Source organism: Novosphingobium aeonii (assembly GCF_052279045.1).
GTDB lineage: Bacteria > Pseudomonadota > Alphaproteobacteria > Sphingomonadales > Sphingomonadaceae > Novosphingobium.
Map to the genome: position 1 here is coordinate 1,546,472 of NZ_CP176832.1, position 109,530 is coordinate 1,656,001.

Genomic DNA, 109,530 nt, shown 5'->3' on the forward strand with positions numbered 1-109,530 from the left:
CGCGAGCGCTCGGAAGTCGCGCGTACCGGCAAGAAGTTCGGTCGCCAGAAGGGTGGCGGTACTGCCCGTCACGGCGATCGTGCGGCTCCGGTGTTCATCGGCGGTGGTAAGGCTCACGGTGCTCGTCGCCGCGAGTTCAACGTCTCGCTGAACAAGAAGATCCGCGCTCTCGGTCTGAAGATGGCCCTTTCGGCCAAGGCTCAGAAGGGTCTCGTGATCGTCGACTCGCTCGACGTTTCCGATGCCAAGACCAAGGCGCTCGCCGGTCAGCTCGCCAAGGCGAACTTCGGCAAGAAGGTTCTCGTCATGGACGGTGAGCAGGTAAACGAGGGCTTCGCCCTGGCTGCCCGCAACATCATCGGCGTCAACGTGCTTCCGGCTGTCGGCGCCAATGTCTACGACATCCTGAAGCATGATACGCTGGTGCTGACGCGCGCCGCTGTCGAGAAGCTGGAGGCGCGTTTCAATGGCTAAGAGCAACGTGGACATCCGTCATTACGACGTGATCCTCTCGCCGCACATCACCGAGAAGTCGACCCTGCTCTCCGAGCAGAACGCGGTTGTCTTCAAGGTGGCCGACGCGGCAACCAAGCCCCAGATCAAGGCCGCCGTTGAGGCGCTGTTCGACGTCAAGGTGACTGGCGTGAACACCCTGGTCCAGAAGGGCAAGACCAAGCGCTGGCGCGGTAGGGAATACCGCCGCAGCGACGTGAAGAAGGCGATTGTCACGCTGGCCGAAGGCCAGTCGATCGACATCACCGAAGGCGTACGGGGCTGATCCGATGGCACTGAAGCATTACAACCCGACCAGCCCCGCCCGCCGCGGCCTGGTCCTCGTCGACAAGTCGTCGCTCTGGAAGGGCAAGCCCCTCAAGGCGCTGACCGAAGGCAAGAGCAAGACCGGTGGCCGCAACAACAAGGGCCATGTCACTTCGCGTGGCATCGCCGGCGGTCACAAGCAGAAGTACCGCTTCATCGACTTCAAGCGTCGCAAGTGGGACATGGAAGCAACCGTGGAGCGGATCGAATACGATCCCAACCGCACTGCTTTCATCGCGCTGGTCAAGTACGCCGACGGTGAGCTGACCTACATCATCGCGCCTCAGCGTCTGGCCGTTGGCGACGTCGTCGTCGCCGGCGAGAAGACCGACGTGAAGCCCGGCAATGCCATGCTTCTGTCGCAGATGCCGGTCGGCACGATCTGCCACAACGTCGAGATGAAGCCCGGCAAGGGCGGCCAGATCGCACGTTCGGCAGGCACCTATGTGCAGGTCGTCGGTCGCGATCGCGGCATGGTCATCGTTCGTCTGAACTCGGGCGAGCAGCGCTACCTGCGTGGCGATTGCATGGGCACCGTTGGCGCCGTGTCGAACCCCGACAACGCCAACCAGACCCTTGCCAAGGCTGGTCGCGGCCGTTGGCTGGGCCGTCGCCCGCTGACCCGCGGTGTTGCCAAGAACCCGGTCGACCACCCGCACGGCGGTGGTGAAGGCCGTACCTCGGGCGGCCGTCATCCGGTCACTCCGTGGGGCAAGCCGACCAAGGGTGCTCGCACTCGCAACAACAAGCAGACGGACAAGATGATCATCCGTTCGCGCCACGCCAAGAAGAAGAGGTAAGACACGATGGCACGTTCCGTCTGGAAAGGCCCCTTCGTCGACCTGTACCTTCTCAAGAAGGCCGAGGTCGCGCAGGATGCCGGCAACCGCGCTGGTCCGATCAAGACCTGGTCGCGTCGCTCCACCATTCTCCCGCAGTTCGTTGGTCTGACCTTCTCGGTCTACAACGGGCACAAGTTCATCCCTGTCTCGGTCAACGAGGACATGGTCGGCCACAAGCTCGGTGAATTCGCGCCCACGCGCACGTTCCCCGGCCACGCCGCCGACAAGAAGGGCAAGCGCTAATGAGCAAGCAGGCAGCACCCCGCCGCGTTGGCGAGAAGGAAGCTCTTGCGGTTGGCACCACCATTCGTGGTTCCGCCCAGAAGCTCAACCTCGTCGCCGCTCTCATCCGTGGCCGCAAGGCCGAGGACGCGATGAACATCCTGGCCTTCTCCAAGAAGGCCATGGCCCAGGACGCCCGCAAGATCCTCGCTTCGGCGATCGCCAATGCGGAAAACAACCATAACCTCGACGTTGACGCTCTCGTCATCGCCGAGGCATCGGTTGGCAAGTCGATCACGATGAAGCGCTTCCACGCGCGCGGTCGCGGCAAGTCCACCCGGATCCTCAAGCCGTTCTCACGCCTGCGGATCGTCGTTCGCGAAGTCGAGGAGGCCTGATCCATGGGTCACAAGAGCAATCCGATCGGTCTGCGTCTGCAGATCAACCGTACCTGGGACAGCCGCTGGTTTGCGGAAGGCCGGGACTACGGCAAGCTTCTTGAGGAAGACCTCAAGATCCGCAAGTCCATCATGTCGACCCTGCCGCAGGCAGCGATCTCCAAGGTGGTCATCGAGCGTCCGGCCAAGCTGTGCCGCATCTCGATCTACGCAGCCCGTCCCGGTGTGATCATCGGCAAGAAGGGTGCGGACATCGAGAAGCTGCGCAAGCAGCTCTCGGCCATGACTTCGAGCGAAGTGAAGCTGAACATCGTCGAAATCCGCAAGCCGGAAATCGATTCGAAGCTCGTCGCTCAGGGCATTGCCGACCAGCTGGTCCGCCGTGTTGCGTTCCGCCGTGCGATGAAGCGCGCCGTTCAGTCGGCCCTTCGTCTTGGTGCCGAAGGCATCAAGATCACCTGCGGTGGCCGTCTCGGGGGCGCCGAAATCGCTCGCGTGGAATGGTATCGCGAAGGCCGCGTTCCGCTGCACACGCTGCGTGCGAACATCGACTATGCCGAAGCCGAGGCTCTGACCGCCTACGGTATCATCGGCATCAAGGTCTGGATCTTCAAGGGTGAAATCCTTGGCCATGACCCGATGGCGCAGGATCGTCTGATGATGGAGGCTCAGACCTCCGGCGTCCGTCCGGCGCGCTGAGGCTTGAGGTAGAGTAAGCACCATGCTGCAACCGAAAAAGACCAAGTTCCGCAAGGCTTTCAAGGGCCGGATCAAGGGTGATGCCAAGGGCGGCACCGACCTGAACTTCGGTTCGTACGGCCTCAAGGCCCTCGAGCCCGAGCGGATCACCGCCCGCCAGATCGAAGCGGCTCGCCGCGCGATCACGCGTCACATCAAGCGCCAGGGTCGTCTCTGGATCCGCGTCTTCCCCGACGTGCCGGTTTCGAAGAAGCCTGCTGAAGTCCGTCAGGGTAAGGGCAAGGGTTCGGTCGAATACTGGGCGGCCCGCGTCAAGCCCGGCCGTATCCTGTTCGAACTGGACGGCGTCGCTGGCCCGCTCGCAGCCGAGGCTTTCAGCCGCGCTGCGATGAAGCTGCCGATCAAGACCAAGGTCGTGGCTCGCCTCGGCGACACTTCGCACCTTGGCGGCGAGTAAGGAAGTCGAATCATGGCAAACAAGATCGAAGACTTTCGTGCCAAGACCGACGATCAGCTGACCGCTGACCTCGCCGACCTTAAGCGCGAACAGTTCAACCTGCGGTTCCAGGCCGCGACCAACCAGCTCGAAGCCCCGGCGCGGGTGCGTGAAGTCCGCCGTGACATCGCGCGCATCAAGACGCTCCAGGCCGAGCGCGCGGCGCAGGCCTGAGGAGACACACGATGCCCAAGCGTATTCTGATCGGGACCGTGGTTTCCGACAAGACCGACAAGACCGTTACCGTACTGGTCGAGCGCAAGGTGAAGCACCCCCTCTACGGGAAGATCATCCGCCGCTCGAAGAAGTACCATGCTCACGATGAGGACAACGCCTTCAAGACCGGCGAACGTGTCCGCATCGAGGAGACGAAGCCCTACTCGAAGACCAAGACCTGGAAGGTTCTTGACCGTCTTCAGGCGAGCAAGGGCACGGCACTGGAAGCAGAGGTCTAAGGACCTCGGCCTCCAGGCCGAAAGCAGAGTGTTGACCTGGACGGGAGAATGCGGCAAAGGCCCGCACTTCGCCCGTCAAGGCGACTCGGGCCCCTAGTGGGCCTGTCTTTTTAGGAACTGCCGGACTGGTTCCGGCAAGCCAGTTGAGAAGGACCCGGATCGATGATCCAGATGCAATCCAATCTCGACGTCGCGGACAACAGCGGCGCCAAGCGCGTCCAGTGCATCAAGGTGCTGGGTGGCTCGAAGCGTCGTTTCGCAGGCGTTGGCGACATCATTGTGGTGTCGGTAAAGGAGGCGCAGCCCCGCGCCCGCGTGAAGAAGGGTGACGTTCACCGTGCGGTGATCGTGCGTACCCGCAAGGACGTGCGCCGTGCAGACGGCAGCGTTATCCGCTTCGACAGCAACGCGGCGGTGCTCATCAACAAGAACGAGGAGCCGATCGGCACTCGTATCTTTGGCCCCGTCGTTCGCGAGCTGCGCGGCAAGGGCTTCATGAAGATCATCTCGCTCGCTCCGGAGGTGCTGTAATGGCTGCTTCGAAGATCAAGAAGGGTGACGCCGTCGTCGTCCTGTCCGGCAAGGACAAGGGCCGCACCGGCACCGTGCTTCAGGTTCTCCCGAAGGACGGCAAGGTCGTGGTTGAAGGCGTGAACGTCGCAACCCGTCACCGCAAGCCGACCCAGCAGAACCCGCAGGGTGGCATCGAGCGCATTCCGGCCCCGATGGCGATCAGCAAGATCGCGGTCGCCGACAAGGACGGCAAGCCGACGCGCGTTCGCTTCGAAACCAAGGACGGCAAGAAGGTCCGCGTGGCCGTGAAGTCCGGGGAGACCATCGATGGCTGATTACACTCCGCGCATGCGCACCCGCTATGACGACGCCGTCGTCAAGGCGATGACCGAGAAGTTCGGTTACAAGAACGCAATGGAAGTGCCCAAGATCGAAAAGATCACGCTCAACATGGGTGTGGGCGAGGCCAGCCAGGACAAGAAGAAGGTCCAGACTGCCGCTGCGGAAATGGAAGCCATCGCTGGTCAGAAGCCGGTGATCACCAAGGCCCGCAAGTCGATCGCACAGTTCAAGCTGCGCGAAGGCATGCCGATCGGTTGCAAGGTTACCCTGCGCCGCGAACGCATGTACGAATTCCTCGATCGCCTCATCACGATCGCAATGCCCCGCATTCGCGATTTCCGTGGTCTGAACCCGAAGTCTTTCGACGGCCGGGGCAACTACGCGATGGGTCTTAAGGAGCAGATCATCTTCCCGGAGATCAGCTACGACAAGATCGAGAAGGTGCGTGGCATGGACATCATCGTCACCACCACCGCAAAGACCGACGAGGAAGCGCGCGAGCTGCTCCGTCTGTTCGGTTTCCCGTTCCCGGCTGAAGAGTCGGAACAGAAGGAAGCGGCGTGAGCCGCCGCTGAGGAAGAGAGCTTAAGTCCATGGCGAAACTGAGTTCCGTGAACAAGAACGAGCGCCGCAAGCAGCTCGTTAAGAAGTATGCAGGCAAGTACGCGCGCCTTAAGGCGGTTGCCGATGATGAATCGCTCGACGAAACCGAGCGTCTCATCGCCCGTCTGAAGCTGGCCGAAATCCCGCGTAACGGCAACCCGACCCGGGTTCGCAATCGTTGCGCGACCACCGGCCGTCCGCGCGGTTACTACCGCAAGTTTGGTCTCTGCCGCATCGAGCTGCGTGATCTTGCCAACAAGGGCATGATCCCCGGCGTGACCAAGTCGAGCTGGTAAGGGTACGAAGCAATGGCTATGACCGATCCCCTGGGTGATATGCTCACCCGCATCCGCAACGGGCAGCAGGCGAAGAAGGACACCGTTCTTTCGCCCGCATCCAAGCTTCGTGCGCGCGTTCTGGAAGTTCTCCAGCGCGAAGGCTACATCCGTGGCTACAGCGATGACGCTACCGGCGCTCATCCGCAGCTGCGCATCGAGCTGAAGTATTTCGAAGGCGAGCCTGCTATCAAGCACATCGCTCGCGTCTCCAAGCCTGGCCGCCGCGTCTACTCGGGTTCGAAGGAACTCCCGGTTGTTCGCAATGGCCTCGGCATCACCATCGTCTCGACGCCGCGCGGCGTGCTTTCGGATGCCGAAGCGCGCGCTGCCAACGTCGGCGGCGAAGTGCTGGCGGAGGTGTTCTAATGAGCCGCATCGGCAAAAAGCCGGTTGTGATCCCTGGCGGGGTCACTGCCGCCATCGATAACGGCATCCTGACCGTCAAGGGCCCGAAGGGCACCCTGACGCTGGGTCTGTCGGACCTCGTGACCTACTCGGTCGAGGAAGGTTCGATTGCCGTTCAGCCCGCCAACCAGACCAAGGCTGCCCGCAGCCACTGGGGCATGCAGCGTACGCTGGTGGCCAACCTCATCGAGGGCGTCACCAACGGTTACACCAAGGTTCTTGAGATCAAGGGCGTTGGTTACCGTGCGAATTCGCAGGGCAAGACGCTCAAGCTTCAGCTTGGCTTCTCGCACGACGTTGACGTCGCTGTCCCCGAGGGCATCGAAATCAAGACCCCGGATAACACCACGGTCGAGATTTCCGGTATCGACAAGCAGAAGGTCGGCCAGGTTGCGGCCGAGATCCGTCGCTGGCGCAAGCCCGAGCCTTACAAGGGCAAGGGTATCAAGTACCGTGGCGAGTTCATCTTCCGCAAGGAAGGGAAGAAGAAGTAATGGCCAAGCTGTCTCTTTTCGATCGCCGCGCTCGTCGCGTTCGTACCGCACTGAAGGCTCGTTCGGGCGGCCGTCCTCGTCTGTCGGTGCACCGCACCGGCCGTCACATCTATGCGCAGATCATCGACGATGCGCAGGGCCGTACGGTGGCCGCCGCCAACACGCTTGGCGCCAAGGGCACCGACAAGGACGCCGCGATCCGCGTGGGCAAGGAACTCGCCGAGGCCGCCAAGAAGGCGGGTATCACTTCGGTCGTGTTCGACCGTGGCGGTTTCCTCTTCCATGGCCGCGTCAAGGCGCTGGCCGATGCCGCCCGTGAAGGCGGGCTGGAGTTCTGATCATGGCTGACGAAAACATCAACGAAGCGCCGATCGCCGCTGAGCAGCCGCAGGGCGGCGAAGCGCAGGAGACCCGTGAGGGTCGCGGGCGCGGTCGTGGTCGCGGTGAACGCGGTGAGCGTGGTGGCCGTGGCCGTCGCGATGACCGTCGCGGTGGCCGCAACAACGACGAGGAACAGGGCGAGGAGCTTATTGAGAAGCTCGTCCACATCAACCGCGTCTCGAAGACGGTCAAGGGCGGTAAGCGCTTCGGCTTCGCTGCGCTGGTCGTCGTAGGCGACGGCAAGGGCCGTGTCGGCTTCGGCCACGCCAAGGCTCGCGAAGTTCCCGAGGCGATCACGAAGGCCACTGCTTCTGCCAAGAAGAAGATGGTCCGCGTGGCGCTCAAGGAAGGCCGCACTCTTCACCACGACGGCAAGGGCCACTTCGGCGCCGGCAAGGTGAACGTGCGTTCGGCTCCGGCCGGTACCGGCATCATCGCCGGTGGCCCGATGCGCGCCGTGTTCGAGAGCCTGGGCGTCGCTGACGTCGTCACCAAGTCGGTGGGCACCTCGAACCCGTACAACATGATCCGCGCCACCTTCGACGCGCTCGTCAACCAGACTTCGCCGAAGTCGGTTGCCCAGCGTCGTGGCAAGAAGGTCGCCGACCTGCTTGGTCGCGGTGGCGTCAGCGAAGCAGAGGCCGAGGCCGCTGCCGAAGCCATCGTGGAGTAAGGCTCATGGCAAAGATCAAGATCAAGCAGATCGGTTCGCCGATCCGTCGCCCCGAAAGCCAGAAGAAGATCCTCATCGGTCTTGGCCTGGGCAAGATGCACAAGGTCGTCGAACGCGAAGACACCCCGGAAGTCCGTGGTGCGATCGCGAAGCTGCCACACATGGTTGTGGTGATCGACTGATCAGCCTGTATCAGGCACGATAACCGGAAGGGCCCTGGCGGAAACGTCGGGGCCTTTCTCGTTTCGGTCGAGCTTTACATTCCCTTATCCCGCGTCTTATCGATGCTGCGCATAATCCGTGCGTAGCCGTGTCGGTTCCTCCACCTTTGGTGCCACTTGTGTTAAGCGCGGAGATCTGGATTTCCCCGGGGGATACTTTGCTTCGCAGGACCATCGCGGCCACGTCACTGTCTCTGGCCGTTCTCGCTCTTTCGGGATGTGAAGGCAGCGAGCCGCCCGATAACGGTGAAACCTATGTTCAGGAGAGTCCGGCTGCCGAGCCGGCCTGTAACGATCCGCTCGCCGATCCCGCTACGCTGGAGCGTGATCGCGAGGCCGACAAGGCGCTCAAGACGCTTCTCGCATCCGGACAGGCCGATCCGGTTGCCGAGGCGCGCAAGGCTGCGGCGGCCGGAGATTTCCGGCTTGTCGCTGCGGTGACGCTTGGCGGCATCGACACCAGCCAGTTCGGTGCTCAATGCGTGCTACGGGGAGGACTATCTCCCCGGATGGCGCGTGTCGTGACCTACTTCGGTGAAGATTCGCTGCCGACGCCTGCGCCCAGTGAGGCGCCGAGCGGTGAGACCGAAGATCGGCTCGCGACATTTGCACGGACTTTCAATGAAGCGCTGATCGCTAATCCGGCGTATCCATATCGAGACGTGTGCCGGTCCGTTCCCGTCCTGGCTGTGAAGAAGGGGGCTGCAGCGCAGGAGCCTGACGTCGCGAAGGGTCCAGAGCGCGCTTATGGTTACGCAAAGCTCGGCCCGTTGCCAGAAAACGCCACGCTCGCCGATGCAGCGCGCCGCGGCAATGTTGCGGCTTTGCGGCGGATGCTTGACGAGGAACCTTCGGCCGACCCGACAGGTGATGCGCTGGATGCGCCGCAGACCATCGATTCCCCAGATCTGTTCGGAATGACGCCGCTTGCCTGGGCAATTGCCTATCATCGTGACGGAGCCGCTCGTTTCCTGCTCTCACGGCAGGCGAGCCCTTCGGGCGCGCAGTGTCAGGCGCTGATGGACCGCGATTCGCCGATGCAGATTGCGCGAGCTCAGGGCTGGCTGCAGATGGTCCTGAAGATGAAGGCGCTTGTGCCTGAGGCCGATTATGCCGGTCTCGCGGAAGAGCCGGCCTTGCCCGATGGAAACAAGGCGCAGTTCAACGCCGAACTGGCGAAACTGGGCGATCGTTACGGCACGATCTTTAATAAGGACGAGCTCACTCGTCATGAATTGAAGTTCACCGTTAACGCTGGCGGGCGCGTAACCTCTTGTTCTTTCGAACCGAAAACTGTTTCACCAGAGTTCGACGCGGATATTTGCCGGCTTGGTGCCGAGGTGTTCAAATGGAAGCCCGCACGAGACGCTGAAGGCCGTTCGATCCCCGGAAACGGGAAGCTCATGATCCGCCTCCGAGGCAGTTAAGAGCCGCAGTTCCGGATTCGGGGGTGACATTGCGCCGCGGTTCGCTTATGGGCCGCGCCTTCCCATTAGCGCGACTAAAAGCGAAAGCGAGTGCAGACTATGAAATTGAATGACATCCGCGACAACGCGGGCGCCCGTCACCGTCGCATCCGCGTCGGCCGTGGCATCGGCTCGGGCAAGGGCAAGACCGCTGGTCGTGGTCAGAAGGGTGCCAAGGCACGCTCGGGCGTTTCGATCAACGGCTTCGAAGGCGGCCAGATGCCGCTTCACATGCGCCTTCCGAAGCGCGGCTTCAGCAACAAGAAGTTCGCCAAGGATTACGCGGAAGTGAACCTCGGCATGATCCAGAAGGCGATCGACGCCGGTAAGCTGGACATCTCGGGCACCGTTGATCACGCGGTTCTCCAGGCCGCTGGCCTGGCTCGTGGTGGCAAGGACGGCGTCCGCCTGCTGGGCAAGGGCGAACTGACCGCCAAGGTCGAGTTCAACGTTGCCGGTGCTTCGAAGGGTGCCGTGGAAGCGGTCCAGAAGGCTGGTGGTTCGGTGATTCTTCCTGCCAAGGAAGCCGCCGAAGCCTGAGCCATCGCAACCGCGATATGCTCATAGGGGGAGGGCGGGCGCGATGCGCTTCGCCCTCTCTTCATTCAGACTGCCTTTCGGCGACAGGTCTTCCAGAGCCGGCGCGAATGTCTATATGAGCGGACCAGAACCGGGGTTCGACAAGCCTTCATGCAGTCGCTAAGGCAGACCCGAACCGACTATCGAGGCTTTACAAATCGTCATGGCTTCCCGCGCCGACAATATCGCCAGCACTCTGAGCCTGGCCAACTTCTCGAAAGCCACCGAGCTAAAGAACCGAATCTGGTTCACCATCGGTGCGCTGATCGTCTTCCGCTTCCTGAGCTTCGTTCCGCTTCCCGGCGTGAACCCGCTGATTCTCTCGCAGCTCTACAGCAAGACGCAGGGCGGCATTCTCGACCTGTTCAACACTTTCTCGGGCGGTTCGCTTTCGCGAATGAGCCTCATTGCGCTCGGCGTGATGCCTTACATCACGGCGTCGATCGTGGTGCAGCTCGCCGCATCGCTCCACCCCGCACTGGTGGCGCTGAAGAAGGAAGGCGAAACCGGCCGCAAGAAGCTTAACCAGTACACCCGGTATGGCGCAGTTCTCCTTTGCGCGATCCAGGGCTGGTTCCTCGCGGTCAGCCTGGAGGCGTACGGCGCTTCGAACGGGCTTCAGGCCGTCGTCGATCCTGGTTTGGTGTTCCGCATCGGTGCCGTGATTTCGCTCGTCGGGGGCACGATGTTCCTGCTGTGGCTTGGTGAGCAGATCACCTCGCGCGGCATCGGCAATGGTGTTTCGCTCATCATCATGGCGGGCATCGTCGCCCAGATGCCGACGTTCGCGACGAACGTCGGACAGGCCTACAGCGCGGGCGACACGGGCTCGATCCTCATCATTGCGCTGATCGTGCTGATCGTCGCCATGATCCTGATGATCTGCTTCATGGAACGTGCGCAGCGCCGTCTGTTGATCCAGTATCCGAAGCGGGCGACTCAGCGCGGGATGATGCAGGCCGATCGCAGCCATCTGCCGTTGAAGATCAACACGGCGGGCGTGATTCCGCCGATCTTCGCCAGTTCGCTGCTGCTGCTGCCGCTGACCATCACTCAGTTCGCGGGTAAATCGCTGAATCCGGAATCGACCTGGGGCAAGATCGTCGTCTCGCTGAACCAGTACCTCGGTCACGGCAAGCCGCTCTACATGCTGCTTTATGCAGCGGGCATCGTGTTCTTCTGCTTCTTCTACACTGCGGTCGTCTTCAATCCCGAGGAAACCGCTGACAACCTGAAGAAGAACGGTGGCTTCATTCCCGGCATTCGCCCGGGCAAGAACACCGCGAATTATCTCGATTACGTGCTGACCCGCATCACCGTGATCGGAGCGATCTACCTGACCATCGTCTGCACCGTTCCGGAGTACTTCCTCTCGATGACCGGTCTGCCGTTGCTCTTCATGGGTGGAACGAGCTTGCTGATCGTCGTCAACGTGACCGTCGACACGATCACGCAGATCCAGTCGCACCTGCTGGCACACCAGTATGGCGACCTGATCAAGAAGGCGAAACTGAAAGGCAGACTGCGCTGATCGGCGCTCGCCAGGGACAAATGAGGGGTAAGGCGTGAATATCATCCTGTTGGGCCCGCCGGGGGCGGGCAAGGGCACCCAGGCGCAGCGTCTGGTCGAGCGGCATGGCATGCGCCAGCTTTCGACTGGCGACATGCTCCGCGCTGCGGTGAAGGCTGGTACGCCTACCGGGCTGGAAGCCAAGGCAGTGATGGAGCGTGGCGAGCTCGTTTCGGACGAGATCGTCTCAGCTCTGATCGGAGACGAACTGGACGCCATGGGGTCCGGTGCCGGTGCGATTTTCGACGGTTATCCGCGCACGGCGGCTCAGGCCGAATCGCTTGACGGAATCCTGGCCGCACGTGGTCGCAAGCTCGATCATGTGATCGAACTGGAAGTCGACGAAGAGGCGCTTGTCGAGCGGATCACCGGCCGTTTTTCCTGCGCCAGTTGCGGGAAGGGCTATCACGACAAGTTCGAGCAACCCAAGGTTCCCGGGGTCTGCGACAAGTGCGGTGGGACGGAATTCAAGCGCCGTCCTGACGACAATGCCGAGACCGTTAGGACTCGTCTGGCAGAGTACCGTGCGAAAACTGCGCCGATCCTGCCGATCTATGAGGCGCAGGGAATCGTTGCCAGAGTCGATGGCATGGCTGACATGGACGATGTCACCGCAGCCATCGAAGCGGTCCTGAAATCCTGATGATGCGGCCGGGCGAAAGTCCGGCCGTTCTCGTTTGCGGTATGCGTGCCGGTGGCGCTGCCGTGACGATGCGCCGCGCGGGGCTTCCTGCGCGGCGATTTTCGCTTTCTTTGACTACCGTACGCGGATGCGGTAAACAGTTGGCGCAAGGTCTGCTCTCGCCGCCCACACGGGGCCGGTGATCGAGCGGCACGGTTCGCGGGCGTTGACACGCCTTTCGAATCGTCCTATGCGCGCCCTTCACTCAAAGGTTTCGGCAAGTCCGGGGGCGTTGGCAACAAGCGTGCCGCCAACCGGACCTTTTGTCATTTACGCCTTTCGGGTGAGAAGCGTTGAGATGGGGGTCGTCCCTAGGGCGCTCCTGTGGAGCATGGAGATTTAAGTGGCTCGTATTGCCGGGGTAAACATCCCCACCAACAAGCGCGTTATCATCGCGCTCACCTACATCCATGGTATCGGTCGTACCAAGGCTCTCGAGATCGCCGACAAGCTCGGCATCGATCACAGCCGCCGCGTTCAGGACCTGTCGGACGCCGAAGTCCTGCAGATCCGCGAAACCATCGACGCCGATCACACGGTTGAAGGTGACCTTCGTCGCGAAACCGCGATGAACATCAAGCGCCTGATGGACCTCGCCTGCTACCGTGGCCTGCGTCACCGCAAGGGTCTGCCGGTTCGTGGCCAGCGCACGCATACCAATGCGCGCACCCGCAAGGGCAAGGCCAAGCCGATCGCCGGCAAGAAGAAGTAAGCCGTTCGGGCCGAGCAATCGGCCCATCCGGTTTTCCCCAGCGATTTTTCGACAGGATACACGAACATGGCACGCGAACCCCAGCGCATTAAGCGCCGCGAGCGCAAGAACATCACCAGCGGCATCGCGCATGTGAACGCCAGCTTCAACAACACCATGGTGACCATCACCGACGCCCAGGGCAATGCGATCAGCTGGTCCTCGGCAGGCATGATGGGCTTCAAGGGTAGCCGCAAGTCGACGCCGTACGCCGCGCAGGTCGCCGCTGACGACGCCGGCAAGAAGGCCGCCGAACACGGCGTCCGCACTCTCGAAGTCGAAGTCAAGGGCCCGGGTTCGGGCCGTGAGAGCGCCCTGCGCGCCCTCCAGGCGGTCGGCTTCACCATTACCTCGATCCGCGACGTGACGCCGATCCCGCACAATGGCGTGCGTCCTTCCAAGCGTCGCCGCGTCTGATCGAGCTAATCCGGACGACGAACCGGTCGTCGTCCGGGCTTCGGAACGTCCCGAGCCTTTCCACCAGGCTCCGGGGCGTAACCGCCATCACTCCCAGGGGAAGTCCATGACTGTCAACATCAAGAACTGGCAGGAACTCAAGAAGCCGAACAGCCTTGAGATCAAGCCGGGACCCGACCCCAAGCTGAAGGCGACCTTCGTCGCCGAACCTCTCGAGCGCGGTTTCGGCCTGACGCTCGGCAATGCGTTGCGTCGCGTGCTGCTCTCCTCGCTGCAGGGTGCTGCGATCACCTCGATCAAGATCGAGAACGTGCTGCACGAATTCTCGTCGCTGGCCGGTGTGCGCGAGGACGTCACGGACATCGTCCTCAACGTCAAGCAGATCGCGCTCAAGATGCAGGGCGAAGGCCCGAAGCGTCTCCAACTGTCGGCTACCGGACCGGCAGCGGTCAAGGCGGGCGACATCGCCGTCTCGGGTGACATCGAGGTCATGAACAAGGACCTCGTGATCTGCCACCTCGACGAGGGTGCCACGCTCAACATGGAACTGACCGCCGACACCGGCAAGGGCTACGTCCCCGCCGTGTCGAACCGTCCCGTGGACGCACCGATCGGACTTATTCCGGTCGATTCGCTCTACTCGCCGGTGCGTCAGGTCAGCTACAAGGTGGACAACGCCCGCATCGGTCAGGAGCTTGACTACGACAAGCTCAATCTGACGGTGGAAACGGACGGTACCGTGACCCCGGAAGACGCCGTGGCTTATGCTGCGCGCATCCTCCAGGACCAGCTTGCGCTGTTCGTCCACTTCGAGGACATCGCTCCGGTTGGCGCCTCGCCGATGATCGGCATGGCTGCTGGCGGCGCTGCTGCCTCGGAAGAGAGCGATACCAATCAGCTCAACCGCTACCTTCTCAAGAAGGTGGACGAACTGGAACTGTCGGTACGTTCGGCCAACTGCCTCAAGAACGACAACATCATCTATATCGGCGATCTGGTCCAGAAGACCGAAGCCGAGATGCTGCGTACGCCGAACTTCGGCCGCAAGTCGCTCAACGAGATCAAGGAAGTTCTTTCCTCGATGGGTCTGCGCCTCGGCATGGACATTCCGGGCTGGCCGCCCGAGAACATCGAAGAAATGGCCAAGAAGCTGGAGCAGGAACTGCTCGGTTGATCGGTTACTTCGATACCGAATTGAAGAGGGCTCCGCAGGAATGCGGGGCCTTTTTCTTTGGGGAACTGCTCTCTGGGCAGCAGGTGCAATCGGGTCTGGCCGATTTGCGTGCGGCTGTTTAGCGTGCTGGCATGATCGAACCTTCCGACGTGCTATCGGCGCGGACTCGCTTCAGTCTTGGCGCACGCTTCAGGAGTGTCATCTATGCGTGGCGCGGACTGCGTAGGCTTGTTCATGGCGAGCATAACGCGCGGATACACCTCGCCGCTTCGCTGAGCGTCGTGGCGGCAGGCATCTGGCTGCGAGTTTCGATGAACGACTGGCGGTGGCTCGTCCTGGCGATGGCCATGGTGTGGCTCGCCGAGGCGTTCAATACGGCGATCGAGGAGCTTTGCGACCGGATCGAACCGGGGTTCGACCTTGTCATAGGCCGGATCAAGGATATTGCGGCCGGGGCTGTTCTAATCGCCTCTCTGGCGGCAGCGCTGATTGGTGTGCTGACGCTGGGTCCGCCGTTATGGGTGCTTGTCCAGCAGTAGTAGGCCCGTTCCGGCTTGACTCCATCGCCGTTTTCGGGTTGAGGGCGCCACTCACACGTAAGTGAACCGGCTTTGGGCGATGGCCGAACCACATCGCCCGGCAGGCAGTACCTTGAACGGCTGCCTGACGAACGGAGTATATGAAATGCGTCATAAGCATGGTCAGCGCAAGCTGCAGCGCACCTCGGGCCACCGCGCCGCCCTTCTGCGCAACATGGCCGCCGCTCTCATCAAGCACGAGCAGATCCAGACCACCACGCCGAAGGCGAAGGAACTGCGTCCTTACCTCGAAAAGCTGATCACGCTCGCGAAGCATGGCGGCCTTTCGAATCGTCGTCTGGCGCACGCTCGCCTGATGGACGAAGCGCAGGAAAAGAAGCTCTTCGAAGTTCTGGCCGAGCGTTATGCCGGCCGCAACGGTGGCTACACCCGCATCATCAAGGCAGGCATCCGCGCTTCGGACGCCGCCCCGATTGCGATCATCGAACTCGTCGACCGCGACGTTTCGGAAAAGGGCAAGGACTCGGGCCCGGTGACCACCGACACCGAGGAATACGCCGAGGCCTGATCGCCTTTCGGCAGTCGGCTTCGTAGAGGAGCCGGCAAAGAGATTGCAGGGCGGTCGCGGGAATACCTCGCGGCCGCCTTTCTTTTTGTTTCGGGAGAACGTGATGTATCGTCTGTCGGGCCTGCTTGGGGCCGTGTTTCTTTCCACCGCTTCCAGCCTTGCGGTGGTACCTGTTTCAGCGCAGACGATGGTTCCGATGACTTATCCCGAAACACGCCGCGACGATCTCGTTGAAACCCTGTTCGGCGAGCGCATCGCGGACCCGTACCGCTGGCTCGAAAACGATGTGCGGCACGATCCGGAAGTCGCCGCCTGGGTCGAGAAGGAATCGACCTTCACCGAAGCGTACCTTGAAGGACTGCCGCAGCGTAGTTGGTTCAAGCAGCGGATCAGTTCGTTGATGAACTTCGAGCGGTTCGGTTTGCCGATCAAGGCTGGCAAGCGGTACTTCTATACCCGAAACACCGGGCTTCAAAACCAGTCGCAGCTTTTCGTGCGCGACGGACTGCACGGCGCGCCTCGGATGCTGCTTGATCCCAATGCCTGGGCGAAGGACGGTGCCACGGCACTGGATGCGTGGGAGCCCTCTCACGAAGGTCGCTATCTGCTCTATAGTGTGCAGGACGGCGGGAGTGACTGGCGTGTGCTTCACGTGCTGGATGTAACCACGGGCAAGGCGCTGGATGACGAACTGCGCTGGGTCAAGTTCAGCGCGCTGGCGTGGATCGGGGAGGAAGGCTTCCTCTACTCGCGATTCCCGGCGCCCGAGGAAGGAGCTGCGTTCCAGAGCCTGAACTACAACCAGGCGATCTATTTCCACCGGCTCGGTACGCCGCAGAGCGCCGACGAACTGGTCTACTCCACGCCGGACCATCCGGATTACGGCCACGCCGCCGAAGTGACGCAGGACGGGCGGCTTGCTGTCATCACCTCGCATATCGGCACGGATTCGCGCTACGATGTGCATGTGATCGACCTGTCGAAGCGCAAGAAGGCGGGGTGGGACGCAAAGCCCGTGGTGACGGGTTTCAAGGACGACTGGCGGCTTGTCGAAGGGGCCGGACAGAAGCTCTGGTTTGTCACCAACGAAAGTGCACCGCGCTACCGGCTCATCAGTATCGATCTCGGGGCGAAGGCTCCGGCCTTCGCGGAAGTCGTCCCGCAGCGCGAGGACATTCTGGAGCGGGCCGGTATCGTCGGCCAGCAACTCGTTCTCAACTATATGCGTGACGCGGCGAGCCATGCCGAGATCGTCGGGCTTGACGGCAAGCCCGGCCGTGCGCTTGCGCTCAACGGTATCGGGACGGCTTCCGGGTTCCGGGGCAAGCCCGGAGACCCTGAGACCTTCTACTCCTTCACGAGCTTCAACCGTCCGGCAGCGATCTTCCGGATGAACCTCGATACCGGCATGTCCGAGCCCTTCGCGGAGCCGGTGATGGATTTCGACCCTTCGGACGTCGTGGTCGAGCAGCGCTTCTATACGTCGAGGGACGGCACGCGGGTGCCGATGTTCCTCGTGCGGCGCAAGGACGTGGTGCAGTCGGGCAAGGCCGTGCCGACGCTGCTCTATGGCTACGGTGGTTTCGACATTTCCCTGACGCCGGGTTTCTCGGCCAGTCGCATGGCCTGGGTCCAGGCCGGAGGCGCCTTTGCCATGGCGAACCTGCGCGGCGGCGGCGAGTATGGACGCGCCTGGCACGATGCCGGGCGCCGTGCCAACAAGCAGAACGTGTTCGACGACTTCATCGCCGCCGGAGAGTATCTCAAGGCCGAAGGGATCGCTTCAAAGGATGGCCTTGCGATCCAGGGCGGGTCCAACGGCGGGCTTCTCGTGGGGGCCGTGCTGAACCAGCGGCCCGATCTTTTCGCGGCCGGGGTGCCGCAGGTCGGCGTCATGGACATGCTGCGCTTCGACCGCTTCACTGCCGGTCGCTATTGGGTGGACGACTATGGCTATCCTGACCGGGAAGAGGATTTCCGGATATTGAAGGCCTATTCACCCTATCACAACATCCGGGCGGGCACGGATTACCCGGCGATTCTCGTGACCACCGCGGATACCGACGATCGTGTGGTTCCGGGGCATTCCTTCAAATATGCGGCGGCGCTTCAGGCCGCGCCCTTGGGTGACAAGCCGCATCTGATCCGTATCGAGACGCGGGCGGGACATGGCTCCGGCAAGCCGACCGACAAGGCGATCGAGGAAGGCGCGGATGTCCTCTCGTTCGTTGCGCGGTGGACGGGATTGAAGATTCCCGACTGAGCCCCTTCAGGATTCGCTGTCCGTTCCTTCGTGAGCGGGCAGCCCCAGGGACCAGTAGATAGCGGCTCCGCGCAGTGCGAATCCCGCCGCTGCGGCTATGGCCCAGGTCAGTTGAGGGGCGATGCCGAGGGCTATACCCGCCGCCGCGACGGTTGCTGCCAGGGCTGCGGCTGTCACGTATAGTTCCGGCCGCATCAGGATCGAAGGCTGTCCGGCCACGACATCGCGGACGATGCCGCCGACGCAGCCGGTGGCGACGCCCATGACCATCGCCGGAATCGGTGGCACGCCCCAGGCCATGGCCTTGATGGTTCCGAACACCGAATAAACCGCAAGTCCCAATGCGTCGGCCCACTCCAGCAATTGTCCCTGCCACCAGCGTACCGGCGTGAACCAGGCGAGGGTCGCGACCGCGAGGCATACGGGGGCCACGAAAGGATCGCGAACCCAGAAGACCGGCGCTCCGATGAGGAGATCTCGCAAGGTGCCGCCGCCCACGCCGGTCATGAGTGCGAAGAATGCGACGGTCACGAAAGTCTGCCGCAACTGGGCCGCCGAAAGGGCGCCGGTCAGCGCGAAGACGGCGATTCCAAGGATATCGAACGCTGCGGGCAGGGCGGGCGCGTCAGGCGGCATGATCGTGGGCATGGCCTTGTCATAGCGCGCCTGTCGCCAATCGGGGAGGGGATCGCATCGCCGCGGCGTGGACAGTCCGGCTATGACGCCTCATCCATATATGATACATAGGAGATCATAAAATCGGGAGAGCAACGGGTGTCTCATCAACAAGCCTACGAAACCGCCGATTGGTATACCGACGTCTCGCTCGTCGACGATCCACATGCCTATTTCGATTACCTGCGCGCGCAAGGCCCGGTGGTGCGACTGCCATATCGCAACGCCGTGGCGGTGACGGGGTACGATGAGACTGTCCAGATCATGCTGGATACGGAGCATTTCTCCTCGATCAATGCCGTCACCGGCCCGGTCGCCGACCTGCCTTTCAGAGCCGATGGGGATGACATCTCGGAGAAGCTGGAGGCGCATCGCCGGCAGATACCGTTTGCCGATCAGATCGTGACCGAGGGCGGTGCGCGCCACGCTGACCTTCGTTCCATCATTGCGCGGCTGTTTACGCCGAGCCGCCTCAAGGATCTGCAGCCGAAGCTGCTCGCCACGGCGGAATCGCTGATCGAAGAATTCGCCAGGGACGGAAAGGTCGACCTCGTGCGCCAATACGGCGGTCCCTATGGCGCGCTTGTCATTTCCGATCTCCTGGGCCTTTCCGAACGAAGCCGCGCGAAATTCAGGGCCTTGCTTGAGGGAGCGATACCCGTGCCGATGGATGCCAGCGAGGAGGACATGCTCAAGAACCCGCTGGTGGGGGTGGGGAAGGATCTGTTCAGGCTGATCGCCCAGCGGCGCATAGTCGCCCATCCGTTGATGAAGCCTTTGCACGGCCTGCTGGCGCGTGAGGATATCTTGAGCGAATTGGCCACGGCGAGCTATCCCGACGGCGGGAAGCCTTCGCTGGTGGATCTTACCAGCCTTGCGGCCTTCCTTTTCGGCGCCGGGCAGGACACGACGAATCGGCTTCTTGCCAATGCCTTCCGGATCATCGCGACGAGGCCCGATATCCAGCAGGAACTCCGTGGAAACCGGGCTCGGATCGGTGATTTCGTCGAGGAAGTGCTGCGGTTCGACGGTTCGGTGAAGAGCGGCGGGCGCATGTGCCAGAAGACGACGACGCTGGGCGGGGTGGAGATCAAGGCTGGCACCGCCGTCCTGCTGTCGCACATGGCCGCCAACCGGGACCCCAGGCGCTTCGCGGAACCGGGGCAGTTCGACATGGACCGGCCGAGGATCAAGGAGCATCTCGCGTTCGGCAGGGGCGCTCATACCTGCATCGGTGCTCCGCTGGCCCGGCGCGAAGTGGTGACGAGTATCGAGCGGCTGCTCGCCCGCATGGGCAACATCCGTTTGTCCGAGGCCCATCATGGCCCCGCCGAGGCTTTGCATTTCGATTACGAGCCGACTTACATCCTGCGCGCGCTGGCGGCTTTGCACCTCGAATTCGATCCGATCGAAGGGGATTAACGCGTCGGGGGAATTCCAACCCGCATCGCTCTGGCCTATTACCGCGCAATGACCAGCACTGAGACCCGCTCCGAGATCGGCCCCGAGATTGCTTCCGCGATCGGAGAAGCCGAAGCGGCCAATGAACTGATGCGCCTGGCGCGCCAGATAAAGCGCGCCAACCGCCTCTATCACGCCGAGGATGCGCCCGAGATTTCGGATGCCGAATATGACGCCCTGGTGCGGCGCAATGCGGAACTGGAATTGGCGTTCCCCCATCTCGCCCGCTCCGACAGTCCATCGAATCAGGTCGGGCACGAAGTGGCCGGCTCGCCCCTGTCGAAAGTGACGCACGAGGTTCGCATGATGAGCCTCGACAATGCTTTCACTGACGAGGAAGTGGCGGAGTTCGTGGGCCGGGTCCGGCGCTTCCTTTCGCTATCGGCGGAGGAGCCGGTAGCGATGACGGCGGAGGACAAGATCGACGGTCTTTCCTGCTCGCTGCGGTATGAGAAAGGCAGGCTGGTCCGCGCCGCTACGCGCGGGGATGGCATGGTGGGCGAGGACGTTACCGCCAATGTCGCGCATATCGCCGATGTCGTGCAGGAACTGAAGGGAGAGGATGTTCCCGAAGTCTTCGAGGTGCGCGGCGAGGTCTACATGGAGAAGGCAGCCTTCGCGGCGCTGAACGAGGCCCTGATGGCTGAAGCGCGCGCACATGCGGAGGCCAGGGGCGAGGTGTTCGACGAGGGCAAGGTCCGCCAGTTCGCCAATCCGCGCAACGCCGCAGCCGGTTCGCTGCGCCAGAAGGATGCGGCTGTCACCGCGAAGCGCCCGCTGCGTTTCTGGGCGCATGGCTGGGGCGCCGCGAGCCATGTGCCGGGGGCCAGCCAGCACGAGGTGATCCGCCGGATCGAATCCTGGGGGCTTCCGGTCTCCCCGCAATTCCGCCTGTGCCATACGCTTGAGGAAGTGCTGGAGGCCTACCGCGTCATTCGCGATGGCCGGCCCGGCTTGCCGTTCGAGATCGATGGCGTCGTCTACAAGGTCGATCGCCTCGACTGGCAGCAGCGGCTTGGTTTCGTGGCCAAGGCGCCGCGCTGGGCAATGGCTCACAAGTTTCCGGCAGAGCGTGCCGAAACCGTTCTTGAATCGATCGACGTTCAGGTCGGGCGCACGGGCAAGCTCACGCCGGTCGGGCGGCTCAAGCCGGTTCTGGTCGGAGGCGTGACCGTTACCAATGTCACTCTGCACAATCGCGACGAGATTGCGCGTCTTGGCGTCCGGCCGGGGGATCGCGTGGTCCTGCAGCGCGCCGGTGATGTGATTCCACAGGTCGTGGATAACCTGACGCGCGCCGAGGAGAGGGCGACGTTCCACTTCCCGGATCACTGCCCGGAATGTGGTAGCGAGGCGGTTGCGGAAGAGGGGGAAGTCGATGTGCGCTGCACGGGCGGCCTCATCTGCCCGGCCCAGCGGACGGAACGGCTCAAGCACTTCGTCAGCCGGGGAGCCCTCGACATCGAAGGGCTGGGGGAACGGACTATCGACGAGTTCTTCGCCAGGGGCTGGCTCGAAAGTCCGGCCGATATCTTCCGTCTGCGCAAGCGCCGCGACGAGATTCTCGCGCTTGACGGGTGGAAGGACAAGTCTGTGGACAACCTGTTGGCCGCAGTGGAAAACAAGCGCGCGCCAGATGCGGCCCGGCTGCTCTTCGGGCTCGGCATCCGCCATGTCGGAGCCGTCACGGCGCGCGATCTGATGAAGCGGTTCGAGACGTTGCCGGCCTTGCGGCTGCTGGCCGAACAGGCCCATGCCAAGGAAGGCGAGGAGGCTGCGGCGCTGGGTAGCGAGGCTTATGCCGAACTGGTGTCGATCGACGGCATCGGTCCGGCCGTGGTGGAGGCGCTGGGCGATTTCTTCCACGAAGAGCATAACCGTCAGGTCTGGGACGACCTGCTTTCGGAGGTCGCTCCCCCGCCTTACGTCGTCGAGACGGTGGAAAGCGTCGTGGCGGGCAAGACGGTGGTATTTACCGGGAAGCTGGAAACGATGAGCCGCGACGAGGCAAAGGCTCAGGCTGAGCGTCTTGGCGCCAAGGCGGCCGGGTCCATATCGGCAAAGACGGACTTGCTGGTCGCTGGTCCCGGTGCCGGTTCAAAGCTCAAGAAGGCTGCCGAGCTCGGTATCGAAGTGATCGATGAAGCCGGGTGGGCCGAGATCGTGCGCAGCGCCGGTTGAGAAAGGGCAGGGCGCCCAGGGAGGGCCCCCTGCCGCTCGTCGGCGTGAACGCCGGCGAGCGGATTATCAGGAGTTTCGTCCCTGCCTTTCGTGCATGTGACGGTAGTGCTGTACCCGGGTGGCGCGCAGGCCGGCCATTCCTTCACGCTCGACGGCGCGTTGCCACGATGCCAGTTCCTCGAGAGTGAGGCCGTAGCGGTCGCAAGCCTCGGCGATCGTCAGGAGCCCTCCGTTGACCGCAGCTACGACTTCCGCCTTACGGCGAACTACCCAGCGAGACGTGTTGCGTGGCGGAAGGCTGCCCTTGTCGAGCGCTTCACCCAGGGGTCCGACGACGGCCTTCGGCCTGTCTAGTTCAGATTGAAGCATTTTTGGCCTCTTGAGCTGTTGTTACCAGCCCCCCTTGGCCTTAATTCTTGGCCGAATCCTTTAATTATTCGGAACCGGTCTTGGTTAATCACCGTTAACCAATTGTCAGGTAATTCCCTGAAATGAATGGGTAAATCTCCGAGGCTTTTTTCCCTCGGAGATTTAACTTTCGTTGACTTGCGTTAAGTTCGGTTTAACCACGATCATCTGCTGTTCTTGGAGATGACGGCGGTTGCGACTGGGCGAGTTGTTCGTGCGGTGAAGCGTGCGCGCTATCGGCGACGCGCCCGCATCCACAGGATCGACCAGTCTCCATTTACCAGTCTGGCGGCGAGACGAAGCCCGGCCCGGCGACAGGCGCGGCGCACGGCGGCCTCCTGCGTTTCCAGCAGGCCCGCAAGGACGAGGCTACCCCCCGGAGCAAGGGACTTGGCGAAGTCCGGCGCAAGGGAAACCAGCGGGCCGGCGAGGATATTGGCCATGATGAGATCGTAGGGGCCGCGCGCTGCCAGCAGGGGGTGGTCCATGCCGTCCGCGATGGTCATGGCCAGTTCGCCGCCGCGCGCGCCGAGGCTGACTCCATTCGCGGCGGCATTGTCTTCCACGACGCCGTAGCAGACCTGATCGATATCGCTCGCGGTCGCGAGTGCTCGGGGCCAGAGCGACATCGCTGCGAAGGCCAGCAGTCCCGTGCCCGTCCCGATATCGGCGTGGTTGCGAACGACCAGCCCCTGCGCCTTCATATGCGTCAGCATGGCGAGGCAGCCGGCGGTCGTGGCGTGCTGGCCGGTGCCGAAAGCCTGGCTGGCGGGTATGGTGAAATCGGTTATGCCGGGATCGTCCGAAACCGGATGTTCGGGCGTGTGGACGTGGAAGCGGCCCGCGCGGATCGGTTCGAGTCCCTGCTGGCTCGTTACCAGCCAGTCGGTTTCCGGCAGTTCCTCGACAATGAACTTTGGCGGCTTGCCGCCGAACAGGGCGGCGACGGCGTCCTTGTCGGCCTTGCGCGGCTTGTGGGCCAGCCATGCTTCAAGCTGCCAGTCGTCCGGTTTGTCTTCGGCGATCTCGCTGCCCGAAAGGACGATGTCGGGGTCCCAGTCGAATGCATCCTCGTGAGCGACAAGGGCGTCTTCGATGACGGTGCGCGGGGCATAAGCGGTGATCTTCCAGCTCACGAACGGGTCTCCTTCGCTGCGGCGGCGGCTTCTTCGGAAAGGCGCTGGTCGAAGCGGGCATTGGCGGCAGCCGCATAAGTACGGCAGGCGGTGGGATCGACCAGCGGGGACTTGCCCGCTAGCCGTGTGAAGAGATCGCTTGCCCCGGGGTGCGGCGTGACCAGCAGGTCGCAGGGCAGGGCGGCGATTCGGCGCAACCCTTCCCGGACATCGGCAATGCGGTCGGGGTGGTCGGTAAAGCGGTAGCTCTTGGCCGAAATCGCGCTTGCGCTGTCCGCATAGGCGATCGTCAGGCATTTGCCGTCTTTGCCGCATGACTGCCATGTCCAGCTCGTCGATCCGGCAGCGTGAGCGAGCGTGGCGCGGGCGGTGACGGTGATGTCGCCCAGCGTGATGCTTTCCCCGCCCGAGAGGCGCTTGTCGACGTGAACCGCCGGGAATGGGTCGAGCTGGCCGAATTGCGGATCGTTCGGGTTGGCCTTGCCGGTTTCGAGCACTTCGGCGGCGGCAGGCAATGCGGCGAGCCGTGCGCCGGTCGCGCGTCGCAGCTCCGCAAGAGCGCCCGCATGGTCGAAGTGTTCGTGGCTGGAGAGAATCCAGCGCACGTCCTTCACCTTGAATCCGGCCGCCTGGATATTGGCCAGAACCATCGGCGCCGCTTCGGGAAGGCCGCCGTCGATCAGGATGTGGCCTTGCTTGCCGGTGATGAGAATAGCGGAAATGCCGCAGGTGCCGACATACCAGGTGTTGCCGTAAAGGTGGGCGGGCGGAGCGGCATCGGCCCAGCCATCGTGCCCTTCACAGGCGGCGGCGAGCCTCGATGGGGGCGCCTCCGCGCTGTCGGTTGCAGGTGCTGCGCTGCCGGGCGCGGTGGAACAGGCGCCCAGCAGAAACGCGGGGGCGAGCATGTTCGACAGGCGGCTCATGGGTCTCTTCATGGGTTGGCGCTTTAGTGCGGAGGGGCGGCCAAAGCCAGTGGGACGGGGCGTCCCGCGTACCATCTGCGCCCGATTGTCGATGAGGCTCCGGAAAAGTCGCTTGTGTGCGATGCATCCGCGATGTGCTTCGCGGAACTTGCGCCAAGCGGCGATTTGTCTAAGGGGACTTCTCGACAGGGGCAGCCTTGGGCTGCTGCAAAGGCAAAAGGGATTCGAAAGAGCCATGGCCAAAGACGGCACCAGGAACCGTCCGCTTTCGCCCCATCTCCAGATCTGGCGTTGGGGCCCTCACATGTTCGTCTCGATTCTTCACCGCGTGACCGGTGATGGCATGGCATTCGCCGGCCTCGCCGTGCTGCTGTGGTGGCTCGGGGCGCTCGCCGGTGGCCCTGCCGCCTACGAGACGTTCAGCTGGGCGATGACCACGCCGATCGGCTATGTCGTTCTCGTCGGCATTTCCTGGGCTTTCTTCACGCACATGATGAGCGGCCTTCGCCACTTCGCCCTCGACGTCGGCGCCGGGTTCGAGCTGACGATCAACAAGACCTGGTCGATCCTTTCGCCGGTCTTGGGTGTGATCCTCACCGTCGCCTTCTGGGCGATCCTGCTGCTTCGCTGAGGAACGGGAAATATGGGTAACGGAACTTCCATCGGCCGCGTTCGCGGCCTCGGTTCGGCGAAGACCGGTGTTCACCACTGGCTGCTGCAACGCTTCACCGCCATCGGCAACCTTCTCTCGGTGCTGTTTCTCGTGGTCTCGATCCTGCTGCTGCCGGATCTGAGCTATGCAACCGTCGTCGAGTGGATTGTACGCCCGGTTCCCGCCGTGGCGATGATCCTGCTCGTCGTGACCACCTTCTGGCACGCCCGCATCGGGCTTCAGGTCGTCGTCGAGGATTATGTCCACGATCACGCCAACAAGTTCGCCTGCATCGCGGCGCTGAACCTTTCCGCCTGCGCCGGCATCGCTTTCGGCGTCTTCTGCGTCATTCGTCTCGCGCTGGGAGCCCATTGATGACCCAAAACGCCTCGGGCCCTGCCTACAAGATTATCGACCATACCTATGACACCGTCGTCGTCGGCGCCGGTGGCTCGGGTCTGCGCGCCACCATGGGCTCGGCCGAAGCCGGCCTTCGCACCGCGTGCATCACCAAGGTCTTCCCGACCCGCTCGCACACCGTTGCGGCGCAGGGCGGCATTGCCGCCTCGCTGTGCAACAACTCGCCGGACCACTGGACCTGGCACATGTACGACACCGTCAAGGGGTCGGACTGGCTGGGCGACCAGGACGCCATCGAATACATGGTGCGCGAAGCCCCGGCGGCGGTCTACGAACTGGAGCACGCCGGCGTGCCCTTCAGCCGCAATGCCGACGGCACGATCTACCAGCGCCCGTTCGGCGGCCACATGCAGAACATGGGCGAAGGTCCGCCGGTGCAGCGCACCTGCGCCGCTGCCGACCGTACCGGTCATGCCATGCTGCACGCGCTCTATCAGCAATCGCTGAAGTACGACGCGGACTTCTTTATCGAATACTTCGCCATCGACCTCATCATGGACGGCGGCAAGTGCGTGGGCGTGATCGCGCTCTGCATGGATGACGGTTCGATCCACCGCTTCCGTTCGCAGGCTGTCGTGCTGGCGACGGGCGGTTACGGACGTAGCTACTACACCGCCACGTCGGCCCATACCTGCACCGGCGACGGCGGCGGCATGGTCCTGCGCGCGGGTCTTCCGCTGCAGGACATGGAATTCGTGCAGTTCCACCCCACCGGCATCTACGGTGCGGGCGTGCTCATCACCGAAGGCGCGCGCGGCGAGGGCGGCTACCTGACCAACTCCGAAGGCGAGCGCTTCATGGAGCGCTATGCGCCTTCCGCGAAGGATCTCGCCTCGCGCGACGTCGTCTCGCGCTCGATGGCGCTGGAAATCCGCGAAGGCCGCGGCGTCGGCCCGCACAAGGACCACATCTACCTGCACCTCGATCACATCGATCCCAAGGTGCTGGGCGAGCGTCTGCCGGGCATCACCGAAAGCGGCAAGATCTTCGCAGGCGTCGACCTGACCCGTCAGCCGCTGCCGGTCGTTCCCACCGTTCACTACAACATGGGCGGTATTCCCTGTAACTATCACGGCGAAGTCGTCACCATCGGACCGGACGGCAACCCGGACACCGTGGTGCCGGGCCTGTTCGCGGTGGGTGAGGCGGCCTGCGTCTCGGTTCACGGTGCCAACCGTCTGGGTTCGAACTCGCTGATCGACCTCGTGGTCTTCGGCCGCGCCACCGGCCACCGCCTCAAGGAGATCGTCAAGCCGGGCGTCAATCAGGCGGAACTGCCGAAGGATTCGGCGGATCTCGCGCTGGGCCGTCTCGACCACTTCCGCAACGCCAACGGCGGTTCGCCGACGGCGGAAGTCCGCACCGAAATGCAGCGCACCATGTCGGCACACGCTGCCGTGTTCCGCACCGATGAACTCATGGTCGAAGGCAAGGACAAGCTCGCCAAGACCTATGAGCGCATGCAGGACATCAAGGTCACCGATCGCGGCCTGATTTGGAATTCGGACCTGGTGGAAACGCTGGAACTGGACAACCTGATCTCGCAGGCTTCGGTCACTCTGCACGGCGCCCAGGCGCGCAAGGAAAGCCGCGGCGCCCACGCGCACGAGGACTTCCCGAACCGCGACGATGCGAACTGGATGAAGCACACCGTCGGCTGGTTCAACGGCTGGGGCGGCAAGGGCGGCGAAATCCGTCTCGATTACCGCCCGGTCCACGAATACACGCTCACGGAAGACGTGCAGTACATCAAGCCCAAGGCCCGCGTGTACTGAGCTTCTCCCAAGCCAGCTGAAATCGAAAAGGGCGGCGTACCGGCATCCGGTGCGCCGCCCTTTTGCGTTCACAATTGCCCGTGTCGTTGCAACCGATCGGGTTTCTGGGCATTTTCTTGCAGAGACCCCGCCAACGCAGGAGGCAGGCGCATGACACGAACCGAGATGGACCCGTTGCTCGAACCGAACGTGGAAAACGATCCCCTCGTCAGTTCGTTGAAGCAGGCCTCTGGCAAGGCCTGGGGCTGGGTGCTGGCTTACGGTGTTCTTCTCATGCTCATTGCCTTGCTGGTGGTTTCCCGCCCGCTTGTTGCAGGAGTGGCGACCGGGCTGCTCGTGGGCGTAGTTCTGGTTATCTACGGGATCGCTGCCATTGCTTCCGGCTGGACATCGCTTTCGCAGCGAGCGCGCTGGGTGGAAATCCTGCTGGGGCTGCTGGCGCTGATCGCGGGCGTCTTTGCGCTCGTCAATCCTGTTGCGGGCGCGCTTTCGCTCGTCTGGGCTATCGGTGCGTGGCTTCTCGTTTCGGGTGGATTTCAGATCGCCTTCGCGCTCAAGGCCCGGCACGACAAGGGATGGCGTCTGTTCCTCGGCGTTCTCGACGTGCTGCTGGGGTTTGTCCTGCTGTTCTCTTCACCGGGTATCGGTCTTGCCTTCCTGGCGATAATCATCATGGTCAGTCTGGTCGTGCGCGGTGTGTTCCTCATCATGCTCGCCCTCACACTGCGCAAGTCGGCGCAGGCTTGACCGCTCCCGTTAATCTGGCATTCATGTTTACAAACGTAGTCGATTACGTGTGTAAACGATGGAGGCCAGAGTGTCGGTCAATTCGGATCAGTCGGCTGAGCCGCCCGAGCGTATCTCGGATGCCGAACATGCGGTGATGGAGGCGCTCTGGTCCCGCAGTCCGCTTACGGCTGCGGAAGTCTGCGCAAAGGTCTGCGAACCGCGCGGCTGGACCCTGGCGACCGTCAAGACCCTGCTTTCGCGACTGGTCGCCAAGCAGGCGGTGACGACCGAACCCGACGGCAAGCGTTTTCTCTATTCTCCCAGCATTGCGCGTGAGGCTTATGTCGGCACTGAAAGCCGGCGGCTGGTCGACCGCCTGTTCGGGGGGAGGGCCGCACCGCTCTTTGCGCATCTTGCCGAAGCGGACGCATTGACCGAGAATGATATCGCCGAGATCGAAGCGCTCTTGAAGGAGCTGAAGTCATGATTGAATGGCTTACCGATACGCTCGTCATGACCGGTGCGCTCATGGCGCTGGTTCTGCTGGTCCGCCGCCCGGTATCGCGCTGGTTCGGTCCTGCCGCTGCCTATGCGCTATGGGCCTTGCCGGTCCTGAGGCTTGTTCTTCCGCCGCTGGCGCTGCCACGGGGGCTCTTCACCAGGCCCGATATCGTGGTCGAACAGACAACGGCGAACGCACTTCCTGCCGTTGATGCGGCGCTCGCCAATGCTAAGGCACCAATCGCGGGGCCCGTCGCGGATGCGGGTGCTTCGGTCCCGGTTGCCGCTATCGAGCCCGGAGTGCTGGCCCAGATACCCTGGGGCAATCTGGCGATCACTATCTGGCTGGCCGGAGCGGTGATTTTCCTTGCGCTCAGGGTTCGCAATTATCGGTTGATGAAGCAGGAACTGCTCGCCGATGCGCGGCAAGTGGCGCGGGCAGGCGATATCCGCATTGTCGAGACGCCGGCAGCCGGGGCGCCGCTGGCGTTCGGGGTGACGGACAGGGTCGTGGCGCTTCCCCGCGGATTTCTGGCGACGGTCGATTCGGAAAGCTCCGACTTCGCGATTGCGCACGAACTCGAACATCACGCCGGAAACGACCTGCTTGCGCTGATGGTGTTGCAGCCGCTGTTCGCGCTGCACTGGTTCAACCCGCTGGGTTGGGCTGCATGGCGCGCGCTGCGTGCGGATCAGGAGGCTGCCTGCGACGCCCGTGTCATGTCGGGGTGCAACCGCGAGATGCGTGCGCGTTACGGCCGCGTGATCGCCTCGTTCGCTGCAGGAACGCGGCTGACGCTGGCGGCGCCGATCGCCGGTACGCTGGCAGGAGAAAAGCCGATCATTCAGCGCCTGAAGGCGCTTGCCTCGGCCGAGGTCTCGCCGGCTAGGCGCGTGGTTGCGCGTAGTCTTTTCGCTTTTGCGATCGTTTCCGTGCCCTGCACCGCCACGGTCACTTATGCGGCGATGGAAGAGCCCGAGGCTCCGCCTGCACCTGAAATGCCTGCGGCCGAGCCGGCGGCGCCGCGCGCACCCGTCGTACCCGATGCTCCCGCGGAGCCTCAGGCGGCTTCTGCAGTAGAGCATGGCACCTGGACTTCTGAACCGGCGGAAATCTCTGAAGCGGCCGAGCCTCTCCCGTCCGCCGCATCGCCGCGCCCTGTTGCTGCGCCCTGGCCGTCCGCGCAGGCCGTGCGTTCTGCGCCCCCGGTGCCCCCGGCACCCCCGGCGCCTCCTCCGCCGCCTCCGCCGCCGTCATGGCAGGCTGCGGCGGACCGTGCGCTTGCCCGGGCCGATCATGATGCCGCCATGGCCAGAGCCATGCGGCGTGTGCCGAAGGTCGAGCAGTCCACCTCGTCGGACGGCCGGATCCAGACCATTCGAATCGTCAGCACGGACGAAAGCGGCAAGCGGGACGTCAGCAACACCATGACGCTCGACAGCACCTGCCCGGCAGACACGCATCGGTCTTCCGCCCACGCAAGGAATGGAAACCGTTCCACCTCGGTGCTGATCTGCACGGGTGCACCCAAGCACACCGCCGAAGTTTCATTGAAGGCCATCGCATCGGCGCGGGCAACAATTGCGGCTAACCGCAATCTCGACAGCATGGTGCGTAGCCAGATACTTGCGGAGTTGGACAAGGAAATGGCCGACACCCGCCGGGCCGCGCTGAACGAAGAGGGCATCTAGGCCGTATCAGGGCACCCGCTGGACCACGGGCTGCGAGGTGTAAGTCACCTCGCCCTGCCCAGTGGCCTTCGCGTCCTTCCCGGCCGGCTTGGGATCGGCCTTGGCATCGCTCTTCTCTTCGTCGCTGTTATGCCGTTCCAGCGCCTTTGCCTGAATGATCGCGGGCGTGGCGGGGGAGGCCGGGTACTTGCAGCCGCGTTCCGCGCCCACCCCCTTCAGGAAGCCGCGCCTTGCGACACCCGCCTGAATTGCGGCAAGGACTGCGCGTTCCTGGGCGTTGGCGCCGGAAATCTCCCGGATCAACCCGCGAAACGGAATGAACGAGCTGACGACCCATTTCGCCACTCGCCCGGTGCTCACACGGTCGCGCGCTTCCTGGGGCAAGTCCAGATCCGGACCAAGAATGCGGTCGAGTTCGGAGACGGCGGCGCTGATCTGCCTGCAGCCGCGCATCGAGGAAAGGTCGTAAGGCTTTTTCAATGCGGCGATCAGCGTGGGCGGAATCTCGGTCTTGTCGAGGTTGAGGTCCGTCACCGGCGTCTTGGCGACATCCACCACATCCGGGTCCTTGTTGGTGATAGGTTTGTCCTGGCGTGCCTCGGCCGAAGTCGCCGCGAGCGTACCCGCCAGAGCCGCAACGATCATGAAATGGCGCATTGAGTCCTCCTGTCCTCCCAGCCGGCGGCATCGCCGCCAGCCATGCGGATGGGAGGGAAAGCGCCAGCCTGGGGTTCAAATCATTTCATATCGTTAAACGTGTCGCAGGCGTCCTCGTTCCCTGTTTCCAATCCGCGCTTGAGCCATTCCATGCGCTGGGCGCTGGAGCCGTGCGTGAAGCTCTCAGGGCTCACGCGCTGGCCGGCGTTCTTCATCAGGGTATCGTCGCCGATGGCACTGGCGGCAGTCATGCCTTCCTCCATGTCGCCCGGCTCGATGCGGTCCTTGTTCCTGCCCACCCAGACGCCGGCATAGCAATCGGCCTGAAGTTCCATGCGGACCTGAAGGGAGTTGGCGCGCTGCGGGTTCTGGCGCTGGGCCTGCCGGACCTGACTGTCGATACCGAGCAGGTGCTGGATGTGATGGCCATATTCGTGAGCGACCACGTAGTAGCGTGCAAAGTCACCCTTGGCGCCAAGTTGCCGTTCAAGCTCGTCATAGAAGCTGGTGTCGATATAGATGCCCTGATCCGCCGGGCAGTAGAACGGGCCCATCGCGCTTTGCGCCGCGCCGCATCCCGACCTGTCCGTGCCGTTGTAGAAGCGCAGCATCGGTTGCTCGAACGCGATGTTGGCCTTCTGGAACAGGGGCTGCCAGGTGCGATTGAGCGAATCGAGCGCATTGCAGGATTCCAGCGAGTAGGCGTTCTGCTTGCAGGTCGCCGTGGTGTCCTGCGGCACGTCCTGCTGGACGGACGCGGGTTGCTGCTGCTGTACGTTCTCCAGCGTACCGAGCATCTGCGCGGGGTCTACGCCGAATACGAGCGCGCCGATCAGCACGATCACCAGCGAGCCGCAGCCCATCTTGCCGCCGCGCCCGCCGGGGAAGCTCCTTCCCCCCTGGCTGACGCGGATATTGTCGGGGTCGAACTCATCGAGCCGCATCGCGAAGGATCCTTTCCGTCAGCCGTCCTGGGCCGTTGAGAGTAGCCACAGGCTCAAGTCCTGTTCAATCGCTTTTGGCGCGTGAGGTTCCAGCGTTGCCATCCGGCCACAAATGCTGTCATGCCTCTGTGCGTGCGCGGGAAATGCTAACCGCCTGCCGAAATCCGTCGTATAGGCATCGACACGATGAACAGGGGATTCAAGGCAGGACTGGCTCGTGCGGTTGGCGCGGCGGCGCTCGGCGCGGTGCTGGTCAGCGGGCATCCGCTGCTTTCGGCGATATCCCGGGCGGATCAGGAACTGGCCGCCCGGCTGCGCGCCCATATCGAAGTGCTTGCGAGCGACGATTTCGACGGCCGCGAACCCGGTACCGACGGCGAGGCGAAGACCCTGCGCTATCTCGGCAAGCAATGGTTCGATATCGGGCTGGTATCGGGCACCAACGATCCGGGGCATGAGTGGTTCGCGCCGGTCACGCTGGTCGCGCGCGAACCTTCCGCTTCCGCGGCGCGGTTCCTGCGCAAGGGCGCGCGAAGCACCGTTTCCCCCGACGGCGTTCTGGTGCTGACCTCCGGCAAGCGCAGTCTCGTGCGCAATGTCCCGCTGCTGTTCCTCGGCAAGGGGCGCGGGCGGGACTATACGCGCACCGAACTTGCCGGCCGCGTGGCGGTGGTGCTCGACGGCGATACGCCCGATGGCGAACGCCAGAACGACCTTCTCGCGCTTGGCGCTTCCGCCGTGCTGACGGTGCTGGACGGCGATCGCAGCCTCGATCAGGTTGCCGCGCGGCGCCAGCGTTCGGGTTATGCGCTGTCTGACGATTCTCTCGGCGGCGATCTCGAAGCCTTCATCACCCGTGAGGCCATGACCGCGCTGCTCAAGGGCACGTCACGCTCGCTCGACGATCTGGAGCAACTGGCGGCCAAGCCCGATTTCGTGCCGGTGGCGCTTGATGTGACCGGGTCTTTCGAGGCGACCACGCGCGAGACGACGATCCGCACGCATAATCTGATCGGCAAGCTCCCGGGGCGCCGTCCCGAAACCGGGGCCGTGCTGTTCCTTGCGCACTGGGACCATTTCGGCGAATGCGGGGAGGCTCCGGCCGAGGACCTGATCTGCAATGGCGCGATAGACAATGCCAGCGGCCTCGCGGCGCTGACCGAAGTGGCCCGGCGTCTTGCGCGCGGGCAGCAGCTCGATCGCGATGTCTATTTCCTGGCGACCACCGGCGAGGAACTTGGCCTGCTGGGCGCGCATGCCTTTGCGGAAAGCCCGCCGCTTCCGCCCGGCCAGATCGTGGCGGCATTCAACATCGATTCCAATGCGATCGCGCCGAAAGGCACGCCCTTTGCCATCGTCGGCCGCGGGCTGACCGGCCTCGATGCGGAAATCGCCAAGGTCGCCAAGGCCGAGAAGGTCAAGCTGCGCGCCAATGACGACGCCAACGAATATATGCGCCGCCAGGACGGCTGGGCCTTGTTGCAGCACGATATTCCGGCGGTGATGGTTACCACGGCCTATGGTGACATCGACCGCATGCGGGCCTTCTTCGATGGAGACTATCACCGGCCGAGCGACGACCTGGCCCATATGGCAAAGCCGCTGGAGCTTGGCGGCGCGGTGGAGGACGTGAAGATGCTGACCGCGCTCGGCCGCTGGTTCGGCGATCTGCGCCGGGTGCCGGCGGGCTCCGCGCCAACGCGTGCCGCGCCGGCCGACAAGACGGTGAAATGAGGTACTAGCACTAGCGCCCCCCTTTGATTACATGGGCCGCCACGATTCTCCCCGGTACAAGGTTATGGTGGCGCTCATGGATATCCAGCTCGGACTTACTTTCGACGACGTACTGCTTCGTCCTGCGAAGTCCGACATCGTCCCGACGCAGGCCGATACCCGTAGCCGCCTTACGCGCGATATCTCGCTCAACATCCCGGTGATCTCGTCCGCGATGGACACCGTGACCGAGGCCGACATGGCCATCGTCATGGCCCAGCTCGGCGGAATCGGCGTGCTTCACCGCAACCTCACGATCGAGGAACAGTGCGCTGCCGTGCGCGCCGTGAAGCGCTACGAAAGCGGCATGGTCGTCAATCCGATCACGATCTCGCCTGATGCCACGCTGGGGGAAGCGCAGGCGATCATGCAGGCCAACCGGATCAGCGGCATTCCCGTGGTGGAGAACTCGGGCAAGCTCGTCGGCATTCTCACCAATCGCGACGTGCGCTTTGCAGCCAACCCGGCGCAGCCCGTGCGCGAACTGATGACGCATGAGAACCTCGCCACGGTGCGGGTCGGCGTCGATCAGGACGAAGCTCGCCGCCTGCTGCACGCCCGCCGCATCGAGAAGCTGCTGGTGGTCGACAATGACTTCCGCTGCGTCGGCCTGATCACCGTCAAGGACATCGAGAAGGCTGTCACTTACCCCGACGCCACCAAGGATGCCGCCGGCCGCCTGCGCGTCGCCGCTGCGACGACCGTGGGCGAAAAGGGCTTCGCCCGCACCGAGGCGCTGCTTGCGGCCGAGTGCGACGTTGTCGTCATCGACACGGCACACGGCCACAACAAGGACGTGGCGCTCGCGGTTGAGCGGGTGAAGAAGATGTCGAATTCGGCACAGGTCATCGCCGGCAACATCGCCACCGCCGAAGCGGCGCGCGCGCTGATCGACGCGGGTGCGGACTGCGTGAAGGTGGGCATCGGGCCGGGTTCGATCTGCACCACGCGCATCGTTGCAGGTGTCGGCGTGCCGCAGCTGACCGCGATCATGGATGCCGCGGAAGAAGCCGACAAGGCGGGCGTCCCGGTCATCGCCGATGGCGGCCTGCGCACTTCGGGTGATGCTGCCAAGGCACTGGCCGCCGGCGCCTCGACCATCATGGTCGGCTCGATGCTTGCCGGTACCGAGGAAGCGCCGGGCGAGACGTTCCTCTACCAGGGCCGTGCCTATAAGTCGTATCGCGGCATGGGTTCGGTGGGCGCCATGGGCCGCGGTTCGGCGGACCGCTACTTCCAGGGTGACATCAAGGACCAGATGAAGCTGGTTCCCGAAGGTATCGAAGGCCAGGTAGCCTACAAGGGCCCCGCGAAGGACGTCATTCACCAGCTCGTGGGCGGGGTGAAGGCGGCCATGGGCTATACCGGTTCGGCCACCATCGAGGACCTTCGCAAGAACGCCCAGTTCGTCCGTATCACCAATGCCGGCTTGCGCGAAAGCCACGTCCATGACGTGACGATCACCCGCGAGGCGCCGAACTACCCGACGCGCTGATCGCCGCAGGTTTCGACATCGGTTCGAGGGCTGGGGGATGACGCCGGGCGCACGAGTACAGGCGGCGATCGAGATTCTCGATCAGGTGATCGCCGCCGCACGCGCCAACGGCGCACCGGCGGATCGCCTGATCGGGGACTGGTTCCGTACGCGCCGATTTGCAGGCAGCAAGGACCGGCGCGCCGTTCGTGAGCTTGCCTACCGTGCGATCAGGGCCTGCGGCGAAGTACCGGAAACGGGCCGGGCGGCCATGCTGCGGGTGGCTGCGGAAGACCGGGAAGTTGCCGCCCTGTTTGACGGTACGGGCCATTCTCCGGCCACGATCGTGGCGGGAGAACCCGTTGCGGAGGCCGGTCTGGCTCCGCAATGGCTGGTGGAACGCTTCGCCGCCAGCGGTGTCGCCGCGGCAGATGCGGCGGCCTTGCTGGACCGGGCCCCGCTCGACATCCGCGTCAATACGCTCAAGGCCGCAAGCCTTGCCTTGCCGGAGGGCGGCGAGCGATCGGTGGCCGCCAACGGCTGGCGCTATCCGCCGGAAACCCGCATCGAACAGTCCGCAGCCTATGTTCAGGGCGCGATCGAGGTGCAGGACACCGGCTCCCAGCTCACGTGCGAAGTGGTTGCCGCCCGTGCGGGCGAGACGATCATGGACTTGTGCGCAGGGGCAGGGGGCAAGACCCTGGCGCTGGCGGCAGCCATGGACAATTCCGGCGCTCTGGTGGCCTGCGACACCGACCGGACACGCCTCTCGCGCCTTGCGCCTCGCGCGGAGCGTGCCGGGGCGACGGGCATCGAAACCGTTCTGCTCGATCCGGGCAAGGAACTTCAGGCGCTGCAACGCTTTGCAGGGGCTGCCGATGCGGTGCTGGTGGATGCACCCTGTTCCGGAACCGGGACCTGGCGCCGCAATCCCGAGGCGCGCTGGCGGCTCACCGAGGCGCAACTGGGCCGATACGTCGCCACCCAGTCGCGCCTGCTCGATATTGCGGCGCAGCTCGTGAAGCCCGGTGGAAGGCTGGTTTTCGTCACCTGTTCGCTGCTGGACGAGGAAGGCGCGAAGCAGGCCGAAGGCTTCCTGAAGCGGCATCCGGACTGGTCTGCGGCGATGCCCGACCTGCCCGTCGGAACGCCGCGTGGCCCCGGTTTGCGCCTCTCTCCGTGGCACGACGGTACCGACGGCTTTTTCGTCGCGCGTTTTGAACGCCTGTGATAGCGTCGCGGTCATGATGAGGACGAAGCCCTCGGCCAAGGACATTTTGATGCGTTACACGCCTGCCGCGATTGCTCTTTCCCTTGTTGTTGCCGTTTCTTCCAGCGCCATCCTGTCAGCGCCCGTCGCGGCTCTCGACCCGCGCACGGCAATGCTCATGGGAGAGGGCCGCGCGGCTGCCGAGGCGGGTAATCTCAACGGTGCGATCGATGCCTACGAGGCGGCGCTGACGGTCGAGCCCGGCAATGTATCGGTTCTTCTCGCCCTGGCGGACGCCACTCGCGGGCAGGGGCTCCAGGGCAAGGCCCTGCATTATTACCGCGTCGCGCTTGGTACTGACCCGCGCAATGTGGCGGCCATCGCCGGAGAGGGGATCGCGCTTGCCGAAAAGGGCGCGACCGAGAAGGCGAATCGCAATCTCGCCCGCCTCCAGACGCTCTGCGGCAAGGATTGCGCCGAGACGGAGAAGCTGGCGGCAGCGATCGCCCGTGGGCCGTCGACGCGCATGGTCAGCGCCGAATCGGTGACCGCGAAGCCGGCCGTTTCGGAAAACTGAGTTTGGGGAATTGCGGCGTGCCCGGTTCGGGCAGGCCGGAAATTCAGATCAGTGCCCGGAATTCTTCCAGAACGGCCCGATAGACACGCTTCTTGAAGGGCACGATCAGCTCTGGAAGCAGTTCGGCGTCGATCCACTTCCATTCGCAGAACTCGGCCGGCTTGTGCGCGTCGAGGTCGATGTCGGCATCGGCGCCATCGAAGCGTGCCAGATACCAGGTCTGGCGCTGGCCGCGATACTTGCCCTTCCACAGCTTGCCGATGAGTTCGTCCGGCAGGTCGTAAAGCAGCTCTTCCCGCGTGTGCGACAGGATGGTGACGTGCTTTTCGGTGACGCCGGTTTCCTCCCAAAGCTCGCGAAAAGCCGCGGCCTTCAGGTCTTCGCCCTCGTCGACGCCGCCCTGGGGCATCTGCCACCAGTCGCCTTCCTTGGTGTCGATCCGCTTGCCGACGAAGACCTTGCCGTCTGAATTGACGAGCATGACGCCGACACAGGGGCGGTAGGGCAGGGACGCGAAGTCTTTCATCGGTGAGCGGGATTCCATGGTGATTGGGAGAAGCGTCATTCGGAAATCGGCGGCAGGATTACCGGAGCGGATCGCATGACTCCAGAATGGCCCAAGGGCGCTCGCATTGCCAGTGCGATTTATGCTTCCATCCCCGGTAACCGATTTGGGGGGCGGGGCTATTTGTGGCCCTGAGCATTTTTCCGTTTTGCGTCGATACCGAGCGGGCATAGTCTTGCGAACGGGAAAACAAGCCGTCGGCACAAGACCGGCATTCCCGGGAGAGGACGATGATGGCGACAATCTCATCGGATAAGGGCTCATCGGGCTCATCGGATAAGGGCATCTTCTCCGGCGCGGCGGGCGGAGCGCCGGATGCACCGGCCGTGGAAGCGGTGGTCGTGCGCTTTGCCGGCGATTCGGGAGACGGCATGCAGCTGACCGGGGGGCAGTTTACGCTCTCCACGGCGCTTGCCGGGAACGATCTTGCCACTTTCCCGGATTTCCCCGCCGAAATCCGGGCACCGCAAGGGACGCTGTTCGGGGTCTCGGCATTCCAGATCAATTTCGGCTCGAGCGAGATCACCACGGCGGGGGATGCGCCGGACGTGCTCGTTGCCATGAACCCGGCAGCGCTCAAGACCAACATCCATGCGCTGAAGACCGGCGGGCTGGTCATCATCGACACGGGCGAGTTCGGCAGGCGCAATCTCGAAAAGGCGAAGTATGCCGAGAACCCGCTGGAAGACGGAAGTCTCGCCAGATGGGACGTGCTGGCATTCGATATTTCGGCGTTGACGCTCGAAGCGGTGAAGCCTTTCGGCCTCGGCAACAAGGAGGCGCTGCGCTGCAAGAACATGTGGACGCTTGGCCTCGCGCTGTGGATGTTCGATCGTGACCGGCAGCCGCTGGTGGACTGGCTTACGGCGAAGTTCGCGAAGGAGCCGGTCCTTGCCCAGGCGAACGTCGCCGCCCTCAATGCCGGACACGCCTATGGGGAGACGGCCGAAATCGCCGGGCCGCTTCGCAAGCTGCATATCGATCCCGTGCCTGCCGAGCCGGGCCTCTACCGCACGATCACCGGCGCCGAGGCGATCTCGCTGGGGCTGGTCACCGGCTGCCGCCTGGCCGAACTGCCGATGTTCTTCGGCGGCTATCCGATCACGCCCGCCTCGGCGATCCTGCATCATCTCGTGAAGATGAAGGAGTTCGGCGTCACCACGTTTCAGGCCGAGGACGAGATCGCCGCGATCTGCTCTGCCATCGGGGCGAGCTATGCCGGGCAGCTTGGCGTAACCTCGTCCTCCGGTCCCGGAATCGCGCTGAAGGGTGAGGCGATGGGTCTGGCGGTGATGACCGAATTGCCGCTGGTGATCGTCAACTCCCAGCGCGGTGGTCCTTCCACCGGATTGCCGACCAAGACCGAGCAATCGGACCTCTATCAGGCCGTCTACGGCCGTAACGGCGATGCACCGCTGCCGGTGATTGCCGCGCGTTCGCCGGCCGATGCCTTCGAATGCGCCATCGAGGCCTGCCGCATCGCCACCCGCTACATGACGCCGGTGATCCTGCTGACGGACGGCTATATCGGCAATGCGTCCGAGCCCTGGAAAGTCCCCGATCCCGACAGCTTCGAGCCGTTCCCCGTCCGCTTCCTGGAGGAAAGGAACGGCGGGGACCGCGTGCTGCCCTACAAGCGGGACGAACGCGGCGTCCGCCCCTGGATCAGGCCGGGCACGCCCGGCCTCATGCACCGCATAGGGGGAATCGAGAAGGCGGTGGACAGCGGGAACATCGACTATGCGCCAGACGTGCATCAGCTCCAGACGGATGCGCGCAAGGCCAGGATCGACGGTATAGCCCAAACCGTTCCGCCGCAGGAAGTCTGCCTGGGCGAGGCGAAGGGAAGATTGCTGGTGATCGGCTGGGGATCGACATTCGGGCCGATCCATCAGGCCGTCCGGCGCGCCCGCAGGCTGGGGCTCGACGTCAGCCATGCCCATGTCCGCCATATCTGGCCGCTGCCCGGAAATCTGGGCGAGCTGCTGTCCGGGTTCGAGCATATCCTGGTGCCGGAAATGAACACCGGTCAGTTCAAGACGCTGCTGCGCGACCGCTTCCTCGTGGATGCCGTATCGCTGGGCAAGACGAGCGGCCAGCCTTTCGCGATCGCCGAACTCGAAACGGCGATCTTCCGGTTCTTCGACGGGGTGCCCGGAAACGAAGGCGGCGAAGTGGCGGTCAACGAAACCCAGCTTCCCGCGCCCGAAATCGAACAGCCCTGAGCATTTCGGACGGAGACTTCCTCATGAACGACATGACCCCGATCGAGACGACGCTGAAAGACTGGGAAACGGATCAGGAAGTGCGCTGGTGCCCGGGTTGCGGCGACTATGCGATCCTGAAGGCGGTGCAGCGGACCCTGCCGTTGCTGGGCGCCGATCCGAAGAACACCGTGTTCGTTTCGGGCATCGGCTGTTCGAGCCGGTTCCCCTACTATGTCGAGAGCTACGGCTTCCACACCATCCATGGCCGGGCGCCGGCGGTGGCGACCGGGATAAAGCTGGCCAATCCCGAACTCGACGTCTGGCTGGTGACGGGCGACGGCGACGGCATGTCGATCGGCGGCAATCACACGATGCATATCCTGCGGCGCAATCTCGATTGCCAGATCATGCTGTTCAACAACGAGATCTACGGCCTGACCAAGGGCCAGTATTCTCCCACTAGCCGCACCGGCACGCCTTCGCCGACATCGCCGGCAGGGTCGGTGGACCGCCCGGCGAGCCCCTGTGCGTTCGCGCTTGGTTCGGGCGCGCGCTTCGTGGCCCGCAGTTACGACGTTTCGAAAGACCTGCCCGAAGTGCTCCAGGCGGCCTATCGCCACAAGGGCGCGGCCTTCATCGAGATTTTCCAGAATTGCATAGTCTACAACAAGGACCGATTCGACGACTTCACGGCCAAGGCGGTCTCGGCGGACATGCAGGTCCAGTGCCGGGACGGTGAGCCGCTGCTTTTCGCAAAGGAAAGCAAGGGCCTGGCGCTCGATTCCGATACGTTTTCGCTGAAAGTCGTCGAGGTCGCCGGGGGTGACTGGCAGGCAGCGGGGGTGCTGGTCCACAATGCCCGGAATCGCGGGCTTGCGCATATGCTGGTCGAGATGCCGTTCGGACCGTTTCCCATGGCACTCGGCGTGATTTACGACGATCCCGCGCCGACTTTCGAAAGCGCCGTGATCGCGGAGCGGGAGGGCCTGATCGCCGGAAAGTCCGCAGACCTTGGCAAATTGCTCGCGCGCGGCCAGACTTGGACGGTTTCCTGATCCACGTTCTCGAGGTCGCGTTTTCTGGACAATATCACTCACAGCCTTGTCGGCTGGGCGCTGGCGGAGACCGGTCTCATGCGGCGGAGCCGCAAGGGGCTGGCGGCCTGCGTGCTGGCGGCGAACATGCCGGATATCGACGTATTCTTCGGCTGGTCTTCCTGGGCACCGCTGGCGATGCACCGGGGCTTCACTCATGGCCTCGTCGGCGGCGTGCTGCTCATGCCGCCTCTGCTCGCGGCGCTGCTCTGGCTGTTCGACCGCTGGCAGGCGAAGCGCGGCAAGGTGTTCGCACGCGGGCCTCGGATGCACTTCGGCTGGCTGGTGACACTATGCTACCTCGGCGCGCTGACCCATCCCCTGCTGGACCTCCAGAACGTCTATGCGGTCCAGTTGTTCTCGCCGATGAGCGGGGCGTGGTTCCATACCGACGGGCTGTTCATCATCGACCCGTGGGTCTGGATCGTGCTGGGGCTGGGCATCTGGCGCAGAAGGCGATCCGGCAGCGCCGTGCCCGCGATTGCCTCGCTGCTGGTCGTCCTGGCCTATATCGCCGCGAACATCGGCATCGCCCGGCTGGCCTATGAGGCGCCCGGTGTCAGGGCGGATCGGATATTCGCCGGGCCGGAGCCGCTGGCGTTCTGGCGCCGCGAAGTGATCTGGCGGGAGGGCGGCATGATCGGGAAAGGCAGATACGACCTGTTGCGCAAGGCGGACGCCCTGATTTCGCGCGAACCGTTGCGGCCGGACAACATGGCCGATCCGCTGGTTCGCCGCGCTGCCGCGGCGAATCTCGAGGTCGCGCGGTTTCTGGCATGGTCGAACCTGCCGATGGCCGGGATCGAGCGACGGGGCTGCACCGCCCGCGTGACCTTCCGCGACGCGCGTTTCGAGGGGCCGCGTTTCGAGAACAGTTTCTCCGCCTCGGCGGAAGTTCCTACGGACGGTCCCGGTTGTCCGGGTCGGTGAACTCGTCCGCGGCGTGAACCATGGTCTGCGCGGGATGGTAGAGCAGGGCGCTGGCAAGGAACGACCAGCCCGCTCCGCCCAGCCAGCCCGCCATGACGTCGCTCGGCCAGTGGACGCCCAGCCAGACGCGGCTCCATGCAACGGCAAGGCTGAGCGCCATGGCCGCGGCAACCAGCGTATGGCGAACGCTTGCACGGGGGCTCAGCGCTGCGAAGGCGAGAGCCAGGGCGATGTAGGTGGAGGCGGCGTTGAAGCTGTGCCCGCTCGGGAAGCTGGCGCCGCCCGCTTCGGTGAGACGAAGCAGGATTTCGGGGCGCGGGCGGCCGAACAGTGCCTTGAACCCGATGTTGACGAGGCTGGCGCTCAGCACCGTCAGCGCCAGCAGCACCGCCTCGCGGCGGCAGCGCAGCCAGAACAGGGCGACGACCGCGCAGATCGTGTAGAGCTTGAGCTGGAGAAAGCCGCCCATCGCGGTCAGGTCGCGAACCCATTCCAGCAGCCATGTGGGGCCGAGCGGCCTCAGGTCCTCGGTGCGCCAGAACAGCAGGCCGATCCGGTCGAACTGCGCGGTTCGGCCGGTCGGCACGGCCCAGGCGAACAGGGCAAAGGTGGACCAGCAGGCAAGCGCCGCGATCAGCGCCTTGCGCGGGTCGATCCGGTGACGCGGAGCGATCGTTCTTTCGGAAGACAGGGTCATTGGCCTAGGGAACGCCCATGAGTGATACGCGTTCCGGCTCCATGAAATCCCCCGTCATCGTCTGGCTGCGGCGCGACCTGCGCCTCTCGGACCAGCCTGCCATCGCCGAAGCCGCCAGCCAAGGGGCCGTTATCCCGGTCTACGTTCTCGATGACGAGACCCCCAGGCATCGCCGGATGGGAGCGGCTTCGCGCTGGTGGCTGCATCACTCGCTGGAAAGCCTTGATGCAGCCCTGCGTGAAAAGGGATCGCGCCTTGTCCTGCGCAAGGGGCGCAGCGAGGATGTGCTGGCCGAAATCGCGCGGGAAACCGGCGCCACCGCGGTTCACGCGCTGCACCATTACGAGCCCTGGTGGCGCAACGCCGAAAAGGCGGTAGCCAAGGCGATCGACCTCCATCTCCACCACGGCAATTATCTGGTTCCGCCCGGCGCGGTGACGAACGGTTCCGGGCGGCCTTACAAGATCTACACGCCGTTCTGGCGGGCGCTGCACGAACGCCTGCCGCCGGTGGAGCCGCATCCCCGTCCGCATCGGCTCGAAGCGCCGGACGAATGGCCCGCGTCGGACCGTCTGGCGGACTGGAACCTGCTGCCGGCGAAGCCCGATTGGGCGGGCGGCATGCGGGACATGTGGGAGCCGGGAGAGCACGGTGCGCACAAGCGGCTGGATGCCTTCCGGGAGGAAGCCGCAGCTTACGAGGCGCAGCGCAACCTTCCTTCGGTCGAAGGCACCTCCTTCCTTTCCCCGCACCTCCATTTCGGCGAGATCTCGCCGGGGCAGGTGTGGCACGCGGTCGCCGGAGCGGGCGGTTCCGTGGAAACCTTTCTCGGCGAACTGGGCTGGCGCGACTATGCGCAGAACGTGATCCTGCAACTGCCCGAATATGGCAGTCGCCCGGCGAAGGAGGACTTCGCCCACTTGCACTGGCGCACCGGCAAGGGGGCCGAATCGGACCTTCGCGCATGGCAGCGGGGCAGGACCGGCTATCCCATCGTCGATGCCGGAATGCGGCAGCTCTGGCACACCGGCTGGATGCACAACCGCGTCCGGATGATCGCGGCCAGCTTCCTCATCAAGCACCTCCTGATCGACTGGCGCGAAGGCGAGCAGTGGTTCTGGGATACGCTGGTGGACGCCGATTACGGGTCCAATGCGGTGAACTGGCAGTGGTCCGCAGGGTCCGGCGTCGACGCGCAGATGTTCGTGCGGATCATGGCGCCCCTCTCGCAGTCGGAGAAGTTCGACGCGGCGGCCTACATTCGGGAATGGGTACCGGAACTCAAGGACCTGTCCGATCAGGATATCCACGATCCGCCCGCCGGCCGGCGCCCGGCAGGCTATCCCGCAAAGCTGGTCGAGCACCGCGACGGACGGGAGCGTGCGTTGGCCGCTTGGGCCCGTTCGAAAGGCAATTGATGGCACGACCTAAGCAATTGCCCGTGGCCATTTTCCGGATAATATCGGCAGCATGAACGCACATGCGCCAGGCAGGGGTGAGGAACTGGTCGAGGGCGGCCGGTCCATCGGTGTCGGTCCTCAATGGCTGGCCAGGCTCTGGTCGGGCGGGGTGGACAAAGTGCTGGACCGGATCGACCGGGGGCTGGAGCGCGGGGCCATCGAGGCCACGCTTCCCGGCGGCGAAACGCGTCTGCTCGGCGGCCGGGCCCCGGGATTCGAGGCCGCCGTGGAAATCCGGAGCTGGCGCGCCTTGCTGCGCCTCGCCACGGCAGGTTCGGTCGGCTGGTACCAGGCCTGGGAGGCGGGTGAATGGGACAGCGCGGACCCGGTGCCGATCTTCGCGCTTTTCATGGACAATGCCACCAGCCTCGGCGACGTGGGACGCGCCCATGGCCCGTGGCGCGCGGCGGCGCGCTTCGTGCACTGGCTCCACCGCAACACCCGCGCGGGCGCACTGCGCAACATCCACGCCCATTACGACCTCGGCAACGACTTCTACGAGCAGTGGCTGGGCGAAACGATGCTCTATTCGAGCGGCATCTACCCGAAGCCGGGAAGCGGCCCGAATGCGCTGAGCCAGTTCGTCAGCGAACTCGACATGGCGCAGTCCAACAAGATCGGCGCGATTGCCCACCGGCTGGCATTGCCGGCGGGCGGCCGGGCGCTGGAAATCGGCTGCGGCTGGGGCACGCTTTCCGCCTTCCTGGCCGAAACCGAGGGTGCCCATGTCGATGCCATCAGCCTTTCCGAAGAGCAGCTCGCTTACGCGCGCCAGCGTTGGAGCGGCAGGATCGAGGCAAGCGGCGGCCGGGTGGATTTTCGCAAGCAGGATTACCGGGACGTTGCGGGCAGGTATGACGCGATTGCCTCGGTCGAGATGGTCGAGGCGGTCGGGCGCCGGTTCTGGCCCGATTTCCTGGACTGCGTGGCCCGAAACCTGAAACCCGGCGGCAGGGCGGCGATCCAGTACATCGTCATTCGGGACGATCTCTTCGAGGCTTACGCCCGAAGCGCGGACTTCATCCAGACCTTCATCTTTCCGGGCGGCCTGCTGATCCACGAACCGGAATTCCGCCGCCTGGCCGAGGAACGGGGGCTGGCGTGGGAAGACCGGCAGGGCTTCGGGCTCGACTATGCCCGCACGCTTTACGAATGGCGTCGTAATTTCGACGCAGCGGTAGAAGAGGGGCGGTTGCCGGTGGGATTCGACGAACGTTTCGTCCGGCTCTGGCGGTTCTATCTGATGTATTGCGAAGGCGGCTTCATGGGCGGCGGCATCGACGTGGCGCAAGTGACGCTGGTGAAGACTGCAACCTAGGCCGCCTGGACGAATTCCCAGCCTGAATCGACTTTCGCTATGGGGTAGACACGTAAACTGGCTGAACGGCAGGCAAGGGTGGTTAGCTGCCTTAGGGCTCGATAGCGAACGAAGCGATCCCCACGAAGACAGAGAGCAGAGACCATGGGACAAGGCAAAGGCCTGTGATCACTCGCCTACGAGTATCTCGGTTGAACGCGTAAGAGACGGCGAACGGGATGCCAAGCGCCCATAGCATGTTCCATCGCGACCAGAAGCTAGACTCATTTACCAGCAGCAGCGCGGCACAAACCAGCAGGGCCACTGCCGCCAATTGAGCGAAGAGGCGACCGATGAACAAAGCGTCGGTTCTGATGATCGATGTGACTTCCATCCAGCCATGCTAACTGCAAGGCCGAACGGCTGCAAAGGGGCGTGTCCGGAATGGCGGGTTTCAGACAAATTTTCCAGATAGCCGCCGCTGTGGGTCCTCGAATTCGTTTACGCCGCCTGGGCTGCGTGAAAAGTCTCCAGGTGCCGTCCGCCTGCTGGATCGCGGGCAGGGCTATCGCCGGTCAGTATCCGCTACCGCGCCAGCGGTTCATCACGGCTTCGAGAATGATGGGGTTGAGCAATTGCTCGAAGGCGCAGCCGACCAGACCGTCTTCCCACCAGATCACGCGGGCAGGCAAGGCCTCCATGCCCGGCAGCGTCAGCCAGCAATAGGTACCGGCATGGATACGGCTGATCGCCGTGGCCGAGAACCCGGAAAGCGAAAGGTCGCGGACCGCGGTCTGGAAGCCTTTGGTTCCGGATGCGCGGAAGCCGGCAGGAATGGAGATGCGCTGGCGAATGGCACTGCGATCTTCCTGCGCGGCCAGTTCGTAAATGTCCTGCGGGGATTTCGTCGTCATGTTCCCGAGACCCGTACCCTTGAATGGCGCAGGAGGTGCGCCGTTCAAGGGCAGGAAATCAGGAAAGGGTTACCGCGCGGTTAATTCGCGGCGGCAACGGTTTCGCGGTGGCCGGTTTCGAAGGGTTCGCCAAGAAGCGAAACCACCCGTTCCGCAACGACTTCCGGCGGCTTCACCGAAGCCGGTGCCTCGCCGGGGTAGGCGCGGGCGCGCATGGCGGTGCGGGTGGCGCCGGGATTGACCACGGCGACACGCAGCTTCGCGATATTGCGGGTTTCGTCCGCATAGCAGTCCAGCAGGACCTCGAAAGCGGCCTTGGTCGCGGCATAGGCGCCCCAGAAGGCGCGCGGCGCGGTCGCGACCGTGGAGGTCATGCCGATGACGCGGGCGTCGCTGCTCAGGCGCAGGAGCGGATCGAAGTTGGCGATCAGCGCCTGCGTGGCGAGCACGTTGGTGGTGAGCGCCTTGTTGAAGGCGCGCTGGTCGATATCGGCCACGCTCGTCAGCTCGGGCAGGACCGCGGCATTGACGACGAGTATGTCGAGCTTGCCCCAGCGCTGCGAGACCGCCGTTGCAAGGCGGGCGATCCCGTCCGATTCGACGAGGTCCACCGGCGCGATCGTGGCCGAGCCGCCGGCCTCGAAGATCTGGTCCTCGATGGCCTCGAGCGCCTTGGTGTCACGGCCTGTCAGCAGGACATGCGCACCGGCTTCGGCCAGGGCGAGCGCGGTGGCCGCGCCGATCCCCCGGCTGGAGCCGGTGACAAGCGCGACCTGACCTTCGAAAGGCTTTCCGCCGGTACCGTCGCTCACGCTGCGTTGAGCTCCCCGGCGAACCGGTCGGCGAAGTCCGTCAGCTTGGTGGGGTATTCGCCCGAGAAGCAGGCGTCACAGAACTGCGGGCGCTTCTTGTTGCGCTTTTCCTCACCCACCGCGCGGTAGAGACCGTCGATCGAGACGAATGCGAGGCTGTCGGCCTTGATGAAGTCCGCCATGGCCTGGATGTCCATGTTGGCGGCCAGCAGCTTCGAACGCTCCGGCGTATCCACGCCGTAGAAGCACGAATGCTCTGTCGGCGGGCTGGCGATGCGCATGTGCACTTCGGCGGCGCCTGCGTCGCGCATCATTTCCACGATCTTCATCGAGGTGGTGCCGCGCACGATCGAATCGTCGATCAGGATGATCTTCTTGCCTTCGACGATGGCGCGGTTGGCGTTGTGCTTGCGCTTCACGTCCGCATGGCGGGCCGCGTCACCCGGCTGGATGAAGGTGCGGCCGACATAGTGCGAGCGGATGATCCCCAGTTCGAAGGGAATGCCCGATTGCTGGGCATAGCCGATCGCGGCAGGCACGCCGCTGTCGGGAACCGGGATCACGACATCGGCCGGGGCCGGCGCTTCCTTGGCCAGTTCCATGCCGATCTGCTTGCGCACCTGATAGACCGAGCGGCCGTCCATCACCGAATCGGGTCGGCTGAAATAGACGTGCTCGAAGATGCAGGGGCGCGGAGCCGGATTGCCGAAGGGGCGGTGGCTGGAGATCGTGCCCTTGTGATCGACCTGGACCAGTTCGCCCGGCTCGATCGAGCGGATGAACTCGGCGCCGATCACGTCGAAGGCCACGGTTTCCGAAGCGAAGACGGTGGCGTCGCCGATACGGCCCATGACCAGCGGGCGGATGCCCAGCGGATCGCGGCAGGCAATCATGCCCTCTGCGGTCATGCAGATCAGCGAATAGGCGCCTTCCACCATGCGCAGCGCGTCAACGAAACGGTCGAGCAGGGTGGGGTAGCGGCTGGTCGCGACGAGGTGAATGATGACCTCGGTGTCGGAGGTCGACTGGAAGATCGAACCCTTCGACACGAGATCGCGCTTCAGCGTCATCGCGTTGGAAATGTTGCCGTTATGCGCAATGGAGAATCCGCCGGCGGCGAGGTCCGCGAAGAGCGGCTGCACGTTGCGCAGGCCCGACCCCCCGGTCGTCGCATAGCGGACATGGCCGGAAGCCATGGTGCCGGGCAGGGTATCCAGCTCGCGCTGGGAGAAGACCTGGGCGACGTGCCCAAGCCCGCGGTGGGAATGGAATTCCGCCCCGCTGAAGCTGGTTATGCCCACGGCCTCCTGGCCGCGGTGCTGCAGGGAATGGAGCCCGGCCGCAGCGATGTTCGCTGCGTCCTTGGAACCGATTACGCCGAAAACGCCGCACTCTTCGCGCAGCTTGTCCCCATCGGCGTCTCGAAAGGGATGTGTCATGTTCATGGATGTCGTCCGGGCTGCTGGCGCGCCAAAATCGCCCGCGCATTTGGAGCGTGTTGGCTTCAAATGCAAGGCCCTCGACAGGATATGGCCAAGGTGGCGGCGTTGCGCGCTTTTCGTGACTGCATAATGACGGCGGGCAGGGAGCCGAATCGGCCAGCGTTCGTTTCTGCCGGAATGCCGGATCCGTTCATCGCAGCGTCACCGGCATTCGCCGATCAGCTTGCCAGCTTTCAGACATATGCTTAATGCCGGGCCATCTGCCCGATCACAGACGGACCGTCGCTTGATCCTATCCCCTTTCGAATGGACCATCGCCAAGCGCTACATGCTGCCCGGCAAGGGCGAGCGCTTCATTGCTCTGGTCGCCGGCATCAGCCTGGCAGCAGTCATGCTCGGCGTGGCCGCGCTGGTCATCGTCATGAGCGTGATGAACGGCTTTCGCGCCGAGCTTTTCGACAAGATCGTCGGCCTCAACGGTCATGCGATCATTCAGGCCTATGGCAGCCGTCTGGATGACTGGCAGGGCGTTCTCAGGGACGTTAGGGCCACTCCAGGTGTCGTTCAGGCCTCGCCGCTGATCGAACAGCCGCTGATGACGACGTTCAACGGCCGGGTCGAGGGTATCCTCGTGCGCGGCAATACGAACGAGGATCTCGGCCGGCTGCGGGACAAGGTGCAGTCCGGCAATCTCTCCGAGTTGAAGACCGGGAGCGACAATGTCGCCATCGGCTCGCAACTGGCGCAGAACCTCGGCGCGCAGATCGGCGATACGATCACGATCATCAACCCGCTCGGGCGCTCGACCCCGTTCGGCACGGTTCCGCGGCAAATCGCATATCGTGTGGCGGCGATCTTCGAGATCGGCGTCTATGACTATGATAAAGCCTATGTGGTCATGCCGATGCAGGACGCGCAGACGCTCATGCTCACCGGCGACACCATCGGCATGATCGAGGTGACGACCACCAACCCCGACAAGGTCGGCGAAATCCTCGCCCCGCTCAGCCGGAAGCTGGCGGGCCGCGCCATCGTCACGGACTGGAAGACGATCAACGCATCGCTCTTCGAGGCGCTTGCCGTGGAGCGGGTGGCGATGTTCGTGGTGCTTTCCATCATCGTGCTGGTGGCAGTGTTCAATATCCTGTCGTCGCTCATCATGCTGGTGCGCGCCAAGACCCGCGACATCGCGATCCTGCGCACCATGGGCGCGACACGGCGCTCGTTGCTGAAAGTCTTCGTGACGACCGGCTTCTGCATCGGGGCGCTGGGAACCGTGGCGGGCGTGCTGCTGGGCTTCGTGTTCCTGTATTTTCGCCAGCCCATCGTCCATCTGGTCGAGATATTGACCGGACAGAACCTCTGGGATCCTTCGATCCGGTTCCTCACCGAACTGCCTTCGCGTCCCGATCCTTTCGAAATCGTGGTGATCTGTGTGATGGCGCTGATCTTCAGCTTCCTTGCCACGCTCTATCCGGCCTTCAAGGCGGCGAGCACCGATCCCGTGCAGGTGCTGCGTTATGAATGATCCCGTAGTCCGTCTCGACAACCTGACCCGCAGTTTCGAGCAAGGCGGCGTCCGCATCGACGTGCTGCGCGGTGTCGACCTGACCGTTCAGCCCGGCGAGATCGTGGCGCTGCTCGGCCCTTCGGGTTCGGGCAAGTCGACCATGCTTCAGGCCATCGGCCTTCTCGAGGGCGGTTTCGGCGGCCGCATCGAGATTGCGGGGATCGACGCGTCCAAGCTCGGCAAGGACCGCCGCGCGGCCGTGCGGCGGGACCATATCGGGTTCGTCTACCAGTTCCACCACCTGCTGCCCGATTTCAACGCGATCGAGAATGTGGTGCTGCCGCAGCTCATTACCGGCAAGTCGCGGGAAGAGTGCGAGCAGCGGGCCACCGAACTGCTTGCGGCGCTTGGGCTGGGCCAGCGGCTCGAACACCGGCCAAGCAAGCTTTCGGGCGGGGAGCAGCAGCGCGTGGCCGTTGCCCGTGCGCTTGCCAACCGCCCGCGGCTGGTGCTGGCCGACGAGCCGACCGGCAATCTTGACGAGAAAACGGCGGACAAGGTCTTTGCGCAGTTCCTGGAACTGGTGCGCGGGCAGGGCAGTGCGGCGCTTGTGGCTACTCACAACGAGCGTCTCGCGGCGGCGATGGACCGCGTGGTAAGACTTCACGAAGGCGTGCTGACCTGACATTCTGACAGGGAACATCGCAGGCTTTCGGCGCGTTTTACCACCAGAGGCAAAAAGCGCGCGAAAGGAGCGTTGTATGAGCGACTTTCCTACTACCATCCAAGGCCTTCCTGCCGGCGAGAGCCCGGGCTGGAACGACGGTGCCGAATTGCACAAGACGGCCGACGGTGGCGGTTTGTTCAACGTATTCAAGGGTATCCGCCGGGATACGGTGGCAAACCTGATCCGTTATGTCATGCATCTGCCTGAAGCGGATCAGGCTGGCTATGCCGTCCAGAAGGATGGTGACAGGCTATTGGAAATCGGGGACATTCGCCGTCTCTATCGAAGGACGGACTTCCCACATGGCATCACCGGCTGATCCTCGAACGATCGCGGATTTTGAAGCGATATTGCCGAATGGCGAGGCGGTCAGTCTTGCTGAAAAGTTCGGCAAGGTGCTGCTCGTCGTAAACACGGCCAGCAAGTGCGGGTTCACGCCGCAGTATGCGGGCCTTGAAACGCTCTGGAAAAAGTACCGCGAGAGCGGGTTCGAGGTGATCGCATTTCCCTGCAACCAGTTCGGCTCTCAGGAGCCGGGCTCGGCTGAAGAAATCGCGGAATTCTGCGACATCAACTTTGGCCTCTCATTTCCCCTGATGGGCAAGGTGGCCGTCAATGGTGATGATGCCTCGCCGCTTTGGAAATGGCTCAAGGCCGAGGCGCCGGGGCTGCTCGGCAGCAAGTCGGTGAAATGGAACTTCACGAAGTTCCTGATCGGGCGCGACGGCAAGGTCGTGCGCCGCTATGCCCCCACCGATAAGCCGGAATCACTGGAAAAGGACATCGAGGCGCTGCTTTAGTCGGCAGCGCCTCGACCGCTTTCCTCAATAGAATGCGCTATAGATAACGTCCACGACCCGTCGGGTCCGGCGATCCACCAGCAACAGGTCAGGGCCGTAGCGAACCCAGTAGTAGCCGGGGGGCGGCGGCCCGACGCCGATCATGGCATAATCCTGGAACAGATAGGTCGAGGACAGGAAGATCGCCGGCAGGATCATGTGGATCGACCACCGCCGGTAGCCGTAGCCGCGTGGATAACGATATCCCGGCGCATGCATGGGCCGAAACGTGCTGGGACGGCCGGCACCCGGTCTATGGGGGTACTTGATGGCCGGCGGGCGGTGGTTCCCGGGGCGATCTGGCCGATTACCGCCGGGTTGCGAGGGCGGCCTCGTCTGGTTTCCTCCGCCGGGACGAGAGGGCTGAACGTGGTTCCCGCCCGGCCGGGGTGGCTGCGGCTGAGGCCTGTTGCTTCCCGATCCCGGATTCGTCGGGCGGTTCGATCCCGCGCCGGGCGGTCTTGTTCCCGGGCCGTGCGAACCGCCGCCGGGCGGCTTAGCGCCCTGCCCATGAGATCCGCCGGGCCGGCTCTGTTGCGCCGTGGCGGCAAATTCCGTGGGAAGCAGGCTTTCCGGAGCCAGCAGGAACGGGACGAGGGCAAGATAGGCGAATTTCATTCACACGTCTCCAGTGCCGCCCGTGAACGGGGCAACGACAAATTACGCCGGATCGGCGTGGGTTGTGCATGAATCATCGGGTTCTTGAAGTAACCGGCCGGGAAGAGCCGGTGAGGACAGGAACGGATCGAGCATGGCGCGATTTCCTGCTGCTTTCAAGGTAATCCGGCCTGGCGCCAGTCGATGCCCGCGCCTCGGCTGCGTGTGCGATCAACGACATGGGCGCTTCCGTTCACTCCGGTTCCCCTGTCGGTGCCTGGCGGCCGCATATCGCCTGCTCCTATCCCCCGGCTTATCCCCAGCCCCGCCTTGATTGAGGGGTGGGGCAATGCCTAAATTCCGCCGATGGCTCATGCACCTTTCGTTCCGCTCCGCATCTTCTCGAGTTTCACGATGCTGGACGGTGCGATCGATCCCAAGGCGGCCGCCAAGCTCGCCAAGGAGCGCAAGTTTCCTGCCGCCGCCATCTGCGATCGCAACGGCCTTTACGGCGCGCCGACTTATGCGCAGGCGTGCAAGGGGGCGGGGGTTCAGCCGATCGTCGGAACGTTCCTGGCAGTGGCACGGCCGGGTGTGGTGGCGCAGGGGCAGGATCTGCCGATCGACTGGCTTGCCCTTCTTGCCCAGAGCGAGCAGGGATGGCTCAACTTGTGCGATCTCGTCAGCCGGGCTCACCTCGAACGTCCGCTCGAACTCGATCCCCACGTCCCGCTCGAATCGCTTCGCGGCCATACCGATGGCCTGATCTGCCTTACCGGCGGCGACGAGGGCGCGCTCGCCCGGCTGTTCGCGGCTGGCAGGTTCGAGGCTGCCGAGAGTTATTGCGATACCTTGCAGTCTCTGTTCGGTGACCGCCTCTATATCGAGATCACGCGCACGGGGGAGCAGGTAGAGGACGAAAGCGAGGAAGACCTGATCGCGCTCGCCTATTCGCGCGACATTCCGCTCGTCGGCACCAATCCGGCGCAATATGCCGAAGCGCAGTTCCATGCCGCGCATGACGCCATGCTCTGTATCGCCAATTCCACACAGGTCGATGCGCCCGAGCGCCCTCGGTCCTCGGCCGAGCGTTGGGTCAAGCCGGTCGAGGCGATGCAGGAACTGTTCGCCGACTTGCCCGAGGCGCTGGCGAATACTCTCGTCGTCGCGCAGCGCTGTGCCTACATGCCTCCGCGCCGCAAGCCGCTGCTGCCCAGCCTTGCAGGCGACCTCGAGGGCGAAGCGCGGATGCTTGCGGACAACTCGCGCGCCGGCCTGGCGCGGCGGCTTGCACCCTATTGGCCGGATGTGACCGAGGAAGAGCTCGATGCCGCCATGGCCCTTCAGGGCGAAGAGCGGGAGGCAGCCTATCGCGAACTCGCAGAGCGCGGTGTCACCGAAGACTTCCTCGACTATGCCAAGCGCCTCGACTTCGAAGTGCAGATCATCGTCGGTATGGGTTTCCCCGGCTACTTCCTGATCGTTGCCGACTTCATCAAATGGGCCAAGGACAACGACATTCCGGTCGGTCCGGGCCGTGGTTCGGGCGCGGGTTCGCTGGTCGCCTGGGCATTGACCGTGACCGACCTCGATCCGCTGAAGCTGGGCCTGCTGTTCGAGCGCTTCCTCAATCCCGAACGCGTCTCGATGCCTGACTTCGACATCGACTTCTGCGAAACCCGGCGCGGCGAGGTGATCCGCTACGTCCAGCGCAAGTATGGGCACGATCACGTCGCGCAGATCATCACGTTCGGCAAGATGAAGGCCCGCGCGGTGCTGCGCGACTGCGGGCGAATCCTGCAGATGGGCTACGGCCGTGTCGACAGTCTCTGCAAGATGGTGCCGAACCATCCAACCGATCCCTGGACCCTGACCGAGGCGCTGCATGGAAGGAAGCAGCACGGCGTGACCAAGGATCCGCCGGTCGCCGAATTCCGCCGGGAATACGACGTAGACCATGAAGTCAGGCGTCTGGTCGATCTGGCCGTCCAGCTCGAAGGCTTGCCGCGCAACTCTTCGACTCACGCGGCGGGCGTGGTCATCGGGGACCGTCCGCTGGCGCAGCTCGTGCCGCTTTACCGCGATCCGCGTTCGGACATGCCGGTGACCCAGTTCGACATGAAGTCGGTGGAAGACACCGGCCTCGTGAAGTTCGACTTCCTCGGTCTGAAGACGCTTTCCGTGTTGAAGAAGGCCTGCGACCTGCTTGAGCGGCGGGGCATCACGATCAACCTGTCCACGCTCGGCTGGGACGATCCGGCGGTCTACGAACTGCTCAAGCGCGGCGATACGGTTGGCGTGTTCCAGCTCGAATCGGAAGGGATGCGCCGCACGCTGGCGGCCGTGAAGCCGACCAATTTCGGCGACATCATCGCGCTCGTCTCGCTCTACCGTCCGGGCCCGATGGACAACATTCCGTTGTTCGGCCGCCGCAAGAACGGGCTGGAATCGATCGAATACCCGCACGACAAGCTGGCGGGCATTCTGGGCGAGACTTACGGGATCTTCGTCTATCAGGAGCAGGTCATGCAGGCCGCGCAGATCCTGGCGGGCTACTCGCTGGGCGACGCCGACCTTCTGCGCCGCGCCATGGGCAAGAAGGTCCAGGCGGAAATGGACAAGCAGCGCCAGCGCTTCGTCGATGGCTGCAAGGAAGTGTCCGGCATCGATGCGGCCAAGGCCAACGAACTGTTCGACTTGATCGACAAGTTCGCAGGCTACGGCTTCAACAAGTCGCACGCCGCCGCCTACGCGCTGCTCGCCTACCACACCGCGTGGTTCAAGGCGCATTACCCGCACGAATTCTATGCGGCCTCGATGTGCTTCGACATGCATCAGTCGGAAAAGCTGGCGATCTTCGTTGACGACGCGCGCCGCAACGGCATCCAGCTCGCCGCGCCCGACATCAACATGTCGGAAGCGGAGTTCTGCGTGGAGGAAACGCCGGACAGCCACGCCGTGCGTTATGCGCTCGCCGGTATCCGCAACGTCGGCGAAAAGGCCATGGACGCAATCGTTGCCGAGCGCGAGGCGAACGGCAAGTTCGTCAGTCTTGACGATGTGTTCCGCCGCGCGCCGGCCGGATCGATGAATCGCCGCCAGCTGGAAAGCCTCGCGGCTGCGGGCGCCTTCGATGGGCTGGAGGCCAATCGCGCCAAGGTCCTGGCCAACGCCGATACGTTGCTGGCCGAAGCAGACCGTTCTTCCCGTGAGCGAAACAGTGCCCAGCATGGCCTGTTCGGGGGTGAGGATCACGTCGAGCAGGGCTTGCGCTTCGTCGAGGCGGATCCGTGGAACCGCATGGACCAGATGGCCAAGGAGCGGGAAACGTTCGGCTTCTACTTCGCCGCACACCCGGTCGAGCAATTCCGCGCGGTGGCTTCCGCCAACGGCGCGCGCACTTATTCCAGCCTCATGACGGGGGGCGGCGCGGGCCGCACCGGCGCGGTGATGGCGGCGATGGTCGAGAACGTCCAGAAGCGAAAGACGAAGCGCGGCAAAGATTTCGTCATGGCTGACTTTTCGGACCAGTCCGGCAACTTCTCGGCCTCCTGCTTCGAGGAGAGCATGGTCGAGAACTTCGTCAAATGGTCGAAGGAGGGGGCATGCGTGCTGCTCAACGTCGAACTGGACAGCCCCAGTCCCGACGAGCCGCCGCGCGTCACGGTGCGAAGCGCGCGTCCGTTGAACGAGGTCAAGGCCGATGCCCGGATGCTGCTGTCGCTTGAAATAGACAGTATCGAAGCGGTTCAGGAACTCGCGATGCTCATGCGTCCGGGGGCGCCCGGCTGCGGCGAGGTTGTCGCCACTTTGCACCTTGGCGAAGGCCGCACCCAGAAAATGCGGCTAGGCCGCGATTTCGCGCTGGACGGCGACTTTGCCGAGCATCTCTCCAGCATCAAGGGCCTCTCGAATGTCTCGCTTATCGCCAGAAGAGGCCCGGAGGGCTTGCGCCGGGCGGCTTGACCGCCGGCGCAAGCGCCAAGCTTACCGATTGTTTCGGCTGACGTCCTGAGCGGCGTCCTGGGCGGCGTCGCCAACCTTGTTGGCGGCCGTGCCGACTTCGTTCGCGGCCTCCGAGATCGCGTTGTCCTTTGCCGTCTCGCTCTCCGTACCCTGGCTGAAGAGATAGATGCCGCCGACTACGGCGACCAGCAGGATCAGCGCCATCACTATCCCGGTCGCCCCGCCGGACGAGCCGCGCTCGCGAATGATCGTGGTCGTGGTGGTGGGGGCTTCCGGTGCGCGCTCAGTTGTAACGGTTTCTTCGGTCATGCAGACCTCCTGTCCTGTCTTATCGTTGGACGGGGAAACGCGTGAAAGCGGCGCAAGGTTTCGTGATCCCGTTCAGCGATCCCGGAACTTGGGCGGGCGCTTCTCCCGAAAGGCCGCCAGTCCTTCCGAAAAATCCTCGCTCATCAACATCATGACCTGTTGCCGGTCTTCGAGCGCCATGGCGTCCGAAAGGGAGCGCGCATCGAGATTGCGGTTTATGCCTTCCTTCGTAAGGCGCAGGCCCATCGGAGAATTGGCCAGCATTTCGCCGGCCAGCGCCAGCCCACGATCCAGCAGGGAATCCAGCGGAGCGATCTCGCTCAGGAGGCCGCATTGCAGCGCCTTCCCGGCATCCATGAAGCGGCCGGTGAGCATGTATTCGGTGGCGACGGAAGCGCCCACGATACGGGGCAGGAAGTAGCTGCATCCCAGATCACAGCCGCCAAGGCCGATCTTGATGTAGGCCGCATTCATCCTGAGGTCCGGCGCGCCATATCGCACATCGCAGGCCAGCAGGAGCGAAAAACCCGCACCGCAGGCCGCGCCATGGCCGAGGCCGATGATCGGCTGCGGACAGGCGCGCATCAGTTCCAGCAGCCCTGCGAGGCTCCTTTGCAGGCGCCAGAAGTGCTGAAGTTCGCCCCTAGATGCGTCGTTTTGCCACCCGGAAAGGTCCAGTCCGGCGCAGAAGTTCCGGCCTGCGCCGCGCAGCAGCACCACCCGCACCTCGGGCCGCTCGGCCAGGCCGGCAAAATAGTCTCGCAGCGCGAAGGTCATGTTCTCGTCGAGAGCATTGAGGACGTGCGGCCGATCGAGAGTGAGGATCTCCACATCGCCGCGACTATCTACGAGAATGGTGGGTTCCTGCATGGCGTCCCCGGTTGGAATGGCACAGGAATCCTCGGGTTCTCCTGATCGGCGATCAAGGTCTGCAATGGCCGGGACAATTGCCTCTCGGGGGCATTCCAAAGGTGGCTTCAACAGGTGTTGAAACGCCTCTAGAGCAGGGAGAGCTGGCCATCGAGCGACGGACGGCGAAATTGCGAACAGTCGAGCGCGATGGACGGCTTCGCGAAGCCCATCCGCTTCATCGCAACCCTGAACCGATGCCGGAAAAGGTCGGCCCACACGCCGCTCGGCCGCATCCTGGTGAAGAACTGCGGGTCATTGTCGCGTCCGCCCCGCATCGACTGGATAGTGGCCATGACTTTCCCGGCCCGGTCGGGGAAATGAGCGTCAAGCCATTCGCGGAACAAGGGAGCGACTTCGTGAGGAAGCCGGACCATGATCCACGTTGCGGCGTGGATTCCCTGCGCGGAGGCTGCTTCCAGAATATCCTCCAGGAACTGATCGGTGATGGAGGGAATGACCGGCGCGATCGAGACATGGGCCGGCACTCCGGCTCTGGCCAGTTCGCCGAGCGCTGCGATCCGCTTGTGCGGAGTCGCGGCGCGAGGTTCGAGAAGGCGTGACAGGTGCGGGTCCGTGCTGGTCACCGAAATGGCCACTGCCACCAGCTTCAGCCGGGCCAGTTCCGCGATCAGGTCGAGATCGTGCAGGACGCGGTCCGATTTCGTGGTGATCGTCACGGGGTGGCGTGTTTCGAGGCAGAGCTCAAGAATGGCGCGGGTGATGCGGTAACGCCCCTCGATAGGCTGATAGGGGTCTGTATTGGTGCCCATCGCGATCGGTGCGGGCCTATAGCCGGACTTGGCCAGAGTTTCGCGAAGCAGACTGGCTGCCTGGGGTTTCGCGAAGAGCCTGGTTTCGAAATCGAGACCGGGCGAGAGGTCGTGATAGGCATGTGTCGGCCGTGCGAAGCAGTAGATGCAGCCGTGCTCACACCCGTTGTACGAATTGATCGAGCGATCGAACGGAATGTCCGGGGACTTGTTGAATGAGAGGATCGTTTTGGGATGGAGAATGGTGACTGTCGTCGCGCGCTTAGGGCGCGGACCATCGATCTGATCGACCTCATCAAGCCAGTCGCCGTCGGCCTCACTACTAGTGAGGTTGAAGCGAGTGCTGCTTTGATTGTTGGTCGCGCCGCGTCCCTTGATCCGTTCCATAGATCGAACATATAGGGAACAAATGGGGTGTGCGAGTCATTTTCTCTTCGGCTGCCCTAATCCTTAATCGGCGGCTGGGAGCGCAACTCCGAGATATAATGGGCTATGTCGGCAGCAGTTTTGTTCGCTCTCTGACGAGCGTTAGCTGACGCGCCCAAGCCCATGTAATTAGTTTCTACATCGATCAGGTATGCGGCTACATCTTCTGTGCTCACGCCCTTCGAGAGGCGTGCAGCTGCCTGCGTCAAGTACGCATCGTATTCGTCATCAGGTCGATCATCAAGATCGTCTATTCCAATTGGATCCCACTGAGACCAGCCAATCTCACGTAATCGTGACAAGTTGAATGTGGGCACACAATCCATTCGCAATGGGTAAATAACGAAATCTCGAAAATCCACCTCTTTCTAGGTCTACACAACTGTTAGTGGATTGGTCGCAGCCGCGATAGGCGTTGATCGAGCGATCGAACGGGATGTCCGGAGATTTGTTGAAAGACAGGATCGAGCGGGGATGCTCTTCTGTTACGGTCGTGGCCGGATGGCGGGCAGGGCCGTCGACATCGTCCCTGCTGTCGAGCCAGTCGCCATCGGCCTCCCGCTGTGGGAGGTTGAAGCGGGTGCTGGCCTGTCCGCTGACGGCGCCTCTTCCCTTGTGGACCTTCATGCCGCCTTTTTGAACAAACAGGGAACAAATGGCAAGTCCCGGCGGTCCGGTTGATCTTCCCGGCCGCAGGCCCTAGGCCAGCGCGGCAAAGGAGATCTGATGGCAGGCGCACCGCGCAGGATCGGAGCCGAGACGTCCGCGACGCGGGCACGTATCGTCGAGGCGACCGTCCAACTCATTCGGGACGAAGGCTATGCCGCTGCAAGCACGCGGCGCGTGGCGGCGCGGGCAGGGCTCAAGCCTTCGCTCGTCCATTACTATTTTCCCACGACCGACGATCTCCTGCTCGAAGTCTCGCGCCAGGGCGCTGCCGAAAGCGATCGCATGATTGAGGAGGCGCTGACTTCCGACGATCCGGTGCGGGCGCTCTGGTGTTTCTTCGTCGATACCAGCAGGACCGCGATGTCCCTCGAATTCATGGCGCTTTCCAACCATCGGCCGGCGGTTCGCCAGATGATGGCGGAGCACAGCATGGCCATGCGCAAGCGCCAGGTCGAGATTCTCGAACATATTCTGGGCGATCGCCTCAAGGTGCTTGAAGGTTTCGACGCCGCCGGCCTCACCGTGGTTCTGGCCGGGATCGGCCGGGCCATCGTGATGGAATCGGCGCTGGGCGTGACGGACGGCCATGAGGCCGCCATGGCCATCGTGGAAACCTGGCTGTCCCGGCTGGAGCCGATCGGGGCCGACTGATCGCCGCGCCGCTGCACGCCTGTTTGAACGGGCGTTCAGTACGTGATAACACAATACCGATCGCAACTATCGCCATGGGCGGATTGATGCAGGCCTCGTTCTTCGCGCATCGCAGGAACGACGTTCTCGTCAGTGAATTGGGAGAGTTCGGAAAATGTCGGTCGCAACCCAGACCAAACTCAACGCGGAAGATATCAAGCCGAAAATCGGCGGTCGTGTGCTCAACACGAAGGAAGAGCTCCTGTCCGGCGAAATCGCCAGGGAAATCCGGGAGCTGCTGGAAGCGCGCGGCGTGCTGGTGTTCCCGCAGGTCAACTTCACCGATGAAGAGCAGATCGCCTTCACGAAGACGCTGGGCACTTTTGCGCCGGAGCGGAAGGGCGGCGAGGAAGTGATCTCGAAGATCACGCTCGACGCCAAGGAAAACCCCATGGCGGCGGAGTACCTCAAGGGCTCTCTCTACTGGCACATCGATGGCACCCGCAATGACGTGCCGATCCTGGCCTCGCTGCTTTCCTGCCGCGTGCCGAGCCCGCGCGGCACCGGCAACACCGGCTTCGCCAATACTTATGCGGCGTTCGAGGGCCTGCCTGCCGAAAAGCAGGAAGAGTACGAGCAGTACCGCGTCGTTCATGGTCCCTGGGCAAGCCTGTTCTATTACGAGCCGGAACCGAGCCTGGCCAAGCTCCAGGGCTATGCCCAGATCGGCGAACAGGAACTGCCGCTGGTCTGGAAGCACCAGTCGGGCCGCAAGAGCCTCGTGATCGGCTGCACTTCCGCGCAGGTCGTTGGCAAGTCGGCTCTGGAAAGCGCGATGATCATTCACGGCCTGCGCGAATGGGCGACCGGCCCGGAATTCACGTATAGCCACGAATGGGAAGTCGGCGATCTCGTGATGTGGGATAACACCGGCACCATGCACCGGGCAGAAGCCTATGATCCGACTTGCGGGCGCATGATGCACCGTACCAAGCTCGAAGGTGAAGAGCCCTTCGAATAAGCTTTCGCCGAAGCCGATTTCAAATTCCATAAGCCCGCCGGATGTGTCCGGCGGGCTTTCTTCTGCCGGGATCGCCTGCGCCGGATCGTACGGCGGTCGGAGCGCTTGCAGGCAAAGAAAAACCCTCCGCCCTTGAAGGCGGAGGGTTTTTCTTCGAATTCAGATCCGAAAGGCCGGGCGCTTAGGCCCAGTTGGCCATTTCGGCTTCGAGGTTCTGGACGATGGCCTCGAAGAACTGTTCGGTGGTCATCCAGTTCTGGTCCGGACCGATCAGCAGCGCGAGATCCTTGGTCATCTTGCCGCTTTCGACGGTCTCGATGCAGATACGCTCAAGCGTTTCGGCGAACTTCACCACTTCCGGCGTTTCGTCGAACTTGCCGCGATAGGCGATGCCGCGGGTCCAGGCGAAGATCGAGGCGATCGGGTTGGTCGAGGTCGCCTTGCCCTGCTGGTGCTGGCGGTAGTGACGGGTCACGGTGCCGTGGGCGGCTTCCGCTTCCACGGTCTTGCCGTCGGGCGAGAGGAGAACCGAGGTCATCAGGCCCAGCGAGCCGAAGCCCTGCGCAACGGTGTCCGACTGCACGTCGCCGTCGTAGTTCTTGCAGGCCCAGACGAACTTGCCCGACCACTTGAGCGCCGAGGCGACCATGTCGTCGATCAGGCGGTGTTCGTAGACGATGCCGGCATCCTTGAACTTCTCGGCGAAGCCTTCGGTGTCGAACACTTCCTGGAACAGATCCTTGAAGCGGCCGTCATAGGCCTTGAGGATGGTGTTCTTGGTCGAGAGGTACACCGGCCACTTGAGGTTCAGGCCGTAGTTGAACGAAGCGCGTGCGAAGTCGCGGATCGATTCGTCGAGGTTGTACATCGCCATGGCGACGCCCGGAGCCGGGAAGTCGAACACGTCGAGGTCGATCTTCTCGCCGCTTTCGCCGTCCCACACCAGGCGCAGCTTGCCCGGGCCGGGGATCAGGGTGTCGGTGGCCTTGTACTGGTCGCCGAAGGCGTGACGGCCGACGACGATCGGATCGGTCCAGCCCGGAACCAGGCGGGGAACGTTCGAGATCACGATCGGCTCGCGGAAGACGACGCCGCCCAGGATGTTGCGGATCGTGCCGTTGGGCGACTTCCACATCTTCTTGAGGTCGAATTCGGTGACGCGCGCTTCGTCGGGCGTGATGGTCGCGCACTTGACGGCAACGCCGTGTTCCTTGGTGGCGTTGGCGGCGTCGACGGTGATCTGGTCGTTCGTCTCGTCGCGCTTCTGGACCGAGAGGTCGTAGTACTTGAGATCGATGTCGAGGTAGGGGAGGATCAGTCGTTCACGGATCCATTCCCAGATGATCCGCGTCATTTCATCGCCGTCCATCTCGACGATGGGATTCTTGACCTTGATTTTCGCCATTCCTGAATACTCCCCAGAGGTGAGAAATTGGGCGTCTCTTAGGCAGGCGGGGGAGCGCTGGCAAGGCAGGTTGCGGGCCGGCCGGCCGCTTTGCGCGGTGGCGGAGTTGCAACGCGTGCACGGTCGATGTCGAAGGGGAGTGAAGGATGCGCAATCGATGGCGACTTGCGCTTCTGTCGGCGTGCTTCTTTACGAAGCCGGCTCAACGATGTTCGGGAGGGCCGGCTCAGCTCTGGCCGGCGGTCCGAATGGTGGGCGTAGCAAGGATTGAACTTGCGACCCCTACGATGTCAACATAGTGCTCTACCACTGAGCTATACGCCCACACCATTCGGTCGGTCCGGAGCGGCGTGGTGTGCCGCTCGGTGGATTGGCCCTCTAACGGTGGTGTCAGAGGTTGGCAACCCGTTTTTTCCAAAAATCTCGAACTGCCTGTGGACGGTTCTGTGGATAGCCGGAATCAGAGGCGAGCGTGCTCGGAAAGCCCGAAGACGCGCTGAACTTCCATAACGATATCACGCAGATGGAAGGGCTTCGAGAGCACTTTGGCGTGCGGTGCCTCGCGGCTGGCGCGCAAGGTGACGGCCGCGAAGCCGGTGATGAACATGACCTTGGTCATCGGTGAAACTTCGGCGCAGCGCTGGGCAAGCTCGATGCCGTCCATCTCCGGCATGACGATGTCGGAGAGCAGCAGATCGAAATGTTCGCTTTCCAGGTGGGGGAGAGCTTCGGTACCGCGATCGACGGCCAGTACGTCGTAGCCGGCGTTTTCCAGCGCACGTGCAAGGTAAGTGCGCATGGCCTGGTCGTCTTCGGCAAGCAGGATGCGGATCATCGGGTTTCTATCCAGATTTGTTCTGACGCGTGGGTGCGACGGTCTATGCTTCGAGCCATAGCGCCTATTCCGTTAAAATTCTCGCCCGGTTTCCCCACTGACCGGGAACGGGACGCTTTGACTTGAGTGGTCGAAAAGGCCAGTTTCCGAACATGGCAAAACCTTCGGGCGAGAATGATTCGCAACAACGGGTCGGGGGCTGGATACCGGGCTTGCCGGAGATTCCGGCCTATGTGATCGATGGATCGGAGCCTTCCGCGATCCCCGTGCTGATCGCGGTTCCTCATGCGGGCCGGGCCTATCCGGCGTCGCTCCTGCGTGAGATGCGTCAGCCTGAAATTGCCGCAGTCCGGCTTGAAGATCGCTATGTCGATCGAATCGCGAGAAGCGTTGCACGGTCAACGGGGGCGGGGCTGCTCGTCGCTCAGGCTCCGCGCGCCATGATTGATCTCAACCGGGCGCCAGACGATGTGGATTGGGAAATGGTCCCGCGCGGTTCGCGGCCGGAAGGTGCGAGCCTCTTGCCGAGTCGCCGGGCGCGCAGCGGGCTGGGACTCGTCCCGCGCCGCCTTCCCGGTCTGGGGGAGATCTGGCGCGGGAGGCTTGAGCGCGCTGCGCTCGTCGATCGGCTGGAGGGGGTTCACCGGCCTTACCATTCCGCCTTGTCGCAGGCGCTGACGGCTCTGCGCGACCGCTGGGGTGCGGCCTTGCTGCTCGATTTCCATTCGATGCCGCCGCTGCCCGTGCGGCTGGGAAGCGAGCCGGCCCGTTTCGTTATCGGAGACCGCTTCGGTGCCGCCTGTCACGGCAGTCTGGTCGCTTCGGCATTTTCGTGGTTTTCAGCGCAGGGGCAGGAGGCAACTCATAACCGGCCCTATGCGGGCGGATATGTCCTCGACCGTCATGGCGCGCCGTCCGAGGGTGTCCATGCGATGCAGATCGAGATCGACCGGAGCAGCTATCTCGATTCGCGGCTGCTCGAGCCGGGTGACGGGATGAATGCGGTGACCGAACTGCTGGAAGGACTGGTGCGCCGCCTGGCGGCCTCGGTCTGCGATCTGGTGCAGGATTCGGGCGGCAAGGGCTGGGCGCAGGCCGCGGAATAGCGCAGGTTTTGCGGCAGGTCGCCCGCAGCTAAGTTCGATTGTCGGATAAAGTCCGGCGCTTTGCTCAGGACATTAAAAAACCACCTCGCGCAATGCGCGAGGTGGCCAAGGTTCAGGGAGGAGGTGCACGATGTGCACCAACCCGACCGGGCCATGAGGGTAGCGCCGATCAGGTAGCCCTAACATAGCAAGCCTGATCGCACATTCAACCCCTAGAATGGGGCATGCAACATACCTTTTGCAAGTGCGCGTTGGGATGGTGCTGCATAATGGGGCGGGGGTGTGACAAAATTGTCATAAACCCCGCCCCGAAAGTTCACGAAATCAGAGTGTCAGGCGGCGGGGAGGATCTGCGGACCCTTGCCCTGGGAAACCTGACGACCGAAAATGTCCCGCACCAGATCGAGCGAGAAGAGGTGTGCGTAAATCAGCGGCAGCATGCCGTTCTGGTTCCACTGGCGCAGCACGTCGCCGCGCATTTCACGCAGCTTGTTTTCGTCGACCATCTGGAAGCCGCGATAGGTGAAGGGCTGGCCGGTGCCGATGTCGATGTTCAGCTCGCCGTCCATCAGCAGGTTGTGCTTCGTCAGCTCCGCCATGAAATTGGCGGTCTTGGTGCCGGCGATCTCGAAGTTCTCGCAGAACTTGAGCATGTTCTTGGTCGCTTCGGTCGGCTCGGCCTCGTTGAAGAGGGCTTCACCGTCCTCGCCTTCACCGACGAGATCGCTGGTGGGGTCGACGCAGAGCGAGAGTTCTTCGGCATCCGGGCGCAGACGGGCCAGCATGAACGGATAGCGGCGTGCGTAAGCGGGGATGTAGACCGGCGTATTCACGGTGCCGTCTTCGTCGACGTAGACGTTCACGCCTTCGTTCATGCCCATCAGGATCAGCGGCACCGGATTTTCGCCAGCGGTGAAGATGATCGGGAAGTGGCGCTGCGCCTGCGGGAATTCCTCGACGGTCAGCGGGATCGAGTTCACGCCGACCAGCCAGGTGGCCTTGTCGGTGGAACGCGTCTTCCAGGTGGCGTGCTGCTGCGAGTTGAGCGGCACGAGGTCCTTGTAGAACAGGGGCAGGGCAGGATTCTGCGGCGCGGTGGCCATTGCGTTACTCTCCGCAAGACTGGGAAATTTCGAAGGCGACGCTTTAGGGGCTGCATGGGGCGGGCGCAAGCGCGCAGCCCGCCGAAACGGGGATATTGGGCGAGTCGTGGGTCCTCGCCCGATTGATCCCGGTAAGTGCCACTGCCGAAGCGCAGGCGCGCTTGTCGTTCGGGGTCAGATCAGCTTGCCGGGATTGAGGATTCCGGCGGGATCAAGGGCATGCTTCACCGCGCGCAGCATGGACAGCGCGGCAGGGTCTCCGAGGCGGGCCAGTTCGTCGCGCTTGAGCTGGCCGATGCCGTGCTCGGCCGAGATCGAGCCGCCCCATTCGGTGACGAGATCATGGATGTAGCGGCTGATCGTCTTGCCCTGGTCGGCTTGCCAGGCGGGGCCGTCGGTCACATCCGGCGCGATCACATGGTAATGGACGTTGCCATCGCCAAGGTGGCCGAAAGCGATGGCTTCCGTGCCGGGCCACCTGGCCTCGATCATCGGGGCGGTGGTTTCCACGAAGTCCGGCATTTTCTCGACGGGAACGGAGATATCGTGCTGCACCGCCGGACCGCGAGCGCGCTCGGCCGGGGAAATCGATTCGCGCAGCAGCCACATGGCCTCGGCCTGGGACTCGTTGCTGGACATGGCTGCGTCTTCCAGAAGCTCGGCTTCGAATGCGTCCGCCATCATCGATTCGCAGCGATCGCGCAGCGTCGCGGCAGCGTTGCGATCCGCCACGACCTCGATCAGGACATGCCATGCGTGGCGATCCGAAAGCGGTGCGCGGCTGTCGGGCAGATAATCGAGCACGGCGTCGAGGCAGGCTTGCGGCAGAACCTCGAAGCCTTCCAGTGCCTCTCCCGCAGAGCGCTCGCAGTGGAGCAGGAGCTTGCGCGCCGCACCGAGCGAGGGCACGCCGGCCCAGATCACGACGCGTTCGGCAATGGCGGGCAGCAGGCGCAGCGTTGCCGCGGTCACGATGCCCATCGTTCCTTCGGAGCCGATCAGCAATTGCTTGAGATCGAACCCGCGATTGTCCTTCTTGAGCGGCGTAAGCATCGAGAAGACCTGGCCGTCGGCCAGTACGGCTTCGAGGCCCAGCACAAGCGCGCGCATCGATCCGTGCCGCAGAACCTGCGTGCCGCCGGCGTTCGTGGAAATCAGTCCGCCCACCGTGGCCGAGCCCTTGCCGCCGAGCGAGAGGGGGAAGCGCAGGTCCCGCGCTTCGGCCGCTTCATGAAGGGTCTGGAGCACGACACCGGCTTCGCACGTGGCCTGCCGCGCTTCGACGTCCAGCGTGCGAATCGCATTCATCCGGCGCAGCGAAAGAAGCAGGGCAGTTCCGCTGCCGTCAGGCGTTGCCCCTCCGGACATGCCGCTGTTGCCGCCTTGCGGAACGATCGGAACGCCGAACCTGGCGCAGATATTCACAAGCTCGGCCAGTTCCGGGACGTTTGCGGGAGAGGCCATTGCCACGGCGCTCCCGGTATATCGTCCGCGCCAGTCGGTGAGCCAGGGGGCAAGCAGGTCCGCGTCAGTGGTCAGGCCGCGAGGGCCAAGCAGGGCGGTGGCTTCGGCAAGAAAGCTGTCGGTATTCGTCATGAAGGCGATATGGCACAGGCTTCACCGGGTTTCATCCGTGGTCTTGCCTCGCTATCGACATGGAACGTGCATCGTATCGGGTTAAGCGCTGGTTCAAGCTCTTGCTCTAAGGCGACAGCACTGTGCCCGGGGACCAACTCTTTCGATGAATCTCGCCTCCGTCCTGCTCTATCCGTTTGCGCTGCTGCTACCCGTGGTGGGCGCGACGGAGGCTGGCCGCACGGCCCGAAGCGAGCGGGCGGAGACCGGGACCGTCTCCGTGGAACCGGAAGCCGGCAGTTATGCGTGGCCGGATGAGCTGCCCGATTCGCCGGGCGGCTGGCCGTTTTCCGCATCGGCGTTCGATCATGTCGAGCCGGGCGATGCCTGGCAGGTGCGAATCGAGCAGCGCATGACGATTCGCGTCACCCCGCGCGCGCAGATGCCCAGCCCGCCAGACATGTTCGTGGGCATGCCCGGGCGGGATGACGACGGCCCGCGCTTTTCCGAACGCAAGATCGGCAAATGCCTGCCGATGTCCGGCATCGCCGGGGTGCAGCCCGACGGGCAGAGCCGGCTCCTGCTGTTCATGCGCGATCGGCGGGTGATCGGTGCCGAACTGGAAAGGGGTTGCCGGGCAGGGGCTTTCTATTCCGGATTCCTGCTGTCACGGACATCCGATGGCCAGCTCTGCGTCGATCGCGACGAATTGCTTTCCCGCAGCGGCACCACCTGCAAGTTGACGCGCATTCGCCAACTGGTTGCCGTGGGTCGTTGAGCGATTGGCCGCGGTTGGCGCGCGAATCCTGATTTGGAGCATTGTCGGCCTGGTCGAATCGCGGCCTTTGCGCGGATTTCCTTGACGTTGGGGGCATTTCCCGCATAGGGCCCGGCCAGATATACGATCGGCTTCGTGCTGACCGATTGATTCGGTCGTTGCCGTAGCGCCGCGAATATCCTTAGCGTCCTTGATTCTCGCTAACCTGCCTGATTCTCGCTAACTTGCCTGATTTTCGCTAACCTGTTTGCCTATGAGCCCTGTCTGTCTATGAACTTTGCCGATCTCGGCCTGTCTGACGAATTGCTGCAAGCGGTTGAAACCGCTGGCTATAGCGAACCGACTCCGATCCAGGCCCAAGCCATTCCGCCGGTCCTGATGATGAAGGACCTGATCGGCATCGCCCAGACAGGCACCGGCAAGACGGCCAGCTTCGTGCTCCCGATGATCGACGTTCTCGCGCATGGCCGTCGCCGTGCGCTGATGCCGCGCTCGCTGATCCTCGAACCGACCCGCGAACTCGCGGCCCAGGTTGCCGAGAACTTCGAGAAGTACGGCAAGAACCACGATCTGCGCATGGCGCTGCTGATCGGCGGCGTTCAGATGGGCGACCAGATCAAGGCGCTGCAGGAAGGTGTCGACGTCCTGATCGCGACGCCGGGCCGCCTGATGGACCTGTTCGAGCGCGGCAAGATCCTGCTGACCGGCTGCGAACTGCTCGTCATCGACGAAGCGGACCGCATGCTCGACATGGGCTTCATTCCCGACATCGAGAGCATCTGTTCCAAGCTGCCGACCAATCGGCAGACGCTGCTCTTCTCGGCAACGATGCCGCCGCCGATCAAGAAGCTGGCGGATCGCTTCCTGTCGAATCCGAAGTACATCGAGGTTGCCCGCCCGGCGACCGCGAACACGAATATCGTCCAGCACAAGGTGGCGGTGCCGGCCCGCAAGAAGCGCGAGGCCCTGCGCCAGCTCCTGCGCACCGACAACGTCTCGACCGCGATCATCTTCGCCAACCGCAAGACGACCGTGCGTGAACTGGCCAAGAGCCTGAAGGGTCATGGCTTTGCAGCCGGCGAGATCCACGGCGACATGGAACAGCCGGCGCGCCTTGCCGAACTCCAGCGTTTCAAGGATGGCTCGATCAACATCCTCGTCGCGTCCGACGTGGCTGCGCGCGGGCTTGACGTGAAGGGCGTGAGCCACGTCTTCAACTTCGACACGCCCTGGCATCCGGACGATTACGTCCACCGTATCGGCCGCACTGGCCGTGGCGGCGCAACCGGTCGTGCTTTCACTTTCGTGGCGCCCGAAGATGCCGAAGCGATCGAGAACGTCGAGAAGCTGACCGGCGGCAAGATTCCGGTCTATCATCTCGGCGGCGAGGAAACGGCTGCGGAAGCGCCCGAAGCTGCTGCTCGTGCGGAAAAGCCCCGCCGTGAGAAGCGTGAGCGTGCAGAGCCGCGCACGGAGGCGAAAGCCCCGCGCGAAGAACGTGCCGCGCCGCGTGAAGAACGCGCAGCTCCTCGCGAGGAACGCGCTGAGCGTGCCCCGCGCCGCGAAAGCCGGGGTGACGAACAGCGCCGCGAACGCCGTGCCGATGGCAATCGTTCGCGTCGCCGCGATGCAGAGCCCGCCGATGACGGCTGGAACGGTCCGATCCCCGAATTCCTGAGCGTTTCCGCTCTCACCTGATCCTACTTCAAGCCAGGCACCATCGCCGCGCCTCAGGGTGCGGCAATGGTGCTTGCCTGTCCTTGCCGCCCTGTGCAGACTGCCTCCTATCGAGAGGCAGGCGAGGCGGATTATCCATGAAATTCAGGTATTCTCTGGCGTTCGGCGCTGCGCTCGTCTCCTCGTGCGCGGCGCTGGCCGAACCGCAGGCGGTGGTCCAGGTGGACAGCGGCAGGCTTGCCGGCAGCGTCGAGGACGAGGTGGTGAGCTGGAAGGGAATTCCCTTCGCGGCGCCGCCGGTCGGCGCGCTGCGCTGGCGTGCACCGCAGCCTGTTGCGGCATGGAAGGATGTCCGTTCGGCGGAAAGCTACGGGCATGATTGCATGCAGAAGCCCTTCGCCGGAGATGCGGCGCCGCTGGGCACGCCCCCCGCCGAGGACTGTCTCTACGCCAATGTCTGGCGCCCGGCGCAGGCCAAGGCGAAACTCCCCGTGATCGTCTGGATCTACGGTGGCGGCTTCGTGAACGGCGGCGCATCGCCGCCGACTTATGCAGGTGCAGAACTCGCGAAGCAGGGCGTGCTGTTCTTCAGCTTCAATTACCGGGTCGGCCGTTTCGGCACTTTCGCCCATCCTGCGCTGACCCGCGCGGCGCAGGACAAGGGGCTTGTCGGCAACTATGGCTTCATGGACCAGATCGCCGCGCTTGCCTGGGTGCAGCGGAACATCGCGGCGTTCGGCGGCGACCCCGAGAATGTGACGATCATAGGCGAAAGCGCGGGCGGCATGTCCGTCAACAACCTGGTGACCTCGCCCATGGCCGAAGGGCTGTTCGACAAGGCAGTCGTCATGTCGGGCGGGAATGGCACGAGCCTTGCCAATCCCGATCTCGCCGCCACGGAAGCGATCGGCGTGCGCTTTGCCGAAGCGAAGGGCATTTCCCGCGATGATCCGCAGGCCCTTGCAAAATTGCGCGGCCTTTCTGCCGATGCGGTGACGGATGGGCTCAACCTGATGGCTCTCTTCAGTCCGAGCGGCGCGCCGCGCACATTCGCCAGCCCGTTCAGCGACGGCAGGCTGGCGGTGGATCAGCGCCATGCCTACGAGGCGAAAACGTTCCATCGCGTGCCGATGATGATCGGTGCCACAAGTGACGATATCGGCGGGATTTCGGGCAGCATGGTTGCGGGGGCGCGGCAGATATCGGCCTTGGCGGCGGCCGGCGGCGCACCTGTCTACGAATACCGCTTTTCCTATGTTGCCACATCGATTGAAGGCGGCGGCAAAGGGGCCGGCCATGCTACGGACATACCGTTCTTCCTCGATACGCAGGACGTGAAATACGGCGGCAAGACCAGCGCGCGGGATCGGGAAATGGGCCGCACCATCAGCAGCTATCTCGTGAATTTCGCGAAGACCGGCAATCCTAACGGCGCAGGCCTGCCGGAATGGAAATCACGTGCCGGAGACGGCTCCGCGCTGATGGACTTTTCGCCCGGCGGAACCGCTCAATTCGGCGCTGACCCGTGGCTCCGGCAGATCGAGGCAGCCTCCGCCAAAAGCGGGATCTAGGCGCCGCCAAGCCAGCGCGTTCAGCCGGCCGGGAGGTTCATTCGCTTCCGGCTGGCTTGACGAAGCTGTCGATCACCCGCTTGTGGCCGGCCTGCTCGAAGTCGATCTCCAGCTTGTTGCCTTCCTGCGCGGCGACAGTGCCGTATCCGAACTTCTCATGAAAGACGCGGGCGCCGATCTCGATGTCGGTGCGAGGCTTGGCGGCGAAGCTGGCGGCGCTACGGGTGGTTTCGGCAATGCGGCGCGGTGCGGGATCGAACTCGCGGGCAGCGGCGCGCTGCCAACCGGGGCCGCGTGTCATCGTGCGCGCGGGCTGCGCCCGGGCGACGTCGGCGAAAGGATCGCCATGTTCCGACCATTGCGCGCGCCAGAGGGAAGCACCGCCTGACAATGTCGTTTCGCTCTCGACGTGATCGTCAGGCAGTTCGGCGATGAACCGGGAAGGGATCGAGCTTGTCCACTGGCCGTAGATTCGGCGGTTGGCGGCGTGGAGGATCGTGCACTTTCGCCGCGCGCGCGTGATGGCAACGTAGGCGAGGCGGCGTTCCTCCTCGAGACTGGCGAGCCCGCCTTCGTCCATCGCCCGCTGCGAGGGGAACACGCCTTCTTCCCAGCCCGGCAGGAACACGTTGTCGAATTCCAGGCCCTTGGCGCCGTGCATGGTCATGATCGTGACCTTTTCCTCGTCCGAGGCGGCATCGTTGTCCATGACGAGGCTGACGTGTTCGAGAAAGTCGCCCAGGCTCTCGTACTCTTCCATGGCCCGGGCGAGTTCGGTGAGGTTTTCGAGGCGTCCGGCCGATTCGGGCGTCTTTTCCGCCTGAAGGGCATCGGTATATCCGCTCTCGTCGAGCACGGTGCGCATGAGGTCGGCAGGGTTCTCGGTTCCGGCGAGTTCGCGCCAGCGGGCGAAGTCACGCATCAGCGAGAGGAAGGTATTGCGCGGGCGAGCGGGGAGTTCGTCGGTATCGACGATCTCGATCGCGGCCATGGCGAGCGGAATGTTCCGGCGGCGCGCCAGGACATGCAGCGCTTCCAGCGCCTTTGCGCCCAGCCCGCGCTTGGGGGCGTTGTAGATACGTTCGAACGCCAAATCGTCGGCGGGCTGGGCGATGACGCGAAGATAGGCGAGAGCGTCGCGAATCTCGGCGCGTTCGTAGAACCGGAAACCGCCGATGATGCGGTATTTGAGGCCGATCGAGATGAAGCGGTCTTCGAATTCGCGGGTCTGGTACTGGGCGCGCACGAGGATCGCGATCTGTTCCAGCGGAGCGCCTTCGCGTTCGAGGCGCTCGATCTCGTCACCGACCCGGCGCGCTTCTTCGGGGGCATCCCATACGCCGATCACCCGCACCTTGTCGCCCGAGTGCCGCTCGGTCCACAGCGTCTTGCCGAGCCGCTGGCTGTTCTCGTTGATGAGGCCGGAGGCGGCAGCGAGAATCTGCGGCGTGGAGCGGTAGTTCTGCTCAAGCCGGATGACCTTGGCTCCGGGGAAATCCTTTTCGAATCGCAGGATGTTAGCCACTTCGGCGCCGCGCCAGGAATAGATCGACTGGTCGTCGTCGCCCACCACGCAGATGTTGCGATGACCCTGTGCGATCAGGCGGAGCCAGAGGTACTGGACCTGGTTGGTGTCCTGATACTCGTCCACCATGACGTATTTGAAGCGCTGCTGGTACTGTTCCAACACCTCGCGGTTGGTGCGCAGGATGTTGAGCATGTGGAGCAGAAGGTCGCCGAAATCGCAGGCGTTCAGCGCTTTCAGGCGGTCCTGGTAAAGCTGATAGAACTTCTGGCCGCGCCCGTTCGCATAAGTCTCGTTCTCGGCAGCGTCGAGGTCGGCGGGATTGAGGCCCCGGTTCTTCCAGCGATCGATGCAACCGGCGAGCTGGCGCGCTGGCCAGCGCTTCTCGTCCAGCCCTTCGGACTGGATCAGCTGCTTGAGCAGCCGCAACTGATCGTCGGTATCGATGATCGTGTAGTTTGGCTGCAGCCCTACCAGTTCGGCGTGGCGACGCAGCATCTTCGCCGCAATCGCGTGGAACGTGCCGAGCCATGGCATCCCTTCCACGGCAGGGCCGATGAGATGGCCCACGCGTTCGCGCATCTCGCGCGCAGCCTTGTTCGTGAACGTGACGCAGAGGATTTCGCTGGGCCATGCGAGCCGGTTGCGGATCAGGTTGGCAAGCCTGCGAGTGAGCGCTGCGGTTTTCCCTGTTCCCGCGCCTGCCAGCATCAGCACTGGTCCGTCAGTGGTCAGGACGGCTTCGCGCTGGGGCGGATTCAGGCCTTCGAGCAGAGGGTCCGACGAGGCTTCGGGCATGGAGGATTGCAGATCGTTCACCCGTGAACATCTAGGGAACGGGGTGTCGCGGCGCAAGGCCGCTTCGTCGCACCGGGGGAACAATCCCAGGGACGGGGCGTCGGTTGTTCACGAACAAGAACATGGAGAGCGATCATGCGAAAATATCTCCTTGCCGGAGCCGCCGCGCTTTCGTTCCTGGGAATGTCGGGAGCGATCGGGGCGCAGGATACCAATGGCGAAATGCCCGCCGCGCCAGAAGCCCCTCCGCCGCCGGCAGCACCTTCGGATTCCGGGACGCCGCCGGCCAGGCCGATCTCTCCGGCATCAATGTCTGCCGAACAGAAGGCTATGTACGATTCGTGGCCGGCAGCCCAGCGTGCCGATTACGATTCCTGGTCGCCGGAGTATCAGGCCTATTACTGGAGCCTGACGGACCCGCAGCAGAAAGGCTACTGGGCGCTCACGCCGGACCAGCGCGGACAGATCTACAAGATGACGCCCGAGCAGCAGGCAATCGCCTGGAATTCCATATCGCAGCAGCTTGCCGGGCAGACCCCGACCACGCCGCCCACTCAGGCCAATCCTCCGGGTGAGGGGATGCCCACGACCGGCGTCCCCGACCCGCAGTTTGCGCAGCAGGCGGTGCGCCCCGCGATGCCCGCCGATCAGGGATATCAGGGCGGCCCGTACAAGGGCGCGCTGACGCCCCCTCCGGCGACCGCGATGGACAAGCCGTATCCGGTATGCAGCAAGAAGGTGACGGACAATTGCCGCAATCGCGGCGGCGTCTGAGGAAGGCAAGACTTCCGGCCTGAAGCGGCGCGCTTCAACGCGCACTGCTTCAGGCCGGCGAATTCAGGATTCGGTCTTGCGAAGGAAGTGCAGGCGCGCCTTGCCGACGTCGCGTGCCGATTCCACCTCGAAGCCCCGAATGGACACGGCCTCGGTGCGGGAGGTTTCAAGGCATATCCAGGTCTGCTCGCCAATCCAGCCCAGCCGCGCGAGCTTGTCGATCGCGACGACCCCGGCCCCGGTCTCGTAAGGCGGATCGAGCAGGACGAGGTCGAGGACGTCCTTCGCAGGCCCGAGCGCCATTACCGAACCTGCCCGGACATCGCTTTTGCCCTGTGCCTGCAGGTTGGCAATGTTGGAGCGGATCGCGCGGATGGCTGCCGGATCCTGGTCCACGAACAGGCAGTGCGCCGCGCCGCGTGAAAGCGCCTCGAACCCCAGCGCGCCCGATCCCGCGAAGAGATCGGCCACTTTCAAGCCCTCGAAAGTGCCCAGACGGCTGGCCAGCATCGAGAACAGCGTCTCGCGCGTGCGGTCTGCGGTGGGGCGGGTATTTTCCCCCTCCGGCGTGGCCAGCTTCCGGCCGCGCCATTCACCGGCAACGATGCGCAGGCCGGTCTTGATCGGACCGCCTTTCATCGGGGCCTTCGCTCCCACTTTCATGCGGCGTTGCCCGGCAGCGTGCGGCGGAAGTTATCGAGATCGCGCGGAGCCACCTCGAACGCCATTCCCTTGGGCAGGTCCAGTAGACGGAACGGCCCGTAGGAGGTGCGGATCAGGCGGCTGACCTGCAGACCGAGATGTTCGAGAACGCGGCGGACTTCGCGGTTCTTGCCTTCGGTAAGGGTCATCTCGATCCACTGGTTACGCCCCGTGCGGCGCTCCATGTTGGCGTCGATCTTGCCGTAGACCACGCCCTCGATCTCGATGCCTTCGATCAGATCCTCGAGTTGGTCCTGCGAAATGTCACCGAATGTGCGGGCACGATACGTGCGCGGCACGCCGGTGGCGGGCAGTTCAAGCTGGCGCTTGAATTCGCCGTCATTGGTCAACAGGAGCAGGCCCTCGGTGTTGAGGTCGAGGCGGCCGATCGGCATCACGCGGCCGCTGCCCTCGGGCAGGGCGTTGCGCAGCGCGGTGTAGATCGTGGGGCGGCCGATCGGATCGCGTTCGGCAGTAAGGAGGCCTGCGGGCTTGTGGAAGACGAAGAGGCGGGTTTCCTCCGCCTCCCGGACGGCATTGCCGTCAACCGTCACGCCGCGAAGATCGTGCAGCACGGTAGACGGCGTTTCGATCACGTCCTCGCCCAGCTTGACGCGGCCTTCGATGATCATCCGTTCCGCCTCGCGGCGGCTGGCGATTCCGGCGCGTGCGAGAAGCTTGGCGATGCGTTCGCCTTCGCGCACGGGCATTCCCGGCGTTTTGGGCGTAGGAGCGGCAGCCTGCGGGGCCGAGCGGGGCGGTTTCCTGCGAGGGCGATCGCCGTCGAACGGCCGGGAGTCCTGTCGCCGCGAATCCGACTGGCGCGAGCCGCGCGAAACATATGCGCCGCCGGAAGGTGTAAACTCGCCGGAACGCGAGCCGGGGCTCCGGCGCGGCGCGCCGTCCCGCGGGCCACTGGCCGAACGTGCGGGGCGTTCACCGCGCGCCGGAGCGTCGTCCCGGTGGGGCCGGTCGCCGCGTGCCGGGCGTTCGGAGCGGACGGGCCGGTCGTCGCGCGCGCGGCGCTCGTCGCGTACCGGGCGTTCGTTGCGGCCAAAGAGTTCGCCGCGATCGCCGCGTCCACCGCGTGCCGGGCGGTCGTCGCGGCCGGAGCGCTCTGCACGAGCCGGACGATCATCCCGCGACGGGCGCGTATCGCGCGACAGGCCGTCGCGGGGGCCGCGGCCACGTCCGGTGCTTTCCTCCCGTCGGCCTTCTTCGCGGCGGCCGTCGCTGCGGGGGGCGCCATCGCGTCCGGTTCTATCGGCGCCGCGCCGACCTCCGTTGCCTGAGCTGTTGCCAGAGCCGGTGCGGAAGGGGCCGCGAGAAGATCCGCCATCGCGGGAAGAGCCGCCACGCTTCGGGCCGCCGGATTTGAAAGGAGGTTTGGACATTCGCCCGCCCATACCTGTTGATCGCCGCTTCATCCAGCCTTCCCTTCGAGCATTGCGGCGTTAGGTTGGCGCGGGATCGCAATTTCAGGGAGTAAGGCGTGGACGCCCAAAGCATCGAACAGCGTCGCGGCGTCTGGGATTCAATCAAGCCCTATCTCGAAAAGGAATCGCTGGCGGCATTCCTGCTCGGCCTGTCATCGGGTTTTCCTTATGCGATGATCGGCGCGACGCTGACGACGCGCCTGGCGCAGGACGGGATCGACAAGAAGACCGTTACCGCTTTCACGCTTGCCTTCCTTGTCTATAATCTCAAGATTTTCTGGGCCTGGATCATCGATGGCGTACGCCTTCCGGTGATCGGCCGGCTTGGCCAGCGCGTCTCGTGGATGCTGGTTTGCGGCGTGTTTGTGATCGCCGCGGTGCTCAATCTGGCGCTGGTCGATCCGGCTGCCAGTATCCGGGCGACGGTCATCGCCGCCGTGCTGGTGGGCGCTGCCGGCGCCAGCTTCGACATCGTTATCGACGCCTACCGTATCGAGACGCTGAAGCCCTACCAGCTCGGCACCGGCTCGGGCATGAGCCAATATGGCTGGCGCATCGGCTCTGCCGGTGCGGGCGCGCTGGCGCTGATTCTGGCGGCGCGTTACGGCTGGAGTGCGGGCTATGCGGCCTGTGCGGTCTTCGCGCTGCCCGCAATGCTCACCGCGCTGTTCCTCGGCGAGCCGGAACGCCGCAAGGTGGTGGTGGAAAAGCGCGGTGTCGTGGAGGTCTGGAATTCGATTGCCGGGCCGTTTGGCGAGTTTTTCCGCCGCAACGGCGCGTTTCTCGTCCTGCTGTTCATCCTCGTCCACAAGATCGGCGACACGCTGGCCAATCTCACGTTCCGCCTGCTGTTCGACGATCTTGGCTTCAGCAATGACGAAATCGCCATCTACGACGTGGGGCTGGGCTTCTGGGCCTATCTGATCGGTGTGTTCATCGGCGGGGTGGCATTCGCAAAGATGGGCCTGAAGCGCTCTGTCATGGTTTCGCTGGTGCTGATGGGGATTTCCAATCTCAGCTTCGCGGCGCTGGCTGCCGCCGGGCACAGCAACTGGGGAATGGCCGGCGCAATCGGGTTCGAGAACATCGCTTCGGGTTATGGCGGGGTCGTCGTCATCGCCTATTTCTCGGCGCTCTGCGACTTGCGCTATACGGCCTCGCAATATGCCCTGATTTCGGCGAGTGCCAGTGTCGTCGGCCGTTTCCTGACCGGTACGACGGCAGGCGCTCTGATCGAGGCCTTGGGCTACGTGAACTTCTACCTCGTCACCACCGTCGCTTCGCTGCCCGGCATCGTCCTGTTCTGGTGGATGTGCCGGACCGGCCTTGTCGATCAGGCGATGGGGACCGCGGGTGAGGACAATCCTGGGGAGTTCTAGTCGGGAATCTCCTCGTTGGCGCGCAGGACCTCGCCCGAGAGGTAGAGCGAGCCGGCGATCAGCACGGGCAGTCCGTCGTCGGGCAGGGCTGCCAGTGCTTCCTCCACGGTGCGCGCTGCCAGGGCTTTGGAGCCAAAGCTTGCAGGGCCATGGCATTCGTGGCCAGGCACCGGAACCGCGCGGATGCTCGCGAGATTCGCGGCGAGCGGATCGGTGATGGCGCCAGGGTCCTTGTTCGCGAGCATTCCGATCACGAGATGCAGGCGCTGCCCTGTGAAGTGGCGGCCGATCGCGAGCCCGGCATCGGGATTGTGACCGCCGTCGAGCCACACTTCGCGTGCTCCTGCGAATTGGGTGAGCGGGCCGGCTGACAGGCGTTGCAGTCGCGCTGGCCAGCGTGCCGCCTCGATGCCCCGCGCCATCGCTTCGGGCGAGACGGAAACACGGTCCTGATGGCGCAGGATGGCGACGGCCAGTGCCGCATTCTCGGCCTGGTGGGAGCCCGGCAGGCTGGGCAGCGGCAGCACGAGTTCGCCGTGCCGGTCCGAATACTCGATCCTTTCGCCCACGCTGGCGTCCCAGTCCCGCCCGAGCATGTGCAGCGGCGCACCGGCGGTCATGGCGGCACGTTCGATTTCGAGTTCGGCTGATTCCGGATAGGCGAGGGTGCAAGCCGGAGCGCCGGGACGGACGATGCCGGCCTTTTCGAAGGCGATGCGGGCGAGCGGTTCCTGGGGAACTCCCGGCTCCGGCCGAAGCAGGAAGGCCTCATGGTCGATGCCCAGCGTGACGATGCCGACCGCGGCCGGATGTTCGATCACGTTGGTGGCATCGAAGCGCCCGCCAAGCCCGACTTCGATCACGCAGGCATCCGCAGGAACCCGCGCGAAGGCGAGGAAGATCGCTGCCGTCGTCACTTCGAAGAAACTGGGAGCAAGGTCTTCGCCGGTATCGAGCACTTCCGCCAGCAAGGTGGCCAGCATGCCGTCGTCGATAAGCTTGCCGGCCAGACGGATACGCTCGTTGTAGCGCACGAGGTGCGGCTTGGTGGCGGTGTGGACCGTCAGCCCCTGCGCTTCCAGCATGGCGCGCAGGTAAGTGCAGGTCGAACCCTTGCCGTTGGTTCCGGCCACATGGAAGGTCGGCGGCAGGTGCTTTTGCGGGTCGCCGAGACGCGCAAGGAGCGTGCGGATCGTTTCGAGGCCGAGGCGACCCTGCGGCACGGCGAGCGCGCCGAGCCGGTCGAGCTGGGCCTGAACCTCGGGCGAATCCGAAACCGCGAAGTCGCGCATCGGCGGAATTCCGTGCTTATCGGGCGGCGTGGACAGCCTCGGCCAGGGCCGAGGTCAGTTCGCGCAAATGTGCCGGGGCTTCGGTTCCGTGCTGCTTGACCAGATCGACCAGAGCCGAACCGACCACGACACCATCCGCGACTTTGGCGATCTGCGCTGCCTGTTCGGGGGTACGGACGCCGAAACCGACCGCAACCGGGATCGTGCTGGCCGCCTTGAGCTTTGCCACGGCGTCCTCGATCGAGCCCTGAGCGGCCTGCTGCATGCCGGTCACACCGGCGACAGAGACGTAGTAGAGGAAGCCCGAGGAGCCACTGAGAACGGCAGGAAGGCGCGCGGCGTCGGTCGTCGGCGTCGCGAGGCGGATCAGCGAGACGCTCCTGGCGCGCAAGGCCGGACCGAGCTCGGCATCTTCCTCGGGCGGGATGTCGACGCAGATCACGCCGTCGACACCGGCCTTGGCGCATTCGTCCGCGAACCAGTCCGCGCCGCGCGCGATCATCGGGTTGGCATAGCCCATCAGCACCAGCGGAACCTGCGGATGACGGGCGCGGAATTCGCTCGCCATGCGGAAGATGTCGGCGGTCTTGGTGCCGGCGTCGAGGCTGCGGATGTTCGCTTCCTGGATCGCCGGGCCGTCGGCCATCGGATCGGTGAAGGGCATGCCGAGTTCGATCACGTCGGCGCCGCCTGCGACCAGCGCGTCGAGATTGGCGGCAGTGTCGCCATCACCGCCGGTGATGAAGCAGACGAGCGCCGCCCGGCTTTTCCCGTTAATTTCCTTGGCGAATGCGGTTTCGAAGCGGGTCATCGATTAAAGCTCCACGCCCAGCGCTTCGGCGACGGTGAAGATGTCCTTGTCGCCGCGGCCCGAGACGTTGACGACGAGCAGCTTGTCCTCGTCCATCTGAGCCGTCAGCTGCGGCAGCGCGGCCAGCGCGTGCGAGCTTTCGAGCGCCGGGATGATGCCTTCGAGTTCGCAGCAGAGCTGGAACGCTTCGAGCGCCTGCGTATCGGTGATCGGCACGTAGTTCACGCGGCCGCTTTCATGCAGCCACGAGTGCTCCGGCCCAAGCCCCGGATAGTCGAGCCCGGCCGAGATCGAGTGAGCCTCGGTGATCTGGCCGTCCTCGTCCTGCAGCAGGTATGTCTTGTTGCCGTGGAGGATGCCGGGCTTGCCGCCGGTGAGCGAGGCGGCGTGCTTGTCGGTGTCGATGCCGTGGCCCGCTGCCTCGATGCCGGTCATTGCGACTTCGGGATCGTCGAGGAAGGGGTGGAACAGGCCGATCGCGTTCGATCCGCCGCCCACGGCTGCCACCAGCATGTCGGGCAGGCGGCCTTCCTTCTCCAGCATCTGCTCGCGCGTTTCCTTGCCGATGATCGACTGGAAATCGCGCACCAGTTCAGGATAGGGGTGCGGGCCTGCGGCAGTGCCGATGATGTAGAAAGTGTCGTGGACGTTCGCGACCCAGTAGCGCAGCGCGTCGTTCATCGAGTCCTTGAGGGACTGCGATCCGCTTTCGCAGGAGATCACTTCCGCGCCCAGCAGCTTCATGCGGAACACGTTGGGCTTCTGGCGCTCGATGTCCTTGGCGCCCATGAAGATCTTGCAGGGCAGGCCGAAGCGCGCGGCGACGGTGGCCGTGGCTACGCCGTGCTGGCCGGCACCGGTTTCGGCGATGATCTTCTTCTTGCCCATGCGGATGGCGAGCAGGATCTGGCCGATGCAGTTGTTGATCTTGTGCGCGCCGGTGTGGTTCAGCTCTTCGCGCTTGAAATACACCTTCGGGCCTTTGCCTTCCGGGGCAAGGGCGCGGAAATACTCGGTGATGCGCGGCGCATAGTAGAGCGGGCTGGGACGGCCCACGAAATCCTTCATCAGCGCGTCGAATTCCGCCCAGAATGCCGGGTCCGCCTGTGCCTTGCGGTATTCCGTCTCGAGATCGAGGATCAGCGGCATCAGGGTCTCGGCGACGTAGCGACCACCGAACTGGCCGAAGTGGCCGGTATCGTCGGGCAGGCTGCGGAGACTGTTCACGGGCGTCTGTGCGGTCATGATCGGGCCGATTGGCAGAGCGGCGCGGCCAAGTCCAGCGCCTTCGCCTCTATTAGACTGCATGGGGACGAGTTGCCCGATTTCAATTGCAAATCATGCAACACCACTGGATGCATTGGCAATATAATGTCTGTAAGCGGCAGTTTCATGACGGTTTCGGGTAATTATGAATAATTTTGTTCATCTGGGCGAAAGGTAAGGGGGAGCAGCGGGGCCTCCCCCGGTGAGGGCCGGGGACACACTGGAGTTAAAAAATATGCGTATTGCACTCGTTTCGCTCGCCGCGGTTGCTGCCGTGGCTGCTGCTACTCCCGCCCTGGCCAACGAAGCACGCGTTGAAGCGCGCACCGGCGTGATCTGGGACGGTAGCGACAGCGAAGCAGTTGCTGGCGTCGCTGTCGGTTACGATTACGACCTGGGTGACAAGTTCTTCGTGGGCGTCGAAGGTTCGGCGGACAAGATCCTGACCGACAACACCCGCGTTTCGTGGGGCGTCGGCGGCCGCGCCGGCTTCAAGGTCCTTCCGGCCACCAAGCTTTATGCCGCTTCGACCTGGCAGTCGAAGTTCAGCAAGTACGGCAACAGCGCCGTTGCTGTTGGTGGCGGTGTCGAGCAGGGCCTCGGCAGCCAGTTCTACGCCAAGGCTGAATACAAGCACCTGCTGGTTGGCGACAACACCCCCGACGCAGACGTCGGCCTGGTTGGCGTCGGCTACAAGTTCTGATCGAACGCTTCGGCCTGGCGCAGCTACCGAGTTCGCCAGGCCGGGGCCGGACGATGGGAATCCGCTCTGCAAGGAGCGTAAGCCAGGGAAGGGCGGTCTATGAGGGGCCGCCCTTTCTCTTTGGCGCAGGCCGCGGCTGCTCAGGCGCCGCGCACGGCGCGGGCGAAGGCATCGATCCGGTCGAGGTCCTTTACGCCCGGCGCGCTTTCCACGCCCGAGGACGTATCGACCAGCGGCGTGCGGGTCATCCTGATGGCCTGAGCGACGTTGTCCGGCGTAAGGCCGCCGGCGAGGCCCCAGGGGACCGGCCCCTTCCAGTCCGCCACCAGGCTCCAGTCGAAGCTGAGGCCCATTCCGCCCGGCAGCGAGCCCTTGGGCGTCTTGGCGTCGAACAGCACGAGATCCACGGCACCGGCATAGGCTGCGGCCCTGGCGGCATCTTCGGCGGTGGCCACGGACAGGGCTTTCCACACCGCTATCCCGAAGCGATCACGCAATGCCGCGGCGCGTTCGGGGCTTTCACTGCCATGAAGCTGGAGCGCATCGAGGCGGGCGCCGGCCACGGCTTCGGCGATCGCCGCGTCATCGACATCGACGAACAGCCCGACCTTGCCGATGCGGCTTCCGGCCTGCTGCGAAAGCAGGGCAGCCTGCGCGGGCGTGACGTTCCGGGGGCTTCTGGGAAAGAACACGAAGCCGGCGTGGGCCGCCCGCGCGCGGATCGCCGCTTCGAGCGCTTCGGGCGTGCTTATCCCGCAGATCTTGATCGCCGCAGTTGGCATGTCGCTTTTCTGGCCTAGATTGTGTCCCCGATGTGAAGGGGGACCGATGATGAACCGACTGGGCCGCTATCTAATGCCATTTGCCGCCGCTGCAATGCTGGGAGGCTGCGGGGTGAAGGAGTCGTTCAAGGATGCCGAGATCGAAGTCGGCAAGTTCCATCAGGCGCTCGATGCCGGGCAGTGGCAGCAGGTCTGGACCAAGGCCGATCCGCAATTGCGCGAGACGACTCAGCGCCCGCAGTTCGAGAAGTTCCTCGATGCCGTGCACCGCAAGCTGGGCAAGGTTCGCGAAGCGAAGCAGGTCGGCTGGAATGCCAATGCCACCACCGGCGGCAGCTTCGTCACCCTCACGTACCAGACGACCTTCGAGCATGGCTCCGGGGTCGAGCAGTTTGTCTATCGCAAGGGTGACGGAGGCGGAATGACCCTGGTGGGCTACAACATCGATTCGCAGGATATGATGCTGAACTGACCGGGGGCAGTCAGAGGGGGGATCAGGGGGCGAGTTCGAACTGCACCGTGACGTTCACGTTGGTTTCCAGTTCGCCTGCGGCGACCGGGGGAGCGGCGGCCACGGAATCCATGGCAGCCTTGGCACGGTACATGATCGGTGACGGCGAATAACCGCCGCTCTCGCTGATGGAAATGATGCGGGCCACCCGCAGGCCGGTGGCGCCGGCATAGAGATCGGCCCGTGCGCGCGCGTCCTTGATCGCGGCGACTCGCGCCTCGTTCTGCGCGGCGTCGGGCTGGGAGAGCATGAAGTTGGGGCCGTTGACCTGATTCGCGCCCGCCTTGACCAGCGCGTCGATCACCTTGCCCATATCGTCGAGCTTGCGCTGGCGAACGCTGACGGTGTTGCCGGCCTCGTAACCGACGATCTCGCGCGGGCCGTCGACATAGGATCCGTCAGGCTGGCGCTTGGGCTGCGCATAGACCGGGTTGACGCTGAGACTGCTGGTCTGGATGTCCTTGTCGGCAACGCCTGCACGCTTGAGCGAGGCGATGACCTGGCCCATCCGCGTCGAATTGCTGTTCAGCGCTTCGCTGGCGGTGGCGCCCTGCGTGGTGACGCCCGCCGAGAAGCCCGCCATGTCAGGCGTGCGGGTGGAAGAGCCTTGGGCGTTGATCGTCAGCAGCGTGTGGCCCGCCGCAATCGCGGGGATCATGCCGGAGTCCTGGGCAAGGGCGGGAACCGCCATCGTCGATGCCAGGGCGGCGGTGGTAACGGCAAGCAGGTTCAGGGATTTCATGAGGTCGCACTCTCTATCCATTTGGCCATTCATTGGCCGGATCAACGATCTGGCTGGCGAGAGGTTGCCCGGCGCTGAACCGTGCATTTTGCGCTATGAAAGGTTTGTGTTCCACGCGGCGTCGCACCGGCCCGAACGGGCCGGTGACGCGAACAACCGCCGGCAGCGGATTTCAGTTCAGAGCGTGGCCTCGATCGCGCGCGCGGCGGCGAGGGGGTCTTCGGCGCGGCTGATCGGGCGGCCGACGACAAGTACGCTGGCGCCGGCATCGCGCGCGGCGCGCGGGGTCATGGTGCGCTTCTGGTCGCCATTGCGGCCATCGTCCGGGCGCAGGCCGGGGACGACGAAGTAGCCGTCCTTCCACTGCTGATGGACGGCGGCGACTTCGTGGCCAGAGCAGACGATGCCGTCGAGCCCGGCAGAATGGGCAAGATCCGCCAGGCGCAGGGCCTGTTCGTGCGGTTCGGCGTTGACGCCGATGGCGTTCAGGTCGCCGCCGTCGAGGCTGGTCAGCACGGTGACCGCCACGACCTTGCAGTTCTCTCCGGCAGCGGCCTTGGCGTCTTCCATCATGGCGCGGCCACCGGCGGCGTGGATGGTGACGATCGACGGTTCGAGCACGTGGATCGCCTGCATGGCGCCGGCCACGGTGTTCGGAATGTCGTGCAGCTTGAGGTCGAGAAAGATCGGCAGGCCGAGCTTGTGCAGTTCGTGCACGCCGTGATGGCCGTGGGCGCAGAAGAATTCGAGACCGAGCTTGATCCCGCCGATGTGCCCGGAAACCTTTCGCGCCAGCGCCTCTGCGGCGTCTAGGCGGGGCAGGTCGAGGGCGAGATAGACGGGATTGCTGTTCATGTTCTCAAGGTTCCGGCGAGGGTTCTGGGGTGGAGAGGGGGGTTTCGACGGTGGTCGGGGAAGCGACGGCCGACGGCACGCTGTTGGCGCGCAGCGAGTTTTCCAGGCTGGCGATGCGGCGCTGGAGCCGCCAGCGCATCGCGCGCAGGTAGAGCCACACCGGGGCCATGCCGAGGCCGAAGAAGACCAGCGCCACGACGCCGACCGGCCATTCGAAATGAACGTAATTGGCATCGTCGAGCGGCCAGAAGTTCACCGGGACCTTCGTCCAGTTCATGGCTATGAAAGCGACCAGGATCGCGGTGATCGCAATCCACAGCACCGTGCGGACTATCTGCATGTTCCCTCCGGCAATTCGTGTACCAAGACCTTCGCAATCGCGCTCGATGCTAAGCGCGATTGCGAGGCATGGGAAGTGTCGGCTGGAAGCTTAGTTCCCGAAAACGCGCGCGAAGATCGTGTCGACCTGCTTGAAGTGATAGTCGAGGTTAAACTTGTCCTCGATCACTTCGACCGGCAGCGCGGCGGTGACTTCCTCATCCGCCTTGAGAAGTTCGAGCAGCGAGAGCTGACCGTCCGATTCCCACACCTTCATCGCATTGCGCTGAACCAGGCGATACGACTGGTCGCGCGTCAGGCCGGCCTGGGTCAGCGCCAGCAGCACGCGCTGCGAGTGGACGAGGCCGCCCATGCGGTCGAGGTTCTTCCGCATGCGCTCGGGATAGACGAGCAGCTTGTCGATCACGCCGGTGAGGCGGGCCAGTGCGAAGTCGAGGGTGATGGTCGCGTCGGGGCCGATGAAGCGTTCGACCGAGGAGTGCGAGATGTCGCGCTCGTGCCAGAGCGCCACGTTTTCCATCGCCGGGACCACCGCCGAGCGTACGACGCGGGCAAGGCCGGTGAGGTTTTCGGTCAGCACCGGGTTGCGCTTGTGCGGCATGGCCGACGAGCCCTTCTGGCCGGGCGAGAAGTATTCTTCCGCCTCAAGCACTTCGGTGCGCTGAAGGTGGCGGACTTCGATGGCGAGGCGTTCGATCGAGCTGGCGATCACGCCCAGCACGGCGAAGAACATGGCGTGGCGATCGCGCGGGATGACCTGCGTCGAGACCGGCTCGACCGCGAGGCCGAGCTTGTCGGCCACATAGTCTTCCACGGCCGGATCGACGTTGGCGAACGTGCCCACGGCGCCCGAGATCGCGCAAGTGGCGACTTCCTCGCGGGCGGCGAGCAGGCGGGTCTTGCAGCGCGAGAATTCGGCATAGGCTTCGGCCATCTTGAGGCCGAAAGTCACTGGCTCGGCGTGGATGCCGTGACTGCGGCCGATGGTCGGGGTGTACTTGTGCTCTTCGGCGCGGCGCTTGATCGCGGCCAGCAGGGCGTCGAGGTCTTCGAGCAGGATGTCTGCGGCCTTGACGAGCTGGACGTTCAGCGTGGTGTCGAGCACGTCGGAGCTGGTCATGCCCTGGTGCATGAAGCGCGCTTCGGGGCCGACCTGCTGGGCTACCCAGTCAAGGAAGGCGATCACGTCATGCTTGGTCACGGCCTCGATGGCGTCGATCGCGGCGACGTCGATGGTCGGATTGGTGGCCCACCAGTCCCACAGGGCCTTGCCGGCGCTCTCGGGCACGGTGCCCATCTCGCCCATCTTCACGGCGGCGTGCGCCTCGATCTCGAACCAGATGCGGTAGCGGGCTTCGGGTTCCCAGATCGCGGTCATTGCGGGGCGGGCGTAACGGGGGACCATGTTCGACTCCTTGAGTGACCTGACTCGACCGGGGCTGCGCTGGCAGGCTGACCGGGCCTCTTGCGCCAGAGCCGCTAGGGCGGGCTTGCGATAAAGGCAAGGGCGCGTGGGCCCGCTTCTCGCAATCCTGAGGCCGGATCGCGGCCGTTCCGGCGCGGGCGTGCAAGGTTTGCACGGCCTGGGCGGTGTTCGGGACGGTTATCGAAGCGCTCCGCAACCTTTGCGGGGAAACGATTTTTCCGGCTTCAAGGAGCCATGTTCCACGAGATGCGCTATCGAGAGGACAGCTTTTCGCGGCTCCTCGTCACAACAGGAAGAACAAGCGATGCGACGTGCGCTTTCGATTTTTCTCGCCACTGCCTTCATTCTGGGTGCGCCCGCGGCCCAGGCGGAGGAAACGAAGCTGGAGGAATTCGGCACCGATCTCGAACGCTTCCCCTATCCCTGGAAGGTCGAGCGCATGGACCTGAAGGTCGGCGCCGAAAGCGCCTCGATGGCCTATATGGACGTGCAGCCGGACCAGCCCAACGGGCAGGCCGTCGTCCTGCTCCACGGCAAGAACTTCTGCGGTGCGACGTGGGAGGATACCGCCCGCACCCTGCTCGGCGCGGGCTACCGGGTGTTGATTCCCGACCAGCTCGGCTTCTGCAAATCGTCCAAACCCGCCTCCGCGCAGTACAGTTTCGCGATGATGGCCGATGCGACGCACCGGCTGATGGAGAAAGTCGGGCTGGAGAAGGCGATCATCCTTGGCCATTCGACCGGTGGCATGCTCGGCCTGCGTTTCGCGCTGATGTATCCCGGCGCGGTGCAGCGGCTCGTGCTGGTGAACCCGCTTGGCCTTGTCGATCGCATGGAGGAGGGCGTGCCCTATGTCCCGCTCGACAAGCTGCTCGCTGCCGAGAAGGCCAAGGGCTATGCCGAAATGCGGCAGTACCAGCTCGATACCTACTATCACGGTGAGTGGAAGCCAGCCTACGACCGCTGGGTCGCGATGCTGGCGGGCCAATATGCGACGCCGGACAACGATGCCGCCGAACTGGCACAGGCTAAGACCGCCGAGATGATCCTGACCCAGCCGGTTTCGCACGAGTTCGGCCGCCTCGCCGTTCCCGTCACGCTGATGATCGGGATGAAGGACACCACGGTGTTCGGCAAGGGGCAGGCGCCGGCCGAGGTGCGCGCGAAGCTGAAGCCCATTCCGGCGATTGCCCCTCAGGCGGCTGCGGCGATGCCGTCCGCGCGCATCGTCGAACTGCCGGACTTCGGCCATTCGCCGCAAGTGGAAGCGCCGGAGGTGTTCGGCGCGAAATTACTGGACGTGCTGGGCGCCCCGGCGCCGTGAAGGCCGGATATCGACCGGCGAGGAAAGCCGCGTGGGCTGTTACGGGCTCGGCGGCAGGGCGCCGGGGTTCCGGCGGCACGCCGGAGCAGGGGTGGCCGAGGCCTTCCAGCGCAGTTCGTAAGTGACGAGAAAACCGTCATGGTCCGATAGCTTCGGGCTTTCCGGGCGTCCGTCAAACAGGGCCTCCACCCGGATCGGGCGGATCCGGACGCTGTCTCCGCTCCACAGGAACTGCAGGTCCTGCGTGTCCATCCACGGTTCATCGCCATCCCATGACATGCGCACGTCGCATCCCGAGGCAGGCTCGGCGCAGATGCGATGGACGAGATCGAGCGACTGATAGCGGGAGAAGTTCTCCCAGCGCTGTTCCGAATGGCGCATGTTGAAATCGCCCCCGAAGATCAGCGGCGTTGCGTCATCGTGAGTCCGGTCGATGAACTCGGAGGCTTCGAGCGCCTGCCGGTCATGCGCTGCGAGATTCCGCGCGGCCGGGGCCCGGGAGGCCCCGCGCGAATTCATGTGCGTATCGTAGATGTCGATCAGCGTGGGCACGCCGGGAATCTCGATTCGCGCCAGTGCGATGCCCTTGTTGGCAAGGCAGTCGAACCCGGCGCAGGATTTGCGCCCATAGGCGCGCCGCGCGGTATCGACGATCGCGTAGCGCGAGGCGATGGCAAGGCCGCTGCCGAAGAAATGAATGCCGATCTCGCCGCGCTGGAGATTGGAGTTGCCCGGCAGCTTCTGCCTGGTGGAGCCGCGGGCGCGGGTGGTGCGGTGCGGGCCGGAGTGGATTGCGGGGTAGCCGGTGGATGCGACCGCCCGCTTGGCGGCATCGCTGAACATTTCCTGGAACAGCACCACGTCGGGCGCGGTTCCGGCAGCGCGCATGGCGGAAAGGCGTTGGCCGATCTGCGAGAGGGACGGCCCCCGGCCGCTGCGCGCGGGCCAGGAGAGGCCTTCCATATTGTAAGTCAGCACCGAAAGTGTCGCGGTGGCCGTTTGCCCGTCGTCGAGCAGCGTGATCGGGGGCGGCTGGACGGCGCTGCATGGCACTTGCGCCGAAGGGGGCGCCATCGTGTTGCAGCCGGCGACCAGCAGCATGAGGCCGATTCCCGCAGCGCTTCGGGAAAGAGCAGGTCCACCATTCATCCGTTTGCGGAAATACATGCCAGCGACCTAAGTCCTGCGAGATCGCAAGTCCATGGCGGCGCGGTCAGGCGGTGGACCACTGGAATTCCATGCACACTTCACCGAAGGTGGTGCCGTCCGGGGCGAAGCTGCGCTCCACGATCATGCCCTTGCCGCCGCGCTGTACGGCCAGCACCGTGCTGCACCGCGTGCCATAGAGGGGATCGCGAATGAAGACCGGGGCGAAGCGCGGCTCCGGGCCGTCTTCGGGACTGGCGAGCCGTGGGTCCGGGGTTTCGGCGCGCAGTGCGGCGAGCAGGTCTGCAGGGTTAGCATCGCCTTGGGCCAGCCAGGTGGCAATCGACTGCTCGACCTGGAGCGTCTTGGGCCAGGGCACGTCGAACCCGCCGTTCGAAAGGCCATGGATGCCCGGCAAGAGCGGGCGTGATTCGGGGGCGGGGTGGTTGGTCAGGAAACGCGCCTCGCCCGCCGCCACTTCGACGAGGTTGAAGGGGTTCATCGATTCGACCGGTTCGGACCGGCGGCCTTCGAGCAGATCGGTGACAAGCTTTCCGCGTGAAGGCCTGCCGGGCACGGAGCCTTCCGGCACCCGGTAATTGGTCACGAGAACGAATCGGTTCGTCCTTGCCGTTTCGCCTTCGGTGAGGCCCAGCCAGGTGCCCCCGCCCAGCAGGTCCCGTCCGGCGATGATGCCGCTTCCGTCACCCCAGCGCGCGAGCGGGGCGGTGGGGCGGGTGTGGAACTCGTCCCGGTTGCCGGCAACCACGAGCGGCCATTCCGGGTGGGCCTGCCATGCCACGGCGGCAACGCACATCGTCAGATCAGTCCCTTGGCCCTGAGGCTCGTATGGCCTTCCCGGCCGATGATGACATGGTCGTGCACCGAGATGCCGAGCAGTCGTCCGGCCTCGGCGATGCGGTTGGTGACCTCGATGTCGGCGCGGCTGGGCTGGGGCGAGCCGGAAGGGTGGTTGTGAACGAGAATCAGCGCCGTTGCCCCAATGTCCAGCGCACGGCGAATCACCTCCCGCGGATGGATGGCAGCTTCGTCGATCGAACCGTCGCCCACGAGGTCGTCGAGGATCAGCATGTTCTTCGAATTGAGATAGAGCACGCGCACGCGCTCACGCGTGAGGTGCGCCATGTCGATCGTCAGATAGTCTATCAAAGCCTGCCACGAGCCGATCACCGGTGCTTCGCGCACTTTCTGGCGGGCGAGGCGGGTCGCCGCGACAGTGACCACCCGCAGCGCGGCCACGGCAGCCTCGCCCATGCCGGGGTGGCCGGCCAGCGCGCGCGGATCCGCCTGCAGCACGCCCGCCAGCGAGCCGAAGCGATGGATCAGGCTGCGGGCGAGGGGTTTCATGTCGCGCCGGGGAACGGCCTGCATCAGCAGGAGTTCTATGACCTCGTGATCCCCCAGAGCTTCCGCCCCACCTTCGACCAGCCGCTTGCGCAACCGGGCCCGGTGGCCGCTGGGATCGTTCCCCGTCTGCGCGGCGCGCCCATCCCGGGCACCCGAAACCCCACCGGCATCCGGGCCGGAGTTTTCGGCGGGTTCATCGAAGAGACTGTCGTGATCGGGCATAACGTGCACAGACAATTGCCTTTCCCGGACGCCAAGCGCAAGTGAAGGACCGGATGCCTCAGGAGCATGACCCAGCCACCGCTCCGGCGGAAACGCCCCCGCCGCGCCGCAAGCGCCGGAGGGCGTTTGCACTCGTCCTGCTGACGGGCGCCGCGCTCGGGCTGGCCGGCACATGGTTCTGGCGCGAGGACATCGCCGAAAACCTGATCTCCGGCGAGCTTGCCAAGCTGGGGCTCCCTGCCACTTACGAGATCGTCAACATCGGTCCTTCCGAACAGGTCGTGCGCAATCTCGTGATCGGCGATCCCCGCCGGCCGGACCTCACTGTCGAGGAAATCCGCGTCGCCACGCGGCTGAACTGGGGTTGGCCGGGCATCGGGCGAATCACCGTGGTTCGCCCGCGCCTTTTCGGCACCCTTCACGGCGGCAGGTTCAGCCTGGGCTCGCTCGACAAAGTGCTGCACGCGGGTGAGCCGAGCAAGGACTACGCCTTGCCCGACCTCGACGTGGCGGTGGAGGACGGGCGCGCCCTGATCGAGAGCGACTATGGCCGCATCGCCGCCAGGCTTGCCGGAAAAGGCGGGCTGCGCGGCGGGTTCGACGGCGAACTCGCGGCCCTTTCTCCGCATCTTGCCGCGCAAGGCTGCGAGGCGGGGCGGACCACGCTCTATGGCAGGGTCCGCATCTCCGGCGGCAAGCCCCGCTTCACCGGCCCGCTGCGGTTCGACGGTCTGGCCTGCCCGAAGCAGTCGCTTCGGGTGGCAAAGAGCGGCGCGCAGCTCGACGTGACGCTCGACCGGTTGCTCGACGGCGGCGAGGGCAGGATCGGTCTAGACGCCGGCGAGACAGGCTTCGCGGCCAACCGGCTGGAGGGCCTGACCGGCTCGGGACGTTTCACCTATCGCAGGCAGGCGCTCACCGCTCAGTTCCGCGTGGAGGCGAAAGGCCTCGCCACGCCGCAGGCGCGGCTGGGGCAACTGGCGTTCGATGGAAGCCTGCGCTCCGCAAACGGTCTTGCGCGATTCGATCTCGACGGAGACGTGACGGGCAAGGGCGTCTCCATCGGCGAATCGGTTGATGCCATGCTGGTCGAGGCGGCGCGCGCCGGGGAGGGCACGCTCGCCGCGCCGGTCGCCACGCAGGTCCGCTCTGCGCTGGCCCGCGAGACGCGGGGCAGTACGCTTGACGCGAATCTCATCCTGAGACGCGGCGAGGACGGGTTCAGCCTGGTGGTGCCGCGCGGCCATTGGCGCGGGGCCAGCGGTGCCTCGTTGCTGGCGCTGTCCCGCCTGCAGGCGAAATTCGGGGCGAACGACCGCCGCCCCGTGGTCACCGGCAATTTCGCAAGTGGCGGGCAGGGGTTGCCGCAAGTTTCCGGGCGGATGGAAAGCGATGCACGCGGCCATCTCGCGCTGCAGGTCGAGATGCCGGAATACCGCGCCGGCGATTCCCGCGTGGCCCTGCCGCATTTCGCGCTGAGCCAGACGCCTGACGGCACGATGAGCTTCACCGGCGAAACGCGCCTTTCCGGTGCCTTGCCCGGCGGCGCGGCGCAGGATCTGGTCCTGCCGATCGACGGGCGCTGGGGCGCGGACGGCACGCTTGCGGTCTGGCCGCGATGCACGACGATCGGCTTCGGGCGGCTCGCTTTTGCAAATCTCACGCTCGACAGGCGCAGCCTGCAAGTCTGCCCGGCGCGCGGCGGTTCGATCCTGCGCAGCCATGCAGGCGGGTTCGACATCGCCGCAGGCGTTCCGGCGCTCGACGTGTCCGGGCACCTTGGCGAAACCCCGATTCGCGTCGCCAGCGGCCCGCTCGGCTACGCGCAGTTCGCCGGCAGGCCCGGCGCGCTGACCGCGAAGGCGGTCGATGTCAGCCTCGGTCCGCGGGAGGCGCCATCGCGGTTCCGCCTCGCCACGCTGGATGCGCAAGTGGGCAAGGATATCGGCGGGGCGTTCGATGAAGCGGACATTTCGCTCGCCGCCGTCCCGCTCGACCTCAAGCAGACCGCGGGCAACTGGCGCTATTCGGGGGGCGTGCTCGCCATCGACAAGGCCCGCTTCACCCTGGTCGATCGCCAGCAGGCGCCGCGTTTCCAGCCTCTCGTCGCCCGCGACGGAACGCTGAGGCTGGAAAACAACGTCATTACCGCCCAGGCCGTGCTGCGGGAGCCCACCAGCGACCGTGAAATGGTCCGCGCCGACGTGGTCCACGATCTCGGCAAGGCGAGCGGCCATGCCGACCTCGCGGTCTCCGGGATCACGTTCGACAAGCAGGTCCAGGCCGAAACGCTCTCGCCTTTGCTGCTGGGCATCGTCTCGAACCTGGAAGGCAGCGTCCACGGCACCGGACGGATCGACTGGAACGGGCAGGGCGTGACCAGCCACGGGCGCTTCGCCACCGACGGCCTCGATTTTGCGGCGGCGTTCGGTCCGGTGAAGGGATTGAGCGGGGATATCGCGTTCACGGACCTGCTCGGCTTCGTCACTGCGCCGGACCAGAAGCTGAAGATCGCCTCGATCAATCCCGGCGTGGAAGTGACCGATGGGGAGCTGTCGTTCCAGATGGAGCCCGGCTACCTGCTGCGCCTGAACGGAGCACGCTGGCCGTTCATGTCAGGCACGCTGACGCTGGACCCGGCGACGATGCGCATCGGCGCCTCGGAAACACGGCACTACAAGCTCAACGTCAGCGGGCTCGACGCGGCGACCTTTGTTCAGCACCTCGAACTCACCAACATCAATGCCACCGGCGTCTTCGATGGCGAAGTGCCGCTGGTGTTCGATGAGCAGGGCGGGCGCATCGTCGATGGCTACCTCGCCTCGCGCGATCCGGGCGGCAATGTCAGTTATCTGGGCGCGCTGACCTACAAGGACCTTTCGGCGATGGGCAATTTCGCCTTCGGTGCGCTCAAGTCGGTGGACTACAGGCACATGGAGATCGGGCTGGGCGGCTCGATCTCGGGCGAACTTCTCACGCGCATCAGTTTCGACGGGCTCAGCCAGGGAACCAGTGCGCAGCGAAACTTCATCACCAAGCAGATCGCGAAGCTGCCGATCCGCTTCGTCGTCAAGATCAAGGCGCCGTTCTTCAAGCTCTTCGGCTCGATGCGTTCGCTTTACGATCCCACTTACGTCACCGATCCGCGTGCGGTCGGCATATTCAGCACGGTGCCGGGGCAGGTCCCGACGGGCGATCCCGGTTCAACTCGTCCCGCCCCAGCCACCATTCAGCCTCCAGTCAGCGAGAATAATCCATGAAGGCCCTGGAATTGACCGGAAGCACTCCGGCTGCGACAAGTCCGGCGATGATGAGCCAGGCACTCCACAACCCGCAGCAGGTTCCCTTTCGGTCCGGCAGGCGCGCCGTTCGCGCCCTGATGGTGGTGATGGGTCTGGGATCGATGCTGGGCGGATGCGTGAATGTGAGCGCGCCCGACAAGCCGATAGTGATCGAACTCAACATCAACATCAGGCAGGAAGTTATCTATCGTCTCTCCCAGGACGCGGAGAACACGATCAAGGAAAACGAAGGCGTATTCTGATGAGCAAGATCCGTTTCAGCAGTCCCGTCGCCTATCTGGGTGCGATTGCGCTGGCACTTGGTGCCGGTAGCGGCGCGCTGGCGCAGGAAGGGCGCGACCCGGCCTATGCCGCAGCCCGTGCCGCAGGGCAGGTGGGCGAACAGAAGGACGGTTATCTCGGCGTGATCGGAGCGCCTTCCGCCGATATTCGCGCCATGGTTCGTGACCTCAACAACAAGCGGCGCGCGATCTACACCGAAAAGGCCGCGGGCAAGAGCACGATCGAGGAATATGCCTTTGCCACGGCATGCCGCCTGATCTCGCAGACCCAGCCGGGCGAAAAGTATCAGGCCCCCGATGGTTCATGGAAGGTTCGCGGTGCCGGAGCGCCGGAGCGCGATGCACGCTGCCCCTGATATCGGGCTGGCGCTGATATCGACAGCGTCTAATGAACATTGAAAGGGCGGCCGGTTTTCCGGTCGCCCTTTTTCGTATGTCGAAGAGCGCCGCGTTCGCGAAGGCGAGCGGCCGGGCTTCCTCCCGAGCTGAATATCCCGGCGGACGTTCGGCGCGTTCTTGAGGATTTTCTTCGGCATCGTCCTTGCGGTATTGTCCGCAAGGCACCACTTCCGCAGCCTGATCGACACTTGGACACACGCCGTCGCGTGTGAACAACTGTTGCCGCGCGCCTCGTGCCATGGTTGACTCAAGAATAGCCCCACCCTAAGGGGGCGGCGCCCTCGGCGGGCAGCCGTTGAACGCGTCATTACGTTCCTATTCGTTTGAGAGGAGGAGCCTGACATGAACGACGAGCCGTCCGCACGGGAACCTGTCGGCGAGGATGCGCGCCTCGATTCGCTGGACGATCGGCTGAAAGCCCTTCGTGAGCGGGAGGCGAAGCGTCAGAAGCCGGTCGCGGGCGCGGAAACGGACGATGCCTATCGTGCCGGAAACCGCGTCCTGGCCGACTTGCTCGGTGGGGTTGCCGGTGGTCTGTTTCTTGGCTGGGTGATTGATCACTTTGCCGGAACATCGCCCTGGGGTCTGATGGTAATGATGTTCCTCGGAATATTCGTTGCCTTCAGGAATATTATCAGGAATTCGAACCGGCGCCCGGATTGACCCAAGGGGGGTGGATTAGGGCGCTGTCGTTCATTGGCGACAGGGATATTCGCGTGGCAGCCGAAGCGAAGGTCGATCCGATGCACCAGTTCAGCATCCAGCCGTTGTTCGGCTCGGAAGGCTGGAGCATCGCCGGTTACAACATCGCCTTCACCAACAGCACGCTGTGGATGGCGATTGCCGCCGTCACGCTGGCGTTCTTCGTTGCGGGCGGCATGAAGCGCCAGCTCGTGCCCGGTCGTTGGCAGATGGCGGTGGAAACCTTCACCGGCTTCATCGACGGCATGCTGGCTGCGAACGTCGGCCCCGGCGGCAAGAAGTACGTTCCGTACATCTTCTCGCTGTTCATGTTCATTCTCTTCGCGAACTTCCTCGGCCTGCTGCCGCTGGGCGTGATCGGTCTCCATGCCTTCACGTTCACCAGCCACTTCTCGGCCACGGGCGTTCTTGCGGTGCTTTCCTTCGCGATCGTCATCATCGTCGGTTTCGCGAAGCACAAGCTGCACTTCTTCTCGCTGTTCGTGCCGCACGGCACTCCGGTGATCATGATCCCGCTGATCTTCTGCGTGGAACTGATCTCCTTCCTGGTGCGCCCGTTCAGCCTCGGCCTGCGTCTTTTCGTCGCAATGATGGCCGGCCACGTCCTTCTTGAGGTTCTTTCGAGCTTCGTCATCAGCTCGGGCAATGCCGGTATCGGCCTCTTCGCCATCGCCGGGCTGCCCAGCTTCATCCTGATGGTCGGCATCTGCGCTCTCGAGCTGCTGGTTGCCGGTATCCAGGCCTATGTTTTCGCTCTTCTCACTTGCGTCTATCTCAACGACGCCGAGAATCTTCACTGATTTTTCAGTCTCACTCGAGTTTTCCAAAGGGAGTTTTTGAAATGGACGCAGAAGCTGCAAAGCTGCTTGGTGCTGGTTTCGCCGCAATCGGTTGCGGCCTCGCCTCGATCGGCGTGGGTAGCGTTTTCGCGAAGTTCCTCGAAGGCGCGCTGCGCAATCCGGGCGCCGCTGATGCCCAGCAGGGCCGTCTCTTCATCGGCTTCGCCGGTGCCGAACTTCTCGGTCTGCTGTCGTTCGTCGTTGCCGCGCTGCTGATCTTCGCCTGATCGCGCGCCACTGATCCGGTCCGGCTGCCCGAACCCTTTGGTGAGGCGGCCGGATCACCGGATGCAAGAATTCTATCGGCCACTTCGAGACAGGGCGGACCCATGCCTCAGATCGCACAGCTAGCCGCGACTTATTCCAGCCAGATCTTCTGGATGCTGATCTTCTTCGGCTTCACGTTCTTCGTCGTTGGACGGGGAATGGTTCCCAAGGTCATGGATACGGTCGCGCAGCGCGACAAGCAGATTGCCGACGACCTCGCCGCCGCCGAGCGCTTCCGCGCATCGGCCGATGCGGAAGAGGAAGCCTGGCGCACGCGTGAGAACGCTAACCGCGCCGAGGCGCAGGCCCTTATCGCGGAAGCCCGCGCCAAGGCCGCTGCCGTCACGACCGAGCGCCTCGCGACCGCGCAGGTGGCAATCGACGCCACGCTCGCCGAAGCCGAAACCCGTATCTCGCAGGCACGCCGTTCGGCCGCCGCCGAGATCGAGGACGTCGCCGCCGACGCCGCGCGCGAGATCGTCAGCCGCATTGCCGGCCTGACTCTTGACGACGGTGCGGTTCGTTCCGCCGTTAAGGAGAACCTGGTCCATGGCTGAGAACACTGAGCTGTCCACCACGGACACCGTCGTCGCCGAGGGTACGTCCCACGAAGGCGCCGAGATGGCAGGAACCCAGGCCGGCGTGGAGCATCATGCCGAACCGCTGCTGCTGGGCGTCGCCCCGCCGGTTGCGGTCGTCAGCGCCTCGATGCTGGTGCTCATCGCGATCATGCTCTGGAAGGGGCTGCCGAAGATGATCTCCGGCGGTCTCGACAGCAAGATTGCCGAGATCAAGGCGCAGCTTGCCGAAGCCACGACTCTGCGCGCCGAAGCGGAAGCGCTGCGCAAGGAATATGCCGACAAGATCGCGAGCGCCGAAAAGGACGCCGCGGCCATGCTCGACCATGCCCGTCACGAAGCGGAAACCATCGTCGCCAAGGCTCAGGCCGATACGACCGATGTCATCGCCCGCCGCGAGAAGATGGCCCAGGACAAGATCGGCGCCGTCGAACGTGCCGCCGTCACCGAACTGCGCCAGCAAGCCGCTGCCGCCGCTGCCGCGGCAGCGCGGGGCCTTATCAAGACCAACCATTCGGCGGATGCCGACAAGGCGCTGGTCGATCAGGCAATCGCCGGAATCTGATCTTTTCCGGATCGGCTGCGAAGCAAAAGGCCTCCGTGCGCTGCACGGGGGCTTTTTTGTGTCCCGCGTCCGGTCATGTCCGGCGGGAGCGTGATCGGGAGTTGACGGGCGCTGCGTTTGGGATCAGAGCGACGCCCGCGCAGCCCATGTTGCTGCGGTGTTTCAGGAAGCGAGGACATGTCAAGCGACAGTTCCAGTAGGACCGCACGCCCGGAGGTCGTCCGCTAGTTCTCGCTGGCCGTCGTCCGCCCGGGTCGTGCGGACGAAAGGTGTGATGATGGTGAACGACCTCTTCGCCGGCGTGACCGCCGGTGCCCGTCCCGCCAAGAGCGGGCTCTATATTGCAGATATCGTCGAGATGCTTCAGGCGCTGGCGCCGCAGGCCGCTGCCGCCAAGCTCGGCCGCATGGCCGACGTGCGCGCCGTGGCTGTGCTTGACCGGCCCGAATTCTCGGCGGCTCCCGATGTCCTGGCCTTGCTGCCGCAGCCGCGCGCCGTCCAGCTTCTTGCGCAGATGGCGGAAGACCGGGCTGCCGACGTGCTTGCCGAAATGGACGAAGCCGTGGCTGGCCAGCTCCTCGGCGCCCTTGCTCCCGAAGTGCGCACTTCGCTGCGCAGCCTGCTGGCATGGCCGGAAGACAGCGCCGGCGGCATGATGACGACGGAGTTCGTCGCCGCACGGATTTCGGCCAGCGTGGCTGAAGTTCTCGATCTCATCCGTACGGTGGAGCGCAGCCGCGAGACGGTCTATTCGGTGTTCCTTCTCGACGAGCGGGGCCGCCTCGATGCCACGATCTCGCTGCGCCGCCTGATCGCCGCACAGCCCGATTCGCCGGCGATCGACCTTGCCCGGGACCGGGAGCCGGTAACGGTGACGCCCGGCACCGACCGCGAGGAGGTGGCTCACCTCATCCGGCGGCACGATCTTCTTGCGCTGCCGGTGGTGGACGACGAGGGGCGGCCCCTCGGGATCGTCACCGTGGATGACGTGCTTGACGCGCTGGTGGCCGAGCATACCGAGGACGTCCAGAAGTTCGGCGGACTGGAGGCGTTCGACCGCCCCTATCTCGAAACCGGCTTCTTCGAGATGATCCGCAAACGCGCGGGCTGGCTCAGCGTGCTGTTCGTTTCGGAAATGCTCACCGCCAGCGCCATGCAGCATTTCGAGAACGAACTGGCCCGTGCAGTGGTGCTGACGCTGTTCATCCCGCTGATCATGAGTTCGGGCGGCAACAGCGGCAGCCAGGCGACCTCGCTCATCATCCGGGCGCTTGCGGTCGGCCAGGTGCGCCTGCGCGACTGGTGGCGCGTGGCGCTGCGCGAACTGCCGGCGGGCATGGTGCTGGGCGCCATCCTCGGTACGGTGGGCTTCGTGCGCATCGCCGCGTGGCAGGCACTGGGCTTCTATGATTACGGCAGCCACTGGATCCTGATCGCGACCACTGTTTCGGCCGGTCTTGTAGGGATCGTGACGTTCGGTTCGCTGGCGGGCTCGATGCTGCCGTTCCTGCTCCAGAAGCTGGGCTTCGATCCGGCCAGTGCATCGGCCCCGTTCGTCGCGACGCTCGTGGATGTCACGGGGCTGGTGATCTATTTCACCATCGCGCTTGCCATTCTATCCGGTACGCTGCTCTAGGCCCGGATGATCGAATTGGCGACCCATCCCTTGTCGCCGGATACCAGACGAAAGGACGGCCCCATGGCATTCACCGCGAAGATCCTGTTGCTCGGCTCGGGCGAACTGGGCCGCGAATTCGTGATCTCGGCCAAGCGGCTCGGCTGTCAGGTTGTGGCCTGCGACGCTTATGAGGGCGCGCCTGCCATGCAGGTGGCGGACCAGTTCGAGGTGTTCTCCATGCTCGATGGCGAGCGCCTGCGTGCCGCCATCGAGAAGCACCGGCCCGATTTCATCGTCCCCGAGGTTGAGGCGATCCGCACCGAGGTGCTGGCGGAAGTGGAGGCCGAGGGTTTCTGCGTCGTGCCGTCCGCGCGCGCGACCCAGATGACGATGAACCGCGACCGTATCCGCGAAGTGGCGGCGACGGAACTCGGCCTGCGGACTTCGCGCTATCGCTATGCCGAGAACCTGGATGAGGTCATGGCCGGCGCCGCGCACACGGGGCTGCCTTGCGTCATCAAGCCGGTCATGTCGTCATCGGGCAAGGGCCAGAGCACGGTGCGCGATGCCGCCGATCTGGAGAAGGCGTGGGACTACGCCGTGTCCAACATGCGCGGTGACCGTGCGCGCGTGATCGTGGAGGAGTTCGTCGATTTCGATTACGAGATCACCCTCCTGACCGTGCGCAGCCGCGAGGGCGTGTCGTTCTGCCCGCCGATCGGCCACCGACAGGAGCGCGGCGATTACCAGGAATCCTGGCAGCCGACGCCGATGGCGCCCTCCGCCATCGCCGATGCGCAGGACATGGCGCGCAAGGTCGTGGACGATCTTGGCGGTTACGGCATTTTCGGCGTGGAGTTCTTCGTGAAGGGCGAGGATGTGATCTTCTCCGAGCTCTCGCCGCGCCCGCACGATACCGGGATGGTCACGCTCATCTCGCAGAACCTTTCCGAGTTCGACCTCCACGCGCGCGCGATTCTCGGCCTGCCGATCCCGGAAATCACCCTGCATGGGCCCAGCGCCTCGGCGGTGATCCTGGCTGACCGGGTGTCCGATTCCTTCGCTTACGAAGGCCAGGCAGATGCGCTGGCGACGCCGGGCGGCCAAGTGGACCTGCGCCTTTTCGCCAAGCCCACGACGCGGCCCTATCGCCGGATGGGCGCGACGCTGGCGCTCGCCGGAGATACAGACAGCGCACGCCGGATCGCGGCGGAAGCCGCCGCGAAAGTGCGCATCGTTTACGAATAAGGGGAGGGCAGGGGAGCCGCTCCCCTGCCGCCTCAGAAGCTGTTCTTGGCTTCCCGCAGGGCCGCGAATGTAGCCACCGCGTCTCCATGTGACCCTTCCGGCGCCCAGCGCGCCTGCAGCGCCGGATCGTCCGCGCGCAGGAACGGGTTGGTGAGCAGTTCGCGGCCCAGCTTGGCCGGAACAGTGGGCAGCCCGGCCGCCCGGGCGCGGACGATATCGTCGGCATAGGCTGCCAGCTCGGCATTGTCGGGGTCGGCGTGAAGCGCGAACCTGGCGTTCGATGCGGTATATTCGTGCGCGCAGTAGAGCATCGTGCCCGCAGGAAGCGCCTTGATCCGCTGGAGGCTCGCCCAGAACTGGGCCGGATCGCCTTCGAACATGCGCCCGCAGCCCAGCGCAAAGACCGAATCGCCGACGAAAGCCATTTGAGCGCCGGGAATGTAGTAGGCGCAGTGGCCCAGCGTATGGCCGCCCACGTCGATAACCTGGGCTTTCCAGTCACCCAGCGAAACCACGTCGCCTTGCATCACCGTGCGGTCCACGCCGTCGATCCTTGCGGCATCGCCCTGCGGCGCGGTGATCGTGCAGTTGGTGACGGCCTTGATGGCCGCATTCCCGCCAGCGTGATCGGGGTGCCAGTGGGTGTTCCAGATCTGGGTGATCTGCCAGCCCCTGTGTGCGGCCTCGCGCAGATATTCGTCGGCATCCGGGGTATCGATGCAAGCGGTTTCGCCGCTCGCCGGATCGTGCAGCAGGTAGCCGTAATTGTCGCTGAGACAGGGAAACTGGTGGACTTCGAGCATGGGGTCTCTCCTCAGGGAGAGATTTAGGAGCTCAATCGGCGATCGGGAAGCCGCCTTCGCATTGCGAAGTATCGCATGTGCCGGCTGAGCCGGCGAAATCCAGGATCGAGGTGGCCGCCAACAGAAAGGCCTAGGCGATCGGTACGCCCCAACGTTCGAGGACTGTTTTCAGCAGGTCTCGTATCGCCATGCGCGGAGCCTATCACGTTCCCGCAAAAGCAAAAGCCCGCCCGGATTTCTCCGGACGGGCCTTTACTGATTCACCTCGCGGTGAAACCCGGAACGTTCTTACGAACGGTTCTTGAGGGCTTCGCCGAGGATGTCGCCGAGCGAAGCGCCCGAGTCCGACGAACCGTACTGTTCCACGGCTTCCTTCTCTTCGGCCAGCTGGCGGGCCTTGACCGAGAAGTTGGGCTTCTTGGAACGGTCGAAACCGGTGACCATGGCGTCGAGCTTCTGGCCGACCTGGAAGCGGTCGGGGCGCTGCTCGTCGCGGTCGCGGCCGAGGTCCGAACGCTTGATGAAGCCGGTGGCGCCATCGTCGCCAGCCTGGACTTCCAGACCGCCGTCGCGAACTTCGAGGACGGTCACGGTGGTGACCTGGCCACGACGCAGGCCGCCTTCGCCGCCGGCTGCGGCAACGCCGCCAGCTGCCGGAGCACCGCGCTCAAGCTGCTTCATGCCGAGGCTGATGCGTTCCTTCTCGACGTCGACGTCGAGAACCACGGCCGAAACCTGCTCGCCCTTGCGGTGCAGAGCCAGCGCGTCTTCGCCCGAGATGCCCCAGGCGATGTCCGACATGTGAACCATGCCGTCGACGTCGCCGTCGAGACCGATGAACAGGCCGAATTCAGTGGCGTTCTTGACTTCGCCTTCAACCTGCGAACCGACGGGGTGCTTCTCGGCGAAGGCTTCCCAGGGGTTCTGCTGAGCCTGCTTGAGGCCGAGCGAGATGCGGCGCTTGTCCGAATCGACTTCGAGAACGACCACTTCGACTTCCTGCGAGGTCGAGACGATCTTGCCGGGGTGGACGTTCTTCTTGGTCCAGGACATTTCCGAAACGTGGACGAGGCCCTCGATGCCGGCTTCCAGTTCCACGAAGGCACCGTATTCGGTGATGTTCGTGACAGTGCCCGACAGCTTGGCGCCGACCGGGTACTTGACGGCTGCGCCTTCCCACGGATCGCTTTCCAGCTGCTTCATGCCGAGGCTGATGCGCTGGGTGTCCTGGTTGATGCGGATGATCTGGACCTTCACGGTGTCGCCGATGGCGATCACTTCGCTCGGGTGGTTGACGCGCTTGTAGCTCATGTCGGTGACATGGAGCAGGCCGTCGATGCCGCCGAGGTCAACGAACGCACCGTAGTCGGTGATGTTCTTGACGACGCCTTCGATGACCTGGCCTTCGCTCAGCTTGTCGATCAGCTCGCTGCGCTGTTCGGCGCGCGTTTCTTCGAGGACGGCGCGGCGCGACACGACGATGTTGCCACGGCGACGGTCCATCTTGAGGATCTGGAAGGGCTGCGGCACGTCCATGAGCGGGGTGACGTCGCGCACGGGGCGGATGTCGACCTGCGAGCCGGGAAGGAAGGCAACGGCGCCGTCGAGGTCGACGGTGAAGCCGCCCTTGACGCGGCCGAAGATCACGCCTTCGACGCGCTTGCCTTCACCGAATTCGTTTTCGAGCTTGTCCCAGGCGGCTTCGCGGCGTGCGCGGTCGCGCGACAGCATCGCTTCACCGTCGGCGTTTTCGACGCGGTCGACGTAAACTTCGACTTCGTCACCGACCTTGAGGCCGTGGTCGTCTTCACCGCGGGCGAATTCGCGCAGGGCAACGCGGCCCTCGCTCTTCAGGCCCACGTCGATGACGGCCTTGTCGTTTTCGATGGCGGTGACGGTACCCTTGACGACGCGGCCTTCGAAGCCGTCATCGGCGACGCCGCCGAGCTGATCGTCAAGCATCTTCGCGAAATCATCGCGAGTGGGATTGGCAGAAGTAGCCATTAAAGGTCTTTCCTGTTCAACATTTTCCCGGCCAGGCGGTTGTTTCCGCCGGTCTTTCCTCCGCTTTGCCGCACCATGCAGGCGAAACGGGCCAAAAGGGCCGAACTGCCACGGTGGCCGGATGCCGGCCGTGGCGTCCTTCGAGCCGCATGGCTCTCCAGACCGGCGGCCACTACGCCGTTGGCCGCCGAAATGCAAGGAGAATGGGGCCGTTCAGGGAAGGACCGCAGCGGCCTTCCCGGCGATGGCCACGGCAGCGGCGATCGCCTCGTCACGGCCCAGTTCCGAGGTGTCGAGAACGACGGCGTCGTCGGCGGCGACAAGCGGGGCGTCCTTGCGGTTGCGGTCGCGTTCGTCGCGGGCGGCGAGATCGGCCTCGATCTCTTCAAGGGAGACCGTGCGGCCCTGCGCCTGCATCTCCAGGAAGCGGCGCTGGGCGCGGGCGGTGACGGATGCGACGACGAAGAGTTTCACCCCCGCTTCCGGCGCGATCACGGTGCCGATGTCGCGGCCGTCAAGCACGGCGCCGCCGGCCTGCGTGGCGAAGCTGCGCTGGCGTTCGAAAAGGGCCTGGCGCACGGCGGGATGCACCGAGGCGCGGCTTGCCAGCCCGCCGGTGGCTTCGGAGCGCAGTTCGGGGTCTTCGAGCAGCCCGTCGGCGAATGTGCAGGCGGCAAGCGCGGCGGCCGGGTCGTCAGGATTGCCGCCATCGAGGAAGCACTGCCGCCCCACCGCGCGATAAAGCAGCCCGGTATCGAGGTGAGGCAGCCCGAAATGGCGGGAAAGGGCTTTGGCGATAGTGCCTTTGCCCGAGGCGGTGGGTCCGTCTACGGCGATGATCATGGCTGGCTTCATGGCCGCTGGCAGGGATCAGTGCAAGGTCGTGTCGTCCGACGGGCGCAACCGCTTGCGGCGTGACAGCAGAGCCTTCAGGAGGCCGCATCCGGCGATCACCGCCCAGAGCGATTCCATCGCGATCGAGGGCAGGTTCACGTTCACCATCAGCGAGATCAGCAGCAGCACCGCGCCGGCAAGGTTGAGCCCGTGCTGGAGGTAGCGGTTCGGCCTGTCCTCATAAGTGACGTAGGCATAGGCGAGAATGCAGCAGGCCGTTCCCAGGAAGCCGAGGACGTTGCTGAGCGTTTCCGGCAGTTCGAGGATCATGCAGGCTCCCGGCCGAATGGCGGAAGGCGGCATCGCGCCGCCTCCTTTAGCCAAATGCGCCTATCCGGCGAGCGTTGCCAGAAGTTCCTCGAAATTGGGGAAGCTGGTGGCGATCGGGCGGGTGTCGTCGACTTCGACGCCGTCCCGGCTGCCGAGGCCCGCGATCGCCATGGACATGGCGATGCGATGGTCGAGATGCGTCGTGACCCGGGCATCGCCCGGCGTGCCGGGCAGGGGCGCGCCGCCGGTGCCGGTGATGACGAGGCCGTCCTCGCGCTCCTCGATCCCGGCGCCGGCCAGCGTGAGCGCGGCGGCCATGGCGGAGAGCCGGTCCGATTCCTTCACGCGCAGTTCGTCGAGTCCGCTCGTCACGGTAACACCCTCGGCCAGCGCGGCGGCTACGAAGAGGACCGGGAACTCGTCGATCATGGCGGGGGCGACGGCGGGATCCACTTCGATGCCCTTGAGGGCCGAGTGCTTCACCAGCAGGTCCGCGACCGGTTCGCCGCCCACTTCGCGCTCGTCCAGGAATTCGATCTGGCCCCCCATCTGGCGCAGCACTTCGACAAGGCCGGCGCGGGTGGGGTTGAGGCCGACGTTCTCGATCACGACCTCGCTGCCCGGCGTGACCAGTGCGGCGACGATGAAGAACGCCGCGGACGAAGGGTCGCCCGGAACGTCGATGACCTGCGGCTTGAGTTCGGCCTCGCCCTTGAGCGTGATGATGCGGGTGCCGTCGGCCTCCACGGTCACGGTGAGGTCGGCGCCGAAGCCCTTGAGCATGCGTTCGGAGTGGTCGCGCGTGGGGACCGGCTCGATCACGGTGGTGATTCCCGGCGTGTTGAGGCCGGCCAGCAGCACGGCGCTCTTTACCTGGGCGGAGGCGACCGGCAGGCGGTAGGTGATCGGCACGGCGGGCGAGGCGCCGCGCACGATCAGCGGCAGGCGGCCGCCTTCGCTCGCCTCGAAGCTCGCGCCCATTTCCGAGAGCGGATCGATCACGCGGCCCATCGGGCGCTTGGAGAGCGAGGCATCGCCGGTGAAGCTGACATGGATCGGGTGGCTGGCCACGAGGCCCATCAGCAGGCGGGTGGAGGTGCCGGAATTGCCCATGTCGAGCGGACCTTCAGGCTGGAGCAGGGCGCCGACGCCCACGCCGTTCACCCGCCACTCGCCTTCGCCGATGCGCTCCACGCTGGCGCCCATCGCGCGCATGGCTGCGGCGGTGGCCAGCACGTCCTCGCCTTCGAGCAGGCCGGTCACGCGGGTTTCGCCCACGGCCAGTGCCCCCAGCATGATCGAGCGGTGGCTGATCGACTTGTCGCCCGGCACGCGGATGCGTCCTTTCAGCGGTCCTGCGGGCAGGAAACGGCGGGGGCGCATGGCGGTGGTGGTGTCGTGGCTCACGGCAAGGCTTCTTTCGAGGCTGGAAGGGGCGCAAAATCGCGGGGCTTTTGACAGCGGGTGCGGCCTATGGCAAGGCGCGCGCCCTGATGCGACCCGCGCGCTTGATCCCGCATGCTTGATTTTGCGCGCCGGCCCTCCCATCAAGACACGGAATTCACGCCTGCGCCTTTCGGACGGGCCATTATTGAGGACATTTCATGGCAAAGCCTGAATGGGGCGCCAAGCACGGCTGCCCGAAATGCGGCACCCGCTTCTACGACCTGGGCAAGGATGACCCGGTTACCTGCATCGAGTGCGGTAATTCCTGGCAGCCGGAACCGGTTCTGAAGTCGAAGCAGCCGATTCCCTATGAGGAAATCCAGAAGAAGGAAGTCGTCGAGACCGAGGATTCGGATCTCGCCGAAGACGATCTGGACATCGACGACGACGGCGATTCGCCGGACAACGACGTCGATCTCGGCGGCGATGACGATCTCGGCATCGGCGCGGGCGACGACGACGGCGACCGGGACGAGTAAGTCTCGAACGCATCGGTTCAGGAAAGGGCGCGCAGCTTCGGCTGTCGCGCCCTTTCTCTTTATCGGGTCCGATCCTAAAAATGACAGGTCGGTGAAAATTTCCTCTTGTCAGCCCGGCGAACCCAATCTAGAGGGCGGCCTCCCAAGCGGAGGCGCAAGCCGATGCAAGGGAACGGACCGAACCTCCCGGGGCTGGTCCGCTGAAATGATTGGGGCCTTAGCTCAGCTGGGAGAGCGCCTGCATGGCATGCAGGAGGTCAGCGGTTCGATCCCGCTAGGCTCCACCATTTCATCATTGCAGTTTCGCGGGAACGCGACACGCTGGCTGACGAGGTTTCGTCCGCCGGCGTTTTTCGCATAACGTCCCGTCACGCCGGTCAGCGAGGTTTCGCCCACCGGCGTTTTTGGCGTTCTGGCTGGCCCGTTGGCCGGCCAACAGTGGAGTTAGGCATGTTCGACAGCCTTTCGGATCGTCTCGGTGGCGTTTTCGACAAGCTGCGCGGTCGCGGCGCGCTCAAGGAGCAGGACGTTCGCGATGCCATGCGCGAAGTGCGCATCGCGCTGCTCGAAGCCGATGTCGCGCTCCCCGTCGTGCGCCGCTTCATCGACCAGGTTACCGAAAAGGCCGTTGGCCAGTCGGTGCTGCGCTCGGTCACGCCGGGCCAGCAGGTCGTCAAGATCGTCAACGATGCCCTGATCGAGATGCTCGGCGGCGAAGAGACCGCTGAACTCGATCTCAATGCCGCGCCCCCGGTCGTCATCATGATGGTCGGCCTTCAGGGCTCGGGCAAGACCACCAGCACCGCCAAGATCGCCCGCCTCCTCCGCGAGAAGCAGGGCAAGAAGGTTCTGATGGCCTCGCTGGACGTCAACCGTCCGGCCGCGCAGGAACAGCTTCGCGTCCTTGGCGAGCAGGTCGGCGTCGCCACCCTGCCGATCATCGCCGGCCAGCAGCCGACCGAGATCGCCACCCGTGCGATGCAGTCCGCCAAGCTGCAGGCCGTCGACGTGCTGATGCTCGATACCGCGGGCCGCCTGCATGTCGACACGCAGCTCATGGACGAGATGAAGGCGGTTGCCGCCATCTCGAACCCCCGTGAAACGCTGCTCGTGGTCGACTCGCTGACGGGTCAGGACGCGGTCAACGTCGCGCAGTCGTTCTCCGGCGAAGTCGATCTTACTGGCGTCGTGCTCACCCGCATGGATGGTGATGCGCGCGGCGGTGCGGCGCTGTCGATGCGGGCCGTCACCGGCAAGCCGATCAAGTTCGCGGGCACCGGCGAGAAGATGGAGGCCCTCGAGGTCTTCCACCCGAGCCGCGTCGCCAACCGCATCCTCGGCATGGGCGACATCGTCTCCATCGTCGAGAAGGCCGCCGAAGCGGTCAAGATCGAGGACGCCGAAGCGCTGGCGAAGCGCATGGAGCAGGGGAAGTTCGACATGAACGACCTGCGCATGCAGCTTGGCCAGATGCAGAAGATGGGCGGCCTCGGCGCGCTGGCAGGCATGATGCCGGGCATGAAGAAGGCCAAGGCGGCGATGCAGGCCTCGGGCATGGACGACCGCGTGTTGCTGCGCATGGACGCGATCATCGGTTCGATGACGCAGAAGGAGCGCGCCAACCCCGCGCTGCTCAATGCCAAGCGCAAGATCCGCGTCGCCAACGGTTCGGGCACCCAGGTGCAGGATGTGAACAAGATCCTGAAGATGCACCAGGAAATGTCCAAGGCCATGAAGCAGATCAAGAAGATGGGCGGCCTCAAGGGGCTGGCCGCGATGTTCGGCAAGGGCGGCCTCGATGCTGCCATGCCGGGCCTTGGCGGCCAGGGCCTCGGTCCCGGCGCGGCGGGCCTTCCCGGCCTCGGCGCCGGTGGTCCCGATCTCGGCAAGTTTCTGAAAAAGTAATTTTTGAAGATTTGAAGGAAAGGTAGAGCAATGTCCGTTTCGATCCGTCTGTCGCGCGGTGGCGCGAAGAAGCGTCCTTACTACAAGATCGTCGTCTCCAACTCGCGCGCTCCGCGCGACGGCAAGTATCTTGAGCAGGTCGGCACCTACAACCCGGTCCTCGCCAAGGAAGACGAGAACCGCGTGCGTCTGGTCGAGGACCGCGTTCGCTACTGGCTCGGCGTTGGCGCACAGCCGACCGACCGCGTTGCCCGCCTGCTCGACAAGGCCGGCATCAAGGAACGCGCCGCCACCGTGAACCCGAACAAGGCTGAGCCGGGCAAGAAGGCCAAGGACCGCGCCGAGGAAAAGGCCGAGAAGCTGCGCGAAGCTGAAGAAGCCGCTGCTGCGGCAGCTGCTGCTCCGGCCGAGGAAGCTCCGGCTGAAGCAGCCGCTGAGGAATCGACCGAAGCCTAAGCTTCAGGTTCGAATCCACAATGGCTGGTCAAGACCGCCCCGTCACGCTTGCTGCCGTTACCGGCGCGCACGGCGTGACGGGCGAGGTTCGCCTCAAGCTGTTCGGTGAAGGCGTGGCCGCGCTCAAGCGCTACCGCGCCTTCAACGATTCCACCCTGACGCTCGCCAAGCTGCGCGACGACGGCAAGGGCGGCGCGATCGCTCGCTTCGAGGAAGTGACCGACCGCAACGCCGCCGAAAAGCTGCGCGGTACCGCGCTCACCGTTCCGCGCTCGCAAATGCCGGAACTGGGCGAGGGCGAGTATTACCACGCCGACCTGCTCGGCCTGCGCGCCGTTTCGGACGCGGGCGAGGAGCTTGGCATCTGCATCGCGATCGACAACTTCGGTGCCGGCGATGTGATCGAGATCGAGCGTCCGGTGGGTGAGGGCGAAGATGGTGCCAAAAGCGCCAGAAGCCGCCGCTTCATGGTGCCGATGAACGAAACCGCCGTTCCCGAATGGGATCATGAGCGGATCGTGATTGCCGCCGCCTTCGCGGATGAGTGATTTCCTCGTGGGGCTGGCGGCGATAACGATCATCGCCAATCTGCCCTGCGTTGCGCTCCTGCTGCTTCTACGCCGGATAGCCCCGCGCATGCATGGCCTGCTGCGCGGGGCTATTGCCGTTCTGGCGGGTGCGGTCGTGGTAGCCGGGGCCATGGTTCTTCTGGGCGAACCGGAGGCTTTCCAGGCCGGCGTGCTTCATGCTTTCGCGTCGCTGCTTCCGGCACTTTTCATCGGAGGCGGCGTCTGCTTGCCCGCCACCCTCTATCTGGCGCGTCGCTGGCGTCATGACGGCGCGGCGCATCTTCCTGCCATTTTCGACTAGCGGTCAGGGCGCGGGCTGTTCGGCCTGACCGGCCGGTGTCGTCGGCGCGGCGCTGCCGAGCGCGAAACTGCCCGCGACAGTGGCGCCCAGCATGCCGATAAGCACAAAGGCGATAAGCCCGGCTTTTGGCATGCGCCGTCCGCTCATCCCCACTGCCACTCTTGCAAGGCCATCGTTCACATCGTTCGAAAAGCGGGTGTGACACTGGCTCCACTGCCGCATGAAGTGTTCGTCCTGCATGGCATGCATCCTTGTTGC

Annotated in this window: 116 protein-coding genes, 2 tRNA genes and 1 pseudogene (1 of these 119 running past the window's edge); 78 read left to right on the forward strand and 41 right to left on the reverse strand. The window is 64.3% G+C overall.

All coding sequences use genetic code 11. From position 1 onward, the window contains the following. The 28 genes from rplD to ACLIMP_RS07785 all read left to right on the forward strand — a co-directional run. On the forward strand, positions 1 to 474 hold the 3' portion of the coding sequence (rplD, locus tag ACLIMP_RS07650) for a 50S ribosomal protein L4 (RefSeq protein WP_054440306.1). The gene continues 153 nt to the left of window position 1, outside the view; 474 of the gene's 627 nt are visible here — the last part of the coding sequence; its start codon lies off the left edge, out of view; its stop codon occupies positions 472 to 474. Further along, complete coding sequence (locus tag ACLIMP_RS07655; RefSeq protein ID WP_054440308.1) at positions 467 to 778, forward strand: 50S ribosomal protein L23; 312 nt, start codon at positions 467 to 469, stop codon at positions 776 to 778. The genes rplD and ACLIMP_RS07655 overlap by 8 nt, the downstream gene beginning before the upstream one ends. Positions 779 to 782: 4 nt before the next feature. Continuing rightward, on the forward strand, positions 783 to 1,619 hold the full coding sequence (rplB, locus tag ACLIMP_RS07660; RefSeq protein ID WP_054440310.1) for a 50S ribosomal protein L2: 837 nt from the start codon (positions 783 to 785) through the stop codon (positions 1,617 to 1,619). A gap of 6 nt (positions 1,620 to 1,625) precedes the next feature. After that, positions 1,626 to 1,904, forward strand: a complete 279-nt coding sequence (gene rpsS, locus ACLIMP_RS07665; RefSeq protein WP_054440312.1) for a 30S ribosomal protein S19 — start codon at positions 1,626 to 1,628, stop codon at positions 1,902 to 1,904. Then, positions 1,904 to 2,281, forward strand: a complete 378-nt coding sequence (rplV, locus tag ACLIMP_RS07670; protein ID WP_054440314.1) for a 50S ribosomal protein L22 — start codon at positions 1,904 to 1,906, stop codon at positions 2,279 to 2,281. Before rpsS ends, rplV begins: the two co-directional genes overlap by 1 nt. 3 nt (positions 2,282 to 2,284) lie before the next feature. Further along, the gene (gene rpsC, locus ACLIMP_RS07675; RefSeq protein ID WP_054440316.1) at positions 2,285 to 2,980 is read left to right on the forward strand and encodes a 30S ribosomal protein S3; all 696 of its coding nucleotides are present in this window, start codon (positions 2,285 to 2,287) and stop codon (positions 2,978 to 2,980) included. A 22-nt stretch (positions 2,981 to 3,002) separates the two neighbouring features. Then, positions 3,003 to 3,437 (forward strand): 50S ribosomal protein L16, encoded by a 435-nt coding sequence (gene rplP, locus ACLIMP_RS07680; protein WP_021233439.1) that lies wholly within the window; start codon positions 3,003 to 3,005, stop codon positions 3,435 to 3,437. A 12-nt stretch (positions 3,438 to 3,449) separates the two neighbouring features. Then, a complete protein-coding gene (gene rpmC, locus ACLIMP_RS07685) occupies positions 3,450 to 3,650 on the forward strand; it encodes a 50S ribosomal protein L29 (RefSeq protein ID WP_054440318.1) in 201 nt (66 codons plus the stop codon). An 11-nt stretch (positions 3,651 to 3,661) separates the two neighbouring features. Beyond that, positions 3,662 to 3,931 (forward strand): 30S ribosomal protein S17, encoded by a 270-nt coding sequence (gene rpsQ, locus ACLIMP_RS07690; protein ID WP_054440320.1) that lies wholly within the window; start codon positions 3,662 to 3,664, stop codon positions 3,929 to 3,931. Positions 3,932 to 4,093: 162 nt separating this feature from the next. Further along, positions 4,094 to 4,462, forward strand: coding sequence for a 50S ribosomal protein L14 (rplN, locus tag ACLIMP_RS07695; RefSeq protein ID WP_054440322.1), 369 nt, complete (start codon positions 4,094 to 4,096; stop codon positions 4,460 to 4,462). Beyond that, the gene (gene rplX, locus ACLIMP_RS07700; RefSeq protein ID WP_054440323.1) at positions 4,462 to 4,779 is read left to right on the forward strand and encodes a 50S ribosomal protein L24; all 318 of its coding nucleotides are present in this window, start codon (positions 4,462 to 4,464) and stop codon (positions 4,777 to 4,779) included. Before rplN ends, rplX begins: the two co-directional genes overlap by 1 nt. Beyond that, positions 4,772 to 5,350, forward strand: a complete 579-nt coding sequence (gene rplE / locus ACLIMP_RS07705; protein WP_054440325.1) for a 50S ribosomal protein L5 — start codon at positions 4,772 to 4,774, stop codon at positions 5,348 to 5,350. Before rplX ends, rplE begins: the two co-directional genes overlap by 8 nt. A gap of 29 nt (positions 5,351 to 5,379) precedes the next feature. Then, positions 5,380 to 5,685: a 30S ribosomal protein S14 gene (rpsN, locus tag ACLIMP_RS07710; protein WP_054440327.1), complete on the forward strand. Its 306-nt coding sequence runs from the start codon at positions 5,380 to 5,382 to the stop codon at positions 5,683 to 5,685. Between the two features lie 12 nt (positions 5,686 to 5,697). Then, entirely contained in the window at positions 5,698 to 6,093 is a 396-nt protein-coding gene (gene rpsH, locus ACLIMP_RS07715) for a 30S ribosomal protein S8 (protein WP_054440330.1), read from the forward strand. Continuing rightward, complete coding sequence (gene rplF, locus ACLIMP_RS07720) at positions 6,093 to 6,626, forward strand: 50S ribosomal protein L6 (protein ID WP_054440332.1); 534 nt, start codon at positions 6,093 to 6,095, stop codon at positions 6,624 to 6,626. Before rpsH ends, rplF begins: the two co-directional genes overlap by 1 nt. Next, positions 6,626 to 6,964, forward strand: a complete 339-nt coding sequence (gene rplR, locus ACLIMP_RS07725; RefSeq protein WP_054440334.1) for a 50S ribosomal protein L18 — start codon at positions 6,626 to 6,628, stop codon at positions 6,962 to 6,964. Before rplF ends, rplR begins: the two co-directional genes overlap by 1 nt. Positions 6,965 to 6,966: 2 nt before the next feature. Further along, positions 6,967 to 7,680 (forward strand): 30S ribosomal protein S5, encoded by a 714-nt coding sequence (gene rpsE / locus ACLIMP_RS07730; RefSeq protein WP_132469054.1) that lies wholly within the window; start codon positions 6,967 to 6,969, stop codon positions 7,678 to 7,680. A gap of 5 nt (positions 7,681 to 7,685) precedes the next feature. Then, positions 7,686 to 7,862, forward strand: a complete 177-nt coding sequence (gene rpmD / locus ACLIMP_RS07735; protein WP_054440396.1) for a 50S ribosomal protein L30 — start codon at positions 7,686 to 7,688, stop codon at positions 7,860 to 7,862. 197 nt (positions 7,863 to 8,059) lie between these two features. Continuing rightward, on the forward strand, positions 8,060 to 9,328 hold the full coding sequence (locus tag ACLIMP_RS07740) for an ankyrin repeat domain-containing protein (RefSeq protein ID WP_324698623.1): 1,269 nt from the start codon (positions 8,060 to 8,062) through the stop codon (positions 9,326 to 9,328). Positions 9,329 to 9,427: 99 nt separating this feature from the next. Further along, positions 9,428 to 9,907, forward strand: coding sequence for a 50S ribosomal protein L15 (gene rplO / locus ACLIMP_RS07745; RefSeq protein WP_185997827.1), 480 nt, complete (start codon positions 9,428 to 9,430; stop codon positions 9,905 to 9,907). A gap of 202 nt (positions 9,908 to 10,109) precedes the next feature. Continuing rightward, on the forward strand, positions 10,110 to 11,477 hold the full coding sequence (gene secY / locus ACLIMP_RS07750; protein WP_054440340.1) for a preprotein translocase subunit SecY: 1,368 nt from the start codon (positions 10,110 to 10,112) through the stop codon (positions 11,475 to 11,477). 34 nt (positions 11,478 to 11,511) lie between these two features. Beyond that, positions 11,512 to 12,159, forward strand: coding sequence for an adenylate kinase (locus tag ACLIMP_RS07755; protein ID WP_054440342.1), 648 nt, complete (start codon positions 11,512 to 11,514; stop codon positions 12,157 to 12,159). Between the two features lie 382 nt (positions 12,160 to 12,541). After that, the gene (gene rpsM / locus ACLIMP_RS07760; protein WP_021233423.1) at positions 12,542 to 12,910 is read left to right on the forward strand and encodes a 30S ribosomal protein S13; all 369 of its coding nucleotides are present in this window, start codon (positions 12,542 to 12,544) and stop codon (positions 12,908 to 12,910) included. 66 nt (positions 12,911 to 12,976) lie between these two features. Beyond that, a complete protein-coding gene (rpsK, locus tag ACLIMP_RS07765) occupies positions 12,977 to 13,366 on the forward strand; it encodes a 30S ribosomal protein S11 (protein ID WP_007011846.1) in 390 nt (129 codons plus the stop codon). A gap of 106 nt (positions 13,367 to 13,472) precedes the next feature. Continuing rightward, the gene (locus ACLIMP_RS07770; RefSeq protein WP_054440344.1) at positions 13,473 to 14,540 is read left to right on the forward strand and encodes a DNA-directed RNA polymerase subunit alpha; all 1,068 of its coding nucleotides are present in this window, start codon (positions 13,473 to 13,475) and stop codon (positions 14,538 to 14,540) included. 131 nt (positions 14,541 to 14,671) lie between these two features. Then, a complete protein-coding gene (locus tag ACLIMP_RS07775) occupies positions 14,672 to 15,079 on the forward strand; it encodes a diacylglycerol kinase family protein (protein ID WP_324698630.1) in 408 nt (135 codons plus the stop codon). Positions 15,080 to 15,224: 145 nt separating this feature from the next. Beyond that, complete coding sequence (rplQ, locus tag ACLIMP_RS07780; protein WP_054440398.1) at positions 15,225 to 15,647, forward strand: 50S ribosomal protein L17; 423 nt, start codon at positions 15,225 to 15,227, stop codon at positions 15,645 to 15,647. 103 nt (positions 15,648 to 15,750) lie between these two features. Continuing rightward, positions 15,751 to 17,910, forward strand: coding sequence for a prolyl oligopeptidase family serine peptidase (locus tag ACLIMP_RS07785; RefSeq protein WP_132469055.1), 2,160 nt, complete (start codon positions 15,751 to 15,753; stop codon positions 17,908 to 17,910). Between the two features lie 6 nt (positions 17,911 to 17,916). Here the strand turns inward: ACLIMP_RS07785 and ACLIMP_RS07790 are convergent, their stop codons facing one another. Then, entirely contained in the window at positions 17,917 to 18,546 is a 630-nt protein-coding gene (locus ACLIMP_RS07790) for a trimeric intracellular cation channel family protein (RefSeq protein WP_054440401.1), read from the reverse strand. A 138-nt stretch (positions 18,547 to 18,684) separates the two neighbouring features. Here ACLIMP_RS07790 and ACLIMP_RS07795 point away from each other — a divergent pair, with 138 nt between their 5' ends. Continuing rightward, on the forward strand, positions 18,685 to 20,007 hold the full coding sequence (locus ACLIMP_RS07795) for a cytochrome P450 (RefSeq protein ID WP_443478146.1): 1,323 nt from the start codon (positions 18,685 to 18,687) through the stop codon (positions 20,005 to 20,007). A gap of 48 nt (positions 20,008 to 20,055) precedes the next feature. Beyond that, positions 20,056 to 22,227, forward strand: a complete 2,172-nt coding sequence (ligA, locus tag ACLIMP_RS07800) for an NAD-dependent DNA ligase LigA (protein WP_324698635.1) — start codon at positions 20,056 to 20,058, stop codon at positions 22,225 to 22,227. Between the two features lie 66 nt (positions 22,228 to 22,293). Here ligA and sciP read toward each other — a convergent pair whose 3' ends face one another. The 3 genes from sciP to bla form a co-directional block, all read right to left on the reverse strand. Continuing rightward, positions 22,294 to 22,596, reverse strand: a complete 303-nt coding sequence (gene sciP, locus ACLIMP_RS07805) for a CtrA inhibitor SciP (RefSeq protein WP_082370497.1) — start codon at positions 22,594 to 22,596, stop codon at positions 22,294 to 22,296. A gap of 272 nt (positions 22,597 to 22,868) precedes the next feature. Beyond that, positions 22,869 to 23,771: a 50S ribosomal protein L11 methyltransferase gene (locus tag ACLIMP_RS07810; protein ID WP_443478147.1), complete on the reverse strand. Its 903-nt coding sequence runs from the start codon at positions 23,769 to 23,771 to the stop codon at positions 22,869 to 22,871. Then, entirely contained in the window at positions 23,768 to 24,697 is a 930-nt protein-coding gene (gene bla / locus ACLIMP_RS07815; protein ID WP_324698639.1) for a subclass B3 metallo-beta-lactamase, read from the reverse strand. The genes ACLIMP_RS07810 and bla overlap by 4 nt, the downstream gene beginning before the upstream one ends. A 235-nt stretch (positions 24,698 to 24,932) precedes the next feature. On the opposite strand from bla, the gene sdhC reads away from it, so the two are divergent. From sdhC to ACLIMP_RS07845, 6 genes are all read left to right on the forward strand, one after another. Next, positions 24,933 to 25,328, forward strand: a complete 396-nt coding sequence (sdhC, locus tag ACLIMP_RS07820; RefSeq protein WP_132469057.1) for a succinate dehydrogenase, cytochrome b556 subunit — start codon at positions 24,933 to 24,935, stop codon at positions 25,326 to 25,328. Positions 25,329 to 25,340: 12 nt separating this feature from the next. Further along, positions 25,341 to 25,724 (forward strand): succinate dehydrogenase, hydrophobic membrane anchor protein, encoded by a 384-nt coding sequence (gene sdhD / locus ACLIMP_RS07825; protein WP_054440356.1) that lies wholly within the window; start codon positions 25,341 to 25,343, stop codon positions 25,722 to 25,724. Beyond that, positions 25,724 to 27,544, forward strand: coding sequence for a succinate dehydrogenase flavoprotein subunit (sdhA, locus tag ACLIMP_RS07830; RefSeq protein ID WP_054440358.1), 1,821 nt, complete (start codon positions 25,724 to 25,726; stop codon positions 27,542 to 27,544). The genes sdhD and sdhA overlap by 1 nt, the downstream gene beginning before the upstream one ends. A 150-nt stretch (positions 27,545 to 27,694) precedes the next feature. Beyond that, on the forward strand, positions 27,695 to 28,291 hold the full coding sequence (locus ACLIMP_RS07835) for an HdeD family acid-resistance protein (RefSeq protein ID WP_054440361.1): 597 nt from the start codon (positions 27,695 to 27,697) through the stop codon (positions 28,289 to 28,291). Positions 28,292 to 28,349: 58 nt separating this feature from the next. Continuing rightward, positions 28,350 to 28,760 carry a BlaI/MecI/CopY family transcriptional regulator gene (locus ACLIMP_RS07840; RefSeq protein WP_054440364.1) on the forward strand — a complete coding sequence of 137 codons (411 nt, stop codon included), beginning with the start codon at positions 28,350 to 28,352 and terminating at the stop codon, positions 28,758 to 28,760. Then, positions 28,757 to 30,466 (forward strand): M56 family metallopeptidase, encoded by a 1,710-nt coding sequence (locus tag ACLIMP_RS07845; RefSeq protein ID WP_324698642.1) that lies wholly within the window; start codon positions 28,757 to 28,759, stop codon positions 30,464 to 30,466. The genes ACLIMP_RS07840 and ACLIMP_RS07845 overlap by 4 nt, the downstream gene beginning before the upstream one ends. A 6-nt stretch (positions 30,467 to 30,472) precedes the next feature. Here ACLIMP_RS07845 and ACLIMP_RS07850 read toward each other — a convergent pair whose 3' ends face one another. Both ACLIMP_RS07850 and ypfJ read right to left on the reverse strand, forming a co-directional pair. Further along, entirely contained in the window at positions 30,473 to 31,123 is a 651-nt protein-coding gene (locus ACLIMP_RS07850; protein WP_324698643.1) for a hypothetical protein, read from the reverse strand. A gap of 80 nt (positions 31,124 to 31,203) precedes the next feature. After that, the gene (gene ypfJ / locus ACLIMP_RS07855; protein ID WP_324698644.1) at positions 31,204 to 32,067 is read right to left on the reverse strand and encodes a KPN_02809 family neutral zinc metallopeptidase; all 864 of its coding nucleotides are present in this window, start codon (positions 32,065 to 32,067) and stop codon (positions 31,204 to 31,206) included. A 186-nt stretch (positions 32,068 to 32,253) separates the two neighbouring features. Here ypfJ and ACLIMP_RS07860 point away from each other — a divergent pair, with 186 nt between their 5' ends. The 4 genes from ACLIMP_RS07860 (at position 32,254) to ACLIMP_RS07875 (ending at position 37,101) form a co-directional block, all read left to right on the forward strand. Then, on the forward strand, positions 32,254 to 33,801 hold the full coding sequence (locus ACLIMP_RS07860; RefSeq protein ID WP_324698645.1) for a M28 family peptidase: 1,548 nt from the start codon (positions 32,254 to 32,256) through the stop codon (positions 33,799 to 33,801). Between the two features lie 76 nt (positions 33,802 to 33,877). Next, positions 33,878 to 35,335: an IMP dehydrogenase gene (guaB, locus tag ACLIMP_RS07865; RefSeq protein ID WP_185997818.1), complete on the forward strand. Its 1,458-nt coding sequence runs from the start codon at positions 33,878 to 33,880 to the stop codon at positions 35,333 to 35,335. Between the two features lie 37 nt (positions 35,336 to 35,372). Then, positions 35,373 to 36,545 carry an RsmB/NOP family class I SAM-dependent RNA methyltransferase gene (locus tag ACLIMP_RS07870; protein WP_324698646.1) on the forward strand — a complete coding sequence of 391 codons (1,173 nt, stop codon included), beginning with the start codon at positions 35,373 to 35,375 and terminating at the stop codon, positions 36,543 to 36,545. A 13-nt stretch (positions 36,546 to 36,558) separates the two neighbouring features. After that, entirely contained in the window at positions 36,559 to 37,101 is a 543-nt protein-coding gene (locus ACLIMP_RS07875; protein WP_185997817.1) for a tetratricopeptide repeat protein, read from the forward strand. Positions 37,102 to 37,144: 43 nt separating this feature from the next. On the opposite strand, the gene ACLIMP_RS07880 is transcribed toward ACLIMP_RS07875, so the two are convergent. Then, complete coding sequence (locus ACLIMP_RS07880; protein WP_292635707.1) at positions 37,145 to 37,627, reverse strand: RNA pyrophosphohydrolase; 483 nt, start codon at positions 37,625 to 37,627, stop codon at positions 37,145 to 37,147. A gap of 269 nt (positions 37,628 to 37,896) precedes the next feature. On the opposite strand from ACLIMP_RS07880, the gene ACLIMP_RS07885 reads away from it, so the two are divergent. Genes ACLIMP_RS07885 through ACLIMP_RS07895 form a run of 3 tightly spaced genes read left to right on the forward strand, consistent with a single transcriptional unit; the run spans position 37,897 to position 41,897 of the window. Continuing rightward, positions 37,897 to 39,891, forward strand: a complete 1,995-nt coding sequence (locus ACLIMP_RS07885) for a 2-oxoacid:acceptor oxidoreductase subunit alpha (protein WP_443478148.1) — start codon at positions 37,897 to 37,899, stop codon at positions 39,889 to 39,891. 23 nt (positions 39,892 to 39,914) lie between these two features. After that, a complete protein-coding gene (locus tag ACLIMP_RS07890) occupies positions 39,915 to 40,928 on the forward strand; it encodes a 2-oxoacid:ferredoxin oxidoreductase subunit beta (protein WP_324698648.1) in 1,014 nt (337 codons plus the stop codon). A 33-nt stretch (positions 40,929 to 40,961) separates the two neighbouring features. Further along, positions 40,962 to 41,897, forward strand: a complete 936-nt coding sequence (locus ACLIMP_RS07895) for a metal-dependent hydrolase (protein WP_443478163.1) — start codon at positions 40,962 to 40,964, stop codon at positions 41,895 to 41,897. On the opposite strand, the gene ACLIMP_RS07900 is transcribed toward ACLIMP_RS07895, so the two are convergent. Further along, a complete protein-coding gene (locus ACLIMP_RS07900; protein ID WP_324698650.1) occupies positions 41,866 to 42,594 on the reverse strand; it encodes a phosphatase PAP2 family protein in 729 nt (242 codons plus the stop codon). The genes ACLIMP_RS07895 and ACLIMP_RS07900 overlap by 32 nt on opposite strands. A 41-nt stretch (positions 42,595 to 42,635) precedes the next feature. On the opposite strand from ACLIMP_RS07900, the gene ACLIMP_RS07905 reads away from it, so the two are divergent. After that, on the forward strand, positions 42,636 to 44,012 hold the full coding sequence (locus tag ACLIMP_RS07905; protein ID WP_324699012.1) for a cryptochrome/photolyase family protein: 1,377 nt from the start codon (positions 42,636 to 42,638) through the stop codon (positions 44,010 to 44,012). A 52-nt stretch (positions 44,013 to 44,064) separates the two neighbouring features. Beyond that, positions 44,065 to 45,372: a cyclopropane-fatty-acyl-phospholipid synthase family protein gene (locus ACLIMP_RS07910; RefSeq protein WP_324698651.1), complete on the forward strand. Its 1,308-nt coding sequence runs from the start codon at positions 44,065 to 44,067 to the stop codon at positions 45,370 to 45,372. 554 nt (positions 45,373 to 45,926) lie between these two features. Here the strand turns inward: ACLIMP_RS07910 and ACLIMP_RS07915 are convergent. From ACLIMP_RS07915 to purF, 3 genes are all read right to left on the reverse strand, one after another. Further along, complete coding sequence (locus ACLIMP_RS07915) at positions 45,927 to 46,265, reverse strand: PilZ domain-containing protein (RefSeq protein WP_324698654.1); 339 nt, start codon at positions 46,263 to 46,265, stop codon at positions 45,927 to 45,929. An 80-nt stretch (positions 46,266 to 46,345) separates the two neighbouring features. Continuing rightward, positions 46,346 to 47,077, reverse strand: coding sequence for an SDR family NAD(P)-dependent oxidoreductase (locus tag ACLIMP_RS07920; protein ID WP_132469063.1), 732 nt, complete (start codon positions 47,075 to 47,077; stop codon positions 46,346 to 46,348). Next, positions 47,074 to 48,522, reverse strand: coding sequence for an amidophosphoribosyltransferase (gene purF / locus ACLIMP_RS07925; RefSeq protein ID WP_054439850.1), 1,449 nt, complete (start codon positions 48,520 to 48,522; stop codon positions 47,074 to 47,076). The genes ACLIMP_RS07920 and purF overlap by 4 nt, the downstream gene beginning before the upstream one ends. Positions 48,523 to 48,805: 283 nt before the next feature. Between purF and ACLIMP_RS07930 the strand changes: the two genes are divergently transcribed. The 4 genes from ACLIMP_RS07930 to ACLIMP_RS07945 all read left to right on the forward strand — a co-directional run bounded on the left by ACLIMP_RS07930 (position 48,806) and on the right by ACLIMP_RS07945 (position 51,556). Beyond that, entirely contained in the window at positions 48,806 to 50,047 is a 1,242-nt protein-coding gene (locus tag ACLIMP_RS07930) for a lipoprotein-releasing ABC transporter permease subunit (RefSeq protein WP_054439846.1), read from the forward strand. Beyond that, positions 50,040 to 50,714: an ABC transporter ATP-binding protein gene (locus ACLIMP_RS07935; RefSeq protein ID WP_132469064.1), complete on the forward strand. Its 675-nt coding sequence runs from the start codon at positions 50,040 to 50,042 to the stop codon at positions 50,712 to 50,714. Before ACLIMP_RS07930 ends, ACLIMP_RS07935 begins: the two co-directional genes overlap by 8 nt. Before the next feature lie 76 nt (positions 50,715 to 50,790). Then, positions 50,791 to 51,075 (forward strand): hypothetical protein, encoded by a 285-nt coding sequence (locus tag ACLIMP_RS07940; RefSeq protein ID WP_054439843.1) that lies wholly within the window; start codon positions 50,791 to 50,793, stop codon positions 51,073 to 51,075. Further along, positions 51,059 to 51,556 (forward strand): glutathione peroxidase, encoded by a 498-nt coding sequence (locus tag ACLIMP_RS07945; RefSeq protein ID WP_324699013.1) that lies wholly within the window; start codon positions 51,059 to 51,061, stop codon positions 51,554 to 51,556. The genes ACLIMP_RS07940 and ACLIMP_RS07945 overlap by 17 nt, the downstream gene beginning before the upstream one ends. Positions 51,557 to 51,580: 24 nt before the next feature. On the opposite strand, the gene ACLIMP_RS07950 is transcribed toward ACLIMP_RS07945, so the two are convergent. Beyond that, positions 51,581 to 51,814 (reverse strand): RcnB family protein, encoded by a 234-nt coding sequence (locus ACLIMP_RS07950; protein ID WP_292634536.1) that lies wholly within the window; start codon positions 51,812 to 51,814, stop codon positions 51,581 to 51,583. 744 nt (positions 51,815 to 52,558) lie between these two features. Here ACLIMP_RS07950 and dnaE point away from each other — a divergent pair. After that, a complete protein-coding gene (gene dnaE / locus ACLIMP_RS07955; protein WP_324698657.1) occupies positions 52,559 to 56,158 on the forward strand; it encodes a DNA polymerase III subunit alpha in 3,600 nt (1,199 codons plus the stop codon). 21 nt (positions 56,159 to 56,179) lie between these two features. Here the strand turns inward: dnaE and ACLIMP_RS07960 are convergent, their stop codons facing one another. From ACLIMP_RS07960 to ACLIMP_RS07975, 4 genes and pseudogenes are all read right to left on the reverse strand, one after another. After that, a complete protein-coding gene (locus ACLIMP_RS07960; RefSeq protein ID WP_324698658.1) occupies positions 56,180 to 56,467 on the reverse strand; it encodes a hypothetical protein in 288 nt (95 codons plus the stop codon). A gap of 72 nt (positions 56,468 to 56,539) precedes the next feature. Further along, entirely contained in the window at positions 56,540 to 57,337 is a 798-nt protein-coding gene (locus tag ACLIMP_RS07965; protein ID WP_165913225.1) for an enoyl-CoA hydratase/isomerase family protein, read from the reverse strand. 128 nt (positions 57,338 to 57,465) lie between these two features. Then, positions 57,466 to 58,536, reverse strand: coding sequence for a PA0069 family radical SAM protein (locus ACLIMP_RS07970; RefSeq protein ID WP_324698659.1), 1,071 nt, complete (start codon positions 58,534 to 58,536; stop codon positions 57,466 to 57,468). Positions 58,537 to 58,953: 417 nt separating this feature from the next. Further along, positions 58,954 to 59,202: pseudogene (locus ACLIMP_RS07975) on the reverse strand (PA0069 family radical SAM protein); the annotation flags it as partial. A gap of 99 nt (positions 59,203 to 59,301) precedes the next feature. Between ACLIMP_RS07975 and ACLIMP_RS07980 the strand changes: the two are divergent. After that, positions 59,302 to 59,895 (forward strand): TetR/AcrR family transcriptional regulator, encoded by a 594-nt coding sequence (locus ACLIMP_RS07980; protein ID WP_132469066.1) that lies wholly within the window; start codon positions 59,302 to 59,304, stop codon positions 59,893 to 59,895. Positions 59,896 to 60,049: 154 nt separating this feature from the next. Beyond that, the gene (locus ACLIMP_RS07985; RefSeq protein ID WP_054439836.1) at positions 60,050 to 60,895 is read left to right on the forward strand and encodes a TauD/TfdA dioxygenase family protein; all 846 of its coding nucleotides are present in this window, start codon (positions 60,050 to 60,052) and stop codon (positions 60,893 to 60,895) included. A gap of 181 nt (positions 60,896 to 61,076) precedes the next feature. Here ACLIMP_RS07985 and ACLIMP_RS07990 read toward each other — a convergent pair whose 3' ends face one another. The 3 genes from ACLIMP_RS07990 to cpdR form a co-directional block, all read right to left on the reverse strand. After that, positions 61,077 to 62,300 carry an NADP-dependent isocitrate dehydrogenase gene (locus ACLIMP_RS07990; protein WP_132469067.1) on the reverse strand — a complete coding sequence of 408 codons (1,224 nt, stop codon included), beginning with the start codon at positions 62,298 to 62,300 and terminating at the stop codon, positions 61,077 to 61,079. Positions 62,301 to 62,549: 249 nt separating this feature from the next. Beyond that, positions 62,550 to 62,624: transfer RNA gene (locus ACLIMP_RS07995), tRNA-Val, on the reverse strand. A gap of 136 nt (positions 62,625 to 62,760) precedes the next feature. Further along, positions 62,761 to 63,135, reverse strand: a complete 375-nt coding sequence (gene cpdR / locus ACLIMP_RS08000; RefSeq protein WP_324698661.1) for a cell cycle two-component system response regulator CpdR — start codon at positions 63,133 to 63,135, stop codon at positions 62,761 to 62,763. Positions 63,136 to 63,287: 152 nt separating this feature from the next. On the opposite strand from cpdR, the gene ACLIMP_RS08005 reads away from it, so the two are divergent. Continuing rightward, positions 63,288 to 64,241, forward strand: coding sequence for an N-formylglutamate amidohydrolase (locus ACLIMP_RS08005; protein WP_420719867.1), 954 nt, complete (start codon positions 63,288 to 63,290; stop codon positions 64,239 to 64,241). 332 nt (positions 64,242 to 64,573) lie between these two features. Here the strand turns inward: ACLIMP_RS08005 and ACLIMP_RS08010 are convergent, their stop codons facing one another. Further along, the gene (locus ACLIMP_RS08010) at positions 64,574 to 65,344 is read right to left on the reverse strand and encodes a SapC family protein (RefSeq protein WP_054439830.1); all 771 of its coding nucleotides are present in this window, start codon (positions 65,342 to 65,344) and stop codon (positions 64,574 to 64,576) included. Positions 65,345 to 65,518: 174 nt separating this feature from the next. After that, positions 65,519 to 66,940 carry an FAD-binding oxidoreductase gene (locus ACLIMP_RS08015; RefSeq protein WP_443478149.1) on the reverse strand — a complete coding sequence of 474 codons (1,422 nt, stop codon included), beginning with the start codon at positions 66,938 to 66,940 and terminating at the stop codon, positions 65,519 to 65,521. A gap of 145 nt (positions 66,941 to 67,085) precedes the next feature. On the opposite strand from ACLIMP_RS08015, the gene ACLIMP_RS08020 reads away from it, so the two are divergent. From ACLIMP_RS08020 to ACLIMP_RS08030, 3 genes are all read left to right on the forward strand, one after another. Next, a complete protein-coding gene (locus ACLIMP_RS08020; protein ID WP_054439825.1) occupies positions 67,086 to 67,697 on the forward strand; it encodes a hypothetical protein in 612 nt (203 codons plus the stop codon). Between the two features lie 270 nt (positions 67,698 to 67,967). Next, on the forward strand, positions 67,968 to 69,395 hold the full coding sequence (locus ACLIMP_RS08025) for a DEAD/DEAH box helicase (protein ID WP_324698664.1): 1,428 nt from the start codon (positions 67,968 to 67,970) through the stop codon (positions 69,393 to 69,395). 116 nt (positions 69,396 to 69,511) lie between these two features. After that, positions 69,512 to 70,945: a carboxylesterase/lipase family protein gene (locus tag ACLIMP_RS08030; protein ID WP_324698665.1), complete on the forward strand. Its 1,434-nt coding sequence runs from the start codon at positions 69,512 to 69,514 to the stop codon at positions 70,943 to 70,945. 37 nt (positions 70,946 to 70,982) lie between these two features. Here the strand turns inward: ACLIMP_RS08030 and ACLIMP_RS08035 are convergent, their stop codons facing one another. Continuing rightward, positions 70,983 to 73,268, reverse strand: coding sequence for an ATP-dependent helicase (locus tag ACLIMP_RS08035; RefSeq protein WP_324699014.1), 2,286 nt, complete (start codon positions 73,266 to 73,268; stop codon positions 70,983 to 70,985). Positions 73,269 to 73,403: 135 nt separating this feature from the next. Here ACLIMP_RS08035 and ACLIMP_RS08040 point away from each other — a divergent pair, with 135 nt between their 5' ends. Beyond that, positions 73,404 to 74,042, forward strand: a complete 639-nt coding sequence (locus tag ACLIMP_RS08040; RefSeq protein ID WP_324698666.1) for a hypothetical protein — start codon at positions 73,404 to 73,406, stop codon at positions 74,040 to 74,042. Between the two features lie 63 nt (positions 74,043 to 74,105). On the opposite strand, the gene rsmD is transcribed toward ACLIMP_RS08040, so the two are convergent. Next, positions 74,106 to 74,681 carry a 16S rRNA (guanine(966)-N(2))-methyltransferase RsmD gene (rsmD, locus tag ACLIMP_RS08045; protein ID WP_185998827.1) on the reverse strand — a complete coding sequence of 192 codons (576 nt, stop codon included), beginning with the start codon at positions 74,679 to 74,681 and terminating at the stop codon, positions 74,106 to 74,108. Between the two features lie 20 nt (positions 74,682 to 74,701). Then, positions 74,702 to 75,448 carry a pseudouridine synthase gene (locus ACLIMP_RS08050; protein WP_243692630.1) on the reverse strand — a complete coding sequence of 249 codons (747 nt, stop codon included), beginning with the start codon at positions 75,446 to 75,448 and terminating at the stop codon, positions 74,702 to 74,704. Between the two features lie 258 nt (positions 75,449 to 75,706). Between ACLIMP_RS08050 and ACLIMP_RS08055 the strand changes: the two genes are divergently transcribed. Continuing rightward, positions 75,707 to 76,036, forward strand: coding sequence for a hypothetical protein (locus tag ACLIMP_RS08055; RefSeq protein WP_420719868.1), 330 nt, complete (start codon positions 75,707 to 75,709; stop codon positions 76,034 to 76,036). Between the two features lie 200 nt (positions 76,037 to 76,236). Next, the gene (locus ACLIMP_RS08060; RefSeq protein ID WP_324698671.1) at positions 76,237 to 77,559 is read left to right on the forward strand and encodes an AmpG family muropeptide MFS transporter; all 1,323 of its coding nucleotides are present in this window, start codon (positions 76,237 to 76,239) and stop codon (positions 77,557 to 77,559) included. On the opposite strand, the gene ACLIMP_RS08065 is transcribed toward ACLIMP_RS08060, so the two are convergent. Genes ACLIMP_RS08065 through trpB form a run of 3 tightly spaced genes read right to left on the reverse strand, consistent with a single transcriptional unit; the run spans position 77,556 to position 80,907 of the window. Continuing rightward, positions 77,556 to 78,851, reverse strand: a complete 1,296-nt coding sequence (locus ACLIMP_RS08065) for a bifunctional folylpolyglutamate synthase/dihydrofolate synthase (protein ID WP_443478150.1) — start codon at positions 78,849 to 78,851, stop codon at positions 77,556 to 77,558. The genes ACLIMP_RS08060 and ACLIMP_RS08065 overlap by 4 nt on opposite strands. Positions 78,852 to 78,867: 16 nt before the next feature. Beyond that, positions 78,868 to 79,662, reverse strand: coding sequence for a tryptophan synthase subunit alpha (gene trpA / locus ACLIMP_RS08070; RefSeq protein ID WP_324698675.1), 795 nt, complete (start codon positions 79,660 to 79,662; stop codon positions 78,868 to 78,870). A gap of 3 nt (positions 79,663 to 79,665) precedes the next feature. Next, complete coding sequence (gene trpB, locus ACLIMP_RS08075) at positions 79,666 to 80,907, reverse strand: tryptophan synthase subunit beta (RefSeq protein ID WP_054439811.1); 1,242 nt, start codon at positions 80,905 to 80,907, stop codon at positions 79,666 to 79,668. A 256-nt stretch (positions 80,908 to 81,163) separates the two neighbouring features. Here trpB and ACLIMP_RS08080 point away from each other — a divergent pair, with 256 nt between their 5' ends. After that, complete coding sequence (locus tag ACLIMP_RS08080; protein ID WP_054439809.1) at positions 81,164 to 81,631, forward strand: outer membrane protein; 468 nt, start codon at positions 81,164 to 81,166, stop codon at positions 81,629 to 81,631. A 140-nt stretch (positions 81,632 to 81,771) separates the two neighbouring features. Here the strand turns inward: ACLIMP_RS08080 and ACLIMP_RS08085 are convergent, their stop codons facing one another. Next, the gene (locus tag ACLIMP_RS08085; RefSeq protein WP_443478151.1) at positions 81,772 to 82,413 is read right to left on the reverse strand and encodes a phosphoribosylanthranilate isomerase; all 642 of its coding nucleotides are present in this window, start codon (positions 82,411 to 82,413) and stop codon (positions 81,772 to 81,774) included. A 112-nt stretch (positions 82,414 to 82,525) separates the two neighbouring features. On the opposite strand from ACLIMP_RS08085, the gene ACLIMP_RS08090 reads away from it, so the two are divergent. Continuing rightward, on the forward strand, positions 82,526 to 82,885 hold the full coding sequence (locus ACLIMP_RS08090; RefSeq protein ID WP_324698679.1) for a DUF4019 domain-containing protein: 360 nt from the start codon (positions 82,526 to 82,528) through the stop codon (positions 82,883 to 82,885). A 22-nt stretch (positions 82,886 to 82,907) separates the two neighbouring features. Here the strand turns inward: ACLIMP_RS08090 and ACLIMP_RS08095 are convergent, their stop codons facing one another. The 4 genes from ACLIMP_RS08095 to purB form a co-directional block, all read right to left on the reverse strand. Continuing rightward, positions 82,908 to 83,666 (reverse strand): SIMPL domain-containing protein, encoded by a 759-nt coding sequence (locus ACLIMP_RS08095; protein WP_324698680.1) that lies wholly within the window; start codon positions 83,664 to 83,666, stop codon positions 82,908 to 82,910. A gap of 177 nt (positions 83,667 to 83,843) precedes the next feature. Continuing rightward, complete coding sequence (pyrF, locus tag ACLIMP_RS08100) at positions 83,844 to 84,521, reverse strand: orotidine-5'-phosphate decarboxylase (protein WP_054439805.1); 678 nt, start codon at positions 84,519 to 84,521, stop codon at positions 83,844 to 83,846. A 4-nt stretch (positions 84,522 to 84,525) separates the two neighbouring features. Beyond that, entirely contained in the window at positions 84,526 to 84,861 is a 336-nt protein-coding gene (locus ACLIMP_RS08105) for a LapA family protein (RefSeq protein ID WP_054439803.1), read from the reverse strand. Positions 84,862 to 84,951: 90 nt separating this feature from the next. After that, entirely contained in the window at positions 84,952 to 86,265 is a 1,314-nt protein-coding gene (gene purB, locus ACLIMP_RS08110; protein WP_324698683.1) for an adenylosuccinate lyase, read from the reverse strand. A 325-nt stretch (positions 86,266 to 86,590) separates the two neighbouring features. On the opposite strand from purB, the gene ACLIMP_RS08115 reads away from it, so the two are divergent. Continuing rightward, positions 86,591 to 87,610 carry an alpha/beta fold hydrolase gene (locus ACLIMP_RS08115; RefSeq protein ID WP_324698684.1) on the forward strand — a complete coding sequence of 340 codons (1,020 nt, stop codon included), beginning with the start codon at positions 86,591 to 86,593 and terminating at the stop codon, positions 87,608 to 87,610. A gap of 39 nt (positions 87,611 to 87,649) precedes the next feature. Here the strand turns inward: ACLIMP_RS08115 and ACLIMP_RS08120 are convergent, their stop codons facing one another. The 3 genes from ACLIMP_RS08120 to radC all read right to left on the reverse strand — a co-directional run bounded on the left by ACLIMP_RS08120 (position 87,650) and on the right by radC (position 90,346). After that, positions 87,650 to 88,711, reverse strand: coding sequence for an endonuclease/exonuclease/phosphatase family protein (locus ACLIMP_RS08120; RefSeq protein ID WP_443478152.1), 1,062 nt, complete (start codon positions 88,709 to 88,711; stop codon positions 87,650 to 87,652). 112 nt (positions 88,712 to 88,823) lie between these two features. Beyond that, a complete protein-coding gene (locus tag ACLIMP_RS08125; protein WP_324698686.1) occupies positions 88,824 to 89,573 on the reverse strand; it encodes an NRDE family protein in 750 nt (249 codons plus the stop codon). A 2-nt stretch (positions 89,574 to 89,575) separates the two neighbouring features. Next, a complete protein-coding gene (gene radC / locus ACLIMP_RS08130; RefSeq protein ID WP_324699016.1) occupies positions 89,576 to 90,346 on the reverse strand; it encodes a RadC family protein in 771 nt (256 codons plus the stop codon). A 53-nt stretch (positions 90,347 to 90,399) separates the two neighbouring features. Between radC and ACLIMP_RS08135 the strand changes: the two genes are divergently transcribed. From ACLIMP_RS08135 to purT, 10 genes are all read left to right on the forward strand, one after another. Then, positions 90,400 to 93,606 carry an intermembrane phospholipid transport YdbH family protein gene (locus ACLIMP_RS08135; RefSeq protein WP_324698687.1) on the forward strand — a complete coding sequence of 1,069 codons (3,207 nt, stop codon included), beginning with the start codon at positions 90,400 to 90,402 and terminating at the stop codon, positions 93,604 to 93,606. Next, entirely contained in the window at positions 93,603 to 93,890 is a 288-nt protein-coding gene (locus ACLIMP_RS08140; protein ID WP_054439794.1) for a YnbE family lipoprotein, read from the forward strand. Before ACLIMP_RS08135 ends, ACLIMP_RS08140 begins: the two co-directional genes overlap by 4 nt. Then, the gene (locus ACLIMP_RS08145; RefSeq protein WP_054439792.1) at positions 93,890 to 94,285 is read left to right on the forward strand and encodes a YdbL family probable chaperone protein; all 396 of its coding nucleotides are present in this window, start codon (positions 93,890 to 93,892) and stop codon (positions 94,283 to 94,285) included. The genes ACLIMP_RS08140 and ACLIMP_RS08145 overlap by 1 nt, the downstream gene beginning before the upstream one ends. Before the next feature lie 385 nt (positions 94,286 to 94,670). Next, the gene (locus ACLIMP_RS08150; RefSeq protein ID WP_054439790.1) at positions 94,671 to 94,991 is read left to right on the forward strand and encodes an AtpZ/AtpI family protein; all 321 of its coding nucleotides are present in this window, start codon (positions 94,671 to 94,673) and stop codon (positions 94,989 to 94,991) included. A gap of 53 nt (positions 94,992 to 95,044) precedes the next feature. Beyond that, positions 95,045 to 95,830 (forward strand): F0F1 ATP synthase subunit A, encoded by a 786-nt coding sequence (locus ACLIMP_RS08155; RefSeq protein ID WP_054439788.1) that lies wholly within the window; start codon positions 95,045 to 95,047, stop codon positions 95,828 to 95,830. A gap of 41 nt (positions 95,831 to 95,871) precedes the next feature. Further along, the gene (locus ACLIMP_RS08160) at positions 95,872 to 96,096 is read left to right on the forward strand and encodes a F0F1 ATP synthase subunit C (protein WP_054439786.1); all 225 of its coding nucleotides are present in this window, start codon (positions 95,872 to 95,874) and stop codon (positions 96,094 to 96,096) included. Between the two features lie 102 nt (positions 96,097 to 96,198). Further along, entirely contained in the window at positions 96,199 to 96,693 is a 495-nt protein-coding gene (locus tag ACLIMP_RS08165) for a F0F1 ATP synthase subunit B family protein (RefSeq protein WP_054439784.1), read from the forward strand. Continuing rightward, positions 96,686 to 97,279 carry a F0F1 ATP synthase subunit B gene (locus ACLIMP_RS08170; protein ID WP_082370470.1) on the forward strand — a complete coding sequence of 198 codons (594 nt, stop codon included), beginning with the start codon at positions 96,686 to 96,688 and terminating at the stop codon, positions 97,277 to 97,279. The genes ACLIMP_RS08165 and ACLIMP_RS08170 overlap by 8 nt, the downstream gene beginning before the upstream one ends. 274 nt (positions 97,280 to 97,553) lie before the next feature. Then, complete coding sequence (gene mgtE, locus ACLIMP_RS08175) at positions 97,554 to 98,915, forward strand: magnesium transporter (protein WP_443478153.1); 1,362 nt, start codon at positions 97,554 to 97,556, stop codon at positions 98,913 to 98,915. Between the two features lie 63 nt (positions 98,916 to 98,978). Next, entirely contained in the window at positions 98,979 to 100,145 is a 1,167-nt protein-coding gene (purT, locus tag ACLIMP_RS08180; RefSeq protein ID WP_324698688.1) for a formate-dependent phosphoribosylglycinamide formyltransferase, read from the forward strand. 32 nt (positions 100,146 to 100,177) lie between these two features. Here purT and gloB read toward each other — a convergent pair whose 3' ends face one another. From gloB to aroA, 5 genes are all read right to left on the reverse strand, one after another. Beyond that, positions 100,178 to 100,948 carry a hydroxyacylglutathione hydrolase gene (gene gloB, locus ACLIMP_RS08185; RefSeq protein ID WP_324698689.1) on the reverse strand — a complete coding sequence of 257 codons (771 nt, stop codon included), beginning with the start codon at positions 100,946 to 100,948 and terminating at the stop codon, positions 100,178 to 100,180. 288 nt (positions 100,949 to 101,236) lie between these two features. Continuing rightward, complete coding sequence (gene rpsA / locus ACLIMP_RS08190; RefSeq protein ID WP_132469073.1) at positions 101,237 to 102,952, reverse strand: 30S ribosomal protein S1; 1,716 nt, start codon at positions 102,950 to 102,952, stop codon at positions 101,237 to 101,239. A 213-nt stretch (positions 102,953 to 103,165) separates the two neighbouring features. Beyond that, entirely contained in the window at positions 103,166 to 103,795 is a 630-nt protein-coding gene (locus ACLIMP_RS08195; protein WP_324698690.1) for a (d)CMP kinase, read from the reverse strand. Between the two features lie 27 nt (positions 103,796 to 103,822). Further along, a complete protein-coding gene (locus ACLIMP_RS08200; protein WP_054439780.1) occupies positions 103,823 to 104,116 on the reverse strand; it encodes a CBU_0592 family membrane protein in 294 nt (97 codons plus the stop codon). A gap of 60 nt (positions 104,117 to 104,176) precedes the next feature. Further along, positions 104,177 to 105,499 carry a 3-phosphoshikimate 1-carboxyvinyltransferase gene (gene aroA / locus ACLIMP_RS08205; protein ID WP_443478164.1) on the reverse strand — a complete coding sequence of 441 codons (1,323 nt, stop codon included), beginning with the start codon at positions 105,497 to 105,499 and terminating at the stop codon, positions 104,177 to 104,179. Between the two features lie 221 nt (positions 105,500 to 105,720). Here aroA and ACLIMP_RS08210 point away from each other — a divergent pair, with 221 nt between their 5' ends. From ACLIMP_RS08210 to ACLIMP_RS08235, 6 genes are all read left to right on the forward strand, one after another. Next, positions 105,721 to 106,041, forward strand: a complete 321-nt coding sequence (locus ACLIMP_RS08210; protein WP_054439779.1) for a TIGR02300 family protein — start codon at positions 105,721 to 105,723, stop codon at positions 106,039 to 106,041. Between the two features lie 211 nt (positions 106,042 to 106,252). After that, positions 106,253 to 106,328: transfer RNA gene (locus tag ACLIMP_RS08215), tRNA-Ala, on the forward strand. Between the two features lie 163 nt (positions 106,329 to 106,491). Continuing rightward, entirely contained in the window at positions 106,492 to 107,946 is a 1,455-nt protein-coding gene (ffh, locus tag ACLIMP_RS08220; RefSeq protein WP_185997788.1) for a signal recognition particle protein, read from the forward strand. Positions 107,947 to 107,976: 30 nt separating this feature from the next. Further along, a complete protein-coding gene (gene rpsP, locus ACLIMP_RS08225; protein ID WP_054439775.1) occupies positions 107,977 to 108,402 on the forward strand; it encodes a 30S ribosomal protein S16 in 426 nt (141 codons plus the stop codon). 20 nt (positions 108,403 to 108,422) lie between these two features. Then, a complete protein-coding gene (gene rimM / locus ACLIMP_RS08230) occupies positions 108,423 to 108,950 on the forward strand; it encodes a ribosome maturation factor RimM (protein ID WP_185997786.1) in 528 nt (175 codons plus the stop codon). Further along, a complete protein-coding gene (locus tag ACLIMP_RS08235) occupies positions 108,943 to 109,272 on the forward strand; it encodes a hypothetical protein (RefSeq protein WP_443478154.1) in 330 nt (109 codons plus the stop codon). Before rimM ends, ACLIMP_RS08235 begins: the two co-directional genes overlap by 8 nt. A 3-nt stretch (positions 109,273 to 109,275) precedes the next feature. On the opposite strand, the gene ACLIMP_RS08240 is transcribed toward ACLIMP_RS08235, so the two are convergent. After that, the gene (locus ACLIMP_RS08240; RefSeq protein ID WP_324698693.1) at positions 109,276 to 109,512 is read right to left on the reverse strand and encodes a hypothetical protein; all 237 of its coding nucleotides are present in this window, start codon (positions 109,510 to 109,512) and stop codon (positions 109,276 to 109,278) included. Between the last annotated feature and the right edge of the window lie 18 nt (positions 109,513 to 109,530).

Coding starts and splice junctions, on each gene's coding strand:
- ACLIMP_RS08210 (WP_054439779.1), top strand. CDS start 105,721: ATGGCAAAGCCTGAATGGGGCGCCAAGCACGGCTGCCCGAAATGCGGC.
- rpsK (WP_007011846.1), top strand. CDS start 12,977: ATGGCACGCGAACCCCAGCGCATTAAGCGCCGCGAGCGCAAGAACATC.
- cpdR (WP_324698661.1), bottom strand. CDS start 63,135: ATGATCCGCATCCTGCTTGCCGAAGACGACCAGGCCATGCGCACTTAC.
- rplX (WP_054440323.1), top strand. CDS start 4,462: ATGGCTGCTTCGAAGATCAAGAAGGGTGACGCCGTCGTCGTCCTGTCC.
- ACLIMP_RS08010 (WP_054439830.1), bottom strand. CDS start 65,344: ATGGCCACCGCGCCGCAGAATCCTGCCCTGCCCCTGTTCTACAAGGAC.
- ACLIMP_RS08200 (WP_054439780.1), bottom strand. CDS start 104,116: ATGATCCTCGAACTGCCGGAAACGCTCAGCAACGTCCTCGGCTTCCTG.
- mgtE (WP_443478153.1), top strand. CDS start 97,554: ATGATGGTGAACGACCTCTTCGCCGGCGTGACCGCCGGTGCCCGTCCC.
- ACLIMP_RS08235 (WP_443478154.1), top strand. CDS start 108,943: ATGAGTGATTTCCTCGTGGGGCTGGCGGCGATAACGATCATCGCCAAT.
- rpsS (WP_054440312.1), top strand. CDS start 1,626: ATGGCACGTTCCGTCTGGAAAGGCCCCTTCGTCGACCTGTACCTTCTC.
- aroA (WP_443478164.1), bottom strand. CDS start 105,499: ATGCGCCCCCGCCGTTTCCTGCCCGCAGGACCGCTGAAAGGACGCATC.
- ACLIMP_RS08015 (WP_443478149.1), bottom strand. CDS start 66,940: ATGACGAATACCGACAGCTTTCTTGCCGAAGCCACCGCCCTGCTTGGC.
- ACLIMP_RS08065 (WP_443478150.1), bottom strand. CDS start 78,851: ATGCGCGACTTCGCGGTTTCGGATTCGCCCGAGGTTCAGGCCCAGCTC.
- rplB (WP_054440310.1), top strand. CDS start 783: ATGGCACTGAAGCATTACAACCCGACCAGCCCCGCCCGCCGCGGCCTG.
- rplF (WP_054440332.1), top strand. CDS start 6,093: ATGAGCCGCATCGGCAAAAAGCCGGTTGTGATCCCTGGCGGGGTCACT.
- ACLIMP_RS07965 (WP_165913225.1), bottom strand. CDS start 57,337: ATGCAGGAACCCACCATTCTCGTAGATAGTCGCGGCGATGTGGAGATC.
- ACLIMP_RS07935 (WP_132469064.1), top strand. CDS start 50,040: ATGAATGATCCCGTAGTCCGTCTCGACAACCTGACCCGCAGTTTCGAG.
- sdhA (WP_054440358.1), top strand. CDS start 25,724: ATGACCCAAAACGCCTCGGGCCCTGCCTACAAGATTATCGACCATACC.
- ACLIMP_RS08145 (WP_054439792.1), top strand. CDS start 93,890: ATGAGCAAGATCCGTTTCAGCAGTCCCGTCGCCTATCTGGGTGCGATT.
- rpsN (WP_054440327.1), top strand. CDS start 5,380: ATGGCGAAACTGAGTTCCGTGAACAAGAACGAGCGCCGCAAGCAGCTC.
- ACLIMP_RS08095 (WP_324698680.1), bottom strand. CDS start 83,666: ATGAAATCCCTGAACCTGCTTGCCGTTACCACCGCCGCCCTGGCATCG.
- trpB (WP_054439811.1), bottom strand. CDS start 80,907: ATGACCGCACAGACGCCCGTGAACAGTCTCCGCAGCCTGCCCGACGAT.
- ACLIMP_RS07915 (WP_324698654.1), bottom strand. CDS start 46,265: ATGACGACGAAATCCCCGCAGGACATTTACGAACTGGCCGCGCAGGAA.
- ACLIMP_RS07960 (WP_324698658.1), bottom strand. CDS start 56,467: ATGACCGAAGAAACCGTTACAACTGAGCGCGCACCGGAAGCCCCCACC.
- ACLIMP_RS08025 (WP_324698664.1), top strand. CDS start 67,968: ATGAACTTTGCCGATCTCGGCCTGTCTGACGAATTGCTGCAAGCGGTT.
- ACLIMP_RS07835 (WP_054440361.1), top strand. CDS start 27,695: ATGACACGAACCGAGATGGACCCGTTGCTCGAACCGAACGTGGAAAAC.
- ACLIMP_RS08120 (WP_443478152.1), bottom strand. CDS start 88,711: ATGCTGCTGGTCGCCGGCTGCAACACGATGGCGCCCCCTTCGGCGCAA.
- ACLIMP_RS08135 (WP_324698687.1), top strand. CDS start 90,400: ATGCCTCAGGAGCATGACCCAGCCACCGCTCCGGCGGAAACGCCCCCG.
- ACLIMP_RS07845 (WP_324698642.1), top strand. CDS start 28,757: ATGATTGAATGGCTTACCGATACGCTCGTCATGACCGGTGCGCTCATG.
- dnaE (WP_324698657.1), top strand. CDS start 52,559: ATGGCTCATGCACCTTTCGTTCCGCTCCGCATCTTCTCGAGTTTCACG.
- rplR (WP_054440334.1), top strand. CDS start 6,626: ATGGCCAAGCTGTCTCTTTTCGATCGCCGCGCTCGTCGCGTTCGTACC.
- ACLIMP_RS08030 (WP_324698665.1), top strand. CDS start 69,512: ATGAAATTCAGGTATTCTCTGGCGTTCGGCGCTGCGCTCGTCTCCTCG.
- gloB (WP_324698689.1), bottom strand. CDS start 100,948: ATGCTCGAAGTCCACCAGTTTCCCTGTCTCAGCGACAATTACGGCTAC.
- ACLIMP_RS08240 (WP_324698693.1), bottom strand. CDS start 109,512: ATGCAGGACGAACACTTCATGCGGCAGTGGAGCCAGTGTCACACCCGC.
- ACLIMP_RS07840 (WP_054440364.1), top strand. CDS start 28,350: ATGGAGGCCAGAGTGTCGGTCAATTCGGATCAGTCGGCTGAGCCGCCC.
- ACLIMP_RS07880 (WP_292635707.1), bottom strand. CDS start 37,627: ATGAAAGACTTCGCGTCCCTGCCCTACCGCCCCTGTGTCGGCGTCATG.
- ACLIMP_RS07790 (WP_054440401.1), bottom strand. CDS start 18,546: ATGCCGCCTGACGCGCCCGCCCTGCCCGCAGCGTTCGATATCCTTGGA.
- rpmD (WP_054440396.1), top strand. CDS start 7,686: ATGGCAAAGATCAAGATCAAGCAGATCGGTTCGCCGATCCGTCGCCCC.
- rplV (WP_054440314.1), top strand. CDS start 1,904: ATGAGCAAGCAGGCAGCACCCCGCCGCGTTGGCGAGAAGGAAGCTCTT.
- ACLIMP_RS07655 (WP_054440308.1), top strand. CDS start 467: ATGGCTAAGAGCAACGTGGACATCCGTCATTACGACGTGATCCTCTCG.
- ACLIMP_RS07770 (WP_054440344.1), top strand. CDS start 13,473: ATGACTGTCAACATCAAGAACTGGCAGGAACTCAAGAAGCCGAACAGC.
- ACLIMP_RS07950 (WP_292634536.1), bottom strand. CDS start 51,814: ATGCATGCGCCGGGATATCGTTATCCACGCGGCTACGGCTACCGGCGG.
- ACLIMP_RS07990 (WP_132469067.1), bottom strand. CDS start 62,300: ATGGCGAAAATCAAGGTCAAGAATCCCATCGTCGAGATGGACGGCGAT.
- rpsE (WP_132469054.1), top strand. CDS start 6,967: ATGGCTGACGAAAACATCAACGAAGCGCCGATCGCCGCTGAGCAGCCG.
- rplO (WP_185997827.1), top strand. CDS start 9,428: ATGAAATTGAATGACATCCGCGACAACGCGGGCGCCCGTCACCGTCGC.
- ACLIMP_RS07775 (WP_324698630.1), top strand. CDS start 14,672: ATGATCGAACCTTCCGACGTGCTATCGGCGCGGACTCGCTTCAGTCTT.
- rplE (WP_054440325.1), top strand. CDS start 4,772: ATGGCTGATTACACTCCGCGCATGCGCACCCGCTATGACGACGCCGTC.
- ACLIMP_RS08165 (WP_054439784.1), top strand. CDS start 96,199: ATGCCTCAGATCGCACAGCTAGCCGCGACTTATTCCAGCCAGATCTTC.
- ACLIMP_RS08040 (WP_324698666.1), top strand. CDS start 73,404: ATGCGAAAATATCTCCTTGCCGGAGCCGCCGCGCTTTCGTTCCTGGGA.
- ACLIMP_RS07890 (WP_324698648.1), top strand. CDS start 39,915: ATGAACGACATGACCCCGATCGAGACGACGCTGAAAGACTGGGAAACG.
- ACLIMP_RS08125 (WP_324698686.1), bottom strand. CDS start 89,573: ATGTGCGTTGCCGCCGTGGCATGGCAGGCCCACCCGGAATGGCCGCTC.
- ACLIMP_RS07850 (WP_324698643.1), bottom strand. CDS start 31,123: ATGCGCCATTTCATGATCGTTGCGGCTCTGGCGGGTACGCTCGCGGCG.
- pyrF (WP_054439805.1), bottom strand. CDS start 84,521: ATGAACAGCAATCCCGTCTATCTCGCCCTCGACCTGCCCCGCCTAGAC.
- sciP (WP_082370497.1), bottom strand. CDS start 22,596: ATGCTTCAATCTGAACTAGACAGGCCGAAGGCCGTCGTCGGACCCCTG.
- ACLIMP_RS08195 (WP_324698690.1), bottom strand. CDS start 103,795: ATGATCATCGCCGTAGACGGACCCACCGCCTCGGGCAAAGGCACTATC.
- ligA (WP_324698635.1), top strand. CDS start 20,056: ATGACCAGCACTGAGACCCGCTCCGAGATCGGCCCCGAGATTGCTTCC.
- ACLIMP_RS08150 (WP_054439790.1), top strand. CDS start 94,671: ATGAACGACGAGCCGTCCGCACGGGAACCTGTCGGCGAGGATGCGCGC.
- ACLIMP_RS07945 (WP_324699013.1), top strand. CDS start 51,059: ATGGCATCACCGGCTGATCCTCGAACGATCGCGGATTTTGAAGCGATA.
- secY (WP_054440340.1), top strand. CDS start 10,110: ATGGCTTCCCGCGCCGACAATATCGCCAGCACTCTGAGCCTGGCCAAC.
- ACLIMP_RS08005 (WP_420719867.1), top strand. CDS start 63,288: ATGGCAAAACCTTCGGGCGAGAATGATTCGCAACAACGGGTCGGGGGC.
- rplP (WP_021233439.1), top strand. CDS start 3,003: ATGCTGCAACCGAAAAAGACCAAGTTCCGCAAGGCTTTCAAGGGCCGG.
- ACLIMP_RS07885 (WP_443478148.1), top strand. CDS start 37,897: ATGATGGCGACAATCTCATCGGATAAGGGCTCATCGGGCTCATCGGAT.
- ACLIMP_RS08105 (WP_054439803.1), bottom strand. CDS start 84,861: ATGCAGATAGTCCGCACGGTGCTGTGGATTGCGATCACCGCGATCCTG.
- rplQ (WP_054440398.1), top strand. CDS start 15,225: ATGCGTCATAAGCATGGTCAGCGCAAGCTGCAGCGCACCTCGGGCCAC.
- radC (WP_324699016.1), bottom strand. CDS start 90,346: ATGCCCGATCACGACAGTCTCTTCGATGAACCCGCCGAAAACTCCGGC.
- rpsQ (WP_054440320.1), top strand. CDS start 3,662: ATGCCCAAGCGTATTCTGATCGGGACCGTGGTTTCCGACAAGACCGAC.
- rpsH (WP_054440330.1), top strand. CDS start 5,698: ATGGCTATGACCGATCCCCTGGGTGATATGCTCACCCGCATCCGCAAC.
- ACLIMP_RS08085 (WP_443478151.1), bottom strand. CDS start 82,413: ATGCCAACTGCGGCGATCAAGATCTGCGGGATAAGCACGCCCGAAGCG.
- ACLIMP_RS07860 (WP_324698645.1), top strand. CDS start 32,254: ATGAACAGGGGATTCAAGGCAGGACTGGCTCGTGCGGTTGGCGCGGCG.
- ACLIMP_RS07970 (WP_324698659.1), bottom strand. CDS start 58,536: ATGGAACGGATCAAGGGACGCGGCGCGACCAACAATCAAAGCAGCACT.
- purF (WP_054439850.1), bottom strand. CDS start 48,522: ATGAACATGACACATCCCTTTCGAGACGCCGATGGGGACAAGCTGCGC.
- trpA (WP_324698675.1), bottom strand. CDS start 79,662: ATGACCCGCTTCGAAACCGCATTCGCCAAGGAAATTAACGGGAAAAGC.
- ACLIMP_RS08080 (WP_054439809.1), top strand. CDS start 81,164: ATGCGTATTGCACTCGTTTCGCTCGCCGCGGTTGCTGCCGTGGCTGCT.
- guaB (WP_185997818.1), top strand. CDS start 33,878: ATGGATATCCAGCTCGGACTTACTTTCGACGACGTACTGCTTCGTCCT.
- rsmD (WP_185998827.1), bottom strand. CDS start 74,681: ATGAAAGGCGGTCCGATCAAGACCGGCCTGCGCATCGTTGCCGGTGAA.
- ACLIMP_RS07980 (WP_132469066.1), top strand. CDS start 59,302: ATGGCAGGCGCACCGCGCAGGATCGGAGCCGAGACGTCCGCGACGCGG.
- ACLIMP_RS07940 (WP_054439843.1), top strand. CDS start 50,791: ATGAGCGACTTTCCTACTACCATCCAAGGCCTTCCTGCCGGCGAGAGC.
- rpsC (WP_054440316.1), top strand. CDS start 2,285: ATGGGTCACAAGAGCAATCCGATCGGTCTGCGTCTGCAGATCAACCGT.
- purB (WP_324698683.1), bottom strand. CDS start 86,265: ATGGTCCCCCGTTACGCCCGCCCCGCAATGACCGCGATCTGGGAACCC.
- ACLIMP_RS07875 (WP_185997817.1), top strand. CDS start 36,559: ATGATGAGGACGAAGCCCTCGGCCAAGGACATTTTGATGCGTTACACG.
- ACLIMP_RS07900 (WP_324698650.1), bottom strand. CDS start 42,594: ATGACCCTGTCTTCCGAAAGAACGATCGCTCCGCGTCACCGGATCGAC.
- ACLIMP_RS08035 (WP_324699014.1), bottom strand. CDS start 73,268: ATGCCCGAAGCCTCGTCGGACCCTCTGCTCGAAGGCCTGAATCCGCCC.
- ACLIMP_RS08160 (WP_054439786.1), top strand. CDS start 95,872: ATGGACGCAGAAGCTGCAAAGCTGCTTGGTGCTGGTTTCGCCGCAATC.
- ypfJ (WP_324698644.1), bottom strand. CDS start 32,067: ATGCGGCTCGATGAGTTCGACCCCGACAATATCCGCGTCAGCCAGGGG.
- rimM (WP_185997786.1), top strand. CDS start 108,423: ATGGCTGGTCAAGACCGCCCCGTCACGCTTGCTGCCGTTACCGGCGCG.
- ACLIMP_RS08115 (WP_324698684.1), top strand. CDS start 86,591: ATGCGACGTGCGCTTTCGATTTTTCTCGCCACTGCCTTCATTCTGGGT.
- sdhC (WP_132469057.1), top strand. CDS start 24,933: ATGGCCAAAGACGGCACCAGGAACCGTCCGCTTTCGCCCCATCTCCAG.
- purT (WP_324698688.1), top strand. CDS start 98,979: ATGGCATTCACCGCGAAGATCCTGTTGCTCGGCTCGGGCGAACTGGGC.
- sdhD (WP_054440356.1), top strand. CDS start 25,341: ATGGGTAACGGAACTTCCATCGGCCGCGTTCGCGGCCTCGGTTCGGCG.
- rpsP (WP_054439775.1), top strand. CDS start 107,977: ATGTCCGTTTCGATCCGTCTGTCGCGCGGTGGCGCGAAGAAGCGTCCT.
- ACLIMP_RS08140 (WP_054439794.1), top strand. CDS start 93,603: ATGAAGGCCCTGGAATTGACCGGAAGCACTCCGGCTGCGACAAGTCCG.
- rplN (WP_054440322.1), top strand. CDS start 4,094: ATGATCCAGATGCAATCCAATCTCGACGTCGCGGACAACAGCGGCGCC.
- ACLIMP_RS08020 (WP_054439825.1), top strand. CDS start 67,086: ATGAATCTCGCCTCCGTCCTGCTCTATCCGTTTGCGCTGCTGCTACCC.
- rpsA (WP_132469073.1), bottom strand. CDS start 102,952: ATGGCTACTTCTGCCAATCCCACTCGCGATGATTTCGCGAAGATGCTT.
- ACLIMP_RS07910 (WP_324698651.1), top strand. CDS start 44,065: ATGAACGCACATGCGCCAGGCAGGGGTGAGGAACTGGTCGAGGGCGGC.
- ACLIMP_RS07985 (WP_054439836.1), top strand. CDS start 60,050: ATGTCGGTCGCAACCCAGACCAAACTCAACGCGGAAGATATCAAGCCG.
- ACLIMP_RS08170 (WP_082370470.1), top strand. CDS start 96,686: ATGGCTGAGAACACTGAGCTGTCCACCACGGACACCGTCGTCGCCGAG.
- ffh (WP_185997788.1), top strand. CDS start 106,492: ATGTTCGACAGCCTTTCGGATCGTCTCGGTGGCGTTTTCGACAAGCTG.
- ACLIMP_RS07870 (WP_324698646.1), top strand. CDS start 35,373: ATGACGCCGGGCGCACGAGTACAGGCGGCGATCGAGATTCTCGATCAG.
- bla (WP_324698639.1), bottom strand. CDS start 24,697: ATGAGCCGCCTGTCGAACATGCTCGCCCCCGCGTTTCTGCTGGGCGCC.
- ACLIMP_RS07785 (WP_132469055.1), top strand. CDS start 15,751: ATGTATCGTCTGTCGGGCCTGCTTGGGGCCGTGTTTCTTTCCACCGCT.
- ACLIMP_RS07905 (WP_324699012.1), top strand. CDS start 42,636: ATGAAATCCCCCGTCATCGTCTGGCTGCGGCGCGACCTGCGCCTCTCG.
- rpmC (WP_054440318.1), top strand. CDS start 3,450: ATGGCAAACAAGATCGAAGACTTTCGTGCCAAGACCGACGATCAGCTG.